This window comes from Labrenzia sp. THAF187b, from assembly GCF_009363375.1.
GTDB classification, from domain to species: Bacteria; Pseudomonadota; Alphaproteobacteria; order Rhizobiales; family Stappiaceae; genus Roseibium; species Roseibium algicola.
Map to the genome: position 1 here is coordinate 2,486,030 of NZ_CP045344.1, position 115,343 is coordinate 2,601,372.

The 115,343-nt window shown below is 60.5% G+C and carries 104 protein-coding genes (2 of these 104 running past the window's edge); 62 read left to right on the forward strand and 42 right to left on the reverse strand.

What is annotated here, in order from left to right:
- On the reverse strand, nt 1-217 hold the 5' end (the start) of the coding sequence (locus FIV03_RS11400; RefSeq protein WP_152509619.1) for a MurR/RpiR family transcriptional regulator. Its footprint begins 650 nt before the window's first position; only the first 217 of its 867 coding nucleotides appear in the window; it begins with the start codon at nt 215-217; its stop codon lies off the left edge, out of view.
- 117 nt (nt 218-334) lie between these two features.
- Between FIV03_RS11400 and iolG the strand changes: the two genes are divergently transcribed.
- The 5 genes from iolG to FIV03_RS11425 all read left to right on the forward strand — a co-directional run bounded on the left by iolG (nt 335) and on the right by FIV03_RS11425 (nt 6,167).
- Nucleotides 335-1,333, forward strand: coding sequence for an inositol 2-dehydrogenase (iolG, locus tag FIV03_RS11405; RefSeq protein ID WP_152509620.1), 999 nt, complete (start codon nt 335-337; stop codon nt 1,331-1,333).
- A 175-nt stretch (nt 1,334-1,508) separates the two neighbouring features.
- Nucleotides 1,509-2,642 carry a Gfo/Idh/MocA family oxidoreductase gene (locus FIV03_RS11410; RefSeq protein WP_152509621.1) on the forward strand — a complete coding sequence of 378 codons (1,134 nt, stop codon included), beginning with the start codon at nt 1,509-1,511 and terminating at the stop codon, nt 2,640-2,642.
- A 187-nt stretch (nt 2,643-2,829) separates the two neighbouring features.
- Complete coding sequence (locus tag FIV03_RS11415) at nt 2,830-3,447, forward strand: NAD(P)H-dependent oxidoreductase (protein WP_209009944.1); 618 nt, start codon at nt 2,830-2,832, stop codon at nt 3,445-3,447.
- A complete protein-coding gene (locus tag FIV03_RS11420; RefSeq protein WP_152509622.1) occupies nt 3,447-5,336 on the forward strand; it encodes a monovalent cation:proton antiporter-2 (CPA2) family protein in 1,890 nt (629 codons plus the stop codon). The genes FIV03_RS11415 and FIV03_RS11420 overlap by 1 nt, the downstream gene beginning before the upstream one ends.
- A gap of 153 nt (nt 5,337-5,489) precedes the next feature.
- Nucleotides 5,490-6,167, forward strand: a complete 678-nt coding sequence (locus tag FIV03_RS11425) for a DsbA family oxidoreductase (RefSeq protein WP_152509623.1) — start codon at nt 5,490-5,492, stop codon at nt 6,165-6,167.
- A 396-nt stretch (nt 6,168-6,563) separates the two neighbouring features.
- Here FIV03_RS11425 and FIV03_RS11430 read toward each other — a convergent pair whose 3' ends face one another.
- The 9 genes from FIV03_RS11430 to FIV03_RS11470 form a co-directional block, all read right to left on the reverse strand.
- The gene (locus FIV03_RS11430) at nt 6,564-8,465 is read right to left on the reverse strand and encodes a beta-galactosidase (RefSeq protein ID WP_152509624.1); all 1,902 of its coding nucleotides are present in this window, start codon (nt 8,463-8,465) and stop codon (nt 6,564-6,566) included.
- A 174-nt stretch (nt 8,466-8,639) separates the two neighbouring features.
- On the reverse strand, nt 8,640-9,479 hold the full coding sequence (locus FIV03_RS11435) for an SMP-30/gluconolactonase/LRE family protein (protein ID WP_152509625.1): 840 nt from the start codon (nt 9,477-9,479) through the stop codon (nt 8,640-8,642).
- Nucleotides 9,480-9,483: 4 nt separating this feature from the next.
- The gene (locus tag FIV03_RS11440) at nt 9,484-10,098 is read right to left on the reverse strand and encodes a 2-dehydro-3-deoxy-6-phosphogalactonate aldolase (RefSeq protein WP_152509626.1); all 615 of its coding nucleotides are present in this window, start codon (nt 10,096-10,098) and stop codon (nt 9,484-9,486) included.
- Nucleotides 10,095-11,015, reverse strand: coding sequence for a 2-dehydro-3-deoxygalactonokinase (locus FIV03_RS11445; RefSeq protein WP_152509627.1), 921 nt, complete (start codon nt 11,013-11,015; stop codon nt 10,095-10,097). Before FIV03_RS11445 ends, FIV03_RS11440 begins: the two co-directional genes overlap by 4 nt.
- On the reverse strand, nt 11,012-11,776 hold the full coding sequence (locus FIV03_RS11450) for an SDR family oxidoreductase (RefSeq protein ID WP_152509628.1): 765 nt from the start codon (nt 11,774-11,776) through the stop codon (nt 11,012-11,014). Before FIV03_RS11450 ends, FIV03_RS11445 begins: the two co-directional genes overlap by 4 nt.
- A 61-nt stretch (nt 11,777-11,837) precedes the next feature.
- Entirely contained in the window at nt 11,838-13,913 is a 2,076-nt protein-coding gene (locus FIV03_RS11455) for an alpha-galactosidase (RefSeq protein WP_152509629.1), read from the reverse strand.
- Nucleotides 13,910-14,758: a carbohydrate ABC transporter permease gene (locus FIV03_RS11460; RefSeq protein WP_023003019.1), complete on the reverse strand. Its 849-nt coding sequence runs from the start codon at nt 14,756-14,758 to the stop codon at nt 13,910-13,912. Before FIV03_RS11460 ends, FIV03_RS11455 begins: the two co-directional genes overlap by 4 nt.
- Before the next feature lies 1 nt (nt 14,759).
- A complete protein-coding gene (locus tag FIV03_RS11465; RefSeq protein WP_023003020.1) occupies nt 14,760-15,677 on the reverse strand; it encodes a sugar ABC transporter permease in 918 nt (305 codons plus the stop codon).
- An 87-nt stretch (nt 15,678-15,764) separates the two neighbouring features.
- Entirely contained in the window at nt 15,765-17,024 is a 1,260-nt protein-coding gene (locus FIV03_RS11470) for an extracellular solute-binding protein (protein WP_152509630.1), read from the reverse strand.
- 118 nt (nt 17,025-17,142) lie between these two features.
- Between FIV03_RS11470 and FIV03_RS11475 the strand changes: the two genes are divergently transcribed.
- The 8 genes from FIV03_RS11475 to FIV03_RS11510 all read left to right on the forward strand — a co-directional run bounded on the left by FIV03_RS11475 (nt 17,143) and on the right by FIV03_RS11510 (nt 25,447).
- Entirely contained in the window at nt 17,143-17,931 is a 789-nt protein-coding gene (locus tag FIV03_RS11475; protein ID WP_152509631.1) for an IclR family transcriptional regulator, read from the forward strand.
- Between the two features lie 27 nt (nt 17,932-17,958).
- Nucleotides 17,959-19,020, forward strand: coding sequence for a sn-glycerol-3-phosphate ABC transporter ATP-binding protein UgpC (gene ugpC, locus FIV03_RS11480; protein ID WP_152509632.1), 1,062 nt, complete (start codon nt 17,959-17,961; stop codon nt 19,018-19,020).
- 683 nt (nt 19,021-19,703) lie between these two features.
- Entirely contained in the window at nt 19,704-20,903 is a 1,200-nt protein-coding gene (locus tag FIV03_RS11485) for a substrate-binding domain-containing protein (protein WP_023003024.1), read from the forward strand.
- Nucleotides 20,904-21,046: 143 nt separating this feature from the next.
- Nucleotides 21,047-21,829: an ABC transporter ATP-binding protein gene (locus FIV03_RS11490; RefSeq protein WP_173013984.1), complete on the forward strand. Its 783-nt coding sequence runs from the start codon at nt 21,047-21,049 to the stop codon at nt 21,827-21,829.
- Complete coding sequence (locus tag FIV03_RS11495; RefSeq protein ID WP_152509633.1) at nt 21,829-22,554, forward strand: ABC transporter ATP-binding protein; 726 nt, start codon at nt 21,829-21,831, stop codon at nt 22,552-22,554. Before FIV03_RS11490 ends, FIV03_RS11495 begins: the two co-directional genes overlap by 1 nt.
- The gene (locus FIV03_RS11500; protein WP_152509634.1) at nt 22,551-23,579 is read left to right on the forward strand and encodes a branched-chain amino acid ABC transporter permease; all 1,029 of its coding nucleotides are present in this window, start codon (nt 22,551-22,553) and stop codon (nt 23,577-23,579) included. The genes FIV03_RS11495 and FIV03_RS11500 overlap by 4 nt, the downstream gene beginning before the upstream one ends.
- A gap of 15 nt (nt 23,580-23,594) precedes the next feature.
- Nucleotides 23,595-24,656, forward strand: coding sequence for a branched-chain amino acid ABC transporter permease (locus FIV03_RS11505; protein WP_152509635.1), 1,062 nt, complete (start codon nt 23,595-23,597; stop codon nt 24,654-24,656).
- An 8-nt stretch (nt 24,657-24,664) separates the two neighbouring features.
- A complete protein-coding gene (locus FIV03_RS11510) occupies nt 24,665-25,447 on the forward strand; it encodes an alpha/beta fold hydrolase (protein WP_152511902.1) in 783 nt (260 codons plus the stop codon).
- A gap of 45 nt (nt 25,448-25,492) precedes the next feature.
- Here the strand turns inward: FIV03_RS11510 and FIV03_RS11515 are convergent, their stop codons facing one another.
- The 10 genes from FIV03_RS11515 to hemA all read right to left on the reverse strand — a co-directional run bounded on the left by FIV03_RS11515 (nt 25,493) and on the right by hemA (nt 35,869).
- The gene (locus FIV03_RS11515; RefSeq protein ID WP_152509636.1) at nt 25,493-25,738 is read right to left on the reverse strand and encodes a hypothetical protein; all 246 of its coding nucleotides are present in this window, start codon (nt 25,736-25,738) and stop codon (nt 25,493-25,495) included.
- Nucleotides 25,735-26,496 carry a hypothetical protein gene (locus FIV03_RS11520; RefSeq protein WP_152509637.1) on the reverse strand — a complete coding sequence of 254 codons (762 nt, stop codon included), beginning with the start codon at nt 26,494-26,496 and terminating at the stop codon, nt 25,735-25,737. Before FIV03_RS11520 ends, FIV03_RS11515 begins: the two co-directional genes overlap by 4 nt.
- Nucleotides 26,493-27,560: a Rieske 2Fe-2S domain-containing protein gene (locus FIV03_RS11525; protein ID WP_152509638.1), complete on the reverse strand. Its 1,068-nt coding sequence runs from the start codon at nt 27,558-27,560 to the stop codon at nt 26,493-26,495. The genes FIV03_RS11520 and FIV03_RS11525 overlap by 4 nt, the downstream gene beginning before the upstream one ends.
- Nucleotides 27,557-27,724, reverse strand: coding sequence for a hypothetical protein (locus FIV03_RS31570; protein ID WP_173013827.1), 168 nt, complete (start codon nt 27,722-27,724; stop codon nt 27,557-27,559). The genes FIV03_RS11525 and FIV03_RS31570 overlap by 4 nt, the downstream gene beginning before the upstream one ends.
- The gene (locus FIV03_RS11530) at nt 27,721-27,942 is read right to left on the reverse strand and encodes a hypothetical protein (protein ID WP_062487206.1); all 222 of its coding nucleotides are present in this window, start codon (nt 27,940-27,942) and stop codon (nt 27,721-27,723) included. The genes FIV03_RS31570 and FIV03_RS11530 overlap by 4 nt, the downstream gene beginning before the upstream one ends.
- Nucleotides 27,943-28,235: 293 nt before the next feature.
- Nucleotides 28,236-30,212: a thiamine pyrophosphate-binding protein gene (locus FIV03_RS11535; RefSeq protein WP_152509639.1), complete on the reverse strand. Its 1,977-nt coding sequence runs from the start codon at nt 30,210-30,212 to the stop codon at nt 28,236-28,238.
- 30 nt (nt 30,213-30,242) lie between these two features.
- Entirely contained in the window at nt 30,243-31,853 is a 1,611-nt protein-coding gene (locus FIV03_RS11540; RefSeq protein ID WP_152509640.1) for a glutamate synthase-related protein, read from the reverse strand.
- A gap of 53 nt (nt 31,854-31,906) precedes the next feature.
- A complete protein-coding gene (locus FIV03_RS11545) occupies nt 31,907-33,154 on the reverse strand; it encodes a cation:proton antiporter (protein WP_152509641.1) in 1,248 nt (415 codons plus the stop codon).
- A 149-nt stretch (nt 33,155-33,303) separates the two neighbouring features.
- Nucleotides 33,304-34,038 carry a DUF1194 domain-containing protein gene (locus tag FIV03_RS11550; protein WP_152509642.1) on the reverse strand — a complete coding sequence of 245 codons (735 nt, stop codon included), beginning with the start codon at nt 34,036-34,038 and terminating at the stop codon, nt 33,304-33,306.
- A gap of 613 nt (nt 34,039-34,651) precedes the next feature.
- Complete coding sequence (gene hemA, locus FIV03_RS11555) at nt 34,652-35,869, reverse strand: 5-aminolevulinate synthase (RefSeq protein WP_152509643.1); 1,218 nt, start codon at nt 35,867-35,869, stop codon at nt 34,652-34,654.
- A 460-nt stretch (nt 35,870-36,329) separates the two neighbouring features.
- On the opposite strand from hemA, the gene FIV03_RS11560 reads away from it, so the two are divergent.
- The 5 genes from FIV03_RS11560 (at nt 36,330) to FIV03_RS11580 (ending at nt 40,142) form a co-directional block, all read left to right on the forward strand.
- On the forward strand, nt 36,330-36,956 hold the full coding sequence (locus tag FIV03_RS11560) for a TetR/AcrR family transcriptional regulator (protein WP_055656335.1): 627 nt from the start codon (nt 36,330-36,332) through the stop codon (nt 36,954-36,956).
- Nucleotides 36,957-36,966: 10 nt separating this feature from the next.
- The gene (locus tag FIV03_RS11565; RefSeq protein WP_152509644.1) at nt 36,967-37,740 is read left to right on the forward strand and encodes an enoyl-CoA hydratase/isomerase family protein; all 774 of its coding nucleotides are present in this window, start codon (nt 36,967-36,969) and stop codon (nt 37,738-37,740) included.
- Between the two features lie 99 nt (nt 37,741-37,839).
- Nucleotides 37,840-39,381 (forward strand): AMP-binding protein, encoded by a 1,542-nt coding sequence (locus FIV03_RS11570; protein ID WP_152509645.1) that lies wholly within the window; start codon nt 37,840-37,842, stop codon nt 39,379-39,381.
- A gap of 3 nt (nt 39,382-39,384) precedes the next feature.
- Nucleotides 39,385-39,774: a MaoC/PaaZ C-terminal domain-containing protein gene (locus FIV03_RS11575; RefSeq protein ID WP_152509646.1), complete on the forward strand. Its 390-nt coding sequence runs from the start codon at nt 39,385-39,387 to the stop codon at nt 39,772-39,774.
- Nucleotides 39,771-40,142 (forward strand): phosphate acetyltransferase, encoded by a 372-nt coding sequence (locus FIV03_RS11580; protein WP_152509647.1) that lies wholly within the window; start codon nt 39,771-39,773, stop codon nt 40,140-40,142. The genes FIV03_RS11575 and FIV03_RS11580 overlap by 4 nt, the downstream gene beginning before the upstream one ends.
- Before the next feature lie 66 nt (nt 40,143-40,208).
- On the opposite strand, the gene FIV03_RS11585 is transcribed toward FIV03_RS11580, so the two are convergent.
- A complete protein-coding gene (locus FIV03_RS11585) occupies nt 40,209-40,598 on the reverse strand; it encodes a DUF427 domain-containing protein (RefSeq protein WP_208984244.1) in 390 nt (129 codons plus the stop codon).
- 190 nt (nt 40,599-40,788) lie between these two features.
- Between FIV03_RS11585 and FIV03_RS11590 the strand changes: the two genes are divergently transcribed.
- The 9 genes from FIV03_RS11590 (at nt 40,789) to FIV03_RS11630 (ending at nt 51,629) form a co-directional block, all read left to right on the forward strand.
- Nucleotides 40,789-42,045 carry a glycerate kinase gene (locus FIV03_RS11590; protein WP_152511903.1) on the forward strand — a complete coding sequence of 419 codons (1,257 nt, stop codon included), beginning with the start codon at nt 40,789-40,791 and terminating at the stop codon, nt 42,043-42,045.
- Between the two features lie 72 nt (nt 42,046-42,117).
- Nucleotides 42,118-43,299, forward strand: coding sequence for a GAK system CofD-like protein (locus FIV03_RS11595; protein ID WP_152509648.1), 1,182 nt, complete (start codon nt 42,118-42,120; stop codon nt 43,297-43,299).
- Nucleotides 43,300-43,326: 27 nt separating this feature from the next.
- Nucleotides 43,327-43,737 (forward strand): D-ribose pyranase, encoded by a 411-nt coding sequence (rbsD, locus tag FIV03_RS11600; RefSeq protein ID WP_152509649.1) that lies wholly within the window; start codon nt 43,327-43,329, stop codon nt 43,735-43,737.
- Between the two features lie 298 nt (nt 43,738-44,035).
- Complete coding sequence (locus FIV03_RS11605; RefSeq protein WP_152509650.1) at nt 44,036-45,142, forward strand: substrate-binding domain-containing protein; 1,107 nt, start codon at nt 44,036-44,038, stop codon at nt 45,140-45,142.
- A gap of 1 nt (nt 45,143) precedes the next feature.
- Complete coding sequence (locus tag FIV03_RS11610; protein ID WP_075284699.1) at nt 45,144-46,493, forward strand: extracellular solute-binding protein; 1,350 nt, start codon at nt 45,144-45,146, stop codon at nt 46,491-46,493.
- A 200-nt stretch (nt 46,494-46,693) separates the two neighbouring features.
- On the forward strand, nt 46,694-47,998 hold the full coding sequence (locus tag FIV03_RS11615) for a sugar ABC transporter permease (RefSeq protein ID WP_152509651.1): 1,305 nt from the start codon (nt 46,694-46,696) through the stop codon (nt 47,996-47,998).
- On the forward strand, nt 47,995-49,227 hold the full coding sequence (locus FIV03_RS11620) for a carbohydrate ABC transporter permease (protein WP_152509652.1): 1,233 nt from the start codon (nt 47,995-47,997) through the stop codon (nt 49,225-49,227). The genes FIV03_RS11615 and FIV03_RS11620 overlap by 4 nt, the downstream gene beginning before the upstream one ends.
- Before the next feature lie 43 nt (nt 49,228-49,270).
- On the forward strand, nt 49,271-50,560 hold the full coding sequence (locus tag FIV03_RS11625; RefSeq protein ID WP_152509653.1) for a trehalase family glycosidase: 1,290 nt from the start codon (nt 49,271-49,273) through the stop codon (nt 50,558-50,560).
- Between the two features lie 10 nt (nt 50,561-50,570).
- A complete protein-coding gene (locus tag FIV03_RS11630) occupies nt 50,571-51,629 on the forward strand; it encodes an ABC transporter ATP-binding protein (RefSeq protein WP_152509654.1) in 1,059 nt (352 codons plus the stop codon).
- A gap of 38 nt (nt 51,630-51,667) precedes the next feature.
- Here FIV03_RS11630 and FIV03_RS11635 read toward each other — a convergent pair whose 3' ends face one another.
- From FIV03_RS11635 to FIV03_RS11650, 4 genes are all read right to left on the reverse strand, one after another.
- Nucleotides 51,668-53,104 carry a serine protease gene (locus FIV03_RS11635; protein WP_152509655.1) on the reverse strand — a complete coding sequence of 479 codons (1,437 nt, stop codon included), beginning with the start codon at nt 53,102-53,104 and terminating at the stop codon, nt 51,668-51,670.
- Nucleotides 53,105-53,242: 138 nt separating this feature from the next.
- Nucleotides 53,243-54,118, reverse strand: a complete 876-nt coding sequence (locus FIV03_RS11640; protein WP_023003057.1) for a transglutaminase family protein — start codon at nt 54,116-54,118, stop codon at nt 53,243-53,245.
- Nucleotides 54,119-54,160: 42 nt separating this feature from the next.
- A complete protein-coding gene (locus FIV03_RS11645; RefSeq protein ID WP_152509656.1) occupies nt 54,161-56,566 on the reverse strand; it encodes a circularly permuted type 2 ATP-grasp protein in 2,406 nt (801 codons plus the stop codon).
- Between the two features lie 33 nt (nt 56,567-56,599).
- Complete coding sequence (locus FIV03_RS11650; RefSeq protein WP_152509657.1) at nt 56,600-59,932, reverse strand: transglutaminase family protein; 3,333 nt, start codon at nt 59,930-59,932, stop codon at nt 56,600-56,602.
- Between the two features lie 605 nt (nt 59,933-60,537).
- Here FIV03_RS11650 and FIV03_RS11655 point away from each other — a divergent pair.
- The 3 genes from FIV03_RS11655 to FIV03_RS11665 all read left to right on the forward strand — a co-directional run bounded on the left by FIV03_RS11655 (nt 60,538) and on the right by FIV03_RS11665 (nt 63,877).
- Nucleotides 60,538-61,629, forward strand: a complete 1,092-nt coding sequence (locus FIV03_RS11655; protein WP_209009947.1) for an ABC transporter substrate-binding protein — start codon at nt 60,538-60,540, stop codon at nt 61,627-61,629.
- Nucleotides 61,630-61,765: 136 nt separating this feature from the next.
- Nucleotides 61,766-62,620 (forward strand): tryptophan 2,3-dioxygenase, encoded by an 855-nt coding sequence (gene kynA, locus FIV03_RS11660; protein WP_152509659.1) that lies wholly within the window; start codon nt 61,766-61,768, stop codon nt 62,618-62,620.
- A gap of 120 nt (nt 62,621-62,740) precedes the next feature.
- Nucleotides 62,741-63,877, forward strand: a complete 1,137-nt coding sequence (locus FIV03_RS11665; protein WP_152509660.1) for an ABC transporter substrate-binding protein — start codon at nt 62,741-62,743, stop codon at nt 63,875-63,877.
- 391 nt (nt 63,878-64,268) lie between these two features.
- Here the strand turns inward: FIV03_RS11665 and FIV03_RS11670 are convergent, their stop codons facing one another.
- A complete protein-coding gene (locus tag FIV03_RS11670; RefSeq protein WP_152509661.1) occupies nt 64,269-65,327 on the reverse strand; it encodes an NAD-dependent epimerase/dehydratase family protein in 1,059 nt (352 codons plus the stop codon).
- A gap of 559 nt (nt 65,328-65,886) precedes the next feature.
- Between FIV03_RS11670 and FIV03_RS11675 the strand changes: the two genes are divergently transcribed.
- The 19 genes from FIV03_RS11675 to hypE all read left to right on the forward strand — a co-directional run bounded on the left by FIV03_RS11675 (nt 65,887) and on the right by hypE (nt 85,492).
- Complete coding sequence (locus tag FIV03_RS11675; protein WP_031270305.1) at nt 65,887-67,626, forward strand: ABC transporter substrate-binding protein; 1,740 nt, start codon at nt 65,887-65,889, stop codon at nt 67,624-67,626.
- Between the two features lie 175 nt (nt 67,627-67,801).
- On the forward strand, nt 67,802-68,866 hold the full coding sequence (locus FIV03_RS11680; protein ID WP_152509662.1) for an ABC transporter ATP-binding protein: 1,065 nt from the start codon (nt 67,802-67,804) through the stop codon (nt 68,864-68,866).
- 12 nt (nt 68,867-68,878) lie between these two features.
- Nucleotides 68,879-69,970 (forward strand): ABC transporter ATP-binding protein, encoded by a 1,092-nt coding sequence (locus FIV03_RS11685; protein WP_152509663.1) that lies wholly within the window; start codon nt 68,879-68,881, stop codon nt 69,968-69,970.
- Entirely contained in the window at nt 69,967-70,833 is an 867-nt protein-coding gene (locus FIV03_RS11690) for a sugar ABC transporter permease (RefSeq protein ID WP_023003068.1), read from the forward strand. Before FIV03_RS11685 ends, FIV03_RS11690 begins: the two co-directional genes overlap by 4 nt.
- Nucleotides 70,834-70,844: 11 nt before the next feature.
- Nucleotides 70,845-71,642, forward strand: a complete 798-nt coding sequence (locus tag FIV03_RS11695) for a carbohydrate ABC transporter permease (protein ID WP_023003069.1) — start codon at nt 70,845-70,847, stop codon at nt 71,640-71,642.
- A complete protein-coding gene (locus FIV03_RS11700) occupies nt 71,639-71,920 on the forward strand; it encodes a DUF2160 domain-containing protein (RefSeq protein ID WP_023003070.1) in 282 nt (93 codons plus the stop codon). The genes FIV03_RS11695 and FIV03_RS11700 overlap by 4 nt, the downstream gene beginning before the upstream one ends.
- A 167-nt stretch (nt 71,921-72,087) precedes the next feature.
- On the forward strand, nt 72,088-72,483 hold the full coding sequence (locus FIV03_RS11705) for a BlaI/MecI/CopY family transcriptional regulator (protein WP_023003071.1): 396 nt from the start codon (nt 72,088-72,090) through the stop codon (nt 72,481-72,483).
- Nucleotides 72,470-73,654, forward strand: coding sequence for a M56 family metallopeptidase (locus FIV03_RS11710; protein ID WP_152509664.1), 1,185 nt, complete (start codon nt 72,470-72,472; stop codon nt 73,652-73,654). Before FIV03_RS11705 ends, FIV03_RS11710 begins: the two co-directional genes overlap by 14 nt.
- 225 nt (nt 73,655-73,879) lie before the next feature.
- Nucleotides 73,880-76,255 (forward strand): carbamoyltransferase HypF, encoded by a 2,376-nt coding sequence (hypF, locus tag FIV03_RS11715; RefSeq protein ID WP_152509665.1) that lies wholly within the window; start codon nt 73,880-73,882, stop codon nt 76,253-76,255.
- A 325-nt stretch (nt 76,256-76,580) separates the two neighbouring features.
- Complete coding sequence (locus FIV03_RS11720; protein ID WP_152509666.1) at nt 76,581-78,461, forward strand: NAD(P)H-dependent oxidoreductase subunit E; 1,881 nt, start codon at nt 76,581-76,583, stop codon at nt 78,459-78,461.
- Nucleotides 78,458-79,186, forward strand: a complete 729-nt coding sequence (locus FIV03_RS11725) for a 2Fe-2S iron-sulfur cluster-binding protein (protein WP_023003076.1) — start codon at nt 78,458-78,460, stop codon at nt 79,184-79,186. Before FIV03_RS11720 ends, FIV03_RS11725 begins: the two co-directional genes overlap by 4 nt.
- A complete protein-coding gene (locus tag FIV03_RS11730; RefSeq protein WP_152509667.1) occupies nt 79,183-79,752 on the forward strand; it encodes an NADP oxidoreductase in 570 nt (189 codons plus the stop codon). The genes FIV03_RS11725 and FIV03_RS11730 overlap by 4 nt, the downstream gene beginning before the upstream one ends.
- A gap of 11 nt (nt 79,753-79,763) precedes the next feature.
- Entirely contained in the window at nt 79,764-81,206 is a 1,443-nt protein-coding gene (locus FIV03_RS11735; RefSeq protein ID WP_152509668.1) for a Ni/Fe hydrogenase subunit alpha, read from the forward strand.
- A gap of 208 nt (nt 81,207-81,414) precedes the next feature.
- Nucleotides 81,415-81,873: a hydrogenase maturation protease gene (locus tag FIV03_RS11740; RefSeq protein WP_152509669.1), complete on the forward strand. Its 459-nt coding sequence runs from the start codon at nt 81,415-81,417 to the stop codon at nt 81,871-81,873.
- A complete protein-coding gene (gene hypA, locus FIV03_RS11745) occupies nt 81,866-82,207 on the forward strand; it encodes a hydrogenase maturation nickel metallochaperone HypA (protein ID WP_152509670.1) in 342 nt (113 codons plus the stop codon). Before FIV03_RS11740 ends, hypA begins: the two co-directional genes overlap by 8 nt.
- Nucleotides 82,207-83,028 carry a hydrogenase nickel incorporation protein HypB gene (hypB, locus tag FIV03_RS11750; RefSeq protein WP_209009948.1) on the forward strand — a complete coding sequence of 274 codons (822 nt, stop codon included), beginning with the start codon at nt 82,207-82,209 and terminating at the stop codon, nt 83,026-83,028. Before hypA ends, hypB begins: the two co-directional genes overlap by 1 nt.
- Before the next feature lie 12 nt (nt 83,029-83,040).
- Nucleotides 83,041-83,310: a HypC/HybG/HupF family hydrogenase formation chaperone gene (locus FIV03_RS11755; RefSeq protein ID WP_152509671.1), complete on the forward strand. Its 270-nt coding sequence runs from the start codon at nt 83,041-83,043 to the stop codon at nt 83,308-83,310.
- A complete protein-coding gene (hypD, locus tag FIV03_RS11760; RefSeq protein WP_152509672.1) occupies nt 83,307-84,458 on the forward strand; it encodes a hydrogenase formation protein HypD in 1,152 nt (383 codons plus the stop codon). The genes FIV03_RS11755 and hypD overlap by 4 nt, the downstream gene beginning before the upstream one ends.
- 44 nt (nt 84,459-84,502) lie before the next feature.
- The gene (gene hypE / locus FIV03_RS11765; protein ID WP_152511905.1) at nt 84,503-85,492 is read left to right on the forward strand and encodes a hydrogenase expression/formation protein HypE; all 990 of its coding nucleotides are present in this window, start codon (nt 84,503-84,505) and stop codon (nt 85,490-85,492) included.
- A gap of 255 nt (nt 85,493-85,747) precedes the next feature.
- Here hypE and FIV03_RS11770 read toward each other — a convergent pair whose 3' ends face one another.
- From FIV03_RS11770 to FIV03_RS11805, 8 genes are all read right to left on the reverse strand, one after another.
- On the reverse strand, nt 85,748-86,023 hold the full coding sequence (locus FIV03_RS11770; protein ID WP_152505618.1) for an amphi-Trp domain-containing protein: 276 nt from the start codon (nt 86,021-86,023) through the stop codon (nt 85,748-85,750).
- Nucleotides 86,020-87,384 (reverse strand): metallophosphoesterase family protein, encoded by a 1,365-nt coding sequence (locus FIV03_RS11775; protein ID WP_209010554.1) that lies wholly within the window; start codon nt 87,382-87,384, stop codon nt 86,020-86,022. The genes FIV03_RS11770 and FIV03_RS11775 overlap by 4 nt, the downstream gene beginning before the upstream one ends.
- Nucleotides 87,385-87,398: 14 nt before the next feature.
- Complete coding sequence (locus tag FIV03_RS11780; protein ID WP_152509674.1) at nt 87,399-88,100, reverse strand: histidine phosphatase family protein; 702 nt, start codon at nt 88,098-88,100, stop codon at nt 87,399-87,401.
- Nucleotides 88,097-89,197: an HprK-related kinase B gene (locus tag FIV03_RS11785; protein ID WP_152509675.1), complete on the reverse strand. Its 1,101-nt coding sequence runs from the start codon at nt 89,195-89,197 to the stop codon at nt 88,097-88,099. The genes FIV03_RS11780 and FIV03_RS11785 overlap by 4 nt, the downstream gene beginning before the upstream one ends.
- Nucleotides 89,194-90,084 carry a GAK system ATP-grasp enzyme gene (locus FIV03_RS11790; RefSeq protein WP_152509676.1) on the reverse strand — a complete coding sequence of 297 codons (891 nt, stop codon included), beginning with the start codon at nt 90,082-90,084 and terminating at the stop codon, nt 89,194-89,196. The genes FIV03_RS11785 and FIV03_RS11790 overlap by 4 nt, the downstream gene beginning before the upstream one ends.
- Nucleotides 90,077-91,711, reverse strand: coding sequence for a phosphotransferase (locus FIV03_RS11795; RefSeq protein WP_152509677.1), 1,635 nt, complete (start codon nt 91,709-91,711; stop codon nt 90,077-90,079). Before FIV03_RS11795 ends, FIV03_RS11790 begins: the two co-directional genes overlap by 8 nt.
- Nucleotides 91,704-92,162: an NUDIX domain-containing protein gene (locus tag FIV03_RS11800; RefSeq protein ID WP_173013828.1), complete on the reverse strand. Its 459-nt coding sequence runs from the start codon at nt 92,160-92,162 to the stop codon at nt 91,704-91,706. Before FIV03_RS11800 ends, FIV03_RS11795 begins: the two co-directional genes overlap by 8 nt.
- 225 nt (nt 92,163-92,387) lie before the next feature.
- Nucleotides 92,388-93,257, reverse strand: coding sequence for a MurR/RpiR family transcriptional regulator (locus tag FIV03_RS11805; protein WP_152509679.1), 870 nt, complete (start codon nt 93,255-93,257; stop codon nt 92,388-92,390).
- Nucleotides 93,258-93,432: 175 nt separating this feature from the next.
- Here FIV03_RS11805 and FIV03_RS11810 point away from each other — a divergent pair, with 175 nt between their 5' ends.
- From FIV03_RS11810 to FIV03_RS11840, 7 genes are all read left to right on the forward strand, one after another.
- The gene (locus tag FIV03_RS11810) at nt 93,433-94,203 is read left to right on the forward strand and encodes an N-formylglutamate amidohydrolase (RefSeq protein WP_152511906.1); all 771 of its coding nucleotides are present in this window, start codon (nt 93,433-93,435) and stop codon (nt 94,201-94,203) included.
- A complete protein-coding gene (locus FIV03_RS11815; RefSeq protein ID WP_152509680.1) occupies nt 94,196-94,792 on the forward strand; it encodes a TRAP transporter small permease subunit in 597 nt (198 codons plus the stop codon). Before FIV03_RS11810 ends, FIV03_RS11815 begins: the two co-directional genes overlap by 8 nt.
- Entirely contained in the window at nt 94,792-96,132 is a 1,341-nt protein-coding gene (locus tag FIV03_RS11820; protein ID WP_152509681.1) for a TRAP transporter large permease subunit, read from the forward strand. Before FIV03_RS11815 ends, FIV03_RS11820 begins: the two co-directional genes overlap by 1 nt.
- A gap of 118 nt (nt 96,133-96,250) precedes the next feature.
- Nucleotides 96,251-97,300 (forward strand): TRAP transporter substrate-binding protein, encoded by a 1,050-nt coding sequence (locus FIV03_RS11825; protein ID WP_023003097.1) that lies wholly within the window; start codon nt 96,251-96,253, stop codon nt 97,298-97,300.
- Between the two features lie 123 nt (nt 97,301-97,423).
- Entirely contained in the window at nt 97,424-98,791 is a 1,368-nt protein-coding gene (locus FIV03_RS11830) for a glutamine synthetase family protein (protein WP_062487283.1), read from the forward strand.
- 225 nt (nt 98,792-99,016) lie between these two features.
- Nucleotides 99,017-100,405: an aldehyde dehydrogenase family protein gene (locus FIV03_RS11835; RefSeq protein WP_152509682.1), complete on the forward strand. Its 1,389-nt coding sequence runs from the start codon at nt 99,017-99,019 to the stop codon at nt 100,403-100,405.
- A gap of 310 nt (nt 100,406-100,715) precedes the next feature.
- A complete protein-coding gene (locus FIV03_RS11840; RefSeq protein WP_023003100.1) occupies nt 100,716-101,879 on the forward strand; it encodes an iron-containing alcohol dehydrogenase in 1,164 nt (387 codons plus the stop codon).
- A 274-nt stretch (nt 101,880-102,153) separates the two neighbouring features.
- Here FIV03_RS11840 and FIV03_RS11845 read toward each other — a convergent pair whose 3' ends face one another.
- Complete coding sequence (locus FIV03_RS11845) at nt 102,154-103,191, reverse strand: AraC family transcriptional regulator (protein ID WP_209009951.1); 1,038 nt, start codon at nt 103,189-103,191, stop codon at nt 102,154-102,156.
- A 134-nt stretch (nt 103,192-103,325) separates the two neighbouring features.
- Here FIV03_RS11845 and FIV03_RS11850 point away from each other — a divergent pair, with 134 nt between their 5' ends.
- Nucleotides 103,326-104,399 (forward strand): dienelactone hydrolase, encoded by a 1,074-nt coding sequence (locus FIV03_RS11850; protein ID WP_152509684.1) that lies wholly within the window; start codon nt 103,326-103,328, stop codon nt 104,397-104,399.
- Between the two features lie 94 nt (nt 104,400-104,493).
- Here the strand turns inward: FIV03_RS11850 and FIV03_RS11855 are convergent, their stop codons facing one another.
- A complete protein-coding gene (locus tag FIV03_RS11855; protein ID WP_152509685.1) occupies nt 104,494-105,012 on the reverse strand; it encodes a hypothetical protein in 519 nt (172 codons plus the stop codon).
- A 232-nt stretch (nt 105,013-105,244) separates the two neighbouring features.
- On the opposite strand from FIV03_RS11855, the gene FIV03_RS11860 reads away from it, so the two are divergent.
- Nucleotides 105,245-106,123 carry a PhzF family phenazine biosynthesis protein gene (locus FIV03_RS11860; RefSeq protein ID WP_152509686.1) on the forward strand — a complete coding sequence of 293 codons (879 nt, stop codon included), beginning with the start codon at nt 105,245-105,247 and terminating at the stop codon, nt 106,121-106,123.
- Nucleotides 106,124-106,145: 22 nt separating this feature from the next.
- On the opposite strand, the gene FIV03_RS11865 is transcribed toward FIV03_RS11860, so the two are convergent.
- From FIV03_RS11865 to FIV03_RS11885, 5 genes are all read right to left on the reverse strand, one after another.
- Nucleotides 106,146-107,723: a serine hydrolase gene (locus FIV03_RS11865; protein ID WP_152509687.1), complete on the reverse strand. Its 1,578-nt coding sequence runs from the start codon at nt 107,721-107,723 to the stop codon at nt 106,146-106,148.
- A gap of 186 nt (nt 107,724-107,909) precedes the next feature.
- Entirely contained in the window at nt 107,910-108,386 is a 477-nt protein-coding gene (locus tag FIV03_RS11870; RefSeq protein WP_055656246.1) for a DUF6505 family protein, read from the reverse strand.
- A 4-nt stretch (nt 108,387-108,390) separates the two neighbouring features.
- Nucleotides 108,391-109,092 carry a biotin/lipoate--protein ligase family protein gene (locus FIV03_RS11875; protein ID WP_152509688.1) on the reverse strand — a complete coding sequence of 234 codons (702 nt, stop codon included), beginning with the start codon at nt 109,090-109,092 and terminating at the stop codon, nt 108,391-108,393.
- The gene (locus FIV03_RS11880; protein WP_152509689.1) at nt 109,089-110,198 is read right to left on the reverse strand and encodes a P-loop NTPase; all 1,110 of its coding nucleotides are present in this window, start codon (nt 110,196-110,198) and stop codon (nt 109,089-109,091) included. The genes FIV03_RS11875 and FIV03_RS11880 overlap by 4 nt, the downstream gene beginning before the upstream one ends.
- 1 nt (nt 110,199) lies before the next feature.
- On the reverse strand, nt 110,200-110,394 hold the full coding sequence (locus FIV03_RS11885) for a DUF6494 family protein (protein WP_023003109.1): 195 nt from the start codon (nt 110,392-110,394) through the stop codon (nt 110,200-110,202).
- Nucleotides 110,395-110,486: 92 nt separating this feature from the next.
- Here FIV03_RS11885 and FIV03_RS11890 point away from each other — a divergent pair, with 92 nt between their 5' ends.
- Nucleotides 110,487-111,251: a hypothetical protein gene (locus tag FIV03_RS11890; protein ID WP_209009952.1), complete on the forward strand. Its 765-nt coding sequence runs from the start codon at nt 110,487-110,489 to the stop codon at nt 111,249-111,251.
- A gap of 16 nt (nt 111,252-111,267) precedes the next feature.
- Here the strand turns inward: FIV03_RS11890 and FIV03_RS11895 are convergent, their stop codons facing one another.
- Nucleotides 111,268-113,232, reverse strand: coding sequence for a 4Fe-4S binding protein (locus tag FIV03_RS11895; protein ID WP_152509690.1), 1,965 nt, complete (start codon nt 113,230-113,232; stop codon nt 111,268-111,270).
- Nucleotides 113,233-113,438: 206 nt separating this feature from the next.
- Here FIV03_RS11895 and FIV03_RS11900 point away from each other — a divergent pair, with 206 nt between their 5' ends.
- From FIV03_RS11900 to FIV03_RS11910, 3 genes are all read left to right on the forward strand, one after another.
- Entirely contained in the window at nt 113,439-114,008 is a 570-nt protein-coding gene (locus tag FIV03_RS11900; protein WP_209009953.1) for a DUF3305 domain-containing protein, read from the forward strand.
- Entirely contained in the window at nt 114,005-114,679 is a 675-nt protein-coding gene (locus FIV03_RS11905) for a DUF3306 domain-containing protein (RefSeq protein WP_209009954.1), read from the forward strand. Before FIV03_RS11900 ends, FIV03_RS11905 begins: the two co-directional genes overlap by 4 nt.
- A gap of 63 nt (nt 114,680-114,742) precedes the next feature.
- Nucleotides 114,743-115,343, forward strand: the 5' portion of a protein-coding gene (locus FIV03_RS11910; protein ID WP_055656785.1) for a molecular chaperone TorD family protein. Its footprint extends 8 nt past the window's final position; only the first 601 of its 609 coding nucleotides appear in the window; the start codon lies at nt 114,743-114,745; its stop codon lies beyond the right edge, outside the window.

Sequence of the window (115,343 nt, forward strand, 5' to 3'; positions counted from 1 at the left end):
GAACTTCGGCGCCTTCGGCAAGTTCGGCAACCGTGGAAACTGCCACTTTGTCCGGATTGGCGGCGATGTAGTTCGCGAATTGTTTCAGGCGCTTGGGCAGTCTCTCGGCGGTGCTGCCGAGCCGGGCAAAAAACGCATCGATCGATTGCGGCGGCGCAAGGATTTCGGCGGTGGCGAGATTGGGTTCATTTTCTGGATCGGGCGAGGCGTCATTCATTGTCTTCTTCTTTTCCGGCTTGACACATTCCGTCGAAAATGATTTTGGAATTTTTATTCTAAATTGGCAAGCGCTGGTTCAAACCGCTCTGCCACATGTCATCCGGGAGGAAGTATCATGGCCGTCAATGTCGCCCTGCTTGGGGCTGGACGTATCGGTAAAGTGCACGCAAAGGCCGTTGGCGCGGCCGCCGGCGCGACGCTCGTCGCTGTTGCGGACGCCTTCCCGGAAGCCGCCGAAACGCTTGCAGCCGCCTATGGCGCCCGTGTCAGCACGATCGACGAGATCGCTGCCGCCGGCGATGTCGACGCGGTGATCATCTGCACGCCGACCGACACCCATGCCGATCTGATCGAAAAGTTCGCACGCGCAGGCAAGGCGATCTTCTGCGAGAAGCCGGTCGATCTGTCGCTGGACCGGGTGAAAGCCTGCCTGAAGACGGTAGAAGACCTTGGCGCAACCTTGATGCTGGGGTTCAACCGCCGTTTCGATCCGCATTTCCGCGCCGTGCGCGCGGCCATCGATGAAGGCCGCATAGGCGACGTGGAGATGGTGCAGATCACCTCGCGCGATCCGGGTGCGCCGCCGCCATCCTACATTACGTCGTCCGGCGGCATCTTCCGTGACATGACCATTCATGATTTCGACATGGCCCGGTTCCTGCTCGGCGATGAAGTCACGACCGTCTACGCGACGGCGTCGGTTCTGGTCGATCCGGAAATCGGCAAGCTTGGCGATTACGACAGCGCCATGGTGGTGCTGACGACGGCGTCCGGCAAGCAATGCTCCATCTCCAATTCCCGCCGGGCAACCTATGGCTACGACCAGCGCATCGAAGTGCATTGCTCCAAGGGTGTGGTGAGTGCGGAAAACCAGCGTCCGGTATCCATCGAAGTGGCAACCGAAGCCGGATACACACGTCCGCCGCTGCATGATTTCTTCATGACCCGCTACACGGAAGCCTATGCGGCTGAAATCACCGCTTTCGTCGAGGCTATCGAAACCGGTAGTGCGCCGTCACCAAGTGGCGAGGACGGATTGAAGGCACTCGCCCTGGCGGAAGCTGCCCTCAAGTCCATCGCCGAACGCCGCGCCGTCGGCATGGACGAAGTCTGAGCGTCAGAACCACTATGACCTCATCCTGAGGAGGACCGTCTGGTCCGTCTCGAAGGATGGGCGGCAAACTCATGAGCAAGCAGCCCATCCTTCGAGACAGCGCCAAGGCGCTTCCTCAGGATGAGGTTAAAGGGCGGAACGGTCCGCTTCGTCACCTCCGGGAGGATCGGATTACATGACAAGTCTCGGTATCGGATTGATCGGCACCGGTTTCATGGGCAAGTGCCATGCGCTTGCCTATGGTTCGGTGAAAGCGGTGTTCGGCGATGTGCCGGCGACCCGCCTGGAAGTGCTGTGCGATGTTCCTGCAGAAAAGGCAGAAGCCTTTGCCGACCAGTTCGGCTTTGCAAGGGCAACGAGCGACTGGAAAGATCTGATAGCGGATCCGAAGGTCGACATCGTCTGCATCACCACGCCCAACAAGGTGCACAAGGAAATGGCGCTTGCCGCGCTCGAGGCCGGCAAGCATGTGCATCTGGAAAAACCGATGGCGCTCGGCCTGGAGGACGCCAGACAGATGCTGGCTGTTGCCGAAAGAACAGGTGCGAAGACTATCGTCGGCTACAACTACCTGCATAATCCGGCGATTTCGCATGCCCGCAAACTCATCGCGGATGGCGCCGTCGGCCGGATCGTGCATTTCCGCGGCATGGTCGATGAAGACTACCAGGCTGACCCGGACCTCGCCTGGACCTGGCGGGCAACCAAGGCCGATGCGGGCCTCGGCACGCTCGGCGATCTTGGCTGCCATCTGATTTCGCTCGCAACCGCGCTCGTCGGACCGGTCGAAAGCCTGATCGCGGAGACAAGAACGGTTCATGAAACACGGCCCATGGGCAATGGCTCAAGCGAGCGGCGTCCGGTTGAAAACGAAGACATCGCTTCTGCGCTGCTGACCTTCGAAAACGGTGTCCATGGTGTCGTCTCGACCTCGCGCAGTGCCTGGGGTCGCAAGAGCTACATCGGCTTCGAGGTGCATGGAACGGAAGGCATGATCACCTTCGATCAGGAACGCATGAACGAACTCCGCCTCTACCAGAACCGGGGTGAGCTTGCCGAACAGGGTTTCAAGACATTGCTCAGCGGGCCAGCTCATCCGCCGTATGGGCAATTCGTTCCGGCAGCCGGCCATCAGCTCGGGTTCAACGATCTGAAGGTGATAGAGGTTCATGAGTTCCTGAAGGCGATTTCCGAAGGGCGCAACGCCGTGCCGTCTTTCCGGGAAGCGCTTCATTTCGAGGCGGTGATCCATGCGATCGCCCAGGCCGGAGAGACGGGCTCCCGGGTGCGGGTCTCCAGGGCGGACTGACGCCGACAGCATCCCACTGTCTATCGCTTACTTTATTGTTCAATGGGCGCGAACAGGCCGGTTCCTGTTCGCGCCCTTTATCTGTTGCGGATGATCCCTACAAACTCTTGAGAATACAGACCGTTGGTCCGCCGTGCTCGGCAGGCCTTGCCGGCTCTGCGGGCTTACTCAGATCCGGGAGATCCTCTTGGCCAAGGTAATCGTTTTCTTTGCCCACCCACGACCGCACAGGTCGGAGGTGAACCAGCCGCTGTTTGAAATCGCGCGGTCGATCAAGGAGATCACAACCGTTGATCTTTATGCGGACTATCCGGATTTCAGCATTGATATCGACCGGGAGCAGGATCGCCTGCGGGCTCACGACGTGATTGTCTTCCAGCACCCGCTTTACTGGTATTCGGCACCCGCCATCATGAAGGAGTGGCAGGATCTCGTGCTGGAACATGGCTTTGCCTATGGTCATGCCGGCAAGGCATTGCATGGCAAGGTGTTCCTGAACGCGGTTACGACCGGTGCCAAGCCGGATGCCTATTCGCAAACGGGCATGAACCATGCCGAGTTGCGCAGCTTGCTGGGCCCGTTCGAAAAGACGGCGGACCTTTGCGGCATGCGCTACCTCGCGCCCTTTGCGCTGTTCGGGGCCGGGCGGGCACTGGAGGAAAACCGGTTTGAGGCCCACCGCCTTGCCTATGGAAAGCTTCTGAATGCTTTGGTTCGTGATCGGCTGGATCTTGCAAAGGCGGCTGCAGCGCCGGTGCTGCCGGATGACCTGGATGCGTTCCTGCTGGCAGGGGAGACGGTCTGATGGCGCTGCTCAGCGAAGCCTTCGTCTATCTGTGCGCGGCCGTCATCGCGGTGCCGATTGCCAACCGGCTCGGCCTTGGCTCCGTGCTCGGTTATCTGATTGCCGGTGTGGTGATCGGGCCGGTCATCGGCATCGTCGGATCGGAAGCGGCCGACGTGCAGCATTTTGCCGAATTCGGCGTGGTGATGATGCTTTTCCTGGTCGGGCTGGAACTGCAGCCCGCCATGCTCTGGAAAATGCGTCAACAGCTTGTCGGGCTTGGTGGACTGCAGGTTGTCGGGACAGCGCTCGTCTTTGCCGCTGCCGGTCTGGCGTTCGGTCTTCACTGGCAGAGCGCTTTGGCGCTCGGCATGATCCTGTCGCTCTCTTCCACGGCCATCGTCTTGCAGACCCTCAACGAGAAAGGTTGGCTGAAAACGCAAGGTGGGCAGAGTTCCTTCTCGGTATTGCTGACCCAGGATATCGCGGTCATTCCGATGCTGGCGCTTCTTCCGTTGCTTGCCATCAGTGGCCATGGCGGGGAAGGAGCCGCGGATGGGCATGGCGAGAGTGCCGGTCATGGTGGCGAAGCTCTGGCGGCCTTGCCGGGCTGGGCACAGGCTCTTGTCATTCTGGCTGTAATTGCCGCCATCATTCTGGCAGGGCGTCATCTGCTGCGGCCTGTCTTCCGGTTCATAGCCGAAGCGCGCCTGCGGGAAATCTTTACGGCAACTGCGCTGCTGCTCGTAATCGGCATTGCCCTAGTCATGGATTTTGTCGGTCTGTCGCCGGCACTCGGTACCTTTCTTGCCGGGGTTGTCCTGTCCGACAGCGACTATCGTCATGAGCTGGAAAGCGATATCGAACCCTTCAAGGGCCTGTTGCTTGGTCTGTTCTTCCTGACGGTCGGGGCGGGGATCGATTTCGACCTGCTGTTTGGTGCCCCTTTATCGATCCTTGGACTCGCGCTCGGCTTGATGGCAGTCAAGTTTCTGGTGCTGTTCCTGCTTGCAGCCCTCTTTCGCCTCACAGGGCCAGATCGGTGGCTGTTCGCGCTCGGACTGGCACAGGCAGGGGAGTTCGCTTTCGTGCTGTTCGGATTTGCCTCGGGCAGCGGGGTGCTGGAACCATCGCTGATCAAGACCATGACCCTGGTGGTGGCGATTTCCATGCTGCTGACACCCGCGTTGTTCATCTTCTACGAAAAATTTGTCGCTCCACGGGCTCTGGCGAAAGCGGATCGGGAACCGGATGTCATCGACAGGCGCGGCCGGGTCGTTGTCGCGGGCATGGGCCGGTTCGGCCAGATCGTTTCGCGACTGCTGCTGACCAGTGGCTATGACGTGATCATTCTCGATCATGACCCGCAGACGATCGAAAACCTGCGCAGGATAGGCATTCGAACCTTCTATGGTGATGCGACCCGGCCAGACCTTCTGCACGGTGCCGGGCTGGACGATGCCGACCTCTTCGTTGCCGCGCTAGATGATCGCGACAAGCAGACCGAATTGGTGGAACACGTTGCCAAGACCTATCCGAATGTTCGGATCCTCGCCCGTGCCCGCGACCGGCATCACGTCTACGAACTGGAAAATGCCGGTGCTCATTGTGCCGAGCGGGAGGTCTTCGAAGGGGCCCTGGCGCTTGGACGCCAGGCCTTGACCGAGCTGGGGTACCATCCGTTCCGGGCACGCACCAAGGCGAGGGAATTCCGTCATCACGACATTGCGATGCTCGATGACCTTCGCGAGAATTTCAACGACGGTGGCGTCGACACTTCCTATATCGACGCCATGCGGGCGCATTCCGAAACCCTGTTCGAAATCATGCAGGTCGACAGGGGCGGTGATCGCCCTGAAGGATCGGAACGTGGCTGGACGCCTCCTCCAAAGGGCGATGCAACGCTCTGACGGGGGGCGGAAAGCAGCGTTCCAGCAAAGAACGAGGTTTCCCGGTGGTAACCGCTGCCTTTCCCCGGCTGGCAGCGGCTCCTATATGCGGGGCAAGACAGACAATGGCGCCAGCCAGACACGCGGCTGACTGCGCCGGAACAGGAACCAATCATGACTTCGCAAGACACCGACACAACCGGCCTCGATGATGTGTTGCAGATCGACATTGTTTCCGATGTCGTCTGCCCCTGGTGCATCGTCGGTTTCAAGCAGCTCGAACAGGCGATCGCGAGAACCGGCGTTTCGGCTGCCATCAAATGGCATCCTTTTGAACTCAATCAGGATATGGCTGCCGAGGGAGAGAACCTGCGCGAACACATCATGCGCAAATACGGCTCCAGCGCGGAGCAGTCCCAGGCAGCGCGGGACCGGCTGACGGACCTTGGCGCGAGCCTTGGTTTCGAGTTCAACTTCACCGACGACATGCGCATGGTGAACACCTTCAAGGCGCACCAGCTGATTCATTGGGCCGGTGAAAGCCGCAAGGAACACCAGTTGAAGATGGCGCTGTTCCAGGCCTATTTCGGCGACCGGAAGGACCTCAATGACAATCAGGTTCTGGCGGATGTGGCTGAAAGCATTGGCCTCGACCGGGCTGAAGCCCTTGCCGTTCTGGAAGACGGCCGCTTTGCCGAAACCGTTCGCGCGGAAGAAGCGTTCTGGACCGGCAACGGCATTCACGGCGTTCCGGCTGTCATCTTCGAGCGTCAGCACCTGGTATCAGGCGCACAGGGCGTCGATAATTTCGCGGCCATCATCACCGAGCTGACGAAGGGCAAGGCGGCCTGACGGCACAGCCTTGGAGATAACCTGTAGATTGTCCAATTTCTTCGTCATGCCATGGCTCGACCATCGCATCCACGCCGTTTCGGTTTCGCTCGACGGGTCTAGGTTTGCGGCACTGTCTCGGCATGGATTGCAGGATCAAGTCCTGAAATGACGGGGTGGGGACGGTTGTTGGTTTTCTCTGCTCAGATCAACGTCCAACGGGTGCGGTTACCAAACCCGGTCCACCCACTCGTCATGCCATGGCTCGACCATGGCATCCACGCCGTTTCGGTTTCGCTCGACAGGCCTTAGTTTGCGGCACTGTCTTGGCATGGATTGCAGGTTCAAGTCCTGCAATGAAGGGGAGGAGGAAGAGCTCGGTTATCTAACCACTCCCAGGGTAGAACCCCTTTTGCCTTACAGCTTTTCGAACAGCACTCCTGCAGCTTCGATCCGGCCGGCAGGTGTGTCGGCAGGTTCGGCGCCGTAATTTGTCCAGATCCTCAGGCCATCGGTCATGCGGCAGCGGACACCGCCGGTAAGGTCGAGCGTGTCGATCCCGGCTTCTTCGCACAGCATGGTGTAGAGGTGCTTCAGCACGGTTTCGTCACCCCAGCCGCCGACATAGACGAGATGTTCCTGGCGGTAGGCGGCGGGTTGGCCGTCTTCCAGTTCCAGGATGACTTCGCCAGCGCCTTCCAGTTCCTCGCGGTAGCCGGTGAAAGCGCCGCCGCCCTTGAGCGGCATCGGCATGTCCGGGCGCAGGCTTTCGACCCGTGAGACCGCAAGGTCGAGCCCGGGCATGTCTGGCGGCAACGGCACGGGAATGACCATGTCTGCGTTGCGGGCGGCCGTGCGCGGGCCCATCACCACCAGCGCTTCGGTTTCGGCAAGCACCTGTTTCAGGTCCTGCGGCACGTAGATCAGGCCTGGCAGGGCAACGATCCTGTAGCCGGAAAAGTCGCGGGTTTCGCCGCGCAGGATATCGACCGAAAGCCCGAGCTTGCGCAGCGCCTTGTAGGTGTCGAAAACAAGCTGGAAATAGGAAAGCTCCTTGCCGTGCGGCTGGGTGGTCCAGGCGAAATCCGCGTCATAGTCGAAGATCAGCGCTACAGATGCCTGTGGGGCCGAGACGTCAGGCGCATCGCGCAATTCGTCGGCGACCTTGCGGGCTTCGAGCAGCGCCGGTGCATCGGCATTGTCCGGGCGCAGCATGCCGGCATGCATCTGTTCCTGCGCGAAAGGCGCCTGTCGCCAACGGAAATAGCACACGGCCTCGGCGCCATGGGCATACGCCTCCCAGGCCCAAAGCCGCATCATGCCCGGCAGAGGAGCAGGATTGTGGGGGGCCCAGTTCACCGGTCCCGGCTGTTGTTCCATCACCCACCAGCGGCCCTTGCCAACGGCACGGTAAAGATCGTGGTGGAAGGCCTGGAAGTCCGGATCGCCCTGGCGCATGAAGGCCCGCTGATGGGCGTCATCCGCGCCGACACGGTCTTCCAGAAAGCCGAGCGGGTAGCTGTCCCATGTCGCGATCTCGAGATCGTCGCCGACCTTGAAGTGGTCGAAATCCGTTACCCGGCCCATGTAGTTGTGGCTGATCGGTGCGCTGGAATGCGCCCGGATGATATCGACCTGGCGCTTGTTGAAGGTAACCACCTGATCGGAGGAGAACCGCCGGAAGGCAAGTGTGTGCGAGGGGTTCGGTTCGGTTACGGTCAGGTTCGGCAGGTCGATCTCGTCAAAGGAGAGATACTCCATAGACCAGAACACGTTGCCCCAGGCGCGGTTGAGCGCCTCGATGGAGCCGTAGCGGCTCTTCAGCCAGACCCGGAAGGCTTTTCGGGCAGCCTCCGAATAGGAGAGAATCGTGTCGTGGCAACCATATTCGTTGTCGGTCTGCCAGGCGGCGACATGCGGATTGTTGCCGTAGCGCTCGGCGACAAGCTTCACGATCCGGTCGCTCTCCTGGCGAAAGCCCTCGTGTGAAAAGCAGTAGTGGCGGCGGGAACCGAACTTGCGGGGATTGCCGTCGGCATCGACAGCGACCATGTCCGGATGCTTGTCGACAACCCAGCGCGGCGGCGTTGCGGTCGGTGTGCCGAGCACGACCTTCAACCCGGCACGGCCCAGGGTCTCGATGGCCCTGTCCAGCCACTCGAAGTGCAAGTCACCCGGGCGGGGCTCGAGGCGTGACCAGGCGAATTCACCGATGCGGATCCATGTCAGCCCGGTCTCGGCCATCCGGCGGGCATCAGCTTCCCAGATTTCTTCCGGCCAGTGTTCCGGATAATAGCAGGTTCCGAGAGTGCGTTTCATGATGGATGCTCACTGCTTGATGGTTCGGCAACGCCCATCCGGATGGTGAAGCGTTGCCACATATTCCGTGTCATCCCCGCAAGGCGGGGCCTGAGAACCCTTCAAAGGTCCACTGAACTTGCATTTTGTCCCGGTGCTCCCAACACTTTGCCCGGGAGATGGACGGCGGACCTTTTAGAGCAAGACCCTGTGCTCGCTCTGTCCACGAACCTTCACTTGCGCGAAATAGGTCTTGCCTTCGTGCTCGCCAGCAAGACCTTCGGCGGCGGATGTGGCAAAGAGCGTCTGCAGATCCGCCCCGCCGAATGCCGGGCAGGAAATCTGTTTTGCAGGCATGGAAACAGCCTCGGCAAATTTCCCGTCCGCAGTATAGCGAGCAACGTGGTTCGCCCCCCAATGAGCGTTCCACAGGAACCCCTCGCTATCGACCACGGCGCCATCCGGATTGAACCCGTCGGCGGACAGATCGACGAACAGGGACGGCGCACCTGCAGGCCAGCCCTCGGCGTCCAGGGCGACCTTCTGAATGGTCAGGGTGTCGGTGTCGGCGAAATAGGCCGTCCTGCCGTCCGGCGAAAAACAGATCGCGTTGGAAATGGTGATGTCGCAGAACAGCTTGCGTAGCTCTCCCTTGTAATAGCGGTAGATCGATCCGGCGTTCTTTTCGGCGCCAAAGCCCATGGTGCCGATCCAGAAGCCTCCCTTGGGATCTGCCCTGCCGTCGTTGGACCGCGTGATTGCATTGTCGGCCTCCAGATCGCAGATCTTTGCGGAGGCTTCCGTTTCCAGATTGAACAGGAACAGCTTCGAAGAGCTGGCGATCAGGAGTTCGGTCCGGCTGACCCAGCCTGCGGCAGAGACATATTCATCGAACTGCCAGGTCTTTTCCGTGCCGTTGTCACGGCTGAGCAGGCGCTTGTTGAGAATGTCGAACCAGAACAGCTGCTGGCGTTCGGGATGCCACAACGGGCCTTCGCCAAGGGTACACTGGCGCTCGTCGAAAACTGTGCTCATGACATCACCCGCATGCTGCAACGGCCGCGTCGTAGGCGGCGACGATTTTTTCGGCCCGTTCGCTGACTTCGGCAACGCTGAAACCGGGTTTGAACAGAGCCGTTCCGATGCCGAAGCCGGCTGCTCCGGCCTTGATCCAGTCGCCGAAATTGTCCGGACCGGCACCGCCCACGGCATAGGTCGCAGTGCCCTTCGGCAATACCGCCAGCATCGCCTTCAGTCCGTCCGGGCCGATGAGCGAGGCGGGAAAGAATTTGAGGCCGTCTGCCCCGCTGCGCAGCGCCGTGAAGCACTCGCTTGGTGTCATCACACCGGGAAAGGAAGACATGCCTTCGGCTTTCGTCGTCTTGATGACATCCGGATTGCAGTCGGGTGACACGATCAGCGTGCCGCCGGCGTTCTTGACGTCGCGCACCTGTTCGGGCGCCAGCACGGTGCCTGCGCCGATCTCGGCCTTCGACGAAAAGGCTTTTGCCATGGCGGCAATGCTGACAAGCGGGTCCGGCGAGTTGAGCGGAACCTCGATACGAGTGATGCCGGCGGCAATCAGGCATTCTGTAACGGGCAGAGCCTCGTCCGGGGTCAGGCCGCGCAGGATGGCAATCAGGTTACGGCTCATGAATGCTCCGGTTCGTAGAAGGAATAGGCAAGGGTCAGGCCCTTCAAGGTGATGGTTTCCGCATCGAGTTGCCTTGAGGCATGGCCGAGATGTGTCAATGCGCTGCGATAGGCACCGGCGATCTTGTCGCTGCCCAGCAGGGCCGTGTTGCCAAGGTCGAAATCACGGCTGACAGCGGCCAGTTCGGCTCCGATCAGAAGCCCCGACAATCTGCCGCTGGCTTGTGCCGGGCCAAGGTCCGCGACAAGGCCGGCGGCGCGCACGCCGAACAGATCGGCAGTCAGCGCTTGAGGGGCATTGAAACTGTGTTCGGCCGCTTCGGCAAAGGCTGTGCTGTCGAGGTCATCGGCGGAAAGGCCGTGCCGCAGGACGGAGTGTTTGGACAGAAGCGCGAAGGTCTCTCCTGTCATGAAGGTGCGGAACCGCTCAATTCGTCCGTCCTTTAAGGCGACCCACTTGGTGTGCGTTCCAGGCAGGCACAAGGTGCCGGTATAGTTCTGATTATCCGCAAGGAACCCCGCGATCTGCGTTTCCTCGCCGCGCATGACATCTGGAGGTGTGAGCTGCTTGATGCCCGGCAGGATGAGGACGTCGAGGCGCGGGTCGGCTGCATCCACCCCGGTAGCGTTCCGGATCGACGGCGGCGCGCAGGGTACGGTCATGTAGGGGGCTTCGGCCCAACCCTGCCGTGACCCTGCCATGCCGCAGACGATCACGGGTGTGACCTCACCGTCCTTCAGGAGGTCGGCGATCAGTTCGATCAGGGCAGGTTCGAAATCCTGTTTCTCCAGTCGGCCCATGCCTTTTTCGGAGCTGCGATGGGCAAGGATGCCGCCGGCTTCGTCAAGCGCCCAGATGCGCAGATTGGTGGTGCCCCAATCCGCTGCGATCCAGGACGCTTTTGGATGTGTGTTCATCCCGTCACCACCACGCCGCCATCCACGACCAGCGCCTGTCCTGTCATCGCCTTGCTGGTTTTGGAGGCAAGGAAAAGCACCGGGTCGACCATGTCGTCCGGCTGCAGTTCAACCTTGAGACACTGCCGATCGATGTGCGCTGCCAGACCTTCCGGCGTTACCCACATGTCCTTCTGCTTCTGAGTCAGGACCCAGCCGGGCGCAATTGCGTTGACGCGGATGTTCTCCGGGCCGAATTCCCGTGCAAGGCTGCGGGTCATGCCGTTGATGCCGGAATTCGCAGTCGTGTAGACCGGGTAGCCCGCATTGCCCATCATGTAGGAGATGGACGAGAAGTTGACGATGGAGCCACCGCCGGCCGCTCGCATGCCGGCAACCACATGCTGGCAGGCAAAGAAATAGGCCTTCAGGTTGATCGCCACGGACCAGTCCCAGAACGCCTCGTCAACCTCTTCGGTCTTGTGGCGTTTGTCGTTGGCGGCATTGTTGACCAGAACCGTGATCGGGCCATGGACTTCTGCTGCCTGATCCAGGGCTGCCTTGAGGGCTGCCATGTCTGTGATGTCACAGGGCAGGAACAGCGGACGGCGGCCGTATTTCTGTTCCATCTCGTCGCAGAAGGGCGCTGCATCGGAACGCTGCACAAAGGCGACCTTCGCCCCCTGCCGCAGAAAGCCCTCCGTCAGCGCCGCGCCAATGCCGGAGCCGCCACCGGTGATGAATACCGATGCGTTGTCGAGATCCGGGTATGTTGCGTACATGGCACTTCCTCAATTGTTTTGGCGGCCTAAGCCGAAATCGGTTCGTTTTGAGTAACGTTACTCAAAGACGTTCGCCTTCCACAACCCAGACGGTTTCAGGGAACCGCCAGGGGAGCGTGAGCCCGTGGGACATCAGATATTGCCCACTGGCTTCAAGGTCTTGATGTTTCAGGAGAGGCGCACCGCGGGACAGCCGGGGCGCTTCGTCCCGATTGACGAGAGATAGCCTGTATCTGCCTTGCGGGTCCAGACCGGTCAAGCGCAACGGACGCGGCAGGATCTGGTCACTTGGTCGCGTCAGCGCGGCAAACGCAACGAAGCGGCTGCCGTCGCAGGCAAGCTGCTGTTCTGCGATCACGGCCGGATCGGCGCTGTCGAGCCGCAGGATATCGGCCTGCATCATCCAGTCCCGGTTGGCTTTCCACCAGCTCGTGACATTGCGCAGCGTTTCGGCTTCGGCTTCCGTCAGCTCACGCGGGTCCATCTCGAAGCCCATGTGGCGTTGAGCCGCGGTCCAGGCGCGCAGGCGAATGTCCAGCGTGCGGCCGGAAGTATGGCAGTGACGGGGCCCGACGTGAGAGCCTGTTACCGAGGTTGGCAGGAACAGGGCGGCATCGTGCTGAATACGCTGGCGTTCAAGCGCATCGTTGCTGTCTGAAAGCCAGACCCGGTGCGTTCGTTCCAGGACGCCGAAGTCGATGCGTCCGCCGCCGGACGAGCAGCTCTCGATCTCCACTGCTGGAAAATCGGACCGCAGACGGTCGACCAGCTCGTAAAAGCCTTCGGCCTGTCTGGCATCGACCACGGGCAGGATGCGGTTGTGGTCCCACTTGATGTAGCCGATGTCGTTGTTTTTCAGGACGTCGGCAATGTGGGTGTAAAGATAGTCGCGAACCGCCTGGTTGGACATGTCCAGCACCAGTTGCTGGCGTCCGCGGATCTGGTCGGCGTGGCCGAGTACCCAGTCGGGATGGGCGCGGCAGAGGTCACTGTCCTCGTTGACCATTTCCGGTTCGAACCAGATGCCGAACTCCATGCCGAGCGCCTTGATATGGTCGATCAGCGGGGTGAGGCCGTCCGGGTACTTGCGTTTGTCGATCACCCAGTCTCCCAGAGACGAGGTGTCGTCATCCCGGCGGCCAAACCAGCCGTCGTCCAGCACAAAGCGCTCGGCGCCCAGGTCCGCCGCTTGGGAGGCGATGGCTTTGAGTTCGTCGAGGTCGTGTTTGAAATAGACCGCTTCCCAGCAATTGTAGTGGACCGGGCGGGGTGTGCGGGCTCCCTGAACCACATGGTCGCGAACATGGCGCTGGAACCGCACGGCGGCACCGTTGAAGCCTGTGGCGGAGTAGGTTGCGTAGAGCGGTGCGCTGACGAAGTGGCGTCCGCTGGCAAGGCTGGCAGTGGCGTGGCCGAACTGGACCTGACGACGGCCATCGGCAAGTTCTTCGGCCACCATCTTGTGGCCCCCGGACCAGCCATAGTGAAACGCGAAAGCTTCACCGGCCGTGTTGGACGTTCCGGCATTGCAGACGACAAGCCCTGGAAAATGGGCGTGGTCCGTGCGGCCGGTGCGGTTGTCGCGGACGCGGGCACCGGGCGCAAACGGCAGGCGGCGGGTCAGGAATTCCGCGCACCAGCGGCCGGAAAACTCGATCATCTCGCCGGTATGAGCCGGGACCGGCAGAACCGGGGCTGCCAGCCAGTCGACCGTGATCTCATCGGCGCTTTCCAGCCGTGTCTGAAGCTTTAACAGGGATGTTTCCGGTGTCAGGACGAGATCGAAGACGAGGCTGAGATCAAGGCTCTTGTCGGCAAAGACAAGCGTCAGGCCATGAACCGACGCAGCTTCGCTTTCGAACCGGAAACTCGGCATGAGCGGCGCGCCGGATGCGTTCCTTGCAGTCAGGCCGGTTTGCCCGGGGAAGCTTTCGGAGGCTTCCGGGCACAGGCTCAGACCGGCGTTGCGGTCGACCATGCCGCCGGTGACGTCGGCAAGTGCGGCTGCCGAAAGCGTCTCAAGGTTTTCGCCAGTGGGAAGGGCGGGCCCCCAGTAGACGGCTTCCGGCAATCGGTCGTCGAAGCTGGCCAGGACCAGGCTCTGTCTGTCATCTCCAAGATGCCAGCTGCGGATCATTTCACGGCTCCGAGTGTGAGGCCTGCAATAAAGTGGCGCTGCATCAGGAAGAACATGGCGACAGGCGGCAGGGCGGCCACGATGGAACCGGCGCTCATCAGGTGGTAGGCAGCGCGATATTGCGCGTTGAAGGACGTGATGCCGGCGGTGACAGGCTGGCTTTCAACGCCCTGCGTCAGCACCACGGCCCAGAAGTAGTCGTTCCAGATGAAGGTGAAGATCAGCACCGACAGCGCGGCGATGGCCGGCTTCATCAGCGGTAGCACCACGTACCAGAAGATCCGCCATTCGGAGACGCCCTCAACGCGCGCGGCCTCGATCAGCTCAAACGGCAGGGCACGGATGAAGTTGCGCATGAAGAGTGTGCAGAAGCCGGTCTGGAAGGCGATGTGGAACAGAACCAGGCCGGTGATGGTGTTGTAGAGGCCCATCTGCAGGGTCAGGTCACGCACCGGCACCATCAGGATCTGGAACGGCACGAAGTTGCCCGCCACGAACATGAAGAAGAGCCAGATATTGGCCTTGAACTTGTAAATGCCGAGGGCGAAGCCGGTCATGCACGAGAGGCCAACCGCGCCAATCACCGTTGGAATGGTGATCTTGAACGAGTTCAGCAAATACTGCGGCATGTCCGAGCCGGTGAAGACCAGCGCGTAGTTGGTGAAGCCTTCGAAGGATGACGGCCAGCCCCAGTAGTTGGCGTTGGCGAAATCCGAATCCGGCTTGACCGAAAAGATGGCGACCGCGATCAGCGGCAGCAGCCACAGGATCAGCGCCAGTGGAAGCAGCGTCTGATAGGTGATCTGCCAGGGGCGAGACGTGCGTTCGATCGGTGTCGGGAACATGTCAGCGCGCCTTTTCTTCTTTGTACATCGACCAGAGGAAGTAGGCGATGAAGGCCAGCATGATCAGGAACAGCACCACGGCAATGGCCGCGCCGTAGCCCATGCGGAAGCCGTATTCGGAGAGTGCGACCTCGAACATGTAGAAGCTGAGCACCCGGCTGGCGCCGAAGGGCCCGCCGTTGGTCATGACCGAAATCAGGTCGAAAGAACGCAAAGCGCCGATGATGGTGACCACGAAGGCGATGAAGGTGGCCGGGCGAAGCTGCGGCACGATGATGTACCAGAGCATGCGCCAGCCCTTGGCGCCGTCGAGGCGTCCGGCCTCGATCTGCTCCGGATCGACCGCGTTGAGGCCGGTGAGATAGAGGATCATGCAATAGGCCGTCTGCGGCCAGAGACCCGCGACGATGATGCCGACAGTGACCCAGTTCTCGTCCCCCAGCACGTTGAGCGGCGGCAGGCCGACCGCGCCGAGCAGAACGTTGAGGATGCCGAATGTCGGGTCGTAGAACCAGGTGAACACCAGGCCGACGACGACCTGGGAGATCACGAAGGGAAAGAAGAACAGGGATTTGTAGAGCCGGATGCCGGTGACGGTCTGGTTCAGGAACAGCGCGATGAACAGACCTGCCGGAATGGCAAGCAGATAGAGCAGCAGCCAGATGACGTTGTTCTTCAGCGAGGTGTAGAACGCGTCATCCCAGTAGAGTTCCTCGTAATTGTAGAGCCCGACATATTCCGCCTGGCCCAAACCGTCCCACTCGTAGAGCGACAGGTTGAACGACTGGAAAATCGGAAAGATCACATAGAACAGGAAGAACAGGATCCCGGGAGCCAGGAACAGCCAGGGTGTCAACTGCTGCTGGTTGCGATGCCACCAGGAACTCTGGCGGGTCTCGGCTACGGATGCTTGGGCCATTTTCGGAACTCTTCGTGAGTCGTCGGCGTATACCGGAAAAGAGGACAGGGAGCGGTTGCCCCCTGTCCGGTCATGCAAAGGCAGACCTTATTTGTAGATACGCTGTTGGGCGCGGTCCAAACGGTCCAGGATCTTGTCCAGGTTGTCCGGCTTGACCATGAATTCCTGCAGGCCTTCCATGGCAACCTTTGCCATTTCAGCCGGGGCATCACGGTCAAAGAACTGGGCAACGCCGCCCGGGGAGTTCGTGGACAGCATTTCAAAGCCCTGTTCCAGGAACTTGTCCTGATCCACGGACGACTTGGCGTTTACCGGGAGCTGGCCGAGGTGCTTGCCGTCGTTGATCCAGGTCTGGACGTCCGGCGAGACCGCGAACTTCAGGAACTCGCGTGCGTTTTCCTTGTTCTCGGCATTGGCCGGAATGTGGAAGGTATCGGTCGGTGCGTCTTCCGCCTTGGCGATGCCCGGCGTGATTTCCACGAACTGGTAGAAATCGATCTGGTCATCGGAAAGACCGGCTTCGCGCAGCGGCGCCACGGCGAAGTTGCCCATCAGGTAAGCGGCTGCATCGCCCTTGACCATGAACGGCAGGGCTTCCTGCCAGGAGTAGGTCTGGTGGTTGTCGATGAAAGAGCCCATGTCGATGAGCTCGCGCCAGTTGGCGAAGGTCTTGCGGACTTCGTCGGACTTCCAGGACGCCTTGCCCGTGAGCAGGTCCATGTGGAAATCGAAGCCGTTGGTGCGCATGTTCAGGTAGTCGAACCAGCCACCCGCGGTCCAGAGAAACTTGGTGCCGATGGTGTAGCACTTCTTGCCGGCATCGATGATCTTCTGGCAGTTCGCCTTTTCCTCTTCCCAGGTAGTGGGTTCGGACAGGCCAAGCTCGTCGAAGATGTCTTTGCGGTAGTAAACACCCCACTGATAGTAGGTGTAGGGCACGCCCCACTGCTTGCCGTCGATGGTCATCGCGCCCTTGGTGGAGGCGAGGTTGTCGGCAATTTCGGGTTCCGCCCAAAGGTCGGACACGTCCTCGAAGAGGCCGGCCTCCACGTAAGGCCGCATGCGGTTGGCCGCGTACCAGGTGGCAACGTCCGGCGCATTTGCCGTCAGGAAGTTGCGGATCTGGGTCTTGTAGGCTTCCCGGTCAATCACCGTCGTCTCGATGTTCAGCTCCGGGTTCTTCTCCTGGAACTGAGCGATCATCTCTTCCATGGTCGCGCGCGGCGCCGGGTTCGATGTGTCGAGAAAGATTTTCAGATTGCCTGTCAGGCCGTCAGCAGAAGCTGCGCCCATCGCGGCTGCCAACATGGCAAATGCCGCGACGGACGTTTTCAGCATGGAACGCATGGTGTCCTCCCTTTTGGTTCCATTATGTGAAACTTAGTTTTGTATATTGATACTTTGATGCGATGGCGATAAGTTGTCAACAGGCTCGACGACAAGAAACGGGCCGAAGGAGGAGCTCATGAACAAACAGGCGGGGTCATCGACAGGTGACGGCACGGTCGGCAAGGCGCTGGAAGTGCTGGACAAGGTTGCGGCTGTGGGCCGGCCTGTGCGCTTTTCCGAACTGCTGTCTGAAAGCACCCATCCCAAGGCGACGCTGTACCGGCTGCTGCAGACGTTGGTGAGCCAGGGCATGCTGGCCTACGACGAGCGCCAGCAGACCTATTCGCTGGGTATCCGCCTGGTGCGGCTGGCGCATGCGGCCTGGCGGCAAAGTTCCATCGCGCCGATTGCGCGTCCCTTCATCAACGCCTTGTCGGAAGCGGTCGGCGAAACCGTTCACCTGGCACAGCTCGACAGCGGGCAGGTGCTTTACGTCGACAAGAGAAACCCGACCAATGCCGTCGACATGTTTTCGCAGGCCGGCAAGGTTGGTCCGGCCTATTGCACTGGGGTCGGCAAGGCCCTGATGGCCTTTCTGGAGCCTGCGGACCTCGATCACGTCTTAAAGAAGCAGTCGTTCTATCGCTACACCCCGGCAACGCTGGCCAGCGAAGCTGAACTGCGGGCGGACCTGGAAAAGATCCGCCAAGAGGGGCTGTCCTACGACCGCGAGGAACACGAGCCCGGCATCATCTGCATTGCAGCGCCGATCCTGTCGTCCAAGGGGCGGCCGGTCGGGGCGCTTTCCGTTACCACGTCCACGCAGCGCAAGAGCCTCGAACAGCTTCTGGAGGCACGGCCTGCACTGCTGGATACGGCCTCCAAGATCGCGGCGGCGGTCGAGGACTGGCAGTTCCCTGCCTAACAAGAATCCCAAGGGAGAGAGAATTACATGTCTGGCGTCACACTGACAAAAGCCGTCAAGAAATATGGCGACCTGGAAGTCATCCACGGAGTGGACCTTCAGATCGAGCATGGCGAATTCTGCGTTTTTGTCGGTCCGTCCGGCTGTGGCAAGTCCACCCTTCTGCGCATGATCGCCGGGCTGGAGGAAACGACCGACGGCAGGATCGAGATCGGTGACCGTGATGTGACCAAGTCAGACCCCGCGGAACGGGGCGTTGCCATGGTGTTCCAGACCTATGCGCTTTACCCGCATATGACGGTCGAGGAGAACATGGGCTTCGGGCTGAAGATGAACGGTCATCCGAAGGCCGAGATCCAGTCCAAGGTTGCCGAAGCCAGCCGCATCCTGAAGCTGGACCCTTATCTGAAGCGCAAGCCGAAGGCTCTTTCCGGCGGGCAGCGCCAGCGCGTCGCCATCGGCCGGGCCATTGTGCGCGGACCGGAAGTGTTCCTGTTCGACGAACCGCTCTCCAACCTGGATGCCGAGTTGCGTGTCGACATGCGCGTTGAAATCGCCCGCCTGCACAAGGATATCGGCGCGACGATGATCTACGTGACGCACGACCAGGTCGAGGCGATGACGCTGGCGGACAAGATCGTGGTTCTGCGTGGTGGCAATATCGAGCAGGTCGGCTCGCCGATGCAGCTCTATTCCGATCCGGACAACAGGTTCGTCGCCGGTTTCATCGGTTCCCCCAGCATGAACTTCGTGGAAGGTATTGCCGGGGAGGGTGAGGTCAGTGTTGCCGCGTTCGGCGGTGTTGCCGTGCCGACATCGGTCGCGCTGCCCGCCAAGGGCGAAAAGGTGCTGGTCGGTCTGCGCCCGCAGCATCTGAAAGTCTCGCCTGCGCAGGAAGGGGCGAAGGTCGATCTGTGCGAGCAGCTTGGTGGTGTCGCCTATTCCTATCTCATCTGCCCGACGGGCGAGCGTGTGATCGTGGAAACCAAGGGTGAGGATGCGCCTGTTTCTGATGGAACTGTCGCCATCGACTTCGACCCGGCTTCGGCGCTGTTCTTCGATGCGAAGACGGAACAGCGGCTGAGGTAGTCTCGCCAACGCGACTGGTCCAGGCGGCCCGCCTTCCGCACGTGGTTCTGGACAAGTGAGGCAATGCCGAACCGGCAACCGGATATCAGCCGTGCCATTGGCGCGTCTCCTTGTACGAAAAAGAGTTCGCTACACGCACGCAGATGCGCTGGATTCCGGATCTGCACGCAGCTTATGCTGCGCTTGTCCGGAAAGACTGTGGGTAACCGTTGAAGGCCTTGTTCTCGAGGGGCTGGCAAAACGGATTGCGCAGGGGACTGAGAACGCCTTTCCACTTATGCCGGGACGCAGAGCCTCTGGTCTGCGGGTCGCTTGCATTGCATTCGTCTGGTGGGCGGGTCTGTTTTTTGACGATTTTGGCGGCTCTCCTGTCAGGGCCGATCTTTTTTCTCTGTCATCATCATCCTTCAGACAGTCTTTATCACATGACTGTCTGGCATTGCGCTGCCGCTCTTGGTGCTGTGTCTTTGCAGGACCGGGCTGCATTCATCTGTCATGAGCTCGTGTTACGCTAACTGACGACCCGCCCGGAAAGGCGGCCACTTCGAACGCGCATCTTGCCTTGACATGAATACTGATTCATGTGTCATATATTCCAGCGTCAGGCGATGATGTTACCCTGTGGAGGCCGTGGGAGCGGCCGGGCAGGTTTGCCGGCCTTTCGCGCAATGGGAGGAGAATTCATGACGAAACGCGTTTTCCGCTGGGCCGTGCCGCTTCTGGCTGGCATCAGCGTGGCGGCTGCCGGGATTGCCGGTGCCCAGGCCGACGATATCAAGATCGCCCATGTTTACGGCAAGACCGGTGCCCTGGAGGCCTATGCGAAACAGTCGCATACCGGCCTGATGATGGGTCTCGAATATGCCACCGACGGCACCATGGAAATCGACGGCCGCAAGATCGTGGTCATCGAGAAGGACACCCAACTGAAGCCGGATATCGGCAAGGCCGCGCTGGCGGAAGCCTATGGTGACGATGAAGTCGATATTGCTGTCGGTCCCGTCTCCTCCGGCGTTGCGCTGGCCATGCTGCCGGTCGCCGAAGAATACGAGAAGGTGCTTCTGGTGGAGCCGGCAGTTGCCGACAGCATCACCGGCGAGAACTGGAACCGCTACATCTTCCGCACGGCGCGCAACTCGTCCCAGGACGCTATCGCCAACGCTGTCGCACTGGGGCAGGAAGGCGTCTCCATCGCAACGCTTGCACAGGACTATGCCTTCGGCCGTGACGGCGTCGCCGCCTTCAAGGAAGCGCTTGAAGGCACGGGTGCCAAATTGGTGTTCGAGGAATATGCGCCGACCGATACCAAGGATTTCACAGCCAACGCGCAGCGCGTCTTTGATGCCCTGAAGGATGAGCCGGGCCGCAAGTTCCTGTTCGTGATCTGGGCCGGTGGCGGCAATCCGATCAGCAAGATCAAGGCAATGGAGCCGGAGCGCTTTGGTGTCGAGATTGCCACGGGTGGCAACATCCTGGCTGCCATGGCGGCCTACAAGGAACTGCCGGGCATGGAAGGCGCGACGTACTATTACTACGAGATCCCGAAGAACCCGGTAAACGACTGGCTGGTGGCCGAACACCAGAAGCGCTTCAACGCGCCGCCGGACTTCTTCACCGCGGGTGGCATGTCTTCCGGCATTGCCATTGTCGAGGCGATCCGCAAGGCTGGGTCCACGGAGACCGAAGACCTGATCACTGCCATGGAAGGCATGGAGTTTGAAACGCCAAAGGGCAAGATGATGTTCCGGGCGGAAGATCACCAGGCCTTGCAGTCGATGTATCACTTCAAGATCAAGGTCGATCCGGATGTCGAATGGGGCATCCCGGAGCTGGTGCGCGAGTTGACAATCGAGGACATGAACATCCCGGTGCGCAACCAGTAAGCCGAATGAAGACGCGGCGGAGCCTTCATTTCCGCCTGCGTGGCCCCAAGACCCTTAAGTTTGCCCGGCTGGTGGGAAACCCGTCCGGCCGGGCACTCATCCGATACAGTTTTCGCGACAATACAAGCCTGGGAACGCGCATCGTGGCCAAGGAACACCCGATTCTGGAAACGAGGGACCTGACCATTCGCTTCGGCGGTCATGTGGCGGTCGATCACGTTTCCTGCGCCTTCGAGCGAGGCACCCTGACGGCGATCGTTGGGCCGAACGGCGCAGGCAAGACCACCTATTTCAACCTGATCTCCGGTCAGCTGGCAGCGACTTCCGGGGCTGTGCTGCTCAACGGCGAGACCATCACCCGACTGTCGGTGCCTGAACGCACCGACAGGGGGATCGGTCGTGCGTTCCAGCTGACCAATCTCTTTCCGACCCTGAGCGTGCGCGAAAACGTGCGGCTTGTAGCGCAGGCGAAGGCACGCAAGGGGTTCGATCTCTTCACCGTTGCAGAAAGCCATGTGGAACTTCTGGAGCGGGCAGACCACGTGCTGGCGGAGGTCCGGCTGATCGATCAGGCCGACCAGACCGTTTCCGCTCTGCCCCATGGTGACCAGCGCAAGCTTGAGGTGGCGCTGCTGATCGCGCTTGGGCCCCAGGTGCTCATGTTCGACGAGCCGACCGCCGGAATGAGCGTCGACGAAGTGCCGGTGATCCTGGAGCTGATCCAGAAACTGAAGAGCGACATGGACCGGACGATCCTGCTGGTGGAGCACAAGATGGATGTCATTCGCACCCTGGCCGACCGTATCATCGTTCTGCACAACGGGGCGCTGGTGGCCGATGGAGAACCCTCGGAAGTGATTGCCCTGCCGATCGTGCAGGAGGCTTATCTCGGCAAGGCAGCGGCTTCCTCCGGGGAGGCTGCGTGATGGCGGAAAATCTGCTCACCCTTTCCGGAGTGCACACCCATATCGGCCCTTACCACATCCTGCAGGGTGTGGACCTCGCAGTGCCTGAAGGTGGGGTGACCGTTCTGCTCGGCCGCAACGGCGCGGGCAAGACCACAACCTTGCGCACCATCATGGGGCTCTGGACGGCCAGCCAGGGCGATATCCGGTTTGACGATCATGTGATCACCAAACTGTCGACACCCGAAGTTTCCCGCAGGGGAATTGCCTTCGTGCCGGAAGACATGGGCATCTTCACCGATCTGACAGTTGCCGAAAACATGATCCTGGCCGCTGCCAACGGGCCGATGGACCAGAAGCGCCTTGCCTGGATCAAGGAGCTGTTTCCGCCGATCGGCAGCTTCTGGAATTCCTCCGCAGGAACGCTGTCCGGTGGTCAGAAGCAGATGCTGTCCGTGGCGCGGGCGATCATCGAGCCGCGCCGGCTGATCCTGATCGACGAGCCGACGAAGGGCCTCGCACCGGCGATCATCAAGGCGATGACCGATGCGCTGAAGGAACTGAAGGAAACCGACACCACCATCCTGCTGGTGGAGCAGAATTTCGCCATGGCATCCAGCATCGGCGACACGGTCGCGGTGATGGACGATGGTCACATCATTCATTCCGGCCGCATGGACGAACTGGTGGCGGATGTCGCCTTGCAGGAAAAACTCATGGGACTGAGCCTGGAGGCGCATCAATGAGCGAGACGGCGATCAAACCGCGGATCGAGAAGATCCCGCTGAAGGAACAGCTTGCCCAGAAACTGCCGGTGCTGCTGGTGCCGTTGCTGGCCGCCGTCGGGCTTATTGCCATCGGCAATCCGGCAAGCTGGCTGACACTGACGGTGGCCGGGTTGGCCATGGGCATGATGATCTTCATCATGGCGTCCGGCCTGACCGTGGTCTTCGGGCTGATGGACGTGATCAACTTCGGCCATGGCGCCTTTGTCGCCGTCGGTGCCTTTGTCGGCTTCACGGTGCTGGCCTGGCTGGCCGGCTGGACGGCTTCGCCAAGCGTCTTCATGAACCTCTCCGCCGTTCTGATTGCCATCCTTGCGGCCATGCTCGTCACCGGCCTGCTCGGTCTCGCCTTCGAGCGGGTGATCGTGATGCCGGTCTACGGCGAACATCTGAAGCAGATCCTTGTCACCATGGGCGGGCTGATCGTTGCCCAGCAGATGATCTACGTGGTCTGGGGGCCGGACGAGCTGCATATGTCCCGCCCGGAAGCCTTGCAGGGATCGCTGGTGATCGGCGAAGCGGCCATCGAGAAATATCGCCTGGTGGCGGTCGGCATTGGTCTCGCGCTGTTCATCGGCATGCGCCATATCCTGAAGAACACCAAGATCGGTCTGCTGGTGCGCGCCGGGGTGGAGAACGGCGAGATGGTGGAAGCGCTCGGCTACCGTATCCGCCGGCTGTTCCTGATCGTGTTCATGACCGGGTCGGCGCTGGCCGGGCTTGGGGGCGTCATGTGGGGCCTCTATCAGGAAACGATTACCGCACACATGGGCTCGGAGATCATGGTGCTGGTGTTCATCGTGGTGATCATCGGCGGCCTTGGCTCGGTCGAGGGCTGTTTCATCGGCGCCATGCTGGTGGGACTGCTTGCCAACTACACGGCCTTCCTGGCGCCGAAGGTGGCGCTGATCTCGACCATCGCGCTGATGGTCGTGGTGCTGATGTGGCGGCCGCAGGGCCTTTATCCGGTGGTCAAGGCGAAGTAGGGACGGAACAAGATCATGCTGACCAGACTTCTTTCCGGCGACACGCCGCGCAGCGGCCTTCTGACTGCGCTGCTGCTGATCGTGTTGATCTCGCTCGCCTTTGCACCGTTTCTCTTTCCCGGGACCAAGTCGCTGGAGACGGCCGCGCGGATCTGCATCTTCATCGTGCTGGTGGCAAGCTACGACTTGCTGCTGGGCTATGCCGGTATCGTTTCCTTCGCCCACACCATGTTCTTCGGCATCGGCGCCTATGGCACTGCGCTTGCCCTGTCGACCACCGGGCCGAACTACGGTTCGCTGCTCTGGGGCACGGCGGCGGGGGCAGGGGTTGCGGCCCTCTTCGCGCTGGCCATCGGGCTGTTCTCGCTTCGGGTGAAGGCGATCTTCTTCGCCATGGTGACGCTGGCAGTGGCAAGCGCCTTTGCCGTGCTGGTGTCGCAGATGTCCTGGCTGACGGGCGGTGAGGACGGGCTCAACTACAAGATCCCGCGCGAACTGACGCCGGCCTTCAAGCTTATCAAGGCGAAAGTGTTCGACGTCAGCATCAACGGCAAGATCCTGGCCTATTACCTGGTGTTCTTCGCCGCCGCGATCCTGTTCCTGGTCATGCTGCGCATCGTCAACTCGCCGTTCGGCCGCACGCTGAAGGCGGTTCGCGACAATGCCTTCAGGGCGGAGGCGATCGGTTACCGCGTGGTCTGGTATCGCACTACGGCCACCGTCCTGTCGGCCGTCATGGCAGCGCTTGCCGGCTCTCTCCTGGCCATCTGGCTGCGCTATACCGGTCCGGCAACAACGCTCTCCATGGAGATCATGATCGACATTCTGCTGATGGTCGTGATAGGGGGCATGGGCACGCTTTACGGGGCCGTGCTCGGGGCAACCCTGTTCATTCTTGCGCAGACCTATCTGCAGAACCTGATGGGTGTTGCTGCAGAAGCAACCAGCGCGGTGCCGGTGTTCTCGACGCTGGTCGCGCCGGAACGCTGGCTGTTGTGGCTGGGAGTTCTCTTCATTCTGTCGGTCTATTTTTTCCCGACGGGCATTGTCGGACGGCTACGGGCGGGGCGTGCGTGAGCGGGAATATGCTGCATATCCGCGACGAGGGAACGGGCAGACCGCTGGTGCTGATCCACGGCTGGTCCTGTCCGGGCCGGTTCTTCGAAGGCCAGATCGAGGCTCTGAAAACTGACGCCCGTTGCATTGTTCCGGATCTGCCCGGCCACGGCAAAACAGCGGGCCGGTTGCCACTGACCATCGAGGCAGCCGCCGATGCGGTTCATGAAGCTTTGGCCGAGCGCAATCTAACCGAAGTAATCCTCTGCGGTTGGTCGATGGGTGCGTTGGTTTCCTATGCAATGATCGAGCGGCACGGCGCCGACAGGATCTCGCAGTTCGTTGCCATTGACATGACGCCGAAGGTTCTGAACGACCCTGATTGGCAGAACGGAACGCTGAACGGCCTCAATGCCGAACTCAACGACCATTTCCTGAATGCCATTGTGGCGGATTGGGCCAAACTGCCGGCCCGGATCGCGAGACGACTGTTCGCCGAAGGCCTGCCCGTGCCGGAGTGCGTTGCGGAGCTTGCCCGCAAAGAGATAGCTGCAGCCGATCCTGTGCTCTTGAAGCCGATGTGGTCGTCACTCACCGCACAGGATTTCCGCCCGCTTTTGCAAGCCTTTCCCGTGCCGTTTCATCTGGTGGCGGGTCTGCGCAGCCAGCTTTACGGCCCGGGTGTCCATCGCTGGCACGCGGACAATGTTCCGGATTTCCATTTCCATGGCTTTGAAGCATCAGGCCACGCGCCGCACATGGAAGAGCCGGACAAGTTCAACAGCCTGCTGCGGAACCTGGTGAAGGGCTGAGGCGCACAAACTTTGCTTTTTGGGGCGGCCAACCTGACCGTTTCCTTAGTGTCCGCCGCCCAATTTCGCCTTCACGAATTCAACGATCCGGTCCAGGATGCTCAAAACCAGGAACACGGCGAGCAGGCCGACGAAGAAGCGGAAGTCGCGCAGCAACGTGCCGGGCGCAAAATCCTGGACGCTGCTGTTGGCGTAGGTCCACACAGCCCAGGCGATCCCGGCGAGGAGTGCTGTCATCACCAGCGAGATCAGGATGGTTTGCCAGAAGGGCTTTTGCGGCTGGTCGCTCATTTCAGCACCCTGGCGGTCAGAAGGTCTGCCTTGAACACCATCAGGTCGTCCAGCTGTTCGACCTCGCCTTCGACCTCGATGTAAAGCGCCAGCAGCGGATCGATGGCCTCGCCGAGAAGCTGGCCGTCCTTGCCGGCCATGAGAAAGAAGTTGTGTCCCTCGACCGGTCCGGACGAGACGAAGACCGGCGGAATGCCGCCGGTCAGGCAGAGGTCCGCGCAGGCCTTGTGCGCAAGGCCCCGGCCCGGGCGCATGGCGCCCGCATAGCACTTGCCGTCGCAGATCTCGCCGGTCAGCTTCCAGCGGCCGAGCGAGACGGGTTCGGATGGGGTGAAGCCGGGCGCATCGTCCGTTGCAGGAGCTACCTGTCCCACCTGGATCATTGTCAGATCGCCCCGGTTCACCGGCACTCCACGCAAGGTCACCGGCATCTCGTGATTGGCTTCGGCCTGGTCAAAGACACCGCGTTTGCCCTGGCCTGCCAGCATGTAGGTGCGGGCAGGGGAGTCGCCATCAGCCGGAATGCGGAACACCGGATAGGGCCGGAGTTCGAGCAGGCCTGTTTGCTCGAACCTGTTGCCCCACTGAAACGTGCCGCTGCCCGGATCGTTCTGGGTGGTGGACAGGGCGAAGGCTGCAAGGCCCAGTCCCGCCACAAAACACAGGGAGAAGACCCCGAGAAAGGCCACCAGCGGCTTCGGCACCTTGTTGAGATAGCCGACGAAAAACGGCGCCGCCTTGGTTTGTTTCCAGCTCATGGCGCACCTCCGATCACCACCGGCTCGACATAGGTGCCGGGTGGCAGAGCGTTGGGATCGAGAAGAACGGTGGAGCCGACCAGCTTCAACTTGTAGGTGGCGATCTTCTCGGTGAAGGGCGCGGGTGCGCGGCCGTCGGCCAGATTGTACTGATACCCGTGCCAGGGGCAGGTGATGCAACCCCACAGCACCTTGCCCTCGCCAAGCGGACCGTTCTGGTGGGCGCAGACATTGGTGACAGCCGACAGCTTGCCGTCATACTTGAAGATGGCGACCCGCTCCTCTTCGCTCAGCGTCACGACCTTGGCGCATTTGTCGTCGATTTCGTCAACCTCTCCGGCAACGACCCAGCCGGCTTCTTCCAGAGAAGCCTTTGCCGTGGCATCGCCTTTTTCCCGATTGGCTTCCAGGCGCCCGCTTGCAAAGTGAAGACCGCAGACCATGACAACGCTTGCCGCAACCATGCTGGTGAAGATGGGATCGGACGGGCCTTGCAGCGCGCCGAGCGCGACATGCAACACTACGAAGGCGTAAGCGGCATAGATGAACATGTGCAGCGCCTTCCAGATCGGCGCACCCAGAAAGCTGAGCCAGAAATCATGGCTGGTGGCAGCCAGTACAAACAGGATCAGGAGAGCGGCGATACCGAAAGCCTCGAAGGGAAAGCCGATCACCTGCCCGTAGCTTGTGTTGGACGACAATAACGCGACGTAGCTGTCTGTCGGTGAGAAGTTGAAATACCAGCCAAGCACATAGTTGGCGTGGACAGCGGCAATACCCGCGGTCATCACACCGAAATGGCGGCGGTTATAAAGCAATGGCAGAAAGCGCCGGTCGAGCCGTGCCAGCGGCCCGATGCACAGGATCATCGTCAGCATCAGGAAGGCACAACTGCCGAAGGCGCGCATCCTCAGGATCGCACCGTCGATCGGCCGGGTGACATCCTCGTAGAACGGCCCGACGCGAATGAAGACGTAGAGATACAGCGCAACGGCAATCAGCAGGATGGCATCATAGACCATCTTGTTGCGGTTCCAGATCACCGGTGTGTATTGCACGCTCATTGGCTTGCCTCCCCGGAGCTTACCGCAGGGGCTTCAATCAGCACAGCCGGTCTGTCCGTGGGGGGCGACTGGCGCATGGCCAGGATGGCAAAGAAAGCCAGCGGCAGCAAAAGGCCGAGGACAGACCAGATACGGGCATGAGCCTTGCGATGTGCACGTTTCACCGGCCAGCCTCCCCATGCTTTTCAAGCACGTACCAGCGATAGAGCACCAGCGGCCAGATCAGGCAGATGCCGGGAATGAGCAAGGGCCGGAAGACGTGAGACCCGCGTGCGGATGGTTCCACGCGGTCGATGCCGATGACAAGAAAGAGTGCCGCGACCAGCCCGCCGGCCATGAGATAGTATTTTCCGATGTCGATCAGAATGGCTGCTGTTTGCAAGTGGACCCCCGCCAGGTCTGGATGTGATTGGTGTCAGCTTAGCTCAATGAGAAACATTGCCAACGGGTTCTTCATTTCTTCCGGTCCGAGTTGGCCTCTCTTCTCTTCTCACCCCGTCATTGCAGGGGTCGACCCTGCAATCCATGCCGTTTCCGTACCTTGAGCGAGGTCGGTCATGTCGAACCGCAATGGCGTGGATCCCATGGTCGAGCCATGGGATGACGGAGGAGGAGGTGATGCTCGAGTGGCCTTGCCGCGTAAACGGAGCGATTGAGACCTTGTCACGGTTTCCATCAAACCAGATCCGCATCCGTGATGATCTCCACCAGTGACGGACCTTTATGGGCGATCGCATCGGCGATGGCGTCTTTCAGCTCGGCGGGGTCGGTCACCCGGTGGCCGTGACCACCGCACAGGCGCGCGAAAGCGGCGAAGGACGGGTTGGTGAGGTTCGTTTCCCAAACCGGCCATTCGCCCGAGCGCTGCTCCTTGGAGATCTTGCCGAGCTCGGAATTGTTCAAAAGGATATGGGTTATATCCATTCCGTATTTGACGGCCGTGGTGAACTCCATGGCGTATTGACCAAAGCCTCCGTCACCCGAAATCGAGATCACCTTGCGGCCCCGGAATTCCTCGAAGTCCTGGGTCGCGCTCCAGGCGCCCAGAGCCGCGGGCAGGCTGAAACCGATGGAGCCGAGATAGCCGGACATCAGGATGCGCTGTCCGCAAGGCTCAAAATACCGACCGAAGGAATAGGTGTTGTTGCCGACGTCGACCGGGATGATCGCGTCCGGTGGGCACAGATCGCTCAACGCCTTGAAAACGGCCGCCGAGTGAATGCCCCTGCCGCCGTCCTCGGAAAGACGAAGGTCCTTTTCCGCGCGCCAGATTGTCCAGCGTTCCACCAGTTCTCCCGCCTGGTCGGGGGCATCTGCCGGTTTCAGAACCTGATCGACAATGGCTTCGCAGAAGCTGCCGATCTCGCCCCAGACGGGCAAGGTCACCGGATGGAACTTGCCGAGCTGCATGCGCTCGAAATCCACCTGGATGATTGTCTTGTAGGGGGCAATGCCGGTGTGGTTGGCAAAGGATGATCCGAGCGAGACGATCAGATCCGCCTCGTTCATGAACCAGCTCGCAATGGGCGTCCCGGAGCGGCCAAGAACACCAGCCGCCAGCGGGTGGGTGTCCGGGATCAGGCCCTTGCCCTTGAAGGTGGTCAGGACCGGTGCGCCGAGCTTTTCGGCAAGCGCGACGACCTTGTCGCGAACATCCTTGGCGCCGTAGCCAAGCACAATGACCGGGCGTTTCGCTGCGTTGATCATCTCAACGGCCTTAGCGAGATCCTCGCCGGAGGGCGTGATGCCGGTTCCGCCGAGGCGGCCTTCGGGATTGCCTGCCTCCCTGCTGCTCGGGTTGGTCTGGACGTCGTCGGGGAAAATGAGATTGGCGACATCCCGTTCCACCAGCGCGGTTTTCAAGGCGAGCGACATCAGCTCGGCATGGTTGGAGGTGCTGAGCACCGGCTGGGAAAATTTCGAGACGGCTTCGAACGCAGATTTGAGATCAATGTCCTGAAAGGCCCCCGGGCCGAACACCTGGGTCTGCACCTGGCCGGTGAGGGCCAGAACCGGTGACCGGTCGACCTTCGCGTCCCAGAGGCCCGTCAGAAGGTTGGTTGCACCGGGGCCGGCAATGGTGAGGCAGGCTGCCGGTTTGCCTGTCAGCTTGCCATAGGCGGATGCGGCGAAGGCGGCCGCGCCCTCGTGGCGAATGCCGATATAGCCCAAGGTGCCCTTGTCGACCTGACGGCGTATCGCATCGGAAAGACCGAGGTTGGAGTGGCCAACCATGCCGAAGACGCGCTTGACGCCCCAGTTGACCATGGTTTCGGCCATGACGTCGGTCACGGTGTGTTCATGGGGCGGCTCCGGTTCCAGGCCGATGAAGATCTCGTCGCCGTCGATCCTGAGGGGATAGAGCTTCTGGCCACTGTCCTCGTGACCACCGGGAGGAGTGCCCGTCAGCGGATCGAAATCCCAGCCGTGCCAGGGGCAACGGATCCAGCATTTTCCGTCCGAGCCCTTCTCGATGGAGCCTTCCCCGAGTGGGCCGCGCTGATGCGGGCAATGATTGTCCATTGCCGCCCACTGGCCTTCGAAATGCGACAGGCAGATCGAGGTTGTACGCGCCGTAACCGTTTTCACCCGGCCTTCGGGCAGGTCGTTGACGTGCCCAACCTTGATCCAGTCGAGATCCTGAGCGTCCATTGGTCTTCCTCCCTTAAACGTCGCGATCGGTCACGCGATGCCGCCATAGGCAACGCCGGATAGCTCGGCCATTTCCCGTTTCCAGGTCGTCAGGTCTTCCAGGGTGAACTGGCTCAGGTGCGAATGGCCGCAGGCCCTTGCCATCACCTGCATCAGTTCAACCGATGCTTCGAAGAAGTTGGTCAGCTGGCGGGCGGATTTCTCGATTTCCAGCCGATTGACCAGATGCGGTTTCTGGGTGGCGATCCCGACCGGGCAATTGTTGGTGTGGCAGGCTCGCATGGCGATACAGCCGATGGCCTGCATGGCCGAATTGGAAAGAGCCACCGCGTCGGCACCAAGCGCCAGGGCCTTGATGAAATCTGCCGGTTTGCGCAGGCCGCCTGTGATGATCAACGTGATGTCCGGCCGTTCCGACGTGTCGAGGTGCCTCCGAGCACGGGCAAGCGCGGGAATGGTCGGAACGGAGATGTTGTCGCGGAAGATGATCGGTGCTGCCCCGGTGCCGCCGCCACGGCCATCAAGGATAATGTAGTCGACACCCACTTCCAGGGCCGCATCGATGTCCTTTTCGACGTGCTGGGCCGACAGCTTGTAGCCAATCGGGATGCCGCCGGTGCGGGTGCGGACCTCGTCGGCGAAATCCTTTATCTGGGACCGGTCGGTCCAGTCCGGAAAGCGGGGTGGCGAGATCGCGTCTTCGCCTTCCTTCAGGCCGCGGACCTCGGCAATCTTGCCCTTGACCTTGGCCCCCGGCAGATGACCACCCGTGCCGGTCTTGGCCCCCTGACCGCCCTTGAAGTGAAACGCCTGAACCTTGTCGAGCTTGTCCCAGGCAAAACCGAACCGGGCCGAAGCAAGTTCATAGAAATACCTTGAATTGGCCTGTTGTTCTTCCGGCAACATGCCGCCTTCGCCGGAGCAGATGCCGGTTCCGGCGAGGTCTGCGCCTCTGGCAAGGGCAATCTTTGCCGGCTCCGACAGGGCGCCAAAGCTCATGTCGGAGACCAGCAACGGGATCTTCAGTTTCAGCGGTTTCTGCGCGTTCGGCCCGACAACAACGTCGGTGCCGACCGGTTCGTCCTCCAGAAGCGGGAATTTCTGCAGTTGGGCCGTCAGGATCTGGATATCGTCCCAGTCGGGCAACTGGTTGCGCGGCACGCCCATGGCGTCGACGCGGCCATGATGACCTGTCTTTTTAAGTCCGTCGCGGGCGTATTGCTGGATCAGGCCGTTGTAAGGTTCTTCCTCGGTGCCGTGGCTCGTGTCGGCATAAAGGCCGAGGTAGCTGTTGCGGTTGAACGGCTGCGGATGCTCCCGAGCCCAGGCGGCGACCTCGTCTTCATCGACCAGGATATCGTCGCCCTCCACCCAGCTCTTGAATTTCGGCAAGGCCTCGGAGTTGTTGTATTCGGAGACGCCGCTGTCGAGCCGGTAATCCCAGTAATGAACGCCGCAGATGAGGTTGTTGCCGCTGACATAGCCATCGGACATGAGCGCGCCGCGATGCAGGCAGCGGCCGTAGAAGACGGAGATGTCGTCGTCGAAGCGAACAACCACAAGGTCAACATCGGCGACGAGGGCATACGTCGGTTTTCTGTCCGGCAATTCGCTGAGTTTGGCAACAACCTGTTTTGTCATGTCTTCCCCCGGCTACTGGCGATATGCGCCCTTGCTATTGGGTTGGTCGAAATTCAGTCGGCAGGCACTTCCGGCCGCATGGGCGGCATGGCCTTGAGTTCCGCTGCCCCGTCCTTGCCGGACATGTGAGCACCGTACCATTTGGCAAAAGGCACGGCTGTGACACCATGCAGGACCGCGCTGATCCAGACCGCGTTAACGGCCAGGTTCAGGAGCTGTTCGCCGATTGCGTGATCGATCTGGTCAACGACGAGCAGCGCAAAAAGGGCTGTTGCCAGTCCGCGTGGGCCGAACCAGCCGAAAAAGAGCTTGGTCAGCGGGGCGGCATCCGTGCCGGCAAGCGACAGCCAGACCGCCAGTGGGCGCACCACGAACAGGCTCACCAGAATGAGTGCAAGGCTGGCGGCATCAAGGTGAGCGATGGCATCGGGCAACAGGGCAAGACCGATCAGGAAAAAGGCGCCCCAGGAAAGCATCTGGCCTTCGCTTTCGGTGAATTCGTAAATGAAGGCGCATTGCCCCTTGATGACGTTGCCGAAGAAGAGCCCTGCGACGAACGCTGATATGAAGCCGTTGCCGCCGATTTCGCCGGCGGCCAGATAAGCGCCGCAAGCCATGGCAATGGCGCCGATGCCTTCGATGGTATCGGTGGTCATGCGCCGGCGTTTGGCAGCCAGAAACAGCACCCCGCCCGCAGCACCGATGGCCGCGCCCGCCAGGGGACCAAGGATCAGTTGCTTGGCGCCGAACATCAGCCAGTCTGTCGCGCCCGGCTGCATCATTTCCCCGGCAAGGCTCGCGAACAGCAAGATGGCCGGCAGGGCCAGTCCGTCATTGAGGCCGCTTTCCAGCGTCAGCGCCCGGCGCACCCGCTCCGGCACCGCCTTGTTGGTGACGACAGCCTGGCCGAGAGCAGCATCGGTCGGTGCGAGCAGCGCTGCGGCAAGGGCGGCGACGATGAGCGGTTCGCCGCTCAAGAACGGTATTGCCGCCATGGTTCCGATAATGATGGCCAGTGGCAGGCCAAGGGCGAGCATGCGCAAGGGCCATTGGTGACGCTGGCGCAGGGCCTGAAGATTGATCTGGGCAGCGTCCAGAAACAGAAGGACGATGAGAGCCAATTCGGCAACGATATGCAGAAGGCGTTCAGCATCGGTTCCGGGCATCAGCCCGGTCTGGGCCATCAGGTAACCGAAGCCGATGAAGAGGATCGGTGCTGTCAGGATGCCGTTCGACAATTTCCTGGCCAGCAGCGTGTAGCAGACCGTAAACAGCGCCAGAAGCAACAGGCCGGTTGTCATGAAACGGTATCCCCCTCGAACGCTGTGACGTTAGGACGGCGCGAGCTGCCGTCTCAAATCATAATGCGATGACGCGGTTGTGCGACAGCCGTGATTTGCCAAAGGCGCAAATGCGTTTGGAAGGGGCAGGTCAAAGGCCCGTGCGAGGGTTACTGCAAGGCCGCCAATTGCTTCAGGATGCGCTGCGCATCTGCGGGTTTGGCGGCGATTTCAAGGATCAGTTTCTTGCGTACAGCTTCGGCAAATGTCGCTGGACTGTCGGCAGTCACCACAAAGGCGGCCGGACCGCCGATGATGCTCTCGTAGAACCGCTTTTCCAGATCGTAGGCAATTGGCCGGCCGGAACAATGCCGACACAGAACCGCCAGGCCGTTGATGACAATGCCGGAGGAAACCACGATATTCCGGGCTTCGGGTATGGTCGGGCCGTTCCAGTTGTTGGCGCTGTCGGCAGAAAGGTCGATCACCCTGCGCAAGCCTGCAAAGGCATTGTCGTCGATCAGCTCCTTGCCTTTCAGAAGCGCTGCGCCGATGGCGTTGCGGCCGTAGGCGCGGCGCGGGGCTGCCATCAGTTCCGTTGCAAAATGCTGGGCGCTCTCCGGTCCGTCGATGACTGTCCAGTCCACGACAACATCCTGCGAGTGCATGTCCGCCCATTCGACATAGGTGACGACGATCTTGCCGTAGATGTTGCTGGCGATGGCATTGAGCACTGACGGATCCGTGATCGCGTCGGCATAGCCCTTGCGTTGAAACCGAATTTCCTCGTCGTCGATGGAGCCGGTCGCATCGGCCAGGAGCACCAGTTCCAGGTCGAGTTCTTCGGAAACGGCTGGGGGGATCAGAAAAAGGCACCAGACAACAACAGCAAGGAATATCCGCATAGCAACCGTCTCCCCATGGCAAAGACATTGGAGAGTAGCTAGGGCAGGGTCGGGAAAAGGGCAGGGTGGATGATGGTCGTGTCGCGAAGTTTGTCGTTGTTATCACGTGTCACTATACGGCATGCCCCACTCGTATTCGGGGAAGCCCTCGCCACAGGATATTTGCACTCAAGCACCGGCAACTTGTCATCCCTGCGCAGGCAGGGATCCAGTAACCCACAGAGTTTGCATTTTTCGTCTCATACGACACGGCGTACTGGATCCCGGTCTTGCTGCTGACGCAACAAACCGGGACGACAAATCATGGAGGTTCGGATGTGTTTCAAGCTTAGTTTCTGAATGTCTTGAACGAGAACTCCAGGTCTTCAAAGCCTGAAACGACCACCAGGGCGTGTCCCGTTTGACCAGAAATAACTTGAAACGCGCTTTGCTCTGATGCGCTTGCCCCTGCAATCCATGCCAACGCGTTTCCTCGTTCATCCACTTTGTGTGGAGGTGCAACGGCTTGGATCCCATGGTCGAGCCATGGGATGACGACGGTTGGAAATGAAGAAACAAAAAACCCGCCTTCCATCGGAAAGCGGGTTTTGTCTGATCTGTTTTAGTTCTGACCTTACGCGACAGCGCGGGCCAGTGCGCATTGCGACCACAAGTCGTTGATCGCGTTGGCGAGGTGTTCGATGTCTTCGGCCGTGTGCAGCGGTGTCGGGGTGAAGCGCAGGCGCTCCGTGCCGACCGGAACCGTCGGATAGTTGATCGGCTGAACGTAGATGCCGTAGGTATCCAGAAGGATGTCGGAGATCCATTTGCACTTCTTGGCATCACCCACCATCACCGGAACGATGTGGCTCGGGTTTTCCATGTGCGGGATGCCGCGCTTGTCGAGAGCGGCGCGCACCTGGGCGACCCGGTCCTTGTGCGCCTTGCGCTCGAACAGGCTGTCCTTCAGGTGACGGATGGAGACGGCTGCGCCCGCTGCCAGTGCCGGCGGCAGGGCGGTGGTGAAGATGAAGCCGGAGGCGAAGGAGCGGATAAAGTCGACCACCGTTTTCGAACCGGTGATGTAACCGCCCATCACGCCGAAAGCCTTGCCGAGCGTGCCTTCGATGATGGTCAGACGATCCATCAGGCCTTCGCGTTCGGCAACGCCGCCACCGCGCGGGCCATACATGCCGACGGCATGCACTTCATCGAGGTAGGTCAGTGCACCGAACTTGTCGGCAACGTCGCAGATTTCCTTGATTGGCGCGATGTCGCCATCCATGGAATAGACGCTTTCGAATGCGACCAGTTTCGGCGCGTCCGGATCGTCCGCCGCCATCTGGCGTTCCAGGTCTTCATAGTCGTTGTGCTTGAAGATGCGCTTTTCGCAGCGGGCGTGACGGATGCCTTCAATCATGGACGCGTGATTGAGCGAGTCCGAATAGACGATCATGCCCGGAACCTGGGAGGCGAGCGTACCCAGCGCTGCCCAGTTGGAAACATAACCGGACGTGAAGATCAGAGCAGCTTCCTTGCCGTGAAGGTCGGCCAGCTCGTTCTCCAGAATGACATGGTAGTGGTTGGTGCCGGAAATGTTGCGCGTCCCGCCTGCGCCTGCGCCGCATTTGGAGATCACGTCCTGCATGGCGGACACGACCTTTTCGTTCTGGCCCATGCCGAGATAGTCGTTGGAGCACCAGACGGTCACGTCCTGAACGGAACCATCTTCGCGGTAACGGGTTGCGCGCGGAAAAGCACCTGCCTGACGTTCCAGATCTGCAAACACACGGTAATTGCCGTTGTCATGCAGTTTGCCCAGGCGTTCTTCCAGATACGCGTTCACGTCCATTCTCAGGATCCTCTCATCGCGGGCACCTTTGCCAGCGCCTCTCTCCTGCCCGCGCAACTCGCGTCCCGCGCGGCCAATTTGCTGCCTGGAACCTTTCCGTCCGATTCCAGACTAGCAGCTAACTTATAGCCATTCAAAACTGCTTATCAAAGTTTTGGCCTTGATCAAGGTCAAAAACCCCGGCTGCGTCCAATCGCCATAGTGTCCGTTGCCGTGGTTTGCCAAGGAAAACCGGCCTTGTTCCCTTGTCGGAAAAAGAGCGCAATTCCCGGTGAAACCGAAGAATATCCCAAGGTGATTGCCGGAAAGTTTTCGCTGTTACGGCAAACATGGGAACGGCATCGGAATATGCACGGGGCCAAATTGCCGCATTCTTCGGCCCGGTTTGAAGAAGTTTCTTGCTTTCAACCCTCAAACATGAATACTGATTCATGTTTCATGAATTGGGAGGAAACAGCAGGTGCGCAAACCAGCCGCAGAAGCAGACGCGCCGCAAAAGGCTGCAGGCAACCAGCCCAAAACGGCGCGCGGTGAAGCCACCCGAAAGGCGATCCTGACCGCTGCCGAAAGGGTGATCGGCGAGAAGGGCTACAACGACGCCTCCATCGGCCACATTACCAGTGAGGCAGGCGTCGCCCAAGGCACTTTCTATATCTACTTCACCACCAAGGAGCAGGTGTTCTCGGAGCTTGTCCTGGAAATGGGGCGGCTGGTCCGACACACGATCGCCGAGGCAACGCAGGGCATCGGCAACCGGCTGGAAGCGGAAGAGGCCGGCCTGCGGGCCTTCCTGGAATTCGTCCAGGCCCATCCGGACCTCTACCGGATCGTACAGGAAGCACTGTTCGTCGATCCTGCCGCCTATGAGGAATATTACAAGACATTCGCCGCCGGTTACCGGTCGGGACTGGTTGCCGCCGAGGCCGCCGGCCAGATCTCCAAGGGAGACACGGAAACCCGTGCCTGGGCCCTCATGGGCATCGCCCGGGCTCTTGGAGAGCAGCTGGTCGTGTTCAAGTCGGAAAAACCCATTTCCGAACTCGTTGCCAGTGCCTACGACCTGATTGCCAACGGCATCAAACCCTGAGGCGCATGTCATGGGCCTCGTAGAGACAGAAACACGCGGCGGCGCGATCTGGATATGGTTGAACCGGCCGGACCGGCACAATGCCCTGGTTCCGGCCCTGGTTTCGCAACTGCGGAGCGCCATTGCCGAAGCAGCGACGGCCGAACCGGTGGCGCTGGTTCTGTCGGGCCGCGGATCCAGCTTTTCGACCGGTGGCGATATTGGCGGTTTTTTGGACCATGCCGGATCGCAAGCTACACTCAGAGCCTACTCGGACGAGCTTGTCGGCAACCTGCACGAAACGATCCTCGACCTGCTGTCCTTTCCGGCGCCGGTGCTGGCCGCGGTCAATGGCCCGGTGACGGGTGGTTCTGCTGGCTTGATGCTGGCGGCAGACATGGTCGCCATGTCCGGGACGGCCTTTGTCCAGCCCTACTACAATCAGGTGGGCTTTGGGCCGGATGGTGGCTGGACAGCCTTGCTGCCGGACCGCATCGGCACTTCGAAGGCACTTGCGATCCAGTATCGCAACACGCGCATCAGTGCTTCGGAGGCCGTGGAACTGGGACTTGCCGTCTGTCAGGTGCCGGGGGCTGAGCTTGTCGCAACAGTTGACGGCTGGGGCGTGGATCTCGGCAAAGGCTTCGCGCAGACCCACCGCACGACACGGCAGAGTGTTTGGGATGCGCGCAGATGCGCGATGGTACGAGACCGTCTCGACCAGGAAAAAGCCAGGTTCCTGGACCTGGTGAGCCGTCAAAGCACACTCGACGGCATGAAGGAATTCACCAGGAAGCGGGCCTGAGGAGAAGCCCGTCCGAAGGACCAGGATGGCGACTGCAAGCCGGATCATCTCGACTTGCAGGGCGCTGGCTCCAGGCCCCGCCAGGTGTTGGGAGGACGCATGGAATATTTAACCGACATGGCCGCAAAACGGGCTGAGCTCACGCCCGGGGCGACAGCCTTTGTCGATCATGAAAGCGGCAGATCTTTCAGTTTCTGCGAGATCAACGAACGCGCCACCCGATTGGGCAACCTTCTGCTCGGTCGCGGTCTTGCCAAGGGCGACCGCATGGCGGTGCTCTGCCATAACCACCCGGATTTCTTCGTGCTGCTGTTTGCGGCTCAGAAAACCGGCGTCCTGCTTGTGCCTCTCAACTGGCGACAGCCGGTTGCCGAGCTGCAGCCCATATTGGCGACCTCCGGTGCGAAGCTGCTGTTTCATGATCTTGCGTTTGTCGAGATTGCCGAAGAACTTGCCGCCGCAACCGGCCTGTCGCTTCTGCCGCTGGGCGCCGAGGGCCGGGGTGGCAGCGCTCTTGATCGTCTTCTGACGGGGGCAAGTCCTGCAGCGATCGGCTGCGGCAAGGTCAAGGCTTCAGCCCCCTGGTATCTGCTTTACACCTCCGGAACGACGGGCCTGCCCAAGGCGGTCATCCAGACGGCGGGCATGGCCTATGCCAACATGATCAACTACTGCCAGGCCACGGGTCTTTCGATCGGCGAAAAGGGCGTCAATTTCCTGCCGCTCTTCCATACGGCGGGGATCAACCTGCCGACGCTGCCGATCTTCCTGAACGGCGGCATGTCGACAGTCTTGCGCAAGTTCGATCCGGAGACGGTGCTTGATCTCGTTTCCGCCGGAAACGTCACCTGTTTCTTCGGTGTTCCGGCGATCTATCAGGCGCTGGCCCTGTCACCCAGGATCGGCAAGACGAACTTTTCAAGGGTCCGGTCCCTGGGGTGCGGTGGTGCGCCGGTGCCGAAACACCTGTTGTCGGAGTTTCAGGAGCGGGGTGTCACCATCTGCAACGGCATGGGCATGACCGAGACCGGGCCAACCGTGTTCCTGATGGACAAGGGCCATGCGCCCGCCAAGATCGGTTCAGTCGGAAAACCGCAGATCATGACGGATGTTCGCCTGGTCGACGGCGATGGCGGTATCGTCGAAGGGCCGGGGGAGGGGGAAGTCCAGTTTCGCGGGCCGAACATCACGCCGGGCTACATGGACAACAAGGAAGCGACGGTTGCCACCTTCACTGTCGACGGCTGGCTGAAATCCGGTGATATCGGGCGCCGCGACGAGGACGGCTACTACTACATCGTCGACCGGATCAAGGACATGTACATCTCGGGTGGTGAGAACGTCTATCCGGCCGAAGTCGAGAAGGTTCTGGTTGGTCATCCGGCCGTTCTGGAGGCCGTGGTGATTGGCGTGCCTGATGCTAAGTGGGGCGAGGTCGGTGCAGCCTTCCTGATTGTGCGTCCTGGCGAAGACCTCGACACGACGACGTTGGTCGACTGGTGCCGCAAGCAGCTTGCGCCCTACAAGGTGCCGAAGAGCTTTACCGTCGTTGACGACCTGCCGCGCACCGCGGCGGGCAAGGTGCGCAAGAACATTCTGAAAGACGACTTCCTTGCCGACAATTCCCTGGAGAAAGCATAACCGATGAGCCTGACCGCTGACGCGCAGCACAGCGCAACGTTTAGCTGGATCCCCCGTCAGGAGGATTTCGATGCCTTTGCCGATCTGTCCGGTGACGACAACCCGATCCACGTCGATCCCGAATTTTCGGCTCGCACACGGTTCGGACGGACGGTTTCCCACGGAATGCTGCTTTATACGCGGGTCTTTGCACATCTGGAGGCCCTCCATCCGGGGCGAAGCCATGTGGTGCAGACTTTGATGTTTCCCAATCCGGCCTATGCGGATGAGGAACTGACGTTTTCGTTCACGCCGAGCGAGGATGATGGGGACCTGATCCTGATCGAGGTTGCCCGTGCGGCGGACGGGGCCGTGACCTTGTCCGGTTCCTGCAAACTGGGGGGGCGGACATGAGCCTGGAAGTCGGAGCGCGCGCGGAAGTCAAACGCAGCTACACAGAAGACGACATGCGTGGTTTCGCGCAGCTTGCCGGAAACGGTACGGAAGTACCGGTGTCTGTTCCGGGACCACTGATCGGCGGGCTCTTTTCCTATCTGCTGGGCGTCAAGCTGCCGGGGAGTGGAACCAACTACCTGAAGCAGAGCCTGGAGTTTCTGGCGCCCGCCTCGGTCGGGGAGACGCTGACGGCCTCAGTGACCATCACGCGCCTGCGACCGGAAAAACACCTGGTCGATCTGGAAACGGTCTGTGAAGCCGAGGACGGCACCCGCATCTGTCAGGGCCGGGCGCTGGTCTATGTCGAGGATGTCGGCAAGGACTGAGCCGTTGTGTCAGGTTTTCAACTGCCGCGCGGCGTTAGGCTAACCGGGTGCGCATTCGGGGGCCTTTTACTCACCCTCGATGATCCGGACCTTGGATGGCCAGAAGGCGTAATGCCCGGCAAGTTTCTCCGCCATCGGCACCGGAGATCTGTAGACCCAGCCGATCTCCTCGCCGTCGTGGGAAATGTAGCTGGCGTCGCCCTTGATGGGGCAATGGGTAGACTTGTCGACATACCCGAAGCGGGTCTTGAGATCGGCTTCCGGCACGTAGATCACGGGGTCATAAAAAGACTTGCCGATTTCAAGAACGCGAACCGCATTGATGCTGTCCGCCAGCAGGGCTGCGCCCTGATAGATGCGAATACGCCGGGGCACGTCCTTGATCACCATCAGGTGGTCGGGGTTTTCCGGGTTGCGGATCGCCGTATCGAAGGCGGGCATTGTCTGCGCAGTCATGAGGTCCTCCGTGGAATTGGCCCTCATGTGTGGATGGTGACGGTGAAACGCAAAACAATTCTATGCTGCAGGGCACACGGTTTCGCTGGGTTTTGGGCGTTCGCAGGTTGAAGGTCATCGTTTCGGCCTTGATAATTCCTGCAGTTCTGCGCTCAAACAGGAGAACATGAATTTAGGAAGAAGTGGTGCCATGGCCGAAAGCGTTCAGGATTTTTTGAAACGGCTGTTCCTGCGGGCCGTCGAAGTGGCGGACCCGATGCAGAGCCTTGGTGCGTTTCTGCCGGAGAAACCAGCGGGCCGCGTCGTAGTGATCGGCGCAGGCAAGGCCTCCGCCCGAATGGCGGAAGCGGTCGAAAAGATCTGGGGGCCGTACGAAGGCCTGGTGATCACGCGCTATGGCTACGCGCGGCCGTGCGAAGGGATCGAGATCGTGGAGGCCGCGCATCCGGTGCCGGATGAAATGGGGTTTGTCGCGACCAAACGCATGATCGACTTTGTTTCCGGCCTGGGTGAGAACGACTACGTGCTGGCGCTCATGTCCGGTGGTGCCTCGGCCTTGCTGATTGCGCCCGCCGGAGAAATCTCGCTGGCCGAAAAGCAGGCGGTCAACCAGGCGCTTCTGGCCTCCGGTGCGCCAATCGGCCAGATGAACGTCGTGCGGAAACATCTGAGCCGGGTGAAAGGCGGGCAATTGGCAGCCGCTGCCTATCCTGCAAAGATGCTGGCTCTGCTCATTTCGGATGTTCCTGGTGACAATCCTGCTGAAATCGGGTCCGGTCCGACTGTTGGCGATACCAGCACGACGGCCGATGCCAAGGCGATCCTGGAGCAGTGGAAGATCGAAGTGCCGGCTTCGGTGCAACAGGTTCTCGCCGCCGGAAGCGGTGTGTTGAAGCCCGATGACGAAAAGCTCGGCCGCGTATCGAATGTCATCTTCGCAGCTCCCTCCCAGTCGCTGGAAGCTGCCCGAAACCTTGCTGAAGCAGAAGGCTGTGATGTCGAGATCCTGGGTGATGCCCTGGAAGGCGAAGCGCGGGAAGTGGCGCGTGCCCATGCAGAGCTTGCCCTCAGCCGCCAGAGCGAGCGCCCCGAAGGCAGCCGGCCCTTGCTGCTCCTGTCCGGCGGTGAGCTGACGGTGACCCGACGCGGCGAAGGCATTGGCGGACCGAACGCCGAATACGCCCTGGCTCTTGCCTTTGCCTTGCGCGGGGCTCCGGGTATCCACGCGATCGCTTGCGACACGGACGGTGTCGACGGGGCGGCAGAAGTGGCGGGTGCCGTCATTGGCCCGGATACGCTGGCGAGGGCGGACAAGGCGGGTGCCGATGTGGAAGAGGCACTTCTTACCAATGACGCTCACCGCTTTTTCGACACGATCGGAGATCAGGTTGTCACCGGGCCGACACTGACGAATGTCAATGATTTCCGTGCCATATGGATCGGATAGCGCATTGGCCGGGACGAATGCCCGCAAATCCTTTACCCGGCAAATGGTGCCGGAATTCCCAAGGGACCGGACTTGACTGAAATCAACATCACCCGTGTGGCGCGCCTGCCGGATCCGTTTCGGATCGAACGGTTTCTGTCCAATCCGAAGCTTGGCCCAAGGACGTTGTTCTTCAGCGGTGGATCGGCACTCAACGGTGTCGCCCAGTGCCTGAAGCGCTACACGCATAATTCCATCCACCTGGTGACACCGTTCGATTCCGGCGGCAGCTCGCAAGGGCTCAGGATTGCCTTCAACATGCCGGCCATCGGTGATCTCAGAAGCCGGTTGATGGCACTCGCCGACGAGACGGTGCTTGGCCATCCGGACGTTTTTCGCCTGTTCACACATCGGTTTTCGAAAACAGCCTCGCAAGTGGATCTGGCCGCCGAGCTGGAAAGCATGATCGCCGGAACGCATCCGCTTGTGGAGGCGATAGAGCAGCCGATGCGCACGCTCATCCAGAATCAGCTGGGCATGTTTCACGCCGCACGCCCGATAGATTTCGACCTGCGCGGCGCCAGCATCGGCAACCTGATCCTGGCCGGTGGTTACCTCAACCAGAACCAGCAACTTGAGCCGATCATCTTTCTGGTGGCCAAGCTGGTGGGTGTTCAGGGCACCGTCCGGGCCGTTGCCGACGACAACCTGCACCTGGGGGCAGACCTTGAGGATGGCGAGGTTGTCATCGGCCAGCATCTTCTGACCGGCAAGGAGCATCCACCCCTGGTTTCTCCGATCAGGAACCTGTTCCTCAATCGGGGGCTGACCGGCAAAGAACCTGCGGAAGCAGCGTTTCCGGACCGCAACCGGAGCCTCATCCAGTCTGCTGACCTCATCTGTTATGCGCCGGGCAGTTTCTATACCAGCCTGATCGCAAATCTTCTGCCGAAAGGCGTTGGAAAAGCCATTGCCGCGCGCACCGTTCCGAAGGTCTATGTGCCCGGAACGGGGCAGGATCCGGAAACCGGCACGATGAGTGTTGCCGACAAGGTGCAGACCCTGCTTGCCTACTTGCGGCGGGACGCAGGCAGCGATTGCCCGGTCGACCGTCTGCTCAACTTCGTGATCGTCGATCAAGCGGTTCCGGAGAAGGAAACGGAAGGGCTGCAGGCGCTCGGGCTTTCCGTGCTTCGGCTCGATCTCGTCAGCAAGGCGTCCGCACCCTATTATGCCCCTGTGCCGCTTTGCGAAACTCTGGTCTCGCTGACGTAAGCACCACCGAACATTCAGGACAAGGCCATGAAACGTACGAAGCTTCTAAACCGGCATCTCAGCAAACTGGTAGCCTCGCTCGGCCATATGGACGAGATCGTCCTTGCCGATGCGGGCCTGCCGGTTCCTGCCAATGTCGGTGTGATCGACCTGGCAGTCAGCCCCGGTATTCCGGCCTTCTTCGATGTTCTGGAAGCGCTGGCCGATGAAATGATCATCGAGCAGGCGGTCTTTGCAGACGAGGCATCGGAAGATCTCGTCACGCAGATCGAGGTCCGACTGGCCCATTGGGCGGCGGACACCAGCAAGCCGATCGAACATGTCCGCATGTCCCACGAGGACTTCAAGGAGCGTTGCTCGAAGGCACGTGCGGTCATTCGCACCGGTGAGTGCACGCCTTATGCAAATCTGATTCTCGTCTCCGGCGTACCGTTCTGACAATCGCCGCAGACGGTGTCTGCAAGGCCTGTCTCGACAGCCATCGATGAGAACTGACCGATGCGAAGGGGGGAGCGGAAATGCTCCTCCCATTTTTGTTTTCCGAAACGTTGCGGCAGCATGTTTCGTTGCAACGTCAGTTGCTTCCCGCTCTGCAAAAAATAAAAATTCGATCTCCAAAACCGATTTTGTTGACTTACAAAATCGGTTTTGTAAAAATTTTCCTCAATAAAACAAACTGTTGCCTTTTGAGGCTGCAGGCCGGGAATCGAGCCCTTCGGGCTCGCAGGGAGGATCGATGTCGCGACTTCGCGATTCCGTCACCATTGATGACGTGGCGCGCCATGTGGGCGTTGCGAAAGGAACCGTGTCGCGGGTCCTCAACAATTACACCGATATTTCCGAAGCCACCCGCAAACGTATCCTCAAGGCTGTTCAGGATCTGGGCTATCAGCCGTCGGCCACCGCGCGTAATCTGAAGCGCGGACGTCAGGACACGCTCGGCATCGTCATCCCCGTGGGTCACGGCAGTGGAGCGGATCCGTTCCTGTCCGAATTCATCGACGGCATCGCAAGAGCTCTCGACGAACTGGGGCTGGACCTTCTGGTGACCACTGCCCATTCACGCGAACACATGATCGAGACCGTGAAGCGGCTGATCGCCCGGCGCAAGGTGGACGGTTTCATCGTCACCCGAACGGAAGTGGACGATCCGCGCATCGCCTATCTGCGGGAACAGAATTTTCCATTTGTCGCCCACGGCCGCACGCGCGATCCGGCAGGCTATGCCTGGTTCGATATCGATAACGAGGCGGCCTTTGCTGACGGCGTTCGCCACCTCTACAGCCTCGGACACGAGCGGATCGGGTTCATCGGCGGTCCGATGGAACTCAACTTCGCGCTTCAGCGCCGCAACGGGTACAGGCAGGGTCTGGAGGCCCTGGGCCTTGTACATGATCCGGCATTGGAAAATCTTCAGCCGCTCAGCGAAAAAGGCGGCTTTGCAGGCGCCGAGGCGCTGTTGTCGCTGGAGGCGCCGCCGACCGCACTTCTGTGCGTGACTGATGCCCTTGCCATCGGCGCGGTGCAGTACTGCCGCAAGTTCGGTCTGAAGGTCGGCTCCGACGTTACCGTTGTCGGCTATGACGGCCTGCCGGTGGGCGAATACCTGGACCCGCCGCTGACGACCTTTTCGCAAAGCGCCCAGGAAGCAGGCGGCAGGGTTGCCCGCATGCTGATCGATGTTCTGGACGGCAAGAACCCCACGGATCTGCAGGCCCTTGCCAAGGCAAACCTGATCCGGCGCGCCTCGGATGGCGCTCCGGCAAATTCATCGGAGGCGCTTGCAAGCGCGCTCCGCGACCGGCTGAACCAACAGCCAAATTCCGGCAGGAAGGGAGAGTAATATGTTTGGGAGGACAACATTCCTGGCCTCGACCATCGCGGGCGTTCTGACGCTCGGTCTGACGGCCGCACAGGCCGAGACGTTGCGGTTCTGGACGACTGAAGAACAACCGGAACGCCTGGCCAAGCAGGAAGAAATGGCCGCCGCGTTCAAGGACAAGACAGGCATCGAGGTGGACGTCATTCCGGTGACGGAATCCGATCTCGGCACGCGTGCCACGGCCGCATTTGCCGCCGGCGATCTGCCGGATGTCATCTATCACACACTGCAATACGCGCTGCCCTGGGCCGAAGCAGGCATCCTGGATACGGAAGCTGCAACCGAAGTGTTTGAAAAACTGGGTGCCGGCACATTCGCGCCGGGTGCGGTTGCCATGGCTGCCGTTGAAGACGGTGTCGCCTCCGTGCCTGTGGACGGCTGGACCCAGATGGTTATCTACCGCAAGGACCTCTTTGAGGAAAACGGCCTTGCTGCCCCCGATAGCTATGAAGACATTCTGGCAGCCGTCGAAAAACTGCATAACCCGCCCGAGATGTTCGGTTTCGTCGCCGCGACCAAGGTGGACGAGAACTTCATGAGCCAGGTGCTGGAGCATGTGCTTCTGGCCAATGGTGTCAGCCCCGTCGGTGACGACGGTTTCAAGCCGCTGGACGAGAAGAAGACTGTCGAAGCACTGGAGTTCTACAAGGCCATCGCCAAGGCATCGCCTCCCGGAGACCTCTTCTGGAAGCAGTCGCGCGAACTTTATTTTGCCGGCAAAGCAGCCATGATTATCTGGTCGCCGTTCATCCTGGATGAGCTTGCCGGCCTGCGGGACAGCGCTCCGCCGACCATCACAGACGATCCGACCTCCACGGAACTTGCTTCCAAGACCGGTGTTGTCACCACCTTGAGCGGCCCGTCCAATCCTGATGGGGCAGCCTGGGCCGACATCCGTTACTTCGGCATCACCAACGATGCGGACACGGAAGCGGCGATGCAGTTCGTCGAGTTCTCCATGGATGACGGCTACCTGTCGACCCTGTCGATCGCGCCGGAAGGCAAGTTCCCGATCCGTCGTGGTTCAGCCGACAACGCGACCGAATTCGTCGATGGCTGGGCAAAGCTCCCGGTGGGCGTTGACCGCAAGGCGCCGCTGACCGATCTCTACGATGCCGATACCATCAAGACCATCGTCTCAGGTCTCGACACCGCCAGCCGCTGGGGCGTCAAGGAAGGCCAGCTCTCGCTTGCCTCCAAGATGATCAACAGCCAGGTGATGAACCGTCTGGTGCGTGAATACATCGACGACGAACGCGATGCTGCGGCAACCGTCGCCAAGCTCAACGAGGAACTGGCCAAGATCCAGTAACGCCTTTCCACCCCTCAAGACCCCACGAGGGGGCGGGAAAGCCCGCACATAACGGCCCGGACCGGGCGTCTATCGGATGCCCGGTCCTTCCCAATCTCCTGCCGCTGCATTGCCGGCAGCCGAGATGGGCTCCAGACAGTTGCCGATTGGGACTTGTCGGTCGCCAACGGCAGAACGGGATCTAGACCCCGGGCGGAAACATGAACACCAAAACCGAAGCTGACGCTTCCTCAGGGCCGCCGAAAGGCATCGGTCCGATGCAGCGGCGTGAAATGTGGCTGGCGTATCTGATGCTGGCGCCGACATTTGCCATCATCCTGATGATTGTTGCCGGACCGCTGCTTGCCAATTTCTGGATCAGTGTGAAGCCGGTTCAGCTTGCCGACCTGCGGCCGCCGACCGTGCTCGTCAACGAACGGGTTCGTGGCCGGCCAAAAGCAGCAGGCGACGAGGCCCGGCTGGAATACCGGTTGCGCAATTCGTCCCAGGACGAGGAAGTCCGCAACGTGACGCTGAGCGATGTGGTGCCCGATGGCTTCACGGTGACTTCGCATTCCGAAAACTGCTCGCTCAATGGCGTCGCGCTGACGTGCGATCTCGGAACCGTAGCGCCTGGCTGGCGCGGCGACGTCGAACTGGTCGGAACTGTGTCGCAAGCGTTTCTGGATGCAAACCGTCCCGAACGGGCGAGCGAGCCTGTTATTTCGGGCGAAGCCAATAATGTGCTGACCAACTTCGAATTCACGTTCGAGAACTTCAGCCGGATCTTCAGCGCGGACGAGTTCTGGTCAGTGCTGCGCATTACGTTCTACTACACGATCTTCGGGACTGGCGGCGCGTTGGTGCTGGGTCTCTTTGCGGCGCAGCTCCTGAACACGACCTTCCCCGGTCGCGGTGTCCTGCGGGGCCTGTTCCTGTTTCCCTACGTCTCGCCGGTGATCGCGGTTGCCTTTACCTGGGTCGTTCTGTTCGACCCGTTTTCCGGCACGCTCAATGCCCTTTTGACCAAAATGGGCGTTGTCGCCGATCCGATCAATTTCTTCGGCCAGAGGGCGATCGAGTTTTCCGTTCTCGGCATTCCGATGGAATTTCCCCTGGCGCTGACGACGGTGATTGCCTTCGAGGCCTGGCGTTACTTCCCGCTGTCTTTCCTGTTCATCCTGGCGCGCATGCAGTCGATCAACACGGACATGTATGAAGCTGCCGAAATGGACGGGGCAACGCCGCTGCAACAGTTCTGGTACCTGTCGCTGCCGCAACTGATGGGGATCCTCTCGGTCCTGTTCCTGCTGCGCTTCATCTGGACCTTCAACAAGTTCGACGACATCTTCCTTCTGACCGGCGGCAACGCGGGCACGCGTACGCTGACCGTCGATGTCTATGAGCAGGGATTTGCCCTGTCCAATCTCGGCGCCGGTGCGGCCGTTGCCGTGGTCGTCTTTGTCGTCCTTGTCACCTTCGCCACTTTGTTCATCCGCTTTTCGCCGAAGGAGGAAGGGCTATGAGACCCGGCAGTATCGTTCTCGCGGCGCTGACCGGCCTGATCTGGGGCGTCACTGCCATGGTGGTTATCGGTGTCACGCTGACACTGGTGACCGGCGATGTGGCGCAGCCGCAGGCAACGGCGGCAGGTCTTGCAGGGCTTGTCAGTGCTCTGGTTCTGGTCTGGAGGCAGTCGACCGGGGGCGCTGGAGCGATGGCGGACAGGGGGCTGTCTGCAGCCGTCCTGTTCGTCGTCCTGATGGTGGCTTCCTTCGCGGCTCCCTTCGGTCTGTCGCTTGGTCAGCACACGCTGTGGCAGGGACTTGGTCTGGTGATGTTTGTCGCCGGTGTTACCGGTGCCAATGCGATCTGCCTCGGTGGGGCCCGGCTTGGTGCAATGTCGCGCTACGAGCGTGAGGTCGTCTATATTCGCATCGCGAAGGGCGTCGGCTTCGTCGTCTTCTCGATCATTGTCGCCTTGCCGTTCTACGTCATGATCATGACCTCGCTCAAAAGTCAGCAGGCGCTGCTGGCCAATCCGCTGGACCTGTCGATCGACGTCAGTCAGGGTATCAGCGGGCTGTTCCGGTCCTATGTCGAGCTTTTCACCCAGTTCAACTTCGGCCGTTACCTGATGGTGTCCGCCTTCGTGTCGGTGGCAACCGTCGTGCTGACGCTGCTGTTCTCGGTGCCGGGCGCCTATGCCGTGTCGCGGCTGCGGTTTCCGGGGCAGGCATTCCTGGCCCGCTCGGTGTTGCTCATCTACATGGTGCCGGCGATCGTGTTGGTGATCCCGCTCTATGCGGTGTTCTCGCAGCTTGGCCTGCGCAACACGCTCACCGGCCTGCTGATCGTCTATCCGGCAACCACCATCCCGGTCGCGCTCTACATGTTGCAGGGGTACTTTCGCGGTCTGCCGTCGGAGCTGGAGGAAGCCGGACTGATGGACGGGCTGTCGCGCATCGGCGTGATCCTGAAGATCACCCTGCCACTGTCCCTTCCGGCGCTGGCCTCCGTCTCGCTTTACGTCTTCATGATCGCCTGGAACGAGTTCCTGTTCGCGTTCATGTTCCTGGACGATCCGGACATCTTCACGCTGTCGCGCGGAGTGGTGTCCCTCAATTCCTCCGAGGTGCCGCGTCAGCACCTCATGGCGGGCGCGGTAATTGCGACCGTGCCCGTCCTTTTCATTTTCCTGTGGTTCGAACGTTTCCTTGTCCAGGGCCTGACGGCCGGCAGCGTCAAGGGTTGAACGATCAAGAGAAGGGGCTCTGAAGAGCCCGAGGGAGTACGCTGTGGCACACGCAGATCTAGACCAGGCGGCAAAGGCCATCCTGACCGAAAACGACCAGGGCGGGTACACGATCCCGACGAAGGGTCTTTATCCGTACCAGTGGAACTGGGATTCCGTCTTTGTCGCCCTGGGGTTTGCGGAATTCGACCAGGACCGGGCCTGGCAGGAAATCGAGATGCTGTTCCAGGGCCAGTGGCGCGACGGAATGGTGCCGCACATCCTGTTTCGCAAGGACGATCCGAGCTATTTCCCCGGACCGGGCGTATGGGGAACCGACGGCGGTCCGATCCCGAGTTCCGGCCATTCCCAGCCGCCGGTGGCCGCGTCCGTCGTCCATAGCCTGGTGGAGGCTGACCGGACCGGCAAGGCGCTGGAGCGGGCGAAGGCCTTGTTGCCGAAACTGATGGCCTGGCATCGCTGGTATCTTGCCTATCGTGACCCGAAAAACCTTGGTGTCATTGCCGTCATTCACCCCTGGGAATCCGGTCGGGACAACCTGCCGGACTGGGACGAGGCGCTGCGGGCGGTCGAGGTCAAGGACATTGGTCCCTATGAGCGGAAGGACACCTCTCATGTCGATCCGGCCATGCGACCGCACAAGGAGGACTACGACCGCTATCTCAGCATTGTCGCTGCTTGCCGCAAGGTAGGCTGGAATCCGGAAAAAGTCGCCGAAACCTGCCCGTTCTTCGTTGCCGACCCGGGCGTTACCTTCATCTTCCTGCGCGCCAACCGGGATCTTCTCGCACTGGCCGAAAAACTCGGCATGAGTGCGGAAGCCGACGAGATCCAAGGGTGGATCGCGACGATGGAAAAAGGCAGCCGGACGCTTTGGAATGATGAGGTCAAGGCACATGTCGCTTTTGACGAGCGTCGCGGCAAGCAGACAGATGGCATCTCCAGTGCATCCTTCCTTGCGCTCTATGCAGGCCTCCATGATCCGCAGACCCTTGGTGCGCTTCAGGGACATTTCGACAGGATCGCGGCGCGGGTCGAATACCTGATGCCGTCCTATGATCCCGATCACCGCAGTTACGAGCCCTTGCGGTATTGGCGCGGACCGGTGTGGGCGATGATCAATTACATGATCGCGAAGGGCTTTGCCGAATCAGGCGATGCCGCCCGGGCCGAACGACTGCGCGCCGACACCGCGCGGCTGATCGAAACCGGAGGCTTTGCGGAATATTTCAGCCCGGAAACGGGCGCAGGAGCAGGTGGCGGATCGTTCTCCTGGACGTCGGCCATCTGGCTGACCTGGGCTTCGCCTTCACACGCCGAGCAGGCAGCTTAAGGGGGACGCGATGGGAGCGATCCAGCTCAACAAGGTTGAAAAGTGGTTCGGCAACCTGCAGGTCATCAAGGGCATCGACCTCGACATCAAGGATGGCGAATTCGTCATCTTTGTCGGACCGTCCGGCTGCGGGAAGTCGACACTGTTGCGTCTGATCTCAGGGCTTGAGGAAACCAGCCGTGGTGCTATCGAGATCGATGGCAAGGATGTGACAGCGCTGCCGCCATCGGGGCGGGGACTGTCGATGGTCTTCCAGTCCTACGCGCTTTATCCGCATATGTCGGTGCGCGAAAACGTCGGTTTCGGTCTGAAGACCGCAGGCTTTCCCAAGGCGGAGATCGACCGCAAGGTGAATGCGGCTGCCGAAGTGCTGAAGCTGGACGAATATCTCGACCGGCGCCCCAAGGCGCTTTCGGGGGGACAGCGCCAGCGGGTGGCGATCGGCCGCGCCATCGTGCGCGAGCCAGGTGCCTTCCTGTTCGATGAACCTCTGTCGAACCTCGACGCAGCGCTCCGCGTTGAAATGCGTTTCGAGGTCGCCCGGCTCCACAAGAGCCTCGGCACCACCATGATCTACGTGACACACGATCAGGTGGAAGCCATGACGCTGGCCGACAAGATCGTGGTTTTGCAGGCCGGCAGGATCGAACAGGTCGGATCGCCGCGCGAACTTTATGAACGGCCGGACAATCTGTTCGTTGCCCAGTTCATCGGTTCGCCGAAGATGAACGTGTTGCCCTGTTCACTCGAAGAAGGACGGTTTTCGCTGCATGGGCATGGCGGCGGTCCTTATCCGTATGCCGGCAGCGGACAAACACCGGTGAAACTCGGCATCCGTCCGGAGCACATCAGCCTTGCAACGCCGGGCGAGGGGCATTGCACCGGGACGGTGGAAGTGGCCGAATATCTGGGTGCAGACACCTTCCTTTACGTGGCGCTCGACGGGCTTGAAACGATCCTGGTGCGGATCAGCGGTGCCGAAGACGTGGAGGAGGGTACTCGTGTTGGTCTGACTTTCGACGAGAGCCGCCTGCATTTCTTCGACGGCGAAGACAAGGCCATCCGCTAAGACTGTCTGTCGGAAAGAACCCGGCCTTTTCGGCAGGTTCAGTTCCGGCAGAGCACCAACACGGTGTATTGAGAAGCCTCCTCGTCGATCCTGGTCGGGCTCTTGATGTTGGTTATGGTGTTGTAGGAAGGCGCAAGGCCGAGGTCCTCCATGAACTCCGCCATCAGCTTGCCCCTGACCGCGAAATTCACGTTTTCCGGCAGGTCACCGGCCAGTTTGAGCGTCTTGAACTTGTCCAGGCGAGACACAACGGTGCCGACGACGGCTCCCGTCCTGTCCAGAACCGGGCCACCTGAATTGCCTGGCTGTACCGGTGCTGTCAGCATGAAATGGCGGCTGTCGCCCTTGACGCCTGCCAGCGACGAGATCATGCCGGGAGTGAAATTCAGGTTGTTGTCCAGGATCTGGGCAAAGGGATAGCCGATCACGAAAATCTCCTCTCCGCGAACGATCGGCTGTTTTGAGCGGAACTGCGCGACATGATCCGACTTGCCGCTGTCGAGCTGCAGGATCGCTAGGTCGTTTTCCGTGTCCGCCTTCACCAGCCGCGCAGTTCCGTGGCCCGGAATATCCAGCGAGCGGCAGTTGCCGACCACATGCGCATTGGTGCCGATATGGCCTTCGGTCGTCAGGAAATAGCCGCTGCCGGAGGAGGAGGTCTGGCGGCCGATAATATCCTTGCGTGCTCCCTTGGGAAGTGGATCGCGACTGTTGTCCTCTTCCAGAACCTGAAGGCCGGGAGCTGATGTGACCGCGTCCAGCTTCTCGTCGTCTGCTCCATCGTAAAACGTCATGCTGTTCGACATGGCAACTGCCACGCGATCCATGAAGACGGCATGGCGTGCCTGCCAGGCAAGCGAAAAACCGCGGCTGTCAGAAGAGGTTTTCATCATGCGCAGGTAGAAATCCCGTCCATCCTGCCGACCGGAGACGACGAAGTAGTCATTCCGGAACTGCTTGTGCTCCACGGTCCGCCCGTCGCTGGTATCGGTCAGGCGCTTGTAGAGCGCCGCGTAGTCGGTTTCTTCCGCCGAAACCTGCAGGGTTTCCAGTTCGATGCTGTTGTCGTAGGCCCGCCAGAGGTGCCCGCGCGGCGTCTGGGTGGACGGTTCGAAGAGCTTGCCCGGAACGCCGAGCTGCAATCCGGAAACGGCGTCCTTGTAGGTTTCAAAACCGACCCGTTCGACAAGGTCGAGACCATCGCGCTGGAGGATCTGCATCTGCTCGTCGTCGAGCACACCGTTCGGGGTGAAGTCCCGGTGCTTCTGGAAAGTTGTGAGCGCGTTATAGGTGAGCCTGCCGAAGGTTCCGTCCACCTGTGAGGCGTAGTCTCCCGTAAAGACCAGCAGGAACTGGATCCGGACCCGTTCTCGCCAGTCCCTGGCATGGAACCAGTCCTTGGACTGATCGTAACCTGCCTGCACGGTGCCGGCTGATACCAGCAAAAACACGATGGCATGAAGAAACGAACGCATAACCAGCTCCCCTTGGTCGCGTTCCACATTTTAGCAAAACGGCGATGATGGAAACAGGCTCGCCCTGCTCAGCCGGGGATATCTCGCGATAAAATTCCGGAGGCGGTGTTCAGATGGAGCGGCCTGAAAAACCATGTTTCAAAGCGGAACAACATCGACCTTGTGATCGGTGGTTTGAGACCCTGACGTGCGCAACACGCCTTTTACCGGTGCGGCGTCTCCGTAGTCGCGGCCATGCGCGACAACGATGTGATCCTGCCCGACCCTGAGGGCATTGGTGGGGTCATATTCGATCCAGCCGATCTCGATGCCGCACCAGGCCCTGACCCAGGCGTGCATGGCATCCGCACCTTCCAGCCGTTCCTGGCCTTCCGGCGGAATGGTCCGGAGAAAGCCGCTGACGTAGCCTGCCGGAATGCCGATACTCCTGAGGCAGGCGATCATGATGTGCGAAAAATCCTGGCAGACGCCATGACGTCGCTCGAACGCCTCAATGGCCGGAGTATCGACTGTTGTGGCCTCGGCATCGAAGCGCATGTCCGTGTTCAAGGCCTTGCCGATGGCTTCGACGGCGGAAATCGTGCTCATGCCCGGGACGACATGGTCCTGCGCATAGACTGCAAACGCGGGGTCGAGGGGAAGACGCGGCGAGGCGGAAAGAAAATGGACCGGCGCCCTAGGGGCAAGCGACTGAACGCCGGAGAGCTCCCTTGCCAGGGCGTGCAACGGCGGTGAAATGTCGAGTTCTTCCGGCACCGCGGTTCTGTCGATACGGGCCTTCAGCTTGAAACTGAGTTCGCTGTGGCTGCGCCGGTAGGCAACGTCGGTGACAGCATTGCCGAAGAAGTCCGTCCGGTCGTGACGCTCAGAAGGGCCAGGCACGATATGGATCTGCCCCGCCATCAGCTTCTGCTCGCCGGGAATGGTCGCCGGCATCAGCCGGAGTGCATGATGTCCGTAGTTGGCCGGGCTGGCATAGTCGTAGGTGATTTCAAGCGTTACATCGTAATGCACGGGCGCCTCGCGTCGGGCGTGTCGGGTGAAAGCGACCGTCCGTTACCGGATATAGGCATCGGTCAGCTCCACGGAGAGATAGGAAATCTGATCGCGAAGATCGGCAAGAGAAGCCGGTGTCAGTGTCTCCGGGGTGGCGATTGCCAGAAGTGTGTGAACCTGCAGGACGGAGCGGGCCAGTTCCGAAAGATGCCCGTTTTCCGTCGCGTTGGGCAGCACGCCGATATGGTCTTTCATGTCGGTCAGCTGGTAGAGCACTGCGCGCGGGTTCTTGGTGTCCATCGCCAAAAGGTCCAGCACGGTGGCATGGCTGAGAGAGACCGCATAACGCCGGCTCATCGACATGGCGCTGTCGCCAACCTCAAGCAGCAGTTCAAGAGAGCCTTCCGGTGCGTCTTCGTCGGTAAAGACCGACAGGAGGTCAGCCATCCGGTGGGCGCGTTCCAGTGCACGGCCGATGGACAGGAAACGCCAGCCGATAAACCTGTACATGTTTTCATGCACAAGACCCGAAAAGCCGGTGATCTTGCGCAGCAGCAGGCCCATGGCTCTGGTTACGTCGGCATTGTCGCGCATCGTGCGCTTGGCGCCATTCGCGGCCTGGGCAAGGTCGTTCAGCGCCAGCCAGCCATCGACGGAAAACCGGTCGCGCACCTTCGCAGCGCTGGCGACGGCCGATTGCAGCATGTCGCACAGGCCATCGGGAACCGGCTCGACAGGCGCCATGCCGATCTTGTCCAGATATTCCGCCGTCAATGCCACAAGCGGGGCTTCCGGGTCCGCCGTTTCCATCAACCGGGCATGATAGGCACGCAGCAGCCGCACCGCGCCTTCCGCACGCTCCACGTAGCGGCCGAGCCAGAACAGGTTGTCGGCTGCGCGCGATGGCAGGGAACCGGTCTGTGATTTGAAGAACGGCGATTCCGTCTGGTGGAGCAAGGTTTCCTTGTGCGGCTTCTGACCGCCGACGATCCACACATCGGCCGCCGATCCGCCCGCCTGCATGGCGATCGCACTTGCATCTTCCGTTTGTCCGATCCGGGCAAAGCCGCCAGACATGACTTCCCAGCCGTTGGTCGTTCGGGCCAGGAAGACGCGCAGGCTCATCGGCCGGGGGACCAGAAGCCCGTTGTCATAAGCAGGCGTCGTCGACAGGGTCACGGCTTCCTGCCCGACCAGCTTGTCGCTCTTGCTGTCGATCCAGGTTTCCAGAATGCCCTTGTGGAACTTGTCGAAATCCTTGCCGATAAAATCGGTATGGGAGGATGTGAAAGGCAGCGCGGTCGACAGAGCGGGGCTGAACATCATGCCTTCCGCATTTTCTTTCACGTAGGCTTTGGTTCCCTCTTCACCGCACCACCAGGTCGCGACGTTCGGCAGCTTCAGCGGCTCGCCGAGCAGGTGTTCGCTGATGCGCGGCAGAAAGGCAAGGAGCGCGCGTGTTTCCAGAATGCCGGTGCCGAGCGCATTGATCATGGTGACTGCGCCGCTGCGGACCGCCTGAACAAGACCCGGAGTGCCGATGTGAGAGGTTTCGTTCAATTCCACCGGATCGGCCCAGGCGGCATCAAGGCGCCGCCAGAGAACGCTGACGGGTCTCAGCCCGGCGACCGTGCGAACCATCAGCTTGCCGTTTTCAACTGTCAGGTCCTCACCTTCCAGCAGCATGAAGCCGAGATAGCGGGCGATGTAGGCATGCTCGAAATAGGTGTCGTTCAGCGGGCCTGGTGTCAGGATCGAAACGCGGCTTTCGCTTTCTCCACGCAGCTCGACCAGGTGGTCGCGGAACCGCCGGAAAAACCCGGCGAGCCGATGGACATTGGCACGGGCGAAGAACTCGTTGAAGACGCGTCCGGTTGCGACCCGGTTTTCCAGTGCGAAGCCGGCACCGGAAGGCGCCTGTGCCCTGTCGGACAGAACCCACCAGGTTCCGTCCGGCCCGCGGCCGATCTCGAACGACAGGAAGTGCAGGAATTGTCCGGATTTCGGCTTGATGCCCACCAGTGGACGCTGCCACTCCGGACTTTGCGCAATCAGGCTTGCCGGAAGATAGCCGTTGGACACCAGCCTGTTGTCGCCATAAAGATCGGCGACAACCTGTTCCAGAAGTTCGGCGCGCTGGGTCAGACCGTCTGCAATCACCTGCCAGTCGTCCTGGCTGATGATCACCGGAATATGGCTCAACGGCCATTCCCGCTCATTCGCCCCGTCCTGCCCGTATTGACGGAAATAGACCCCGGCATCGTTCAGATACTGATTGCCGCGCGCGAAACGCTCGGTAATTTCCTCCGGCGTCAGAGCGCTTAGATGCTCCAGAAACGACCGCCAGACCGGTCTTACCCGGCCATCAGGGAAGAGCAGCTCGTCCGAAACATCCGGAAAGGGACGATAGGCCTTCAAGAGGCCGTAGCGAAGCGCTCCGGGTTCTGCGTTTTCGTCCAGGCTCATGCATCGTTTCCAGTCGGCGGGGCTGCCGGTTCGTCAGACATTCTGCGGTCTGCGCAGGTCCAACGTCAACGGAAACTCCGGATGTGGCCGTTCAAGCCCCGGAAGATAGAGCCCCGGCGTATGGCCGTGGGGCTCGAACCTTGCAAGGCGGCGGGCTTCTGCCTCGTTCCCGTTGACAGGAAACGTGTCATAGTTCCGTCCGCCCGGATGAGCAACATGATAGACGCAGCCACCAAGGGCCCGCCCGCTCCAGCGATCGAAGATATCGAAGGTCAGCGGGGCGTCGACCGGATGCACGGGGTGCAGCGCCATGGCCGGTTGCCAGGCCTTGTAACGGACACCGGCAACCGAAACGCCGTTGGTCTCGGTTTTCCTGAGCGGCAAGGTCCGCCGGTTACAGGTGACGGCGTAGCGGTCCGGATCGCTGGTGGTGAGCTTGACCTGCAGACGTTCGGTGGAGCTGTCCGTATAACGCACGGTGCCACCTATGGCGCCGGTCTCGCCCAGTACGTGCCAGGGTTCCAGCGCCTGTCGAAGTTCAAGGTGAACACCATCGACCTCGAGTTCTCCGCAGAAGGGGAAGCGGAATTCGGCCTGGGCTTCGAACCAGTCCGGACGCATCTGAAAACCGTGATGCTCCAGATCACCCAGGACGTCGAGAAAATCGGTCCAGACATAATGCGGCAGCATGAACCGGTCGTGCAGGGCCGTGCCCCAACGTGTCAGGTTGCCGGATAGTGGCTGCTGCCACAGGCGCGCAATGAGCGCCCTGAGCAACAGCTGCTGGGCAAGGCTCATGCGCGGGTCCGGCGGCATTTCGAATCCGCGGAACTCGACGAGGCCCAGCCGTCCTGTCGGGCCGTCGGGGGAATAGAGCTTGTCGATGCAGATTTCCGCCCGGTGGGTGTTGCCGGTGACATCCACCAGAAGGTTCCGCAGCAACCGGTCCACCAGCCAGGGGAACGGCGTTGCCCCTTCATGAGGGCGGTGGATCTGTGACAGGGCGACTTCCAACTCGTAAAGGCCGTCATGACGGGCCTCATCGACGCGCGGTGCCTGAGAGGTCGGGCCGATGAAGAGGCCGGAGAACAGGTAGGACAGGCTTGGATGGCGCTGCCAGTGCAGGATCAGGCTGCGCAGGAGATCAGGCCGGCGCAGGAACGGACTGTCGAGCGGCGTCGCGCCGCCAACTACCACGTGGTTGCCGCCGCCGGTGCCCGTGTGCTTGCCGTCGATCATGAACTTGTCGGCACCGAGCCGCGACTGCCGGGCTTCCTCATAAACGCCTTCGGTGATCGCGACACATTCCTGCCAGCTGGATGCCGGATGGATGTTGACCTCGATGACGCCCGGATCCGGTGCAACGCGGATGACATTCATGCGCGGGTCGGGCGGGGGCGGATATCCTTCGATATGAACCGGCAGGTTCAAGTCAGCCGCGGCAGATTCCGCCACCGAGATGAGTTCCAGATAGTCCTCGATCCGTTCCACCGGCGGCATGAAGACGCAAAGACGTCCGTCGCGAGCTTCCACCGACAGCGCTGTTCTGACCGATGCTCCGCCAAATTCGTCATCTGTCAGGGTTTGTTCCCGCCGGTCCTGCTGGCCTTCGCTGGCGGTGAAATGGGCGACATCCTGCCTGCGGTCAGCGCGCGGGCCCGCAGGAAACTCCGGCAACGGATCGCGCGGCACGGTCGGATCGGCGATGTTGGTGTAGGGATATTGGGCCGGTGGGACATGGGGCAGGGATTCCAGCGGCAGGCGGTAGCCGACAGGGCTGTCTCCGGGAACGAGGAACAGCGCATCACGGCGCAGCTTCCAGCGCTCGGATCGCCAGCGGTGTCCGCCGGCTTTCGATTGCCAGCGCTGGATCGGCAGCACATGTCCGGCAGGTTCGGTCAGCCCACGGTCGAAGACACGGGCAATACGATGCCGGGCCTCGGCATCCTCCAGCTTGGAATTTTTCGGGGTGACATTTTCCGGAAGGTTGGCTTCCTTCACCAGCCACACCGCCGGGTCTTCATAGGCGGCCACCACGTGGTCCGGGTCGATTTCCAGCTTCGTTGCGATCTCCTGCAGCAGCGCTGCGGCCTGATCTGCGCTGGCCTTGGTATCGTCGCCTTCTTCCGCGATCAAATCCGGATCATGCCAGATCGGTTTTTCGTCGCGGCGCCAGTAAAGCGAGAAGGTCCAGCGGGGCAGGGTTTCACCCGGGTACCATTTCCCCTGGCCGTAATGCAGGAACCCTCCAGGGGCAAAGCGTTCACGCAACCGGCGGATCAGAATGTCTGCCTTCTGGCGTTTGGTCGGGCCAACCGCGTCGGTATTCCATTCTGCGGCTTCGAAATCATCGATCGAGACGAAGGTGGGTTCGCCGCCCATGGTCAGGCGGACGTCCTCCTGCGACAGGATCCGGTCGACCTTGGTGCCGAGCTGATTGAGTGCCGACCAGGCATCGTCGGAAAACGGCTTGGTGATGCGCGGATGTTCGGCGACGCGGGCCACCTTCATGTCGAAGGCGAAGTCGACCTCCGCCTTGCTTGCCATGCCGACAATCGGGGCGGCGTTGACGTAATGCGGCGTCGCGGCCAGCGGAATGTGGCTTTCGCCTGCCAGAAGGCCGGAGGTCGGATCGAGCCCGATCCAGCCAGCACCCGGCAGGAAGACTTCGGCCCAGGCATGCAGATCGGTGAAATCGTGATCGGTGCCGGAGGGGCCGTCCAGTGCTTCCAGATCCGGCTTCAGCTGGATGAGATATCCGGAGACAAACCTTGCGGCGAAACCGAGATGGCGCAGCGCCTGCACCAGCAGCCAGGTGGAATCGCGGCAGGACCCGGTTCCTTTCTCGAAGGTTTCTTCCGGTGTCTGTACGCCAGGCTCCATGCGAATGACATAGTTGACGGTCTGGGAGACCTTGGCGTTCAGCCCGACGATGAAGTCGACGGTTCTCTGGCGATCCTTCGGGACCGTTTCCAGGAACGCGGTCATGCGCGGGCCGGTCGGGTCGAGGCGACGGTAGATCTGAAGATCTTCACGAAGTTCCGGCGGATAGTCGAAGGGCCATTCCTCCGCGCTCTCCTCGATGAAGAAATCGAAGGGATTGTAGACGGCCATGTCGGCGACCAGATCCACTTCGATCTTGAATTCGCGCACAGGCTCGGGAAACACGAAGCGGGACAGCCAGTTGCCGTAGGGGTCCTGCTGGTGATTGACGAAGTGACCTTCGGGCGAAACCTTCAACGAGTGAGACAGGACCCGGGTGCGGCTGTGAGGGGCCGGCCGCAAGCGGATAATCTGCGGGCTTAAGGTAACCGGACGGTCGTATCGGTAATGGGTCAGGTGATAAATGCTTGCACGAATTGACATTTACAGGGCCCCGGTATTTGTCCGTTTTAAAGCGCGAGTGTCAGGTTTTCACAAAATCAAACGCATAACCACGTCTTTCTGTAGGCAGTTTCGCCTCACGAATGGGCTGCAAGCATCTTGCGAAAGCAGAAGGCCGGGAACCAGGTGAAATCTCGTGTTGCCGGTCAGGGTTCGTTAAACACGATGCAATCCTTCCGGCGAAGCCGGCTCTGACAAGCGCTTTTCCTGTGCTAATTTCGGATTGATTAACACAATCGGATCAAGGTGCCGGCAGCCAGCGAACGGCCAGCAGGCGGCAGGTCTGTTGCGGCCGGGTTTCAGGCAGGACTGCCTCGGAAACCGGTTTCTGGCAATCTTTGGATATGCGCCAATAAAATGTGCGTAAGTGGTTGCCACTTCTGCAGAACATATTTGTGGTGGCTAATATGATGCCGGGGTTGGTCCAGGCACTGTTTCGGTGCGATCGGCTGGCCCCCATGTCAAGGTCCCGTTCGGCTTTCGAACATTCAACCGGTGCTGCGGTGAATGTCCGTGATCTGAACCGGGGCCGTTCTTGCGTGAAGAGCTGCAAGAACGTGACGGGCAAGGATGAAGAGCGAAGGATAATGATGTTCGTCAGACTGCTGTGCATGGTGTGGTTTTGGGTGGCAGCCGGCGTGGTCCAGGCGGCGGACTTCCGCGTGACCTTCATCAACCCGGGTGGTGAGACCGGTTTCTGGGGCGACGTGTCCAGGACCATGATGGCGGCTGCTGCCGATCTGAACGTCGACCTTGAAATCCTGTACGCCGACCGGCGTCCCTACGGCATGGAAGAGCTTCTCAGTCTCCGGCTGGAACAGGGGGAGCTGCCGGACTATTTCATTCTGGTCAACGAGAACCAGGCGGCTGCCCGTCTGATGCAGCTTATGGAGGGCCGGGAGAGCAAGGTTCTGTTCCTGCTCAACAAGCTGACGCCGAAGCAACGGGTCGACCTGGAACGCAGGAACATCGATCTTCATGGTATTATCGCCTCGGTCGTTCCGGACAATGAAACGGCCGGTTACGAGATGGCACAGTCGTTGTTTGCCGAAGCGCGGCGGCTCAACCCGGACGCAAGGGAAATCCGGTTGCTGTCCCTCACTGGCGATTCAACCACGCCTGCCGGATTGCAGCGGGAACTCGGTATGTTGCGGGCTGTGGCAGACAACAGCGACGTCAAACTGGTCCATGCCATTCCGGTCGACTGGAGCGAGGAACTTGCTTTCGCGCGGACGAAAAGCGTTTTGAACCGCACGCGAATTGACGTCGTCTGGGGTGCGAACGATGACATTGCTTTCGGTGCACAGCGTGCTGCAACCGAAGCAGGACTGACCATCGGCAAGGATATATTGTTCGCCGGGTTGAACTGGTCGAACCGCGGCATGAACGCGGTACGGTCCAACGAACTGACCATGACCCATGGCGGGCATTTCTTTGCAGGTGCCTGGGCGATTGTGATGCTGAGGGATCATTTCTTCAGAAGTGTTCAGGGTGAAGTCTTCGTCGATGTCGTGTTCAAGATGTCGCCGATCACCGCTCAGAACGTCGAGCTATATCTCAGCAGGCTTGGTGACGGGAATTGGGACAAGATCGACTTCGCCCGGTTCTGCAAATCGTCTTCCAATCATAGTCACTACGATTTTTCAGCTGACGCCATTCTGGAAGCCGCCGGTAGTTGACCGGCGTGCCGGACGGAAGCGGACGGCTGTTGTTCCTTTTCTCGTAACACTTTGAATTCTCACCTATCCAAGTCTGCTGTCCGGACGGTATAGATGCCTTGGAAGGGCCATTTGAAGAGCCCAGCGGGAGAGAGCCATGAGCGACGAAGCCGAACCGGGCAAAGCCTATAATCCGGAAACGGAAGGCGCCGAGATGCGCTTTGCGGACAAGATGTCCTATGGCGACTATCTGGGGCTGACGCAGATTCTGAATGCACAGGCACCCTTGTCGGACGCCTCCGACGAACTGCTTTTCATCATTCAGCACCAGACGTCGGAATTGTGGATGAAGCTCATGCTGCATGAGCTGAACGCCGCTCGCGATGCGATTGCCGACGATCACATGCCGCAGGCGATGAAGCTTCTTGCCCGGGTCAGCCGGATCATGGAGCAACTGAATTCTGCCTGGGATGTGCTGCGGACAATGACGCCGAGCGACTATACCCAGTTCCGGGATGCCCTCGGCATGTCCTCGGGCTTTCAGTCGCTGCAGTACCGGCTGATCGAATATGCGCTGGGCAACCGGAATACGGCAATGATCCGGCCGCACGAGCACGACGCGCATAGCGTTGCCCTGCTGAATGCGGAGCTTGCCCGCCCCAGCCTTTATCAGGTCGTGCTGGCATTCGCCCGCCGCCAGGGTCTCGATGTGCCGGAGGACGCCATTGCGGTACCTGCTTCTGCTCCACATCTCGAAGTTCCCGAGATCATGACGCTCTGGCAGAAGGTTTACCGGGATCCGTCCGCCCATTGGGCACTTTACGAGGTCGGTGAGAAACTGGTTGATCTGGAGGACTACTTCCGCCGCTGGCGCTTCAATCATGTCACCACCGTGGAACGGGTGATCGGCTTCAAACGTGGAACCGGTGGAACCGGCGGCGTCAGTTACCTGAAGCGCATGCTGGAAGTCGAACTCTTCCCTGAGCTCTGGCATTTGCGCACGGCGCTCTGAAACAGGCTGCGTCTCGTCATTCTTGGACGAATTGCATGTTTGCCATCGGCGTTTGTGCCGATAGAGTGTCGTTTCAAGAGCCCCGCAAGCGGGCTCAAGGGACTGAAGAGGGGATTTCCTATGTTGAAACAATTTGCTGCGGCCGCCAGCCTGGTGGCCATTCTGGCGGGAGCGGCACAGGCCGAACCCGTCAAGGTCGGCATGATCACGACCCTGTCCGGCGGTGGTGCAGGTCTTGGCATCGATGCACGTGACGGCTTCATGCTGGCGGTCAAACAGGCCGGCAACACGGATCTGGAAGTGATCATCGAAGACGACCAGCGCAAGCCGGACGTCGCGGTTCAGCTTGCCGACAAGATGATCCAGTCGGACAAGGTCGACGTCCTGACCGGCATTATCTGGTCGAACCTGGCCATGGCCGTCGTGCCGTCTGTCACTGCCCAGGGCAAGTTCTATCTGTCACCGAACGCCGGTCCGTCCGCTCTGGCCGGCAAGGGCTGCCATCCGAACTATTTCAGCGTTGCCTATCAGAACGACAACCTGCATGAGGCCGCAGGCGCCTATGCCAAGGAAGCCGGTTTCAAGAAGAGCTTCATCCTCGCGCCGAACTATCCGGCCGGCAAGGATTCGCTGACCGGGTACAAGCGCTACTACGACGGTGAACTGGCGGGTGAGATCTACACCAAGCTGGGCCAGACCGACTATGCGGCCGAGATTGCCCAGATCCGTGCATCGGGCGCCGACAGCGTGTTCTTCTTCCTGCCTGGCGGCATGGGTATCTCCTTCCTGAAGCAATATGCCGACAGCGGCGTCGGCCTTCCGGTCGTTGGTCCGGCGTTTTCCTTCGATCAGGGTATCCTGCAGGCGGTTGGGGATGCTGCGCTGGGCGTGAAGAACACGAGCCAGTGGAGCAAGGATATCGACAACGATGCCAACAAGGCCTTCGTTGAAAGCTTCCAGGCCGAATACGGCCGCCTGCCGTCGCTTTATGCGGCCCAGGGCTTCGATACGGCCAACCTGCTGCTGTCGGCCATGGCCAAGGCGGATGTGACGGACGCAGACGGTTTCCGCGCAGCGCTTGAAGCAGCTGACTTCCCATCCGTGCGCGGCAAGTTCAGCTTCGGTCCGAACCATCATCCGATCCAGGACATCTATGTTCGCGAGGTGATCAAGGAAGGTGATGTCTATACCAACAAGATCGTCGGAACGGCCCTGACCGATCACGGTGACGCCTATTCAGACGAGTGCAAGATGTAAGACCCGGCGGGTTTCTCTACACAATGTGAAAGGCGCAGTCTCCCGCTGCGCCTTTTTCTTTTTGAAATCGTGAGAGACCCGGCTCGCGCTTAGCCGGAAGTATGGGGCTAGGTTCAATGACCTTTGCTGGCGAAATTACACCTCACCTGACTTCGGTCTTTCCAGGGCTTGCCCCTGTAATCCGCACCTTGACCATGCCAGCCGGGGCTGCGGTTTGGCCCAAGGGCAACGGCATGGATCCCATGGTCGAGCCATGGGATGACGGGGAGCGAGTGGGAGAATAGAGGGCATGGATACGGCGATACTTTGCCCGGCGTCCGTCATTGCAGGGTTTGACCCTGCAATCCCTGCCGTGCCCTCAGCGAACGGAGTGGGTGTGATCTGAAGCGTCCTACTTCCCGAAGACTCCGGCGTCGATCATCTGCTGGAACATCTCTTCCATGGAGGTTTTCATCGGTCTGTAGGTGACGCCGAGGGCGCGTTTGCTTTTGGAATTGTCGGCGCGCCATTTCACGTCGACGTTGTTGGTGACGAATTTCCGTGAAATACCGCCGACGATCGGCCCGACCAGCCAGACGATCCATTTGGGTAGCGACTGGCGAGGCACCGGATAACGATCGCCGTATTTCTCGATCAAGGCCTTGCCGAGTTCCAGAATGTTGGTGTCGTGGCCGGAGATGATATGCCTTCCCTCGGCCTCTTCCCGGAAGCCGGCCTCCATGTGTGCCCTGGCAAGGTCACGCACATCCACGACGCCAAGGCCAAGTTTCGGAGCGCCCCGTTTCATGGTGCCGTCGCCCATCTGGCGGACGATGTTGAAACTTTCGGATGTCGGCCTGGCGTTAAGGGCCGGACCGATCACCAGCGACGGATTGACGGTGACCAGCTCGAAGCGATCCTGAGCCCTGGCGATCTTCCAGGCTTCCTGTTCCGCAAGCGTCTTGGAATAGCTGTAGGGCTGGTATTCGAGAGAGGCGGTGGTGTTCCAGACCTCCTCCGTCAGTTTGCCGCCCGGGGCTTTAATACAGTCGATTGCATCCGTGTAGATGGCCGCGCAGGAGCTGGTGACGACCACGCGTTTGACACTTGCAGTCCGCGTGGCGGTTTCCAGAACGTTCCGGGTACCTTTCACCGCGGGCGCGATCAGCTCCCTCTGCGGGTCCGTGACCGATGTGGTGAAAGGGGAGGCCGTGTGGAAGACGATGGCACAGCCTGCCATCGCCTCGGCGTAGGAACCTTCCTCCAGCAGGTCGGCTCTGAAAAAACGCAGGGTGCCCGGAGATCCGGCCGCAATCTCCTGAAGGTGTGCGACCTTGTCCTTGCGGTCCGGGTCACGGACAGCAGCGTGCACCGTAATTCCGGCATCGAGCAATTCCTTCACCAGCCAGCTGGCAACATAGCCCGTGGCACCCGTTACCAGGACCGGTGCATCGGTGGAAAGTGAAGTCATCGGATCTGGTCATCCTTCCTTTGAAGGCCGCTCTTGCGCCGGCAGCTTGTCCAAGCAGTGAGATAGCCGCTGGATGGTGTGCGTCAACACAGGAATTGGTTCGGCCATAGATGCCCGACCCGCAGCTACTGAGTGTCTGCCGATCGTTAAGACCTGCCCGGCGGGCGTCGTATCCGGGGCGTAGACAGGCTTGAGACATGGGCGAGCAGGTCACGCTGCAGTGCAAAGTCAGTATTCGGATTTCGTTTTGCGATGCAAAACGAACCTCAATAGAAGTATGATGTAGAAAAATATGAAAGACTCGAAACCCGATTTCGTGCTACATCTGATGTCAAAATTGTGCCACACTGACGGTGCTGGCCGACAGGCTGCCGGGTTTCCGGGTCAAGTGCAGGGGTCGGTTCTGTTCTTGAAAAGCCTTTAAAAACAATATTTTGCCACTCGTTTGAGTAGGCTTGATTATCTACTAAAAATTTAGTTTGACAACATGGCGATGCTGTGACCATCTATTCGTAGCCGGTTAATGACGGCGTTTAATATCTCACGGGAGGAGATGCAGATGCGTAAGTATCTACTCACCGCAGTCGCAGCTGGTGCTGTGCTTGCGGGGGCAGGGTCCGCTTTTGCCGATGAAGCAGCGGCGCAAAAGTGGATCGACCAGGAATTCCAGCCATCCGTTCTGTCAAAAGATGAGCAGCTTGCAGAAATGCAGTGGTTCATTAACGCGGCCGAACCGTTCAAGGGTATGGAAATCAACGTCTTGTCCGAAGGCATTCCGACGCACTCCTATGAGTCGGAAGTTCTGACCAAGGCCTTCGAAGAAATCACCGGTATCAAGGTCAATCACCAGATCCTCGGCGAAGGGGAAGTGGTGCAGGCCGTGCAGACCCAGATGCAGACCGGCCGGAACCTCTATGACGCCTATGTCAACGACTCCGACCTGATCGGCACCCATTCCCGTCTGCAGCTCGCCTACAACCTGACCGACTGGATGAACGGCGACGCCAAGGATGTCACCAACCCGGGTCTCGACCTGGAAGACTTCATGGGCACCCAGTTCACAACCGGCCCGGACGGCGACCTCTATCAGTTGCCTGACCAGCAGTTCGCGAACCTCTACTGGTTCCGCAAGGACTGGTTCGACCGTGAAGACCTGAAGGCAGCCTTCAAGGAAAAATACGGTTATGAACTCGGCGTGCCGGTCAACTGGTCCGCATATGAGGACATCGCCGAATTCTTCACCAAGGATGTCAAGGAAGTCGACGGCGTCCAGATCTATGGTCACATGGACTACGGCAAGCGCGCACCGGATCTCGGCTGGCGCATGACCGATGCCTGGCTGTCCATGGCGGGTGCAGGCGACAAGGGCGAGCCGAACGGCGTGCCGGTTGACGAGTGGGGCATCCGCATGGAAGCCGGCACCTGTAACCCGGTTGGCGCTTCGGTTTCCCGCGGTGGTGCTGCAAACGGCCCGGCGGCCGTCTACGCGATCCGCAAGTGGGACGAATGGCTGCGCAACTATGCGCCTCCGGGTGCTGCCAGCTTCGACTTCTACCAGTCCCTGCCGGCTCTCAGCCAGGGCAACGTTGCCCAGCAGATCTTCTGGTACACCGCGTTCACCGCGGACATGGTGAAGCCGAAGTCCGAAGGCAACAACACGGTTGACGATGAAGGCACGCCGCTGTGGCGCATGGCTCCGAGCCCCCATGGTCCTTACTGGGAAGAAGGTCAGAAGGTCGGCTACCAGGACGTGGGTTCCTGGACCATCCTGAACTCCACTCCGGTGGATCGTGCGAAAGCAGCCTGGCTCTATGCCCAGTTCGTGGTCTCCAAGACGGTTGACGTGAAGAAGAGCCATGTCGGTCTCACCTTCATTCGCGACAGTACCGTGCGTCACGAGTCCTTTACCGAGCGTTCTCCGAAGCTCGGCGGCCTGGTCGAGTTCTATCGCTCGCCGGACCGTGTTGCCTGGTCCCCGACCGGCATCAACGTTCCGGACTATCCGAAGCTGGCCCAGATCTGGTGGCAGCAGATCGGTGACGTGAACTCCGGCGCGTTCACGCCGCAGGAAGCCATGGACCGCCTGGCACAGGAAATGGACATCGTCATGGCCCGCATGCAGCAGGCTGACGAGCGCGCCAACGTCTATGGTGGCTGCGGTCCGCGCCTGAACGAAGAGTCGGATCCGCAAGAATGGCTGAACAAGCCGGGCGCGCCGAAGGCAAAGCTCGAAAACGAGAAGCCGCAGGGCCAGACCGTGAACTACGACGAGCTGGTCGCACGCTGGGCTGAAAAGTAAACCTGAGCGCGACGTGCAAGGGCATCGTGTCTGCCATGCAGACCATGATGCCCGGGCACCCATCACCCAACAAACCGGACCGGGGCATCTCCCCGGTCCACCACCGATCCGAAGCGACAGGGCGCGAAATCGATGTTTCGCCACTTGCACCTGTCCGGACGCGGGCGAAAAATAAATGTCTCTAGAACTTAAGAACGTCAGCAAGCGCGTTGCAGGCATCACCCATGTCAAGGAAACGAGCCTGACGCTGCATCCCGGTCACTTCAATGTTCTGCTTGGGGAAACCGGCTCGGGCAAGACCTCGCTGATCAAGCTGATGGCTGGTCTCGACAGCCTGGCGACAGGGCAGATCGTGCTCAATGGCAAGGACGTGTCCCGCCTGTCCGCGCAAAAGCGCAACATCAGCCTGGTGCACCAGTTTTTCGTCAATTACCCGCATATGTCTGTCTTCGACAACATCGCGTCGCCGCTGAAGGTTGCAGGTGTTGCCAGGTCGGAGATCGAAGGCCGGGTGGAAGAAGCGGCCAAGCTGATGAAGCTGAACCCGTATCTCAACCGCAAGCCGCATGAACTGTCGGGTGGCCAGCAGCAGCGCACCGCGCTGGCGCGCGCCATCGTCAAGGAAAGCGATGCGGTCTTCCTCGACGAACCGCTCGCCAACCTCGACTACAAGCTGCGCGAGGAACTGCGCGACCAGCTTCCGGAACTTTTTGCAGGCCGCGGCGCGGTCGTCGTCTACGCAACGTCCGAGCCTGAAGAGGCCCTTCTTCTGGGAGGGCACACGGCCCTCATGACCGACGGCAACGTGGTGCAGTTCGGCCCGACCGCCGACATCTATCGCAAGCCGAAGGATCTGGACGCCGCGAAGGTGTTCTCCAACCCGCCGATCAATGTCGCCCCGGTGACCAAGCGTGGAGACCTGGTGATCCTGAACGAGGTCACGAGCTGGCAGGCCACAGGTGCTGCTTCGGGTCTTCAAGATGGCGCCTACACCCTTGCGATCCGGCCCAATCACGTGATGCCGGTGGCAAGTGCGCATCATACCGTGAAGCTTGACGGACATGTACTGGTGACGGAGCTCAGCGGTTCGGAAAGCAGTGCCCATTTCGACATGGACGGCAACGCCTGGGTCTCTTTGTCACCCGGTGTTCATCCCTATTCCGTCGGCGAGGTCCACACTTTCTACCTGGATCCGAGCCATTGTTTCTTCTTTGCGCCTGACGGCCAGCTGGTCGCCTGAGGAGAGGACATCATGGCACAAATCAAACTCTCCAATCTGCGTCACAGCTACCAGCCCAATCCGGCGAGCGATGCGGATTACGCCCTGAAGAAGATCGACCTGACGTGGGATGACGGCGGCGCCTATGCCCTGCTTGGTCCGTCGGGCTGCGGCAAGTCCACGTTGTTGAACATCATTTCCGGCCTGCTGGTTCCTTCTGAAGGCAAGATCCTGTTCAACGATCAGGACGTCACCTCGCTGCCGCCGGCAAAGCGCAATATCGCGCAGGTGTTCCAGTTTCCGGTCATCTACGACACGATGACCGTCTACGACAATCTGGCCTTTCCGCTCAGAAACCGCGGGCGGGACGAGGACACGGTGAAGCGGCGGGTTGCCGCGATCGCCGAAATGCTGGAAGTCAGCGACATGCTGAAGGTTCGGGCGGCAAATCTTTCGCCGGACAACAAGCAGAAGATCTCCATGGGCCGCGGCCTCATCCGCGAGGACGTCAACGTCGTCATGTTCGACGAGCCGCTGACGGTGATCGACCCGCATCTGAAATGGAAGCTCCGATCCAAGCTGAAAGAGCTTCATCAGCGGGTCAAGGCGACCATGATCTACGTGACGCACGACCAGACCGAAGCGCTGACCTTTGCCGACCAGGTGGTGGTGATGCAGGACGGTGAAGTCGTACAGATCGGGACGCCAGTGGAGTTGTTCGAACGTCCGGCCCACACTTTCGTCGGTCACTTCATCGGCTCTCCTGGAATGAACGTCCTGCCCTGCGACGTCCAGAACGGGGCCGCGTTCTTCCGCGGTGAAAAGGTCGCGCTGGAAGGCCCGGTGACTGCCGCCGGCGACGGCGCTGCGGAGATCGGTGTCCGTCCGGAATTCGTCAAGGTGTCTGCCGACGGTGCAGGCATTGCGGCGAAAGTCCGCAAGGTTGCCGATATCGGCCGCCACAAGGTGGTCGAGGCGATCGCTCATGACATGCGTATCAGCGCCATTCTGGAGGGCGAAGCGCCCAATGCCGGAGACGACGTGATGCTCGACTTCAAACAATCCCAGACGCGTCTCTACAAGGATGGCTGGCTGGCGAGCCAGCCTGAGGGAGGGGCCCGATGAAAACGCAAAATCAACGCGCCTGGTTCTTCGTAACCCCGGTGCTCATTCTTGTCGCCTTCAACGCGCTCATCCCGATGATGACCGTGGTGAACTACTCCGTTCAGGAAACCTTCGGCGACAACCTGTTCTTCTGGCAGGGGCTGGACTGGTTCGAGCAGGTGCTTCGCTCGGAGCGTTTTCACAATGCGCTCGGACGGCAGTTCCTGTTCACCTTCCTGATCCTGATTATCGAGGTGCCGCTTGGGGTCGCGATTGCGCTGTCCATGCCCAAGAAGGGCTTCTGGGTGCCGTTCTGCCTCGTCACCATGGCCTTGCCGATGCTGATCCCGTGGAACGTGGTCGGCGCGATGTGGAACATCTTCACACTGCCGGATATCGGTCTGCTCGGTTACTTCCTGAACCACACCCTGGGCATCTCCTATGACATGACCCAGAACCCGATTGCTGCCTGGGTGACGATCATCGTCATGGATGTCTGGCACTGGACATCGCTGGTGGTGCTCCTGGCCTATGCCGGTCTGGTTTCGATCCCGAACGCCTATTATCAGGCGGCGGAAATCGACGGAGCCTCTCGCTGGGCGGTGTTCCGCTTCATCCAGTTGCCGAAGATGAAAACGGTGCTGACCATTGCCGTGCTGCTGCGCTTCATGGACAGCTTCAACATCTATACGGAGCCTTTCGTGCTGACGGGCGGTGGTCCGGGTAACTCCACGACGCTGCTCTCGATCGATCTTGTGAAGATCGCGCTGGGTCAGTTCGACCTTGGACCGGCAGCCGCCATGTCCCTCATCTACTTCGCCATCACGTTGTTCGCCTCCTGGCTGTTCTACACGCTGATGACGATGAACGACAACAAGTCCTGAGGAGAACCGTCATGCGCCTGAAAAGCCTGGTTCCCATCCTGTACATTCTCTTCCTGATGTTGCCGATCTACTGGCTCGTCGCGATGAGCTTCAAGACCACCAACGAGATCCTGTCCGGGTTCACGCTGTTCCCGCAGACCTGGACCTTCGCCAACTACATCGAGATCTTCACCGATCCGACCTGGTACTGGGGCTACATCAACTCGATCATCTACGTGACCATCAACACGGTCATTTCGATCACCGTCGCGCTGCCGGCAGCCTATGCTTTCTCCCGCTATTCCTTCGTGGGCGACAAGCACCTGTTCTTCTGGCTGTTGACAAACCGGATGGCACCGGCTGCCGTCTTCGCGCTGCCCTTCTTCCAGCTCTATTCCGCCGTCGGCCTGTTCGACACCCATCTTGCCGTTGCACTGGCACACTGCCTGTTCAACGTGCCGCTGGCGGTCTGGATCCTGGAGGGTTTCATGAGCGGGGTGCCGAAGGAACTGGACGAAACCGCCTATGTGGACGGCTATTCCTTCCCGCGCTTCTTCATGACGATCTTCCTGCCGGCCATCAAGTCCGGCGTCGGGGTGGCCGCCTTCTTCTGCTTCATGTTCTCCTGGGTGGAAATGCTGCTGTCCAAGACACTTACCGCCGTCGAGGCGAAACCCATTGCCGCCGTGATGACCCGAACCGCTTCCTCCGCCGGTTACGAACTGGGTCTGCTGGCGGCCGCCGGGACCCTGACCATCATTCCCGGCGCCATCGTCATCTATTTTGTCCGTAACTACATTGCCAAGGGCTTTGCCCTAGGGAGGGTATGATGCTCGGTTGGATGGCCTGGACCCTGCCGACGGCTCTGCTGTTCGTCGGTATATTCTCCGCAATCGGGGTGCTGACCGCCCTGGAAGTGAAATTTCCCGGTGGCGCTGCCCGGCGCGGTGTCCTGGGACTGGAAACGACCCGGGGCGACCGCCTCTTCATCACCTTGCTCGGAACGGCCTATATCTTTCTGGCCTGGCTGGGCCTGGTGGGCAACCCGCTCTGGTGGCCGCTCGCCCTGAGCATCGGTTGGGGCGTCTTCTGCTTCTGGAAAGTCTGACGTGAATAAAGGCGCGCGGGTTTCCCGCGCGCTTCGTCCATCAGGTGGTCTCGATCAGGGGAGAAACCCGAACACCTTCGTCGACTAAAGACATAGTAATTTCCGATATTCTGGTGCATGAATAGATGCGTAAGCCACATCCATTCCGCAATCGGTGCAGGACTGTAATGAGAAAGCGTAAGAGCAACGAGTTTTTGACCGAAGTCGAACTGGAGTTCATGACCGAACTCTGGAAACTCGGCGAAGGTTCCGTGCGGGACATCCTTGCATGTCTGCCGCCGGAGAGAAAACTCGCCTATACATCCTGCGCCACCATCATGCGGATCCTGGATGAAAAAGGCTTCGTGGACAGCCGCAAAGAAGGCAAGACATTCATCTATTCCCCTCGGCTGACCAGGGATACCTACCAGTCCCGATCTCTCCGAAACCTTTCAGAAAAACTGTTCGACGGCACGCCGGCGTCACTCGTGGCCCGGCTTGTCGATGAATACGAACTATCGGGAGACGATCTGGAGGAAATCAGAGCGTTGCTGGACAGGAGGAGGACAGATGACGCTACTTAACCAGATTTTCGATATCTATATCGATCTGAACATCACACTGGCCATTACCGCAATGGTGTGGCTGAGCGCCAAACTTCTGCTGGCCCGTTCCGGCAAGAAGGTCGACTTTTCCGTACAGCTTGGGCTGCTGAACGGCTTGTTCGCCCTGATCCTGCTAACACCCTTCGCCGTCATGGGCTACCAGCACATGCTGTCGGCGGAGGTGGTCCCGCGGACCATGTCCGTCAACCTGGCCGATTACGCCGTGTCGCAGTACCTGCGTGGCGGCATCGCCATTTCGGCGGAAGACTTCCAGTCACTGCTTGGACTGCGCACGCAGATCAGCGAAACGATCCTGACCCTGTCTACCGGTCTGGGTACCGGGATTGCTTTGGCTTTCGTGGCCGGGTTCAGCTATTTCGCGCTGAAGCTTGTCGTCAGCTTCGTCCGATTGTACCGGGTGCTGGCAACCTGCCATGAATGGCGGAGCAATGGCCGTGTGCTGCTACTGCTGTCGGATCGCGCAATGGTGCCGTTTTCTGCACGTGGGCTGAGGCGCCACTACGTGGTCATTCCGTCCGACCTGCTGGCCGAGCCGGAAGACCTGAAGCTGGTGCTCAAGCACGAGTTCCAGCATCTTCGCCAGGGCGATGTCACCTGGGAAATCGGGCTTGAACTGCTGCGCCCGCTGTTCTTCTGGAACCCGTTCTTCTACATGTGGAAGTCGGAAGTCGAGCGTCTGCGTGAACTGGCCTGCGATCAGAAAGTCGCCGAAAACGCCCATGTGGACCTGAGGTCCTATTGCATGTGTCTGCTCCGGGCGGCCCAGGCGGGGATTCGCAAGCGTCAGGACAAGGAAGCGCGCAAACGTTCCGTCGGGATCGCAGCCGTTGCCCTTTTGGAGGTGCAGGACAAGCTGCTTCGCCGTTCCCCGGCCGCGAAACTGCGCCGCCGGGTGGAGGCCTTGCTGGAAACCAATCGGGTTCGTCCTCATTGGGGCGTTACCTGCCTGGCCGTGTTGCCCATGGTGGCGGTGGTTTTCCTGTCGGCACTGTCGATCCAGAAACCGGCGGACTGGAGCCAGGACCGGCTGATGCTGTCGGCCATCATCAATCTGGAACGCCTGGAAACCAGAAACGGTTCGAACGGGCAGCAAGCCTACAATACCTTTGCGCAGCGCCCGCTGCGCTGAGTGATCCAAAACTGCTCCGGGCGGAAGGTCGTCCGGAGCAGGGGCATTCCCCCTCTGTTCCGCAAACCTTGAGGCCTTGCTCCGGCGAGCGACCTCAGGCTCCCGTTCGTGCTGCGCGTGCCTCGACTGCGGGTCATTCAAAAATATCCATCTGGAAATCATTCGCCATTCAGGTGATTACTGAACCGTGCCTGCACAGGGGCGGTGCCTCGTGGCTGGCGAGAAATGAAGTTCATCGTCGGCGGCGGTGTCGGGCAATCCAGAGATCTTGAGCGCGTGCAAGAAACAGGTCCATCCAGGTCAGCCAAATCCATACGGATCAGGGGTCTTGTCCAGGGCGTCGGGTTTCGGCCGTTTGTCTGGCAGCTTGCAAGGGGCCTGGGTCTTGCCGGTCATGTTCTGAACGACGGCGCAGGTGTGCTGATCGAAGCAAGTGGTGACGAGCGCTCGCTTGACTTTTTTCTGAGCCGTCTGCAATCGGACGCGCCACTGTTGGCACGTATCGACCAGGTTGCCGTGTCCGATCTGGCGGGTGCGCCCGATGCCAGAGATTTCAGAATTCTGCCGAGTGAAGAAGGCAATGTCGCCACTGGCGTGGTGCCGGACGCCGCAACATGCCCGGCATGCCTGGCCGACATCCGCAACCCGGCCGACCGGCGTTACCGCTATGCCTTTGCCAATTGCACCCATTGCGGACCGCGCCTGTCCATTCTGCGGCACATTCCTTATGACCGGGCCTCGACAGCCATGGCGGCCTTTGAAATGTGCCGGGCGTGCCGCAAGGAATATGAAGACCCGGCTGACCGACGCTTTCATGCCCAACCGATTGCGTGTCCGCAGTGCGGGCCGAAACTCTGGTTTGAAGACAAAGACGGACGTGCCGTTGATGGCGACCCTGTCGTTCTTGCCGCCGAGCGACTCAGGCGCGGCGCCATTCTGGCGATCAAGGGTCTTGGCGGGTTTCAGATAGCGGTCGATGCAGGCAATCAGAGCGCCGTTGAAAAGCTGAGGCTGCGCAAGCACCGTCCGGTGAAGCCACTTGCCCTTATGGCGCGGGATCTGGACCAGATCCGGCATTTCGCCTTGGCTGATGCAAAAGAGGTGGCGCTGCTGGAAAGCCCGGCGGCACCGATCGTTCTTCTTAAGAAAGCGGGGGCACCACTGGCGCCCGGTATCGCCGGTCCGTTCGACCGGCTGGGTGTCATGCTGCCGAACACCCCCTTGCACCATCTGCTGATGGCCGAGCTCGAGGGGCCGATCGTGCTGACCTCCGGAAATCTTTCCGAGAACCCGCAGGAAACACAGAACGAATGTGCCCGGCAGAACCTTGCAGGCATTGTCGACGGGTTCCTGATGCACAACCGCGACGTGGTCAACCGGCTGGATGACAGCGTCGTTCGTCAGGATCGATCCGGCGTTTCCATCCTGCGCCGCGCGCGCGGATACGCTCCGTCGCCGATCCGTCTGCCCACTTCTTTCGAGGGGGCGCCGAAGGTTCTTGCTTTTGGGGGAGAGCTGAAGGCGACCTTCTGCCTTCTCGACGGCCGCAATGCAGTTCTGTCGCAGCATATCGGCGATCTTGAAAACGCGCCGACCCTTGCGGACTACAAGAAGATGCTGAGGCTCTATCTGGATCTCTACCAGTTCGAGCCTGATATTGTTGCCGTCGATGCACATCCTCAATATCTGTCGACGCGGACCGGCGAAGACTTTGCCCGGGAGCGTGGCCTGCCGCTGGTTCGGGTGCAGCATCACCATGCGCATCTCGCGGCCTGCATGGCTGACCAGGGGCAAGACCAGGCGATGCCAGGGACCGTTCATGCCGTTGTTCTGGACGGGCTAGGCTGGGGTGCGGACGGGACGGTCTGGGGCGGTGAAATCCTGCAGGGAAGCTACGGCGGCTTCGCGCGGCGCGGCCATATGCGGCAAGTGCCGTTGCCGGGAGGAGAGGCCGCAAACAGGGAGCCCTGGCGCAATCTGGCTGCGCAACTGTTTACTGCCTTTGGAGTGAACTACCGCGCCAACCTGGTGGGAACCGGTCTGGAAACCAGGTTTGCCAGCCATCAGGCAAAGCTGCTTGATCAGATGATGCAGAAAGGTGTCAACGCACCGATGACGTCCTCTGCGGGACGTCTTTTCGATGCCGTGGCTGCCGCGCTTGATATTTGTCCGGACAAGCAAGGCTTCGAAGGTGAGGCTGCGATGCAGCTGGAGGTGCTGGCGCGAGCCTCCGTGGCTGGCAAGGAAGGATATCCGGTGGGGGTGACGACGTCGGAGACCGTATTGCTGTCGTTCGACGAGGTCTGGCCTGCGCTTCTTGGCGATCTCAAATCGGGGGTGGGGTATGAGACTATCTCCGCGCGCTTTCACCAGGGCCTGATCGACGGCCTTGCGCGCGGCCTGTCGGCTGCAGGCGCAAGACCATCCGGCAAGGTCGTTCTTTCCGGCGGCGTTTTCCAGAACGCCTTCCTGCGCGACGGCCTGACCGAGAGACTGGAAGCGGATGGCTACACCGTTCTCAACCACAAACATGTGCCCGCCAACGATGGCGGCCTTGCGCTCGGTCAGGCGGTGATCGCGGCAAATTTGCAAGCGCCCTGAACCTTCGATGACTGATTTTTTGCCCTGACTGAAGGTCCTTGAACGCGCCTCGGTCAGCAGGATCGCCTGATAGGCCATCAGGTACCATCTGCCCCGATTTTAAGCAGGTTGATCTTCCTCAAAGACGTTTTCCTGCAAGTCTGGAAGCGTGGAACCACTCGGAAATTTCACAAGTGTATTGCGGGTCGTCGCCATCATGTGCTGCAGTCCGGTTTGATCTCAAATCGATTTAGCGGCAGGGCGCAACACCAGCCAATCACTTCCGGACGGAACGGTCATCGCCTACGTGGGTGCAATCTGCTTTGGGTATCAGGAGGGAGGGGCCATGGACAACGGGCACAAGACCGGGAACGGGGTCTCCACGGCCATCTGCGGAGCCGCGCCTGTTCCTGCCAAAGAGATCGAAGCGATCTGCGCGCAATTCGGCAACGACAAGCACCGAATGCTCGACATCCTGCGCGAGGTGCAGGACCGCTACCGCTGCATTGCCCCGGCGACCATGGACCATGTTGCCGCCGCTACCGGTCTCACCCGGATCGAGGTGGAGGGCGTTGCCAGCTTCTATTCCTTCCTCTCCCTGGCGCCGAAAGGCAGGGTCACCATTCGGCTATGTGACGATATCGTCGACCGGTTCTCCGGGGTGTCCGAGGTTGCCTGTGTTTTTGAAGAGGAGCTTGGGCTTAAAATCGGCGAAACCAGCAACGACGGTGCGTTTTCGCTGGAATACACTCCTTGCATCGGCATGTGCGATCAGGCGCCAGCCGCGATGGTCAACGACATCGTCCTGACGAAACTGACGCCGGAGACCGCGCGCAGCGCCGCGCAGGCGCTAAAGGCGGGCCGAAGCCCGGAACAATTGGTCAGCGAAAGGTTCGAGGCGCTGACACCTTCCGAACGCGCCTTGCATATGGTCGACAACAACATCCGCCATGCGGGTGAAGTGCTGCTGGGGCCTGTTCCAGAAGATGCCGGCCTTGCCAAGGCGGCCACGATAACGCCGACGCAGATCATCTCCGCGATCGAGGAAAGCGGGTTGCGCGGCTGTGGCGGCGCAGGCTTTACCACCGGCCGCAAGTGGCGGTTCGCGGCCAGTGAGCGTGCCGAGAAGCACTTCGTCATCTGCAATGCCGATGAAGGTGAACCGGGCACTTTCAAGGACCGCGTCCTCCTGACCGAACGGCCGCATCTCCTGATCGAAGGCATGACAATAGCGGCAAGGGCTGTCGGTGCGCGCGAGGGCATCCTTTATCTGCGCGGCGAATATGTCTATCTGCGCGAGCTTCTGCTTCAGGTGCTGGAAGAACGACGCCGGCGCGGTCTTCTCGGCAAGGACATTCTGGGCATTAAGGGCTTTGATTTCGATATCCGCCTGCAGCTTGGCGCGGGCGCCTACATCTGTGGCGAGGAAGGTGCGCTTATCAGCTCCTGCGAGGGCCTGCCGGGCGAACCCAAGACGCGACCGCCGTTCCCGGTCAATCGCGGTTATCTCGGGTATCCGACGGTGGTCAACAACGTGGAGACCTTCTGTCATGCCGCGCGCATTCTCGACAAGGGGGCGGCATGGTTCAATGCCATGGGCATGGAAGGCTCGCACGGCACCAAGCTGTTCTCCGTCTGTGGCGATTGCCTTAACCCGGGCATCTACGAACTGCCTTACGGGCACACGGTCCGGGAATTGCTGGCGATGGTCGGCGGCGAGGATGCCGCCGCGGTTCAGGTTGGCGGACCGAGCGGCACGATGATTGCCCGCGACAGCTTTCACCGCAAACTGACGTTCGACGACCTTGCGACCGGCGGGGCGGTCATCGTCTTCAACGGCGAGCGCAACGTTCTGGAAATCGTCGAATACTACATGTCCTTCTTCGTGCATGAGAGCTGCGGCTATTGCACGCCCTGCCGGGTCGGCAATGTCTTCCTGCAGAAGGCGATCCAGAAGTTCCGCAAGGGGCTCGCGAACCCGGAGGACATCGACTACCTCAAGGACCTCTCCGGAACGATCATCGAGACCAGCCGCTGCGGTCTCGGCATGACGTCGCCCAACCCGGTTCTCACCACCTTGAAGAACTTTCCGCTGGTCTATTCGGCGGTGATCAAGCCGAGCAAGGACGGCATCCGCGATACGTTCGACATCCAGTCGGCCATCGATGGTGCGCGCAAGATTGCCAAGCGCCGCTCCTATATCTTCGACAAGGATTTCACCCAATGAGCGGTACGAAGAGAGAGACCGGCTTCACCTTCACCATCGACGGGGTGGAGATCACCGCCTATGCGGGCCAGACCATCATGGAAGCGGCCGACGAGGCGGGGGTCTATATCCCGCGCCTGTGCGACCACGAAGGCCTGCGCCACCAGGGCAGCTGCCGGGTCTGCACGGTGAAGGCAGGCGGGCGCAGTGTTGCCGCCTGCACCCAGCCGGCAGCCCCCGGCCAGGCGGTGGAGAACGAGACGCCGCATCTGACCAAGATGCGCCGCGACCTGGTGGAAATGCTGTTTCACGAGGGCAATCACCTTTGCCCGATTTGCGAGGCCAGCGGCAATTGCGAGCTTCAGGCGATGGCCTACCGGCTGGACATGACGGAAGCCACCCGGTTTCCGTACCTGGAGCCGTGCCGGGCGCTGGATGCCTCCCATCCCGACATCGCGCTTGACACCAACCGCTGCATTTCCTGCGGACGCTGCATCCGCGCCTCTCAGGACGTCGATGGCAAGGGCATCTTCGGTTATGTCGGCCGCGGCATTCACCGCCGCGTCGCAGTCAACGGCGAGAACCTTGCCGATACCGATGCCGAGGTGACCGATCACGCGATTTCGGCGGAAGTCTGCCCGGTCGGCTGCATCATCCGCAAGCGTGTCGGTTTCGCCGTTCCCATCGGCGAGCGGGAATTCGATCATGGCCTGATCGGTCACGACATTGAGGAGAAGCGCAAATGAGCGAGCTGCCCAAGGCCCGGATCGCGACCGCTTCTCTTGCCGGCTGTTTCGGCTGTCACATGGCGATCCTGGATATCGACGAGCGCCTGATCGAGCTGATGCAGCTTGTCGAAGTCGACCGCTCGCCGCTTACCGACAAGAAGCGCTTCACCCAGCGGTGCGACATCGGCATCATCGAAGGCGGCTGCTGCAACGAGGAAAACGTGCATGTGCTGCATGATTTCCGGCGCAACTGCGATGTGCTGATCGCGCTCGGCCAATGCGCGATCATGGGTGGGCTGCCGGCCATGCGCAACGCGATCATGCATTCCGACGCGCCGCTGCGCGAGTGTCTGGACGAGGCCTATATCACTGGCAAATACATCCGCAACACGACCCACAACGTGCCCAACGATCCGGCTCTGCCGCTGCTTCTGGACGAGGTTTATCCGTGTTCCCAGGTGGTGGAGATCGACTACCAGATCCCCGGCTGTGCACCCAGTGGTGACATCATCTTCGACACGCTTTTCAAGCTGCTGACCGGCAAGTTCCGGGGCTTCGAGCGTGAAATGATCAAGTTCGACTGAGGGTGATGGCGATGACTGAACCCAGACTGATTGAAATCTCCCCCGTCACCCGCGTGGAAGGCCATGGCAAGGTGACGATCCACCTCAATGCGGAAAACGAGGTGGATGAAGCCCGGCTGCACATTGTCGAATTCCGCGGCTTCGAGCGGTTCATCCGCGGCCGGCTGATGTGGGAAGTGCCGGTGATCGTGCAGCGGCTTTGCGGCATCTGCCCTGTCAGCCACCATCTGGCCGCAGCAAAAGCCATGGACATGATCGCCGGTGTCGACCAGTTGACGCCGACGGCGGAAAAGATGCGCCGGCTGATGCATTACGGCCAGGTGATGCAGTCCCACGTGCTGCACTTCTTCCACCTGGCAGCGCCCGATCTCCTGTTCGGCTTCGGTGCGCCTGCGGAAAAGCGCAATATCTTCGAGGTGATCAAGGAAAATCCGGAACTCGGCAAGCGCGCCGTCCTGATGCGCAAATACGGGCAGGAGATCATCGAGGCGACGGCAGGCAAGAAGGTGCACGGCACTGGCGCCATTCCCGGTGGTATTAACCGCAACTTGCCCATTGAACGGCGGGATCATTTTCTTGCCTCGGTGGACCAGATGATCGAATGGTCCCTGGATGCCGTGAAACTCGCCCGGGACTACACGCTGGAGCATGAAGACCTGGTCGCCGAGTTCGGTTCGTTCCCCTCCAACTACATGTCACTGGTGCGCGAGAGCGACGGAGCTCTCGATCTCTATCACGGCAACCTGCGGGCTCTCAGCTCCACCGGAGACATGATCTTCGATCAGGTGCCTTACACGAAATATCATGAGCTGATTGTCGAAGACGTGCGCTCCTGGTCGTACATGAAATTCCCCTTCATCAAGACGCTTGGGCCGGATGTCGGCTGGTATCGGGTCGGGCCGCTGGCGCGCATGAACACGGCTTCCTTCATCGATACGCCTCTTGCCGATGCCGCCCTGAAAGACCTCAAGGCCGTGACGTGCGGTACGCCGAACAATTCCACGCTGGCCAATCATTGGGCCCGGATGATCGAGGTTCTGCATTGCGTGGAGAAGATCCGGGAGCTTCTGAACGACCCGGATCTGCAAGGGACGGACCTGATTGCCAAGGGGGACCGGCGCGAGGAAGGTATCGGTGTGATCGAGGCGCCGCGTGGCAACCTCATCCACCACTACAAGGTCGATGAACATGACCAGGTGACCTATTGCAACCTGATCGTCTCCACGACCCACAACAACGAGGGCATGAACCGTGCGGTGAAGGATGTCGCGGTCAAGCATCTTTCCGGCAAGGAACAGATCACCGAAGGCATGCTTAACCATGTCGAAGTCGCGATCCGCGCCTATGATCCATGCCTTTCGTGCGCCACCCACGCACTCGGCCAGATGCCGCTGCAGGTGGAGCTTTTCAATGCGGATGGTGCGTTGGTCGACAGCCGGAAGCAGTGTGTGTGAGCGTGGGGAGGTTCAGCGGAATGAATACCTCTCAGATGGTCATCCCGGACGCGGCAAAGCGGAAATCAGGGATCGGCGAGCCCGATACTCTCTTTCGGGAAATGAATTGCCGAGAAATCTGTACCTCCCCGATCCCGGCTCGCGCTGCGCTTGGCCGGGATGATGCTGGAAAGGGTTTTTGTAGGAACTCTGAAAAGAGGACGTCTTCATGCTTCTGATCGGATATGGCAATCCCGGGCGGGGCGATGACGGACTTGGGCCGGCCTTGTCCGAGGCTATCGCCGCGCGCGGATTGCCGGGGTTGGAGGTCGATACCGATTATCAGCTTGTCGCCGAACATGCGCTGGCGGTCTCAGAGCAAGATGTGGTGATCTTCGTTGACGCGGAGATCGGTGCCGAGGGAGCCTATTCGTTCCGGGAAATCGCGCCAGGTGCACCGGAAGTGCTCGGCAGCCACAGCCTGGTTCCGCAGACTGTTCTGGCGCTTAGTGAAACCCTTTATGGCACCCGACCGAAAGCCTTCGTGCTGGGTATCTCCGGCTATGAATTTGGTGAGGTAAAGGAAGGGCTGTCCGACAAGGCAGCTGCCAATCTGGCTGCGGCCGAGACCTTCTTTCTGGAGTGGCTGCAAACGGTAGATCAGCAGAGGGAGGCAGCCCATGCATGAAATGTCACTTTGCGAGAGCATACTCGACATTTTGAAGGATCAGGCTGCGAAGGATAGCTTTACCCGGGTGAAGCGGGTTGCGGTCGACATCGGACCGCTGTCTTGCGTCGAACCAGAGGCGTTGAAATTCGGATTCGACGTCGTCATGCGGGGCTCACTTGCCGAAGGTGCCATACTGGAAATTTCCAGGCCTTCAGCCGAGGCGCTGTGTCTTTCCTGTTTCAGGACCGTGCAGGTGAACGCACGGTTCGATTGCTGCCCGGAATGTGGTTCGGAAGCCCTGCAGGTTGTCAGCGGGGAAGAGCTGAAGATCCGGGAACTGGAGGTGGTGTGATGTGTACGGTATGCGGTTGCAGCGGCTCTCACGAACATGACCATGAGCACCACCATGGACACGCCCATTCACATGGCGCGGGTCATGTCCATTTCGGCGAAGGGGAAGCCGGCGTTTCCGTTCCCGGCATGAGCCAGGCGCGGCTGATCCAGATCGAAACCGATATTCTGGGCAAGAACAATTCCTATGCGGACAACAATCGTGCCTTGCTGGCCGCAAAAGGCGTTTTGGCACTCAATCTTGTTTCAAGTCCCGGCTCCGGCAAGACAACGCTGCTTGTCGAGACCTTGAAGCGGATGGCGGGCAGGACCCCGGCTGCAGTCATCGAGGGCGATCAGCAGACGTCTAATGACGCCGACCGGATCCGCGAAACAGGTGTGCCCGCCATTCAGATCAACACTGGCAAGGGCTGCCATCTGGATGCGCATATGGTCGGCCACGCGCTGGAAAGACTGCCTCTGGAAAAAGGCAGTGTGCTTTTCATCGAGAATGTCGGCAATCTGGTTTGTCCGGCGGCGTTCGATCTCGGCGAAGCCTTCAAGGTGGTGATCCTTTCGGTGACGGAAGGCGAGGACAAGCCGCTGAAATACCCCGATATCTTCGCCAACGCCGACCTGATGATCCTCAACAAGACCGACCTTCTGCGGCATGTGGATTTCTGCGTCGGCGCGGCGATCAGGAATGCACGGCGGGTCAATCACAAGATCCAGGTTCTGCAAGTGTCCGCGCGCACTGGCGGTGGCCTGGACAGCTGGCTAGCCTGGCTGGACGGTGCCCTGAAGATGCAGGCAGCGCACGCACGCAGCCTTGCTGCGGAATAGGAGATCTCCGTCATGTGTCTCGCCATTCCCGCGAGGGTGGTTTCCGTCGATAGCGACGAGATGGCAATCGTCGCTCTGGAAGGGATCCGGAAACCGGTCTCGACAGCTCTCCTGGAGGAGGTTGCCGTTGGCGACTATGTGCTCGTCCATGTCGGCTATGCCCTGCACAAGCTCAGCGAGGAGGAAGCCGAACGGACCCTTCAGCTTATGGCGGAAGCCGGTGTTCTTGCCGAGGAGCTGGAGGAGATCGCGGGCGAGCCGGTGGTGGGGACGGACGCATGAAATACATCAAGGAATTTCGGGACGGAAAACTGGCGCAAAAGCTTGCCCTGGCAATCCGGCAGGAAGCTGATCCGGACCGGCACTACCATCTGATGGAATTTTGCGGTGGGCACACTCACGCCATTTTCCGTTACGGGGTGCAGGATCTGGTTCCGCAAAATGTCGAGTATGTGCATGGGCCGGGCTGCCCGGTCTGTGTCTTGCCGGTACGGCGTCTTGATGATGCGATCGAGCTGGCACTGAAGTCGAATGTGATCCTGACCACCTATGGCGACATGATGCGGGTGCCAGGCACCAAACAGAAGAGCCTGATCCGGGCCAAGGCCGAAGGCGCCGATATCCGGATGGTCTATTCGACCCAGGATGCGCTGCGGATTGCGCGGGAAAACCCGCAACGGCAGGTGGTCTTTTTCGCCATCGGCTTCGAGACGACGACGCCGCCAACGGCGGTCGCGATCCTGCAGGCAAAGGCGGAAGGCCTGAAGAATTTCTCCGTCTTCTGCAATCACGTTCTGACGCCGCCTGCCATCGCCCATATCGTCAACGCTCCGGCAGAGCCGGGGGAGCAGCCGGTGAAAATCGACGGTTTTCTTGGGCCTTCTCATGTCAGCTCGGTCATCGGCTGGGCGCCGTACCAACCGGCGGCGCGGGACTTCAGGAAACCGGTCGTCATTGCCGGCTTTGAGCCGCTCGACGTGATGCAGTCGACCCTGATGCTGATCCGCCAGATCAACGAAGGCCGGCATGAAGTGGAAAACCAGTACACCCGGGTCGTCACGAAGGAAGGCAATCGCAAGGCCCAAAGGCTGGTTGACGACGTTTTGGAGCTGCGCCGGACCTTTGAATGGCGCGGGCTCGGCTATGTTCCTGACAGTGCCCTGAAAATCCGCGAAGCCTATGTCGACTACGATGCCGAAGAGCGTTTTGCGCTCAGCCCGAAGGAGTCGCGCGAAGTCAAATCCTGCGAATGTCCCGCGATCCTGCGCGGGGTGAAGAAGCCGACGGAATGCAAGCTGTTCGGCACGGTCTGCACGCCGGACAATCCGATGGGAGCCTGCATGGTTTCCTCTGAAGGTGCCTGCGCCGCATACTGGACCTATGGCCGCAAGCGCGAGGCGATTGCCGCCGCCAAGGGAGCCGCGGCGTGACCAGCATCGATCCGCAGGCAAAATTCCGTACCGGCGCTGTCGACATGACCCATGGCGGCGGCGGCCGGGCCATGTCCGTCCTGATCGAGGACCTGTTTCACCGGCATCTGAAAAATACAATCCTGGACCAGGGCCATGATGCGGCGGTGCTTGAAGTGCCGCCAGGACGGCTCGTCATGTCGACCGACGCCCATGTGATCTCGCCGCTGTTCTTTCCGGGTGGCGATATCGGATCGCTTTCGGTCCATGGCACCTTGAATGATGTGGCCATGGCCGGTGCGAGGCCGTTGTCCCTCACCGCGAGTTTCATACTGGAAGAAGGGTTCCCGCTGGCAGATCTGGAACGCATTGTCATTTCCATGGCGCGCGCTGCCCGTGAAGCCGGCGTGCCAGTGGTTTCCGGCGATACCAAGGTGGTTGAAAAGGGGAAGGGCGACGGGGTCTTCATCACGACGACCGGTGTTGGCGTTCTGCCGGAAGGCGTCTCGATTTCTCCCGCTGCGGCCAAGCCAGGTCAGGCGGTTCTTCTGTCCGGTACCATTGGCGATCACGGTGTCGCCATCCTGTCGAAACGGGAAAACCTGACCTTCGAAACCGAAATCCAGTCCGACAGTGCAGCGCTGCATGGCCTCGTCGGTTCGATTGTCGATGCGGTGCCGGGCATTTCGGTTCTGCGGGATCCGACCAGGGGTGGACTGGCAACTGCGCTGAACGAAATCGCCCATGCTTCGAAGGTTGGCGTGATGCTCGACGAGGCCGAGATCCCCGTTCGCCCGGATGTGGAAGGGGCCTGCGAGCTGCTCGGTCTCGACCCGCTTTACGTCGCCAATGAAGGCAAGCTGATCTGCATTTGCGAGGCGTCTGATGCAGACCGGTTGCTGGAGATCATGAAGGCTCACCCGCTGGGGCAAAATGCTGCGAAGATCGGCGAAATCGTGGAGGAAGCCGATTGCATGGTGGTCATGAAGACCGGCTTCGGCGGCTCCCGTGTTGTCGACTGGCTCTCGGGCGAGCAACTGCCGCGCATCTGCTGAGGGCCGCATTGGCCCCAAGGCTCTTTCCCAATCCGATGTTTGTCATCCCGGTTTGGCGCAGCCAGGACCGGGATCCAGTACACACCGGGCTTTGTTTTCCTCCAAGGGAGGCTGATTTCTCCTCCCGGCCAGGCACAGGTGTCGGGATATGAGAGGACGCGCTTTCAGCGCGGCTGATGCCCGGATTCCGGATCTGCGGGTGGCTGCGCCTTCCTTGTCCGGAATGACGGAGGGCATTGCGGCTCGTTGTCGAACCTACCCGCCCTTTACCTTCAGCTTGCCATTGTCCTTCTTGTCCTGGCCGTCGTTGGCCCATGTGATGCGCAGGTCCAGGCGGGACTGGTCGTCTTCGGTGGTGGCTGTCACCCTGATGGCCAGCAGACCTTTCGGGTGCAGGGTAATCTCGCCGGTGTCATCACCGAATTGCAGCTCGCCCTTGGCAATGCCACGCTTGACCGCGTCGAGCAGTTTTTGGATCGATTTCCTGTCCTGCAGGGACTGGTGCCGGAAACGGCCCTTGCGTTCCATCATGACGACAAACCGTGTTGCTGGAGAATGTGTGCCGGATTGAACAGCTTGGCGTGGGGATAATCCCGGCTGATGCCAACGATGTTGCCATCCGGGCAGATGATCGTGGCACCTGTGCCGATGCCTTCAAGTCCTTCGGAGCTTCTGGAATGCCGGTCGAGCGTGATGTCCGCTTCCAGATGCAAGAGGCCGTGCTTGGACGTCAGCTCCTGTCCGCTGTGCCTGTTGACGTGCCCCTGTACCAGCATCCTGATGCCGGCAAGATGGAGATCGTCTACGCCGGTTTCGGTCAGGGGATGGTCCACATCCCGGTATTTCGTGCGCATCAGATTGGCGATGGTGCCGGAGTAGAACACGAATGGGTCCTTCCGGCTTTCCTTCCGGAAACGGCGATTGACGTGGGCCACACCTTTTGCCGAGATCTGGGCAGCCATGTGATCATCGATACCGGCATGCACGAACAGCAACGAGCCGCTCTGGTGCACGGCCTTGAGGCTTTGAAAGAACCAGGCGTAGCGTCCGCCGGGTTCAACGAAAAGTTCCCGGCATTTGAGTGCGGCAGCATACAGCTGACGAATGGAAAGGCCGACTTCGGCGGCGTGTTCCGCGAACTTGTCCGCCTTCTTCTTAAGCCGCTGCATTTCCTTGCGGATGGCCGCGTCACTCAGATAGCGTGAGGCTGCCTTCGGAAACTGTCTGGTCCACTTCTTTCCCGGAACCAACAGCGACAGGCAGGTTTCCTCGTCGGGCAGCAAGGCAAGGTCGGCCGCGCCGCCGACATACCGCTCGTGTACTTCCTTCAAGAGCGGCATCACCTTCTTGCCCATGCGAACGAACATATGGGCGTTGAGCGAGCTGCGCTTGACCGTCAGGGCTTCGAGACCGAGGTAAAACCGCAGGTCGTGGTTGCCGGCGAGGATGACGACATCGGCGCCGGTTTTCAGCAGCGCGCTGAGGCTGTCGAGAAGGTCCAGATTGCTGGGGCCCTTGTCCAGGCAATCGCCGCCGATGATGAACTGGCAGCTTCGCCCGAAGGGCGTCAGGTGAAAGTCGCTCAGACCATCTCCATTGCGCTGGATTGCCCGTGCCGCCGTCAGGGATCTCAACAGGCTTTCTGCATCCGCATGCAGGTCGGAAATGAAGATTACCGGCTTTTCCGGCCAGTCCCAGGGGCCAAGAGCATTTGCCCGGGCAAGGCTGCCGACAACACCGGGAAGGGTGCTTTCGGTGGTGAACTGGCCGAGGGGCAGAGTCCCGATGGGCGCCAGTGGCCAGGGGACACAGCTTTCGGGCAGGCCGAGATCAATGGCTTCCGCCTGGTCCATCGGCGGCAGAAGCGGGGTCAGTGGCAGATGGGTCATCATGGCAGCAATCCGGTTCAATCCGTTGCGGTTTCAAGTGGCTGACGCAGTTTCCAGTCGCCCCGGTGATGCACCCAGGTGCCGTCCCTCTCCAGTTTCAGGACGACGGCGCGCGCGTGGTGCATGCTGAGCTGGCGGATCTGATCAAACGTCAGCACACCCAGGCAATGGGCGGCATGTCGCATGGAAGCACCGTGGCCGACGAAGATCCGGGCACCGGGTCCTGCCTCGTCTTCCAGATCTGTCATCTTCTGATCCAGGAACGCAGCCACCCGCTGTCCGGCTTCCATCAGGCTCTCAGCGCCCTGGACCGGCAGTCTGTGGTGGCTGTTCGACTTCCAGTCTCCCGGCAACGGGGCGGTGCGTGGATCGTCTGCTATCACCTGCTCGATTTCCCGCAAGGTCAGGTTGGCAAGGGCACCGACACTGCGTTCGGCAAGAGCTTCATCCTCGGTGATCGTGAAGTCCGATCCGAGGACTTGACCAAGCGATTGGCCAAGAAGCGCTGCCGTCTGCCAGGCTCTGAGCTGGCGTGAGCACAAGATTTCCGGTGCCAGCCGGAAGCCTTCCTGCCGCGCGATGTCTGCAATCTCGGCGCCTAGCTCCTGTGCCTGCACCTTGCCTGCATCGGTCAGGCCATAGGGCTGCAGGGCACTCGGCGTGTCCGGTTTTTGATTGTAAGCGCCATGACGCACCAGGATGGCGAAGCGGTCTGTCATGGCGTTTGTCCCAGAAGCTCTGCACCGGCTTCAAACAGAGCGTCGAAATCGATCAGTCCCTTCACTTCCCACACCTGAACACCTTCGAGCGCCCCCAGGTAGGCCTCTGTGTCGAGCGGTGTTTTCATCGGCCAGAACGGGCCTTGCGGTGTCTGGTAGAACGGGCCGGGGTTCTTCATGATCGCCGACAGAAGATCCGGCCGGTCCTTCAGAGCCGTCTTGCTTACTTCGGTCGCGTCGGCGCTGTCGCGGGACCAGTTCAACACCCAGAAATCTGTCAGGCGCGCATCGTGGGAAATGCGCCCGGGGCCATAGATGTCATCGATGAAGAGGTCGTATTTTTCTTCCAGGTGCCAGAGCTCGTCCGGTTCCAGGTTGCGCAGTTCCTCTTCGCGCTCCTCGTCGATAAGACCAGTCAGCCGCGCGTTGGTGACGATGGTGCCCGGGTTGATGCGCGGCAGTTTCGGAATGCCGAGCGCATCGGTACTGTTGCCGGCATTGCGCACGAGAAGGCGGTCGTTGGTGACATACTGCGTGCCGGTGAGTTCCATCAGGCGCAACATCGAGGTGGATTTGCCGCCGCCGGAAAGGCCCGATATCGCAAGCCCCCTGTTGGGGGTGCGGACAGCCGCTGCATGACAGGCGACCCAGCCCTGCCGCTGGAAGTGATTGAGAAACTGGGTGTTGATGAAGTTGATCACCTGGTTGGGGTGATCGTCCGTAGGGCCAAAGGCGATGGCCCAGTCGGGGGATTGCAGGAACTGCAGACCCGTGCGGACCTTCAGGATCAGGCGCCCGTTTTCAAGGTCGCAGACCGCATCCTTGCGGCCGGACTTTCCCGTTTCCCGCTCCCAGTCGGTGTACTCCGGGTCAAAGGGCAGTTCCATGGATCCGAGCACATGGACGATCCTGTCCGGTTCGCTCGGCGCGGAAATCACATGCTGGAAATAGCGCAGCAATTCGGCCAGAAGTGCCGAAGAGGTGCATCTCACCTCGACCACATGCCCGCCGACCGTGAGGCACACCGGATCGCAGTTTCGCGTTTCCCGAGCCGGGGAAAGAGCGTCGACAACGTCCTGGACGGTTATGCCGGTCATCCGCGCACCTTTTCAATTGCATAGTTGGCGTAAAGCTTGGCAGCGTCGATGCCGGCGCCTTCCAGAGCTCCCTTGAAACCACCAAAGGCCGAGACCTCGAACACGACCGGTCCGCTGTCCGTCAGGCCAACATCCACCGTGGTGAAGTCGAGATCGAACGGTTCCTGCGCGCGGCGCGCCAGTTCGACCAGGTCGGCATCCGGTTCGAACGGTTCGTATTTGCCGCCGTGAAGGATGGTCGTGTTCCAGCTGTTTGTCTGGGCAACGCGGGCATAGGTGCCGAGATAGGACCCGCCGAGGAAAACCATGCCGAGGTCCCTGCCGGAAAGATTGACCTTCTTCTGCAGGTACATCACCGGATTGTCGGCCTTGAACGCGGCAATCTTGTGCCGGAGGGCTGTTTCGCCCTCGGCGGCATCCATCAGCGTCATGCCGCGGGCTTTCGTCGAAAACAGGGGCTTGAACACCGCACTGCCGAACCGCAGGACGGCGGCCAGGGCTTCGTCTTCGCTTTCGCTCACGCAGGTGGCTGGCATGGGAATGCCTGCATTGGCCAGCGTCACGGTGCAGCTCAGCCGGTTGACCAGGCCGAGAATGGATCTTGTGCTGGAAAAGACCTTGGTGCCGCTGGCCTCGGCAAGGCGCAACATCTCCAGGCGGTCCAGTGTCGCGGGGCTGTAGGTCTGGCTGATCTTCTTGACCACGATGCCGTCGAGGCTGCAAAGATCGGTCTGCCCAGCCATCAGCGCCCTGGCTTCCAGATCCAGAACGACGTCGGCCATGTCGACCGCGCAGCGAAAACCTGTTTGTGCTTCCAGGGCGTCCGCCAGAACTTCCGTCGACCATTTGCCGGGTATGCCGACAACGCCGATCCTGAGGTCAGTCAACGAAGATCTCCTTCATTTGCAGGCGGAACCGGGCCTCGGCGCCGGGCGGGCAGGCAAGGGCCTGTTCGATCAGGTAACGGGCACGCAGCCACATGCGCCGGGCATGGGATTTGTCCAGAATGAACCGCGTCGACGTGGCAAAGGACCGGGCAAGGCCAAGGGCAAGCCGATATTCGAACGTGTCGTCACCCTGCTTGCGGGCGAAGGTTCTTACGGATTTGTAGAATGCGAGAGAGACATCGCTGATCCGCCTGCGTGTTTCCCTGTCGAGTACCTGAAGCCGGTAGTTCGAGACCATGAACACGGACACGTCCTGAACGTAGTCCATGTAGCGGGAGCGATGCAGGTCGACGAAGTGGATCCGGTTCTCGCCCGGGTCATAGATGATATTGTCGACGTTGAAGTCGCCGTGGATATAGACGGAAAAGGGAGCGGTTACCCTTGCCTCGCGGTCGGCTGCCTCGGTGATCAGGGCGTCGAGCGAGGGTAGGGTCTCTCCCGCGAAATGGATACCGGTTTCCTTGAATTCCGGGTGAACCCTGCGGACGTCTCCAAGGCGTTTGCCAAGCTGCTGCATGCTGCCGAGATCCGCCGGTTCTGCGGTCCGCGTCTGTTTCCAGACGTCTTTCAGGGTGCGGGAAAGACTGGCAAGTGCCTGGTTGCGCAGGGCGTCGCCTTCGTTCAGGACGATGTGCTCGAAGGTCAGTCCGGGCAAATGTTCGATCAGAAGCGCTGCCGACTGGTCGCGTTTGCGGTAGGACAGGATTTTCGGGGCAAGGCCCGGATAGATGGAATGCCAGCTTTTCACCCCCTGGCGCTCTTCCTTGACCTTGCTCTTGTCGCCATCCTTGAAGACGGCCGTAACTGTTTCGGTCTTCTTGTCCTTGATGGCGGAGATGGAGCTTCCCGACCTGGTTTCGGCAATCGTTTCGATGGTGACATCGTCGCTGGCCGTGTCCAGGTCCGACATCAGGCTTTGCAGGGCGAAATAGCGTTCGAAATTGACTGCCTGTCCGATGTTGGCGGAAATCAGCGCTTCGCTTATGGCCCGCAGGGATTCGCCCATGCGCTGGAATTCGCTGGCGACCAGCAGGCTGTTGGCAATGTCGGCCGGCAACCGGTCCGGGTTGCGCATGTCGCGCGTGTAGGCCTTGAAGAGCTTGCGGTAGTCAGCCTCGATCTTGTTCTGGAGCTGGCCGATCTCTATCGCCTTTTCACTGTCCCTGCTGAGAAGGGCGTCCTCGATGCGGGCAACGCCTTGCCGGACACGACTGACGATCGCGGGATAACGTTCAGGCTCAAGCGTGACAAAGGTCTCGATGCGCTCTGCATGACGCAAGGATTGGCGCACCAGGTTGGCGATGCGCTGAAGATCGGTGGCGACAAACTCCAGGCTGCGCAGGGTAAGATGCTTGCGATCGTTCTTTCTCGCTCCGGCCATCTGCTGGACACAGGCCGCAAGGATCCGGCTCTTCAGGTTATGGGCGTATCCGGCACGGTCCATGATCCGGCGTGCCGTCGCGGCCGTCGGTTCCTTGAAGAAGGCTTCAAGTTGTATGAGCTGACCATCGATTTCCGCGCACAGAAAACGGAGATTTTCCCGAATGGTCTTTGGAGCATTAATCATTATGGGGTCCGAGATAGACTTCGGGCTCCCGCGTACAGCCAAGTGAAAACAGTTTTGTGACATAAAGCGGACGTAGCTGTTGAGCTTCGTCGAAACCTATCCAGCGTGTCCCGACCTGATGGGGGTCCGGGTGTGGTCCCAATACCGGTTCGTAATCTTCGGCAACGCTGCAGGCGAAAATGAAATCGAGCTGGTGCTGATATTCTCTTGCGGCCTGTTTGCGCCGATGAACTTCCGCCACATGCATCAGGTGCGACACGGTGATTGCGGCACCGATTTCTTCCACGCATTCGCGCTTCAGACAGGCTTCAAGCGTTTCGCCCGGGTCCTGCTTGCCGCCGGGCAGAGTGAAGTAGCGGCCTTTGACGGGGTGTCGCTTGTCTTGCACCAGCAGCCGGTCACCCCGGCGGATAAAGGCTCTTGGTGTTGAGCGGATGACGGGCCGAAACACGGCACCTTTAAGGGGCGCGTCACTTGCGATGGATCTCGCTCCCTGTTCAGGCCTGCCGGTTCGGGACCTGCCAGACCGGCTGGCGCAGCTTCTGTCAGGGGCCCGCTTCGGCTTTCAGCAGGGCCGTGATGGGGCGAGTATAGGTGAGTCGCTCACCGCGAGCGAACCGATCTTCGACTGTTCACGGTTTCGAGTGGTTCCAGCCCGCTCAGATATGCGGCCCGCTCAGATATCCGGCCCCATGGCGCGGCCTTCTGTCGAGGGGTCGATGTCGTTGCGCAATTTCTCCAGTGCGCGCATGCGCTCCTGAGCACGCTTCTGGTTCTCGCGGGTGACGCCGGTGATGAGCACTTCGGCAATCGCCATGAGCGCCAGCGACGAGTCCCATGGGGAAGGGACCGCGACGCGGGCAGGCAGAACAAACGTGGCGATGCGGCCGACCGGTGACATCCAGCTATCGGTGACAAGGGCCACTGTGGCACCCTGACGGGCGGCGGCTTCGGCAAACTGGATGATTTCAGCCTGGTAGCGCCGGATATCGAAAACGACGACGACGTCCTTCGAACCGATGCCGATGAGCTGGTCCAGCCAGTTGCCCTGCTGGCCGGCGACGTGATTGACGTTGGCCCGCACGATCCGCAAATGCGCCGCCATATAGCGGGCAAGACCGTCGGTAAAGCGACCCCCGATCAGGTGCACATGCTTGCGCTCGTCCGACAGCAACTTGACGAGGCCGGTCAGTTCACCCTTCGGCAGATGGGCAAAGGTCTCGCGCACGTTTTCCAGAAGCTGGTTGACATGGGGGTCGCCGACCGGGTCGTCTTCCATGTTGGCACTGCGGGCGAGTGGCGAATTCAGCTGGCTTTCCAGTTCGCCGCGCAGCTTCCGCTGAAACTCGGCGAAGCCGGGAAAGCCCAGGCGGCCGACGAAGCGCAGGATGGTGGGGGAACTGACCCCCGCGGCCTCTGCAAACTGGGCGACGGTGCCCAGTCCCTGCATCGGGTAATTGGCCAACAATGCATGCGCCGCCTTCTTTTCCGTGGCGGTGAATTCGTCCAGACGGTCGCGAATATCTTCCAGAAGAGGACGTTCCATGGGCGTCGGCCTTTATGACGGTCCGCGGCACTGAATTTCATTTGACAGCCGCTGTAATCTGCGTATCAAATATTACAGAAGTTAGTTAAGTCGGCAATCCTGTAATAAACATTACAAAATGCAGGGCCGATCTTTCAGGGAGTAGGGAATGGGTTCGAATCCCCAGACCGGAGGAATGACTCGGGCTGTCGCCGTTGAAAATGCGGAGGGAGCGGGGCCTTTCGTTTTTGTCTGCGATCACGCCTCCAACTTCTTTCCGCCTCCCTACGATACATCGCTCGGTATTACCGATGCGGACAAGATTGCGCATATCGCGTGGGACCCGGGAGCGCTCGGCGTTGCCAGGGGGCTGGCCAAGAGCCTTGATGCGCCGCTGGTCCATACCACTGTCTCGCGCCTGATCATTGACTGCAATCGCGAGGAAAGCCGGGCCGACCTGATCCCCTGTCTCAGCGAAACCACCCAGATCGCGGGCAACCGCAATCTGTCGGCCGATGAAAAGGCGTTCCGTCTTAACCTGGCGCACCGGCCGTTTCACAAGGCCATCGACAAGGTGATCAACCAGCGGCTCGACCGCGGACTGCCGACGGCGGTGGTCTCCATCCATTCGTTCACGCCGGTCTACAAGGGCCAGTCCCGTCCCTGGGAAATCGGCCTCATCTACGACAAGGACCGGCGTCTTGCGGATCCGGTCCTGGAGGGCCTGAAGGCCAAGGGTGGTCTGACCGTTGGAGACAACGAGCCGTATGCTCCGTCCGATGGTGTCTATTATACCATCCGTCGGCACGGCGAAGATCGCAAGCTGCCTTGCCTGATGATTGAAATCCGCAACGACGAAGTGAAGACCTCGGCAGAAGAAGCGCAGTGGAGCGATCTTCTGGCGCCCCTGCTGGAGCACGCCGCGCAAGCCGTTGGCGGGCAGACGCAGGGAGAAGCCCATGCTTAAGGCGGCCCGCGTCTATATCTGCATCGTCGACGGCTTCAATCGGGGCCTCGGCAAGATAATCATGTGGGGGGTCTTCGTCATGGCGGCGATCCTTCTGTGGTCGTCGATCTCCAAGACATTCTTCAATCCATCGCTCTGGACACTGGAAGTCGCCCAGTTCGCGATGGTTGCCTATTACATTCTGGGCGGGCCCTATTCCATACAGCTCGGCTCCAATGTGCGTATGGATCTGTTCTATGCCGAGTGGAGCGCCAAGAAGAAAGCCTGGTTCGATGCCTTCACGGTGCTGCTGCTGATGTTCTATCTCGGCGTGCTGCTCTATGGCGCGCTGAATTCAACAGCCTATTCCCTCGGCTATTTCGGCAAGGACTCGCTCAGCTTCTGGTGGGACCTGTTCGTTTCCTTCATCACCGGTGGTCCTGACGCGGCGGCTGAAAAGCTCGGCTATATCGAGCGCAGCCCGACGGCCTGGCGGCCCTATCTCTGGCCGGTCAAACTCGTAATGATCATTGGATTTGTTTTGATGCTGCTGCAGGCCATCTCGGAATTCATCAAGGATATCGCCCTGATCAAGGGAGAGACGCTCTGATGTCATACGAGATGATCGCTCTCCTGATGTTCTCGTCGATGATGCTGATGCTCCTGACGGGGCAGCGCGTTTTCGGCGCCATCGGCGGCATTGCCGCAATCGCCGCTCTGGCCCTTTGGGGCACTGGCGGTGGCGACATTCCGTTCTCCGCAGCCATGAAGCTGATGAAGTGGTATCCGCTGCTGACGCTGCCGATGTTCATCTTCATGGGCTACGTGCTGTCGGAAACCAAGATCGCCGACGACCTCTACAAGATGTTCCACGTGTGGATGGGCCCGATCAACGGCGGTCTGGCCATCGGCACGATCCTGCTGATGGTCCTGATCTCTGCCATGAACGGCCTGTCGGTTGCCGGCATGGCCATCGGTGCGACCATCGCGCTGCCGGAACTCCTGAAGCGAAAATACGACAAGCGTATGGTCACGGGGGTGATCCAGGCCGGGTCGTCGCTTGGCATTCTGGTGCCGCCATCCGTGGTGCTGGTGCTTTATGCGATGATCGCACGCGCTCCTGTCGGCCAGCTCTGGCTGGCGGGCGTCGTTCCGGGGCTGATGATGGCGGCCATGTTCGTCGTCTACATCGCGGTCCGCTGCAAGGTGCAGCCCGAACTTGGCCCGGCGCTCACCGAAGAAGAGCGTGAAGCCTCCAAGGACGAAAAGTACCATCTGCTTCTGGCGGGGCTGCTGCCGATCATCATCTTCGCCGTAATGATGGTGCCCTTCGTCAAGGGCTACACCAGCCTGGTGGAAAGCTCGGCCATCGGTGCACTGGCTGCCCTGGTGGCTTCCATCGTCCGTCGCCGGATGACCTGGGATATCCTGAAGCTTTGCCTGAAGAACACTCTCGGCATTTCGTGCATGTTCATGTGGATCATCCTTGCCGCCCTCGGGTTCGGCGCGGTGTTCGACGGTCTGGGCGCGGTCAAGGCCATCGAGAGCCTCTTCACCGAGCAGCTCGGCCTGTCGCCGTGGATGATCCTGATCCTGATGCAGCTGTCCTTCCTGGTGATGGGCACCTTCCTGGACGATACGGCGATGCTGGTCATCGTGGCACCGCTTTACGTGCCTCTGGTGGCAAGCCTTGATCTGGGTATGCCGGCGGGCGAAGTTCTGATCTGGTACGGGGTGCTCTACACGATCACCACGCAGATCGCCTACATGACACCGCCCTTTGGCTACAATCTGTTTTTGATGCGGGCGATGGCGCCCAAGGAAATCAGCATGCGCGACATCTACGGCTCGATTACGCCGTTCGTCGCAGTGATGGTCCTGGCGCTCGTCCTCGTCATGGTTTTCCCGCAAATTGCCCTGTGGTTGCCGGATCTGGTTTACGGCAGGTAGCGAGGAACGGGACAAGAAGACAACGTCCGGAGGAAAAACGGAGTTGGACCGCGGACTTACGAGAGCCGGAAAACGGCCGCACCGCTTTAGCTGAATGTGAAACTTAGGGGAACTTGAGATGACCAACAGACGTGAGTTTCTGAAAAAAGCCGGTATCGGCACTGCCGCCGCCGCCGGAGCGACCACCCTTGCGGCTCCGGCCGTGCATGGCCAGTCGCAGATCAAATGGCGCCTCCAGACCTATGCCGGTCCGGCGCTCGCCGAACACGTGATCAAGCCGCATATCGATGCCTTCAACAAGGCTGCCAACGGCGAGATGGTGATCGAGCTCTACACCGCCGACCAGTTGGTGCCGACGGGCGAACTGTTCCGCGCCATGCAGCAGGGCACGATCGATGCCGTTCAGTCGGACGACGACAGCATGGCGTCCCCGACCGAAGTCACCGTCTTCGGCGGCTACTTCCCGTTCGCTTCCCGCTATTCCCTCGACGTGCCGGTGCTGTTCAACCAGTACGGCCTGAAGGAAATCTGGGAAGAGGAATACGCCAAGGTTGGCGTGAAGCACATTTCCGCAGGTTCCTGGGATCCGTGCCACTTTGCCACCAAGGACCCGATCCGTTCTTTGAAGGATCTTGAAGGCAAGCGCGTCTTCACCTTCCCGACAGCCGGCCGTTTCATGAGCCAGTTCGGCGTCGTGCCGGTCACCCTGCCGTGGGAAGACATCGAAGTCGCCGTTCAGACCGGCGAACTCGACGGCATTGCCTGGTCGGGCATCACCGAGGATTACACCGTCGGCTGGGCGGATGTGACCAACTACTTCCTGACCAACAACATCTCGGGTGCGTGGGCTGGTTCGTTCTTCGCCAACCAGGAGCGCTGGAACGAGCTTCCCGATCACCTGAAGACCATGCTGCAGCTTGCCATGGATGCGTCGCACTACTATCGCCAGTGGTGGTACTGGGGCGGCGAAGCCAACCTGCGCGTCAACGGCACCAAGATGGAGCTGACCTCCATTCCGGACGCCGAGTGGGCAACGGTAGAAGAAGCTGCGATGGCCTTCTGGGACGAGATCGCTGCTGAATCCCCGACCAAGGCAAAGGTCGTGGAGATCTTCAAGAAGTACAATCAGGACATGAAGAAGGCCGGCCGGCCTTACCGCTATTCCTGATAGAAACCCGGACCGTGCCGGCCATCGGAAGGCACGGTCAGATCTGCCGGTCCGGAGCGATACCTCCGGACCGGGAATTTCCGGAATTCAATTCTCGACCGCTCAACCTGGAACAACCGTAAAATGCCTGGCAACCTGACCTTTGATGCACTGAAGTCTCTCGTCTCATCCGGCGAGATCGACACGGTGCTGACCTGTATCGTCGACATGCAGGGACGGCTGATGGGCAAGCGTTTCCACGCCCAGCATTTCGTCGACAGTGCCTATCACGAGACCCATTGCTGCAACTATCTGCTGGCAACCGACCTGGAGATGTACACGGTCGAAGGCTATGCGGCGACGAGCTGGTCCGGCGGGTACGGCGACTATGTCATGAAACCGGATCTTTCCTCCCTGCGGCGGGTGCCGTGGCTGGAAGGCACGGCCATGGTGATGTGCGATATCCTCGATCACCACACCCACAAGGAAGTGCCGCATTCCCCGCGCGCCATGCTGAAATCGCAAGTCGCGCGTCTGGAGGAACTTGGGCTGACGCCGATCATGGCGACCGAACTGGAGTTTTTCCTGTTCGAGAAAAGCTTTGAGGACATGCGCAAGGGCGGCTACCGCGATCTGGAGCCGATTTCCGGTTACAACGAAGATTACCACATCCTGCAGACCACCAAGGAAGAGGATGTGATGCGCCCGGTGCGCAATCACCTCTATGCCGCCGGCATCCCGGTCGAGAACACCAAGGGTGAAGCCGAAGCCGGGCAGGAAGAGCTCAACATCAAGTATGCGCCGGCACTCGACACGGCCGAATATCACACCATCGCCAAGCATGCGGTGAAGGAAATTGCCTGGGCAAAAGGGCGTTCCGCGTCGTTCCTTGCCAAGTGGCATCATTCCCGCGTCGGGTCGTCGTCCCATGTGCACCAGTCGTTGTTCGACAAGGACGGCAATAACGTCTTCGTGGATGCCAAGGGCGAATACGGCATGTCCGAGACCATGCGCCACTACATGGCCGGGCTCATCAAGTATGCGCCGGACTATACCTATTTCCTGGCGCCCTACATCAACAGCTACAAGCGCTTCCAGAAGGGCACCTTCGCGCCGACCAAGACCGTGTGGTCGGTCGACAACCGCACCGCCGGCTTCCGGCTCTGCGGCGAAGGCACCAAGGGCCTTCGCGTCGAGTGCCGCATCGGCGGTTCCGACCTCAATCCCTATCTGGCACTGGCGGTTCAGATCGCTGCCGGCATCAAGGGCATGGAAGAGAAGCTGGAACTCGACGCACCGACCACCGGTGACGTCTACGATGCCAAGAAGGCGAGGGAAATTCCGCACACCTTGCGTGAGGCTCGCGAGACCCTGCGCAAGTCGAAATTCCTGCGCGAAGCGTTCTCCGACCAGGTGATCGACCACTATTCCCGCGCCGCCGAATGGGAACTGGAGGAGTTCGACCGTGTGGTCACCGATTACGAGATTGCCCGCGGCTTCGAGCGGGCGTAAGAGGCGATGAAGCACTAGAAGGCAAGCTGCTTGGTTACCCCTCATCCTGAGGAGGACCGCCAGGTCCGTCTCGAAGGATGGGCGGCACACCGGACAAGCGGCCCATCCTTCGAGACAGCGCTCACGCGCTTCCTCAGGATGAGGGAGGCGGGTGCTGAAAAACAAGAAATCGGAGCCAACCACTTTCAACAAACCGTCCGTAGAGGCGGTTCTGAGAGGTTCAAAATGTCAGATGTCATCAAGCTGATTTCCCCCATCGACGGTTCGGTCTATGCCGAACGCACGGCGCTGGACGACGCCGCGGTCGACCGGGTTGTTTCCACCGCACGGACCGCACAGGCAAGCTGGGCTGCCGTGCCGGTTGCCGAACGCGTTGCCTATTGCCTCAAGGCGCTGGAAGCGCTGAAGGCGATGAACGAAGAAGTCGTGCCCGAACTGGCCTGGCAGATGGGCCGGCCGATCCGTTTCGGTGGCGAACTCGGTGGCACCATCGAGCGCACCGAATATTGCGCGAAGATCGCTGCTGAAGCGCTGGCCGATGTGGAGCGCACCGACAAGGCGGGCTTCAAGCGCTACCTGCGCCGCGTGCCGCTCGGCATCGTCATGGTGATCGCGCCGTGGAACTATCCGTTCATGACGGCGATCAATACCATCATGCCGGCGCTGATGGCGGGCAATGTGGTCGTGCTGAAGCATGCCGCGCAGACCCTTCTGGTCGGTGAGCGCCTCGCCAAGGCCTTCGAGATTGCCGGTCTGCCGAAGGGCGTTTTCCAGAACATCGTCCTGACCCACCAGGGCACGGAAAAACTGCTCGGTTCCGGTCTGATCGACCATGTCAACTTCACAGGCTCCGTCGGCGGCGGACGTGCCATCGAAAAGGCGCTGGCCGGTACCTTCGCGACGCTTGGCCTGGAACTGGGCGGCAAGGACCCGGCATATGTGCGGGCTGACGCAGACCTGAACTATGCGGTTGAGAACCTGGTCGACGGTGCATTCTACAACGCCGGCCAATGCTGCTGCGGCATCGAGCGCGTCTATGTGCATGAAAGCCTCTACGACCGCTTCGTCGAAGGTTTTGTCGATCTGACCAGCCAGTACAAGCTGGGAAATCCGCTGGACGAGGCAACCACCCTCGGCCCGATGGCCCAGGCGCGTTTTGCCGCCTGGATCCGCGAGCAGACGGAAGAAGCCCTGCGCAAGGGCGCGAAGGCGCACATCGATACCTCCAAGTTCGAAGCCGACAAGGAAGGCACGCCCTACCTGGCGCCGCAGGTGCTGACCGACGTCAATCACCAGATGTCCGTGATGCGCGAAGAAAGCTTCGGCCCGGTCGTCGGCATCATGAAGGTGAAGGACGACGAGGAAGCGCTGCAGTTCATGAACGACAGCCCCTATGGCCTCACCGCATCGATCTGGACCGAAGACGTTCAGGCCGCTGCCGAGATCGGCGACAAGATCGAGACCGGCACCGTGTTCATGAACCGCTGCGACTATCTCGACCCGGCCCTGGTCTGGACCGGCGTCAAGGACACCGGCAAGGGCGCGGCTCTTTCCGAAATCGGCTTCCACAACCTGACCCGGCCGAAGTCGTTCCACTTCCGTCTGGAGCATTGAGGCAGGTCTGACAAACGACCGAGCAAGCCCAGTTTCCTAGTCCCAAATCGGGCAGGGTGATTGAGCTTGCTCCGCTCTCCCCCCTTGAGGGGGAGATGTCTCCGCAAGGAGACAGAGGGGGGGGTGCCACCCCCTCGGCAAACTAGGCACCGGAATATACGCAGAGCCCAGTCCCACCCTCTGTCAGCTTCGCTGACATCTCCCCCGCAAGGGGGAGTGGGGTGCAAGAGGCAATGCCGAGACTTGTAACTGCCTCCCTTGTCGGTGTGGCAGCGACCAGAACCCCGAGTTTCAAGACAACGAGACACCCATGAGCTCACTTCCTTCCGTCAACTGGTCCTATCCGACCTCCGTTCGCTTCGGTGCCGGGCGCATCAAGGAACTTCCCGATGCGGTCAAGGCCACCGGCATGGCCAATCCGCTGCTGGTCACCGATCCGGGCCTTGCCGGCCTGCCGATGGTCGCAGAGGCGATTGCAAGCCTGGAAGCTGCCGGCCTAAAGGCTGCGGTCTTTTCCGACGTCAAGCCGAATCCGGTCGACAGCAACATTGCTGCCGGTGTCGCCGCCTACAAGGCCGGTGGCCATGATGGTGTCATCGCTTTTGGTGGTGGTTCAGGCCTCGATGCAGGCAAGCTGATCGCCTTCATGTCCGGCCAGACCCGGCCGATCTGGGACTTTGAAGATATCGGCGACTGGTGGACCCGTGCAGATCCGGCCGGCATTGCGCCGATCGTCGCGGTGCCGACCACTGCCGGAACCGGCTCGGAAGTTGGTCGCGCGGGTGTTGTCACCAACGAAGCGACGCACACAAAGAAGGTTATCTTCCACCCGAAAATGCTGCCGGCCATCGTGATCTGCGATCCGGAACTGACCGTCGGCATGCCGCGCTTCATCACCGTCGGCACCGGTATGGACGCTCTGGCACATTGCCTGGAAGCCTATTCCGCACCGATGTATCACCCGATGTCCGAAGGCATCGCGCTTGAAGGCATGCGGCTGGTGTTTGAAAACCTGCCGAAAGTTGCCGCGGATGCGTCCGATCTTGAAGCACGTGGTCACCTGATGAGCGCCGCCGCCATGGGTGCCGTTGCCTTCCAGAAGGGCCTCGGAGCGATCCACTCGCTGTCTCATCCGGTCGGCGCGCTTTATGACACTCACCACGGCATGACCAACGCGGTCTTCATGCCTTACGTGCTGCAGTTCAACAAACCCGCCATCGAACAGAAATTCGAGCGGCTTGCCGGTTTCCTTGGCATCGCCGGCGGTTATCAGGGTGTGCTCGATGCGATCCTGAAACTGCGTGAAGACCTCGGCGTACCGCACACGCTGGCCGGTCTCAATGTCGATGACAGCAAGCGCGACCTGATTGCCGAAATGGCGATTGTCGACCCGACCGCAGGCGGCAACCCGGTTCCGCTGACCAAGGAAGGCGCATTGGAAATCTTCGACAAGGCTCAGCAGGGTACCGTCTGAAGCAAGGCCCCTTGACCTCGAAGGCGCACCGGTATCCGGAGCGCCTTTTTTGTTTTTCAGCCCCTCTTTCGCAATCTCGGCCAAGCGTAGCCAAGCCGGGGCCGGGGTGCCGCGGGGCTTGTAGATGGACCAGAACTGTTCGCGGGCAGCTTTGAGGCTCTCCGATCCCGGATCTTCGCTTCGCTGCGTCGCGGATGACGCACTCTGAGCCTTTGCACTTCAGGCCGCTTTGATCGGGCCAGGATGAGATTGGTGGTGTGTGCGCTGCTGTCGCTCAGCGCGCCTTTCGGTCTTTCTGACCGAGATCGCGGCCCTCCGCCTTCCGCCACTGATCCGGCGTCATGCCGGTCACCCGCAGGAATTCGCGGTTGAAATTCGACTTGGTCGAAAAACCTGCGCGATACATGGCCTCGGTCACCGTGATGCCGTCCTGGCGCAGCAGCGTGCAGACATCCTTGATCCTGAAATCGTTCACATAGCGCGAGACATTCATGCCACGCACCCGGTTGATGGCCTGCGACACCTGCCGGGCCGGAAGGCCCGCGCGGCGGGCAAGCCGTGTGAGGTTGAGCGTGTCGTCACGATAAAGGTGCTGCGTCGTCATCAGGGCATCGATCCGAGCAAGGATCTCGGCGTCTTCGGAGGTCGCGCTCTGGGGGGCAGGCTCCGGCTCGCTGTTCGTCTCCGTCTGGGCCCGGCCCGCAGTGAGCGCGGCGAGACCGATCAACAAAAGGCTGATGATATTGGCGTTGCTCACCAGAAGCGCCGCATGGCTGCCTCCCGAGCGCTCGAAATCGAACAGGATCACCATGTCGAACCCAGCTGACAGGGACAGGCAGAAAGCTGCCAGCCAGAGAGCACGGTGAGCTGAGGTGGCGCTGTCCAGACGGGCAAGGCCAAGCCCGTCGGGCCCGCGCCAAGCGATCCCGGCAAGGGCCAGTGCGTAGGCCAGAAACAGAATGATCAGTGCACCGTCCACCAGGATTGGTGCAAAGAGTACCAGGGCAAGAATGACCAGCGCAGCAAGAGGTGCCGCAGCGAGGCGGAACATTCCTGGCCGGGACTGGTCGACAAGACCGCGAAAGCTCTCATAGGCAAGGGGTGGCAGCAGCGCGGCCAGGACCGGCAGCACAAAGCGCAGCGCCTCGATCTCATACCCCCAGCGCAGGCCCAGAATGACGGATTGCAGGCAGCACAGGGCAATCAATGTCAGAAAGGCACGTGTCGCGGTTGTTCCGTTGCTTTGCTTCAGGAAGACGAAGACCAGCGCCAGAAGCAATGCGTTGACGAAGGGCAGGGGAACGAACAGCACGGGCAATGAACCTTGGACGGGTGGTGACGGTGACCTTTATCGCGATCCGGAGTGACTGAATCGCGAAAGAGGACGCTTTCCAGGACGGCCTTACCAAGTATTCGGCCGTTGCTCCACTGACTGAAAGATTGCTCATGAAAATTCAAGCTCTTCTCGTGCCGCTGGCTCTGTCACTCGTCGCCGCTGTTCCCGCCAGGGCCCAGGAGCCGGTGGGTGTTCGCGAGATTTCGGTAAGTTCGAAAGCCAGAGGAGAGGATCTCACTGTTCTGGTCTGGTACCCGGCCAAGCCGGGCGGGGAGACGGTGTTGATCGGAGATGACAGGATCTTCGAAGGCACGCCAGCATTGGCCGATGCCGCAAGGGCGGAAGGGACGTATCCGCTGATCGTGCTCTCGCACGGGTCGGGAGCATCAGTCGAAAAGATGGCCTGGATTGCGAGCGAACTTGCCGGCGAAGGTTTCATCGTCGCCGGTGCAAATCACCCCGGCACCACCAGCGGCGATTCCACGCCGGAAGATACGCCGAAGCTCTGGCAACGAACGGACGATCTCGCCACGGTGATCGATGAGTTGCTTGCCGACCCGGATTGGTCGGCGTCAATCGACCGGGGAAATATCGGGGCGCTTGGGTTTTCCCTTGGCGGCGCTGCCGTTCTGGAAAGCGTGGGTGCAATGGCAAGCCTGGAGGCTTACGTCGACTATTGCGACACCAATCCGCAGATGCCGGACTGCCAATGGTTCATGGGCGGGAGGGCGTTTGTCGACAGGGAGGAAATCAAGGTCGAGCCGTTTGATCTGCGGACGGTCGACAAGGCTCTTTTCGAACAAAAGAGCCATGATGCCCGGCTCAAGTCTGTTATCGCTGTCGATCCGGCGCTGGCGGCTGCCTTTCAGGAGCAAAGCTTCGCGGGTGTCGGCATTCCGCTGCATTTCCTCAATCTTGGCGTGGCAGGGCAGATCGATGTCGGTGTGCGCTCTGCGCATCTGGTCGCTGCTGCGCCAGACGCCGATCTGCTTCACATCGAGGATGCCGTTCATTTCAGCTTCCTGCCCGTGTGCAAGGAAGACGCGATCGTCTTCATGAAATCCATCGGCGAAACGGACAGCCTGTGCACCGATGGTGGCGGCAGGTCTCGAGCCGAGCTGCACGATCAGATGGCCGAGATGATTGTCGACGCTTTCCGGGCAGACTTGAAGGCGGCAAACTGACGGCCTGGCCGGGGACGCGATCGAGGTTTCTTCACATGTGGACTGCAGCCTCCCGCGCTTTCGGGCGTGGGAGACTGCCGGTCGTCTCAAGGTGTCAGGAGGAAGCGCCCTGGCTGCGTTCGATCAGCTTCAGCACTGCCACAAGCACGATGCCGTAGAGAACATGGCCAACGAGGGCGACCCAGACGATGCCACTGAAGTTCAGGAAGAAGGGCAGGCCGGCGACCGATGTGATGCCGCCGATGGCGAAGACCCAGAGACCGAAACCGTAAATTGCCGAGGGCAGGAGCCAGTGGGTGTTGCCGACCACGCGCTGCCACAACGGCGCGAAGATGAACATCCAGCCGACAGGGTAGCCGATCAGTCCGACGGCGTAGAAATGGACGAAATATCCGCCGAAGTCGCCGTTCGGAAGACCCAGGCTGCCAAGCAGGCTTTTGGCGAGGCCGTGCGGTGAAAGGGTCGCGAAACCCAAAGCCGGACTGATGATCTGGCCCCAGAGGTCGAACGCGTTGGTCGCAAAGAAGCCCGAGATGAACATCAGGCCGAGCGTATGAAAACTCAGGGCGGGCAGGGTACCGGCAGTCTGGACCTGGCTGGAAGTTGTATTCATGACGGGATCACTTTCCTGAGATTGTCTCTTCTGCTGGCAGATACTTGGCTCTGAATGCGATCACATGGAAATAAAATGGCGAGGGCCTTGCGTGACGAATTCGTGATGAAAAATTGACGCCTCGCAGCGGCTGTTTCCAATCTTTGGATAACGCGTCGGCACTGTTGCTACACCTCCTCTTGCATGATCGGATGCGCCCTCTTTGCAACGCCGACAATGTGAGAATGCCGAAATGGATAAGTTGCCCGTCCGCCTCTATGCCGCTTTTGCTGCCGATGAGCGAGGCGGCAACATCGGCGGCGTTGTTTTTGAGGATACGCCGCTGTGGCCGGACGCGCGTCAGCGGATCGCTGCGGATATCGGTGCCCCGACGACGGGTTTTGTCCGCCAGAAGTCCGACAAGAGGATCGAGGTCCGCTTTCACTCGACCCGGGCGGAAATGGATATGTGCGGCCATGTTACCGTTGCGATTTTTGCAGCGTTGCTGGCCGACGGGCGGATTGGGCCTGGAAGTTATGTTCAGGAAACACCCGCGGGGGAAATCGGTGTTGATGTCGCCTCGGACGGTGCCATCACCATGCACCAGCCTTTGCCGAAGTTCGGATTGAACGAGGCAACCGCGGACGAGATAGCTCCACTGCTCGGCATGGAGCCGGCTGGTGTTCTCAGCGTTGCGGCGTCCTCGACAGCCCTTCGGCATGTTTTCATCGAAGTGGCAGATACCGATGCTCTGGCAGCCCTTCGTCCGGATGATGACGGGCTGCGACGTTTCAGCCTGGCACGGTCGATCGACACGTTGGGCATCTGGTGCCGGACAGGGCGTGGTCTGGGCAAGGCTAAGGTACGCCTGCGGGATCTCTGCCACGGTGTCGGCGATCCGGAAGAGGCGGCGAGCGGTACCACCAACGGTGCGCTGGCCTGCCAATTGTTCCGGGCGCAAAAACTTCTTCCGGGCAATGGCGGGCAGGCGGTCCTGGTCGCAGAACAGGGCTTCGAGATGGGCCGTCCAAGCATCGTCAGAACCGTGCTGAACACGGCTGGCGGCGAAGTCACGGGTGTTTCTGTCGGTGGGTATGCGGCCTTGCGGCTGACGGGCGAGTTTCACCTGTGAAACCCGCCGCGCCGGTGTGACGTCAGACCCGTTCGAACAGCGCTGGTCCCGTTTCGCTGAAGAGTTCGATCTCGAGCGACTTGGCCGGACCGGACGATACATCGCCAAAGACGAGCGTCGAACGGGATCCGTCGGGCGCGTTCTCGGTGACGAAATCGAACACCATTACCGGCCCGTTCCAGGGCTTCAGCGGGAAGGGGATCTGTTTCGGTCCTGCCATCAGCACCAGCTTGTCGCCGTCTGCCTTGATCTCGACCTTGCCGAAATACGGGTTGGAATAGGTGCCGGTGAGAAGGTCTTGCGGAGGCGTCGGGCCGGCATCTGCCGGGCGATCCTGACCGACAGTGCTGCCACGTTTGGTGTAGAAGCCTTCGAACCTGCTCGAATAACCTCCGTACCAGTCACGGGTGATGTGGCCGAGCTGCGCCAGGTCGGTGAAGGAGGCCGTGATGGCTTCGGCTGCTCCGACAGGGGCTGCATTGGTGAGGACGACTATGCCCAGGTCGAGCGAGGGGATCATCGCAAAGCAGGTGCCTGCGCCCAGCAGGAACGCTCCGGAATGGCCGATCCGGACACGGCCGGACGGATCAGTGCCGACATTGAAACCGTAACCGTAAAAGCCGGACCTGGCATCGGGGCTGTGGGGGCGATCCGAAAAGCTTTGCGGGCTGATGGCCGGCAGAAGCGCCTCGGGTGCGATAAGGGGAGTTCCCGCGTGGGCGCCGTCTGCAAGCAGCATCTTCAGCCAGATGGCCAGATCGTTGACGGTCGAACTGACACCACCAGCCGGCGACTGGGCGTCGGGTTTGCGCTGGTACAGCGGAGCAAAGCCGTCGCCGTCTCGGCTGTGTGGGATAGCGCGGTTGCTTGCTGCCATGTAGTCGGCAAAGCGTGAGCTGGTCGACGTCATGCCGAGCGGTCTGTAAAGCGCTTCTTCCGAAAGGCTGCTCCAGTCGGTGCCGGCAGCCTGGGCAACGGCCTCCGCGGCGGCGGTCAAGCCGAAGTTGGTATAGGCATAGGAAATCCGGAAAGGTGCCAGCGGCAGAAGCTTCAACCTCTGCAGGATTTCCTTGCGGTCGTAACCCAGGTCTTCCAGATCGTCGCCTGCGTGGTCCGGCAGACCGGAGCGATGGCTGTAGAGGTCACCTATAGTCAGCTTTTCGGTGCGGTCGGGATCGGACAATTCGAACCAGGGCAACAGTTCGCGCATCCGGCTGTCCCAACCGACGACGCCCTTGCTGACCTGGCTCGCAACGACGGTCGCTCCCACCGGTTTGGAGAGGGACGCAAGCTGAAACACTGTGTCCGGTGTGATGGTTTCCGGTCCACCAAGTCGGCGCACGCCGAAGCCCTTGGAATAGACGGTTTCGCCGCGATGAACAGCGGCAACGGCCAGTCCCGGGATTTTGCTGCGCGTCATCACATCGGCCACGATTGCGTCAAGCTCGGCGACTGCCTTTGCAATCTGCTCGGGCGAGGCTTCAACACCTGGTGTCTGGGCAGGGGAAAGCTCCTGCGCAAACCCACGCAGCGGCAGTGCCGTCAGGGCTGCGGTGGCAGTGCCGAGAAACAGACGGCGGGAGAGTGTGTGCCGGGGCATATGCAAATTCCTTGGGGAGATACTGAAATCAAAACAAGCATATGCATGATGCGCGAAACGCACCTGAGAGATCAACTTAACGACGTGTAATGCGGGTTTGTTGAAACTTCTTGGTTAAGCAACCGTGTCTTGATCAGAGAAGCAAGTGGCCGGCACCAGAACGGCATCCGGCCGGCAGGCCGGGTGCTATTCGATGTCGCCGTGGACGGCGACCATATCCAGTTTCGCTTCCGGGGCGGCAATGGTTCTGAAGGCTTCCCGCACACCGTCTTCGGTCAGGTCACGCTGAACGGCGATCAGCGTGTTTTCCGGATGCTCCTCGCAAAGCTCCGCCATATAGGCCAGCTCCTGACGGGCAACACCAAGCGCCGCCTCCACGGAAGGTGCGCCGTAAATGTCGACAAAATGTTGAGCAAGCCGCTCGGCGAGGGTGGCAAGCTCGGTCTCTTCAATCGGGGTGACGGCAACGAAGGTTGCTCTGCCGAAGGTTTCCAGCCCCAGCCAGCCGTTGGCAAAGGCCTGACGTGCCTTGCCGGTCAGGTCGGCTTCGGTCCAGTCGGAAAACTCGAAGCCGCCGGACAGGCACCATTCGCCGGTACGAGCCGGGGAAAAGAAGACGTTGCGGTCGCTGTCATCCAGGTGAATGGCACGAGCGAGTTTCATCCGGTTATCCCTCAAGACGGCTGGAAAGCGGGATCAAGGTCGTGTCCTCACCCGTTCTCAGCAACATACCAAAATTTTCATCGACACCGACGAAAGTGCCGGAGGTTCCGTCAACCTCCACCGTTTCACCCAGCGTCGGAACAAGGCCGCGCCAGTCGGAATGGACGGGGCGCGGGCCGTCGTCCAGCCAGCGATTGAGCCAGTAAAGGCTATGGCGCACCCAGCACTCCAGAAGCTGATCGGGGGTAATCTCGCCGCAGCCTTCTTCGGACAACCAGGTTCGGTCAGGATCCTTGCCGGGGTTCGATTTCCGGCTTGCCATGCTGAGTTCCAGGCCGAGGATCAGCCAGTCCGGGGTTGCCTCGGGATCCTGCGTCGACGCCTTGACGCGCATGCGCCCGCATACCGCGCCGTTGACGCGAATCCGGCCATCCCATTCCAGGTGGACTGCCACCTCCGGCGGGGCGAGCGTGCCGAGGGCCGCCTGAAAACCGAGACCGCACACGGGCAGGATGGCCATGGCCTCCTCCAGCGGGACTTCCGGTGCAAAGATCAGAGCCGCCCGCAGGCGTTCCCCGCCAAGGTTATAGATGACTGTTCCGGGATCCGTGCCGGTGATGGCAAGCGCCAATGCACGTTCGAAGGGATCTGCCTGTCCGGTCAGTGCCTCGCCCTGAAACAGCGGCGGAAACTGCACTTCGCTCATGCGTTGCCCTCCGCGATCAAGGTTCGGGCGAGCTGACGGAACACGGAAGCTTCCGGCGCTTCAGGTGTCTTGATCGAAATCGGCGTGCCGCCATCGCCGGCAAGGCGGATGTTGAGATGCAGCGGCACCTCGGCCAACAGGGGGACCCCGAGCTTTTCCGCTTCCGCAGCAACGCCGCCATGGCCGAAGACATGTTCCTCATGACCGCAGTTGGAGCAGATGTGGGTCGACATGTTCTCGATCATGCCGATAAGCGGAACTTGCATCTGCTCAAACATGCTGATGCCCTTGCGGGCATCGATCAGGGCAACGTCCTGCGGTGTCGAAACGATGATGGCGCCGTCGACGGCGAACTTCTGGCAAAGTGTCATCTGGACATCGCCGGTGCCGGGCGGCAAATCGACGATCAGCGCATCGAGCGCCCCCCATTGCACCTGGGTCATCATCTGCTGCAGAGCACCCATCAGCATCGGCCCGCGCCAGGCAACTGCCTCGTCGCCCGATGTCATGAGGCCGATGGACATCATGGTGACGCCGTGGTTGCGCAGCGGCAGGATCATCTGGCCATCCGGCGAGGTCGGACGCCCGGAGATGCCAAGCATCTTGGGCTGCGACGGACCGTAGACATCGGCATCCAGCAGACCCACCTTGCGACCTTCGGCGGCCAGCGCACAGGCAAGATTGGCAGCCACGGTCGACTTGCCGACGCCGCCCTTGCCCGAGGCAACCGCGATCACCCGGTCGATGCCAGGCACCTTCTGCGGCCCGGTTGCGCCCGGTGCCGCCGGTTTCGCCCGGATCGGCTGCGGTTCGGACGGTTTGGGCGCTGCGGGTTTGGTGGCCTGCGCGGCCGGCTGGTCCGCATGGGACGTCAGGATCACCTGAACGCTTTCGCAGCCTTCCAGCGCTTCGAGCTTCGTTTCCGCTTCGCGTTTCAGAACTTCCATCTCGGCCATGCGCCGCGGGTCGATCTCCAGAACGAAGCGGACCGTACCGCCATTGACCTGCAGTGCCCGCATCATGCCCGAGGCGGCAATGTCCTCGCCGGAGGCCGGATCCTTGATCGTCTTCAGAACCGACAGGGCGGTTTCGCGCGTCAGTGACACGTTAGTCCTGCCCCTCGATTTCGCCGGTGACCACGTGCTCGAGACCGAGTTCCTCGATCGTCACGACAGCTTTCACCTTGAAGGATTTTCCCGCATTCGGGCCTGCTTCGCGCACCGCATTTTCGATGGCCTGCTGCGAGGTCACACCGACCTGCTTCAGGAACTTGCGCATGGACATGTTGAAATCTTCGCTCATCTTATTCTCCTGTTGAATGCGGCGCACATTGACGGCTCGCCCGATTGAAACCTACCCTAGCGGATCTGGCCAGCAACGTGAGGGAGGAGCGCGTGGGCTGCCGTGCCTTGATATTTGTTGCCGTTGTCCTGTCGGCCGGCATCCTGTTCCACAAACCGGGGATCGCGCAATCGCGGTCTTTCCGGATGGGCGTGCCGAACGCGATTGCGGAAACCGGCTTCCTCCAGTATCTGCTGCCGCGCTTTTCGCTCAAGACCGGGATCCGCATCGAAATCGTGGGTGACACGGAAACCTCCGAACTCAGTCTTTCGGAAGGCGCTTCCGGGGTTGCCGTGTTCTCGGGTCTTGGCAAGACCTGGTTCCTCATGACCCATGAGGAAACCAACGAACACGCGATCCGCTTCCGGGACTGGCTGACCGGGGACATCGGCAGGCGCACGGTTGATGCTTTCGAGGAAAACGGCAAGCAGGTGTTCACCGCAGCGCTCGAACAGGTGGAGGACGATGGTCCGGTCGTCCTGTCCGGCGATGCGGTCCGAGGCGAGGAACTGGCCGTTCTCCATTGCGGACGGTGCCACATGGTCAACGAGGCGACGCGCCTTACGACAATCGGTTCATCGCCTTCCTTCGCGGTGATGCGCAGTTTCTCCGACTGGCAAATGCGGTTCGAGGCGTTTTTTGCCCTCAATCCGCATCCCGCTTTCACGGTGATCGACGGCGTCACCGAACCCTTCGACATAAGCAGGCCATCGCCGATCGTACCGGTGCAGATGACGCTTGAAGAACTCAAAGCGATCCTTGCGTTCGTATCCCGCATTCCGCCGGCGGACCTCGGAGCTCCCATACAGTACCAGTGACCTTGTCTCATCCGGCTCAATGATCGCGCCGCTTGCTGATGTAGTCGTCCGTCGTGCGAACACGTGGGCGCTCGGCGGAGGCGAACGGGTTGTTTTGCGAATGGTAGACGGCGTTCACGCGGCAGTCGTCGCACATCTGTATGAGCTGTATGGCCTTGTTGTCCTGGAACATGGCGTGTTTGCCGGCGAGCTTTTCCGTCAGTCTCATCACTGTTGACCGAACACCGAATGGCTTGCCGCATTCAACGCAGTTGAACGGCTCTTCTTCCTTCAGCACCCTGGCGCGCAATGCGTCGTCCGAAAGATCCAGCCTCGGATCCAGTGTCAGGGCCTTTTCCGGGCAGATTGTCGTGCAGATGCCGCACTGAAGGCAGGCATCCTCCTGAAAGCGCAGCTGGGGCGCATCGGGGTTTTCCTTCAGGGCGCCGGACGGGCAGAGCGACACGCAGGACAGGCACAGCGTGCAGGCGTCCTGGTCAAGGACAACCGAGCCATAGGGTGCTCCTTCCGGAAGCGGGATGACCTTACCCGGCTCGTTGAGCGTTTTGGCGGCAAGGCGCGTGATTTGCCGGCGGGAGCCAAGGGGCAGGATCGGCTGCTTTGCGGTCACCGGAGACTGTTCGCGGTAGAGGATTTCTTCCAGCTCGTCCGGATCGGACGGGGTGATGAGGCAGACGCGGTCTTCGCCGGCGATCGCATTGGAGAGGTCGGCCTGGAAGGGCATGCCCTCCTTTTCCGTGGCAGGTGATAGCAACACGGTCACATCGGCGAAACCGCAGGCAAGTGCTGCCAGGCTTTCCGTATGTCCAAAGCTGGCGATGGCTTCCATCTCCAGCGGAATGACGTCTGCCGGCAACCCCTTGCCGTAGCGCGCGCCCAGGCGGATCAGCTCTGCGCCGTGGCTGCTGTCGTGAACGAGCAGGCGCGGTGCTTCGGAGCTGAGCTTTCGCCAGGTTGCCGCCAGCGTTTGCAGGCGCTGGAAGGTGTGGCTGACCGGAGGAGCATCGTAGCTGATGGCACCGGACGGACAGACCGCCGAACAGCTTCCACAGCCGGCGCAGACCATCGTATCGACCGCAACACTGTCGCCGCCAGGGCTGATGGCGCCGGTTGGGCAAAGATCCAGGCAGCGTGTGCAGCCTGTTTTGCGGGCCCTGGAGTGAGCGCAGAGCTGCTCGTCCAGACGAACGTAGAGCGGCTTTTCGAAGGTGCCGACAAGTTGTGAGGCATCCAGGAGCGCCTTGGTGAACGCGCCGGTATTGCCCGGGTCTGCCCGCAGGTAGCCTTCCCGCTTTTCCGGTGCGGGAAAGAGCGGCTGCCCCCGGCGGAGGTCCAGCACGATGTCGCATTCCGTGCGCCCGCCGCTCTTGGGATCTGTCCAGTTGAACGCGCCCCGCCCACCGGGAATGCGTTCCTGCAGGGCATCGAAACCGACCTTGAAGTGGCCAAGCGCACCGGTTGCTGTTGTTACCCGGCCGCGCACGATGTCGAAGCGCCGGTCGTCGGCAAGAGGCAATTCGTCGGCAGGGTCGAGAATGACTGTAACGCTCAGGAGCTCGCAAAGATGGTCTGCCGCGGTAAGCGCAGCTTCGCTGTCGCCAAGGATGAGGCAGGTGCCCTCCGAGGTTACGTCCACGACCTTTGCGCCTGGTGTCGGCAAGATCGATTCGGCAACCAGTGCTGCCATCTTGGGAGACGTGCTGCGGGTGTCGGCCGTCCAGCCGGCACGATCGCGCAGATCGAGAAAAAGAGGTTCGTCCGCTTCAAGGTCTGCGGCCAGATCCTCGAACGCCTGGCGTTCCTGCTGGCATGCGATGATGACATTGCCTGCCTGAAGCGCCTCGGCAGCCTGCGCTGCTTCGCCGCGGCAAAGTTGCGTGTGGATTTTCGAACAGGGCAGTCCTGTCGCCTGTTCTAAAAGCCCGGCGTCAATAGCCTGAGTATTCAGGCAATCGCAAAGCAGAAGCCTTGGTTGCGTCATTGTGTGCGCGTCCTCTCCCCCGGATCGTCCGAAACCGATTCTCTTGTGATTTGTCAGACAATACCGAACCCCATAACAAGGGCGCGGAAAGGCGCGCGTCAAGTTCGACTTCTGCGGGGCTTGAAATTTATGTCGCTTGCTACAGCATTTTACGTAACATCAAAACAGAGTCGGATTGAACCGGCGGACGGGGAGGTAGGTGGTTCGTGACTAGGGAAAGAACGCGCGTCATGCCGGTGGGGGTTGTGGTGCGCAGGCTGCCCGGCGTAACGCGCTGGCAGAAGTGGACCTGGCTGCCGGTGTCCCTGCTGCCGGGGGCCGCGCCTGCGGACTGGAAAATGCTGCGGGCTGAAGGCGATGCGATCGAATACCATGCGACGACCTTGAGCCTGGAGCTGCATCACACCCAGACCGAAGCCTATCTGATTGCCCTGTCCGACAAGGTTCCCTCTGTCTACGTGGTGATGCGGGCCGCCCCGGAGTTGGCTCCAGCAATCCCCATTGAGGTGCTGCACATGACAGCGTCTGCCCATGAAGGTCTGGATTACGCGGATTCCGCCGAGGTCTTTGTCGAAAAGGTGCCAATGCCGACAGGGCTGATTGCCTGGGTCCGGGAATTCGTTGACATGCACCATGAAGAGGAAATCTTCTACAAGCGTCAGCGTGACAAGCACCGGATCGACCTGGAGGAAGAAGGCATAGGTGATCCGCGCATCCGGCAGCTTGCCGACGTTTACCGGGCGCCCGGCACCCGAAAGAAGGACACACTGCAGTGAACTCCGGCGACGACAAGCCAATGGATTTCTGGTCAAGGCGCAAGGCTGCGGTTCGTGAGGCCGAAGCCGCGGAAATCGAGCGCCGGGACGCTGAGCTTGAAACCGCGAAACGGGTCGAGCTGGAAGAAAAGACCGACGCGGAAATCCTGGAAGAACTTGGATTGCCTGATCCCGACAGCCTGCAGAAGGACGACGATTTCACGCAGTTCCTGGCCAAGACCGTGCCGGAGCGTCTGCGCCGGAGAGCATTGCGCCGTTTGTGGCTGTCCAATCCCGTTCTCGCCAATCTCGATGGCCTGAACGATTATGACGATGATTTTACCGATGCATCGACCGCCGGTCAGGTGGTGAAGACCGCCTATGAAGTTGGTCGTGGATTCTTGAAAAAAATCTCTGAAACGGGGCCGGACGAAAACTCGGACGCTACGCTGGCCGGAGAAGGTGAAGTACTTTCCGGGCAAAGTGATTCTGCTGCGCCGCAATCGGAACAACTTGCTGCAGCGCAGCATACTTATGTCGAAAATGGAAAAACATCTATTCGATTGACGCAAAGAGACGAGAAGGTGCAAATTAGTGAAATTGGAACTATTGTGTCTGATGAAACAGCACTGGTCGAAGCCGAAGAAGAGCGCCTGCCGAAACGGCGCCGAATGCGTTTCGACTTTGATTAATACTAAAGTCTAAGAAGTTTTTGCGCCAGAAAAGCACTGCGTGTGTGGGAGGAAAAGGCTCGAATGGCCGTTGTGGCGAGGGAATTCATTATCGAACCGGAAGATCAGGCCCGGTCCGAATTATACGACTTTCTGGCACTGGTGCTTGCGCGCCCGGCCGGAGCCGAACTGCTCGAGCAGATTGCAGGCCTGCAGGGTGGTGATACGCCCCTCGGCAATGCTCTCAATGTGCTTGCCAGAATTGCGGCGGTAACGACGCCGGAGACGGCCGAGCGTGAATTCAATGCCCTTTTCGTCGGTCTCGGGCGCGGTGAGCTGCTGCCATACGCCAGCTATTATCTGACAGGTTTCCTCAACGAAAAGCCTCTCGCGAAGCTGCGCCAGGACATGGCGGAGCGCGGGATCGAGCGCGCTGAAGACAAGCACGAGCCGGAAGACAACATCGCATCGCTGATGGAGATGATGGCGGGGATGATCCTCGGCCGTTTCGGCAAGGTGACGTCTCTCAGCGAACAGAAGAGTTTCTTCAACGCCCACGTGGAACCTTGGGCGATACATTTCTTCACTGATCTGGAAGCGGCCGGAACATCGGTGTTCTACGGTGCTGTCGGATCGTTGGGGCGCCAGTTCATGGAAATCGAGGCACAGGGCTTCGACATGATCT

Bases quoted from the DNA above. Each gene is read 5' to 3' on its own strand.
- FIV03_RS11605 (WP_152509650.1), top strand. From the start codon at position 44,036: ATGTCGCGACTTCGCGATTCCGTCACCATTGATGACGTGGCGCGCCAT.
- FIV03_RS11735 (WP_152509668.1), top strand. From the start codon at position 79,764: ATGACTGAACCCAGACTGATTGAAATCTCCCCCGTCACCCGCGTGGAA.
- FIV03_RS11585 (WP_208984244.1), bottom strand. From the start codon at position 40,598: ATGACTGCGCAGACAATGCCCGCCTTCGATACGGCGATCCGCAACCCG.
- iolG (WP_152509620.1), top strand. From the start codon at position 335: ATGGCCGTCAATGTCGCCCTGCTTGGGGCTGGACGTATCGGTAAAGTG.
- hypA (WP_152509670.1), top strand. From the start codon at position 81,866: ATGCATGAAATGTCACTTTGCGAGAGCATACTCGACATTTTGAAGGAT.
- FIV03_RS11680 (WP_152509662.1), top strand. From the start codon at position 67,802: ATGTCTCTAGAACTTAAGAACGTCAGCAAGCGCGTTGCAGGCATCACC.
- FIV03_RS11540 (WP_152509640.1), bottom strand. From the start codon at position 31,853: ATGACAAAACAGGTTGTTGCCAAACTCAGCGAATTGCCGGACAGAAAA.
- FIV03_RS11825 (WP_023003097.1), top strand. From the start codon at position 96,251: ATGACCAACAGACGTGAGTTTCTGAAAAAAGCCGGTATCGGCACTGCC.
- FIV03_RS11550 (WP_152509642.1), bottom strand. From the start codon at position 34,038: ATGCGGATATTCCTTGCTGTTGTTGTCTGGTGCCTTTTTCTGATCCCC.
- FIV03_RS11895 (WP_152509690.1), bottom strand. From the start codon at position 113,232: ATGACGCAACCAAGGCTTCTGCTTTGCGATTGCCTGAATACTCAGGCT.
- FIV03_RS11515 (WP_152509636.1), bottom strand. From the start codon at position 25,738: ATGAGCGACCAGCCGCAAAAGCCCTTCTGGCAAACCATCCTGATCTCG.
- FIV03_RS11655 (WP_209009947.1), top strand. From the start codon at position 60,538: ATGATGTTCGTCAGACTGCTGTGCATGGTGTGGTTTTGGGTGGCAGCC.
- FIV03_RS11455 (WP_152509629.1), bottom strand. From the start codon at position 13,913: ATGATCCGCAGCTGGCATCTTGGAGATGACAGACAGAGCCTGGTCCTG.
- FIV03_RS11525 (WP_152509638.1), bottom strand. From the start codon at position 27,560: ATGAGCGTGCAATACACACCGGTGATCTGGAACCGCAACAAGATGGTC.
- kynA (WP_152509659.1), top strand. From the start codon at position 61,766: ATGAGCGACGAAGCCGAACCGGGCAAAGCCTATAATCCGGAAACGGAA.
- FIV03_RS11840 (WP_023003100.1), top strand. From the start codon at position 100,716: ATGAGCTCACTTCCTTCCGTCAACTGGTCCTATCCGACCTCCGTTCGC.
- FIV03_RS11475 (WP_152509631.1), top strand. From the start codon at position 17,143: ATGAACAAACAGGCGGGGTCATCGACAGGTGACGGCACGGTCGGCAAG.
- FIV03_RS11805 (WP_152509679.1), bottom strand. From the start codon at position 93,257: ATGGAACGTCCTCTTCTGGAAGATATTCGCGACCGTCTGGACGAATTC.
- FIV03_RS11620 (WP_152509652.1), top strand. From the start codon at position 47,995: ATGAGACCCGGCAGTATCGTTCTCGCGGCGCTGACCGGCCTGATCTGG.
- FIV03_RS11775 (WP_209010554.1), bottom strand. From the start codon at position 87,384: ATGATGACCCATCTGCCACTGACCCCGCTTCTGCCGCCGATGGACCAG.
- FIV03_RS11705 (WP_023003071.1), top strand. From the start codon at position 72,088: ATGAGAAAGCGTAAGAGCAACGAGTTTTTGACCGAAGTCGAACTGGAG.
- FIV03_RS11755 (WP_152509671.1), top strand. From the start codon at position 83,041: ATGTGTCTCGCCATTCCCGCGAGGGTGGTTTCCGTCGATAGCGACGAG.
- FIV03_RS11720 (WP_152509666.1), top strand. From the start codon at position 76,581: ATGGACAACGGGCACAAGACCGGGAACGGGGTCTCCACGGCCATCTGC.
- FIV03_RS11470 (WP_152509630.1), bottom strand. From the start codon at position 17,024: ATGCGTTCCATGCTGAAAACGTCCGTCGCGGCATTTGCCATGTTGGCA.
- FIV03_RS11485 (WP_023003024.1), top strand. From the start codon at position 19,704: ATGACGAAACGCGTTTTCCGCTGGGCCGTGCCGCTTCTGGCTGGCATC.
- FIV03_RS11465 (WP_023003020.1), bottom strand. From the start codon at position 15,677: ATGGCCCAAGCATCCGTAGCCGAGACCCGCCAGAGTTCCTGGTGGCAT.
- hemA (WP_152509643.1), bottom strand. From the start codon at position 35,869: ATGGACGTGAACGCGTATCTGGAAGAACGCCTGGGCAAACTGCATGAC.
- FIV03_RS11865 (WP_152509687.1), bottom strand. From the start codon at position 107,723: ATGCCCCGGCACACACTCTCCCGCCGTCTGTTTCTCGGCACTGCCACC.
- FIV03_RS11510 (WP_152511902.1), top strand. From the start codon at position 24,665: ATGCTGCATATCCGCGACGAGGGAACGGGCAGACCGCTGGTGCTGATC.
- FIV03_RS11830 (WP_062487283.1), top strand. From the start codon at position 97,424: ATGCCTGGCAACCTGACCTTTGATGCACTGAAGTCTCTCGTCTCATCC.
- FIV03_RS11685 (WP_152509663.1), top strand. From the start codon at position 68,879: ATGGCACAAATCAAACTCTCCAATCTGCGTCACAGCTACCAGCCCAAT.
- FIV03_RS11835 (WP_152509682.1), top strand. From the start codon at position 99,017: ATGTCAGATGTCATCAAGCTGATTTCCCCCATCGACGGTTCGGTCTAT.
- FIV03_RS11590 (WP_152511903.1), top strand. From the start codon at position 40,789: ATGGCCGAAAGCGTTCAGGATTTTTTGAAACGGCTGTTCCTGCGGGCC.
- FIV03_RS11650 (WP_152509657.1), bottom strand. From the start codon at position 59,932: ATGTCAATTCGTGCAAGCATTTATCACCTGACCCATTACCGATACGAC.
- FIV03_RS11610 (WP_075284699.1), top strand. From the start codon at position 45,144: ATGTTTGGGAGGACAACATTCCTGGCCTCGACCATCGCGGGCGTTCTG.
- FIV03_RS11695 (WP_023003069.1), top strand. From the start codon at position 70,845: ATGCGCCTGAAAAGCCTGGTTCCCATCCTGTACATTCTCTTCCTGATG.
- FIV03_RS11410 (WP_152509621.1), top strand. From the start codon at position 1,509: ATGACAAGTCTCGGTATCGGATTGATCGGCACCGGTTTCATGGGCAAG.
- FIV03_RS11725 (WP_023003076.1), top strand. From the start codon at position 78,458: ATGAGCGGTACGAAGAGAGAGACCGGCTTCACCTTCACCATCGACGGG.
- hypD (WP_152509672.1), top strand. From the start codon at position 83,307: ATGAAATACATCAAGGAATTTCGGGACGGAAAACTGGCGCAAAAGCTT.
- FIV03_RS11440 (WP_152509626.1), bottom strand. From the start codon at position 10,098: ATGAGCCGTAACCTGATTGCCATCCTGCGCGGCCTGACCCCGGACGAG.
- FIV03_RS11545 (WP_152509641.1), bottom strand. From the start codon at position 33,154: ATGACAACCGGCCTGTTGCTTCTGGCGCTGTTTACGGTCTGCTACACG.
- FIV03_RS11645 (WP_152509656.1), bottom strand. From the start codon at position 56,566: ATGAGCCTGGACGAAAACGCAGAACCCGGAGCGCTTCGCTACGGCCTC.
- FIV03_RS11445 (WP_152509627.1), bottom strand. From the start codon at position 11,015: ATGAACACACATCCAAAAGCGTCCTGGATCGCAGCGGATTGGGGCACC.
- FIV03_RS11420 (WP_152509622.1), top strand. From the start codon at position 3,447: ATGGCGCTGCTCAGCGAAGCCTTCGTCTATCTGTGCGCGGCCGTCATC.
- FIV03_RS11690 (WP_023003068.1), top strand. From the start codon at position 69,967: ATGAAAACGCAAAATCAACGCGCCTGGTTCTTCGTAACCCCGGTGCTC.
- FIV03_RS11535 (WP_152509639.1), bottom strand. From the start codon at position 30,212: ATGGACGCTCAGGATCTCGACTGGATCAAGGTTGGGCACGTCAACGAC.
- FIV03_RS11580 (WP_152509647.1), top strand. From the start codon at position 39,771: ATGAGCCTGGAAGTCGGAGCGCGCGCGGAAGTCAAACGCAGCTACACA.
- FIV03_RS11425 (WP_152509623.1), top strand. From the start codon at position 5,490: ATGACTTCGCAAGACACCGACACAACCGGCCTCGATGATGTGTTGCAG.
- hypB (WP_209009948.1), top strand. From the start codon at position 82,207: ATGTGTACGGTATGCGGTTGCAGCGGCTCTCACGAACATGACCATGAG.
- FIV03_RS11810 (WP_152511906.1), top strand. From the start codon at position 93,433: ATGACTCGGGCTGTCGCCGTTGAAAATGCGGAGGGAGCGGGGCCTTTC.
- FIV03_RS11435 (WP_152509625.1), bottom strand. From the start codon at position 9,479: ATGAGCACAGTTTTCGACGAGCGCCAGTGTACCCTTGGCGAAGGCCCG.
- FIV03_RS11875 (WP_152509688.1), bottom strand. From the start codon at position 109,092: ATGAGCGAAGTGCAGTTTCCGCCGCTGTTTCAGGGCGAGGCACTGACC.
- FIV03_RS11780 (WP_152509674.1), bottom strand. From the start codon at position 88,100: ATGACAGACCGCTTCGCCATCCTGGTGCGTCATGGCGCTTACAATCAA.
- FIV03_RS11570 (WP_152509645.1), top strand. From the start codon at position 37,840: ATGGAATATTTAACCGACATGGCCGCAAAACGGGCTGAGCTCACGCCC.
- FIV03_RS11630 (WP_152509654.1), top strand. From the start codon at position 50,571: ATGGGAGCGATCCAGCTCAACAAGGTTGAAAAGTGGTTCGGCAACCTG.
- FIV03_RS11495 (WP_152509633.1), top strand. From the start codon at position 21,829: ATGGCGGAAAATCTGCTCACCCTTTCCGGAGTGCACACCCATATCGGC.
- FIV03_RS11675 (WP_031270305.1), top strand. From the start codon at position 65,887: ATGCGTAAGTATCTACTCACCGCAGTCGCAGCTGGTGCTGTGCTTGCG.
- FIV03_RS11870 (WP_055656246.1), bottom strand. From the start codon at position 108,386: ATGAAACTCGCTCGTGCCATTCACCTGGATGACAGCGACCGCAACGTC.
- FIV03_RS11700 (WP_023003070.1), top strand. From the start codon at position 71,639: ATGATGCTCGGTTGGATGGCCTGGACCCTGCCGACGGCTCTGCTGTTC.
- FIV03_RS11710 (WP_152509664.1), top strand. From the start codon at position 72,470: ATGACGCTACTTAACCAGATTTTCGATATCTATATCGATCTGAACATC.
- ugpC (WP_152509632.1), top strand. From the start codon at position 17,959: ATGTCTGGCGTCACACTGACAAAAGCCGTCAAGAAATATGGCGACCTG.
- rbsD (WP_152509649.1), top strand. From the start codon at position 43,327: ATGAAACGTACGAAGCTTCTAAACCGGCATCTCAGCAAACTGGTAGCC.
- FIV03_RS11615 (WP_152509651.1), top strand. From the start codon at position 46,694: ATGAACACCAAAACCGAAGCTGACGCTTCCTCAGGGCCGCCGAAAGGC.
- FIV03_RS11575 (WP_152509646.1), top strand. From the start codon at position 39,385: ATGAGCCTGACCGCTGACGCGCAGCACAGCGCAACGTTTAGCTGGATC.
- FIV03_RS11460 (WP_023003019.1), bottom strand. From the start codon at position 14,758: ATGTTCCCGACACCGATCGAACGCACGTCTCGCCCCTGGCAGATCACC.
- FIV03_RS11795 (WP_152509677.1), bottom strand. From the start codon at position 91,711: ATGATTAATGCTCCAAAGACCATTCGGGAAAATCTCCGTTTTCTGTGC.
- FIV03_RS11815 (WP_152509680.1), top strand. From the start codon at position 94,196: ATGCTTAAGGCGGCCCGCGTCTATATCTGCATCGTCGACGGCTTCAAT.
- FIV03_RS11885 (WP_023003109.1), bottom strand. From the start codon at position 110,394: ATGAGCGAAGATTTCAACATGTCCATGCGCAAGTTCCTGAAGCAGGTC.
- FIV03_RS11565 (WP_152509644.1), top strand. From the start codon at position 36,967: ATGGGCCTCGTAGAGACAGAAACACGCGGCGGCGCGATCTGGATATGG.
- FIV03_RS11855 (WP_152509685.1), bottom strand. From the start codon at position 105,012: ATGAATACAACTTCCAGCCAGGTCCAGACTGCCGGTACCCTGCCCGCC.
- FIV03_RS11520 (WP_152509637.1), bottom strand. From the start codon at position 26,496: ATGAGCTGGAAACAAACCAAGGCGGCGCCGTTTTTCGTCGGCTATCTC.
- hypE (WP_152511905.1), top strand. From the start codon at position 84,503: ATGACCCATGGCGGCGGCGGCCGGGCCATGTCCGTCCTGATCGAGGAC.
- FIV03_RS11450 (WP_152509628.1), bottom strand. From the start codon at position 11,776: ATGTACGCAACATACCCGGATCTCGACAACGCATCGGTATTCATCACC.
- FIV03_RS11740 (WP_152509669.1), top strand. From the start codon at position 81,415: ATGCTTCTGATCGGATATGGCAATCCCGGGCGGGGCGATGACGGACTT.
- FIV03_RS11785 (WP_152509675.1), bottom strand. From the start codon at position 89,197: ATGACCGGCATAACCGTCCAGGACGTTGTCGACGCTCTTTCCCCGGCT.
- hypF (WP_152509665.1), top strand. From the start codon at position 73,880: ATGAAGTTCATCGTCGGCGGCGGTGTCGGGCAATCCAGAGATCTTGAG.
- FIV03_RS11860 (WP_152509686.1), top strand. From the start codon at position 105,245: ATGGATAAGTTGCCCGTCCGCCTCTATGCCGCTTTTGCTGCCGATGAG.
- FIV03_RS11505 (WP_152509635.1), top strand. From the start codon at position 23,595: ATGCTGACCAGACTTCTTTCCGGCGACACGCCGCGCAGCGGCCTTCTG.
- FIV03_RS11770 (WP_152505618.1), bottom strand. From the start codon at position 86,023: ATGATGGAACGCAAGGGCCGTTTCCGGCACCAGTCCCTGCAGGACAGG.
- FIV03_RS11730 (WP_152509667.1), top strand. From the start codon at position 79,183: ATGAGCGAGCTGCCCAAGGCCCGGATCGCGACCGCTTCTCTTGCCGGC.
- FIV03_RS11500 (WP_152509634.1), top strand. From the start codon at position 22,551: ATGAGCGAGACGGCGATCAAACCGCGGATCGAGAAGATCCCGCTGAAG.
- FIV03_RS11820 (WP_152509681.1), top strand. From the start codon at position 94,792: ATGTCATACGAGATGATCGCTCTCCTGATGTTCTCGTCGATGATGCTG.
- FIV03_RS11850 (WP_152509684.1), top strand. From the start codon at position 103,326: ATGAAAATTCAAGCTCTTCTCGTGCCGCTGGCTCTGTCACTCGTCGCC.
- FIV03_RS11635 (WP_152509655.1), bottom strand. From the start codon at position 53,104: ATGCGTTCGTTTCTTCATGCCATCGTGTTTTTGCTGGTATCAGCCGGC.
- FIV03_RS11665 (WP_152509660.1), top strand. From the start codon at position 62,741: ATGTTGAAACAATTTGCTGCGGCCGCCAGCCTGGTGGCCATTCTGGCG.
- FIV03_RS11430 (WP_152509624.1), bottom strand. From the start codon at position 8,465: ATGAAACGCACTCTCGGAACCTGCTATTATCCGGAACACTGGCCGGAA.
- FIV03_RS11670 (WP_152509661.1), bottom strand. From the start codon at position 65,327: ATGACTTCACTTTCCACCGATGCACCGGTCCTGGTAACGGGTGCCACG.